Source organism: Sediminibacterium sp. (assembly GCF_019264485.1).
Lineage (GTDB): Bacteria > Bacteroidota > Bacteroidia > Chitinophagales > Chitinophagaceae > Sediminibacterium.
Genome location: NZ_JAHVAA010000012.1, coordinates 173,015 through 284,371, shown reverse-complemented (window position 1 = coordinate 284,371; position 111,357 = coordinate 173,015). Strand labels below are relative to the sequence as shown.

Genomic DNA, 111,357 nt, shown 5'->3' with positions numbered 1-111,357 from the left:
GTCCGGAAGTCCGACGATGACATCTGTAATAAATTTTTCTTTCGGTCTTCCGGACTTTCCGACTTCCTGACTTCTAACTGCTTATCCACATCTTTTTTTTAGCCCCCGTTTTCCCCCTACATTCGCTGCCCTTTAAGAACTTTAAAACGGTAATTTTTCATGTCGAATTTTGCACCATTGGTTGCTGCCAAACTAAACCTGCGAATTGTTCAGGTAGAAGCAGTATTGGATTTATTTGAAGAAGGCGCTACTATTCCCTTTATTGCCCGATACAGAAAAGATAAAACAGGTGGTCTGGATGAAGTTCAGATTCAACAAATACAGGATGAATCTAAATTCCTGAAAGAATTTACAGAAAGAAAAACTTTTATTGAAAAAGCCATTACCGAGCAGGGTAAGATGACGGAGGAGTTACAGAAAAAACTGGATGCAGCCACCACGCTTACCGCACTGGAAGATATATATCTGCCTTATAAACCCAAACGAAAAACAAAAGCTCAGACAGCAAGAGAAAACGGACTGGAACCATTGGCAGCAATCATGCTGGCACAACAGCAGGATGATGTAGTGGCGGAAGCGACAAAATATATCAATGAAAAAATAAGTTCTGCTGATGATGCTTTGCAGGGAGCAAGAGACATTATTGCAGAACTGGTGAATGAAAATGCGGAAGTACGTGCAAAAATGCGTAAGCTGTTTGAAGATACGGCTACCATGCAGAGTAAAGTGCTGACAGATAAAGAAACAGAAGGGATTAAATACAAAGACTACTTCGATTTTTCGGAACCCATCCATAAAATTCCTTCACACCGTATCCTTGCCATCCTGCGTGGGTTTCTGGAAGGGGTTTTAAGAATGAGTATTGCACCACTTGAAGATGATGCCTTGTATTTGTTAGAGCAACAGTATATAAAAGGTATGAACCCCTGGTCTGATCACCTGAAAAAAGCCATTCGTGATGCTTACAGGAGATTGATGCAACCCAGCCTCGAATCGGAGTTCAGGACGGCGCTCAAACAGAAGGGAGATGAAGAAGCAATTACTGTATTTGCAGAAAACCTGCGGCAGTTATTGCTGAGTGCACCACTGGGCAGGAAAAATCTGCTGGCAATAGATCCAGGTTACCGTACAGGTTGTAAAGTAGTATGCCTCGACAATAAAGGAGACCTGCAAACAACAGATCTTATTTATATCCATGAAAACAACCGGATGTATGAGAGTGAGCACAAGATTAAAAAACTGGTTGAACAATTTAAAGTAGAAGCAATAGCCATCGGTGACGGTACTGCTGGCAGAGAAACGGAGCAGTTTATAAAAAAACTCAACCTGGGTCTGCCGGTATTCTTGGTGAATGAAGACGGAGCTTCCGTTTACTCTGCCTCGGAAACTGCAAGAGAAGAATTTCCTGATCATGATGTTACGGTTCGCGGATCTGTAAGTATTGGCAGAAGACTGATGGACCCATTGGCTGAACTGGTAAAGATTGATCCGAAAAGCATTGGGGTAGGACAGTACCAGCATGATGTAAACCAGTTCCGTTTAAAAGAACGACTCGATCAGACAGTGGTGAGTTGCGTGAATACAGTAGGTGTAAACCTGAATACGGCCAGTAAACACCTGCTGGCATATGTTAGTGGTATAGGGGGAAGTATGGCCGAAAATATTGTTCGTTACAGGACAGAACTGGGCGGGTTTAAAGACAGGGCTCAGTTATTAAAAGTGCCCCGTCTGGGCGCTAAGGCATTTGAACAGTGTGCTGGATTCTTACGTATAAAAGACGGCAGTAATCCACTTGATGCGAGTGCCGTTCACCCGGAAGCTTATCCGATTGTAGAGAAAATGGCTGCTGCATTGAATGTGGGTGTAAAAGAATTGATAGGGAATGAACCATTGATTACAAAGATCGACCCCGGACAATATGTTACTGAACAGTTTGGAGAACTCACACTCCGCGATATTCTTCATGAATTAAAGAAACCAGGTCTCGATCCCCGTAATGAACTCGAACAATTTGAGTTTGCGTCGATCTATAAAATCGAAGATGTGTATGTTGGAATGGTAGTGCCCGGTATGGTAACCAATCTTACCAGATTTGGGGCCTTTATTGATATTGGTGTAAAACAGGATGGACTGGTTCACGTAAGTGAAATAGCTCACCGGTACATCAGCGATCCCGGAGAGGCGTTAAAACTGGGACAGAAAGTAAATGTAAAAGTGCTGGAAGTAGATACCCTTCGTAAAAGAATTGCGTTATCCATCAAACAAACAGAAACCGCTGCAGTGGCAGGTGTGAAAAGCAATAAGGGTACAAGAACCAATGGGGCCTCACCTGCCAGAAAAGAAGAGAACCTTTCCGATATGAGTGTAAATGATGCACTGAATGTATTGAAGAAAAAATTCGGAAAATAAGAGAATAGAGCCCATGTTGGTTAATATAAACATGGGCTCTATTCTGTTTCCTCTTTGCGCAACAGAGAGGGCTGGGTCCAAAGGACTCCTATGGAGGTGAGTTGATGAATGGTGATATTGAATTGGGAACTTGCGTTATCTTGTATCCTTTAAATCATTACCATGAAAAAAATAGTTTGTCTGCTGATCAGTGCATTATTCTTTACATTTTCTTATGCGCAGGATAATAAAGTAAATCCCATCATCAAAGATTTTGGCCCTGTATATGAAATACCCGATGCGGTAGAAAAGCCAGACCCCAAACTTAACTACAAACTACTCGTTGACCTTGTCATGGCCAGCAGCAAACCAGATACGATCAATTTAGGTATTGAAGCGGCCTGTACTTTGCTGAATCTGCATGGGGTTGGAGGAGTGCCTAAAGAGAAGATCAAAATGGTGATGGCGGTGCATAATGCAGCCGGGTATACAATTCTTAATAATGAAGCTTACCGTGCAAGATATAAAGTTGATAACCCCAATCTGCCCATGATTAAAGCTTTACTGGACGCAGGTGTAAAGATTGTGGTATGCGGACAAACACTTAAAAAAAGAGGGATTGATCCGTCAACCCTGGCAACAGGCGTAGGTGTAGCCACTTCAGCCTTAACTACTATTACCACCTACCAGTTGAAAGGGTATGCTACGATAAAATGGTAGAGGAAATTTTGATTTTTTGATCTTTGATTTTTCGATTTTAGATAGCCCTAAATCAAAAAATCAAAAATAAATTCATTCGTTTTTCCGGGCAATCAAAATATAATAGTTAAATATTCCGGCTTCTTTATATCTGATACTGTTCTTTATTTCTAATTTGAGATCGGTCAGGTATTTTTTATATTCATCAATATCTAATTGAACAGGATGTAACATGTCTCCCGGCAACCACTGAAATATTTTTTTCAAAAAAGGAAACCGGTGTGCATCGGTAGATAAAACCAGGTGTCCACCGGGCTTTAATGCATCAAATAAACGCTGGCAGCATAAGGCAATATCATTTACATGGTTGATGGCATTCATGCAAAAAATAGTATCGTACTGTTCTTTATCCGTCAATAATTCGAGCGGTGATTGTAAGAATCTTGTCCATGGATAAGCCTCTGTGTTAAAATGCGGCAGGTTTTTATATCGTTCTAATAACGGATCCAATGCAACGACCCGATGACTTTCTAACACCATAAACAGGCCTGCCGGACCACAACCTGCATCAAGAATTGATTGGTTGGGTTTTTCTAAAATGGGTTCTTTTAATGAAGATAAAACCTGGAGCCAATATGTTTTTTTATATTGAAGATATTGAGACGGCTCTTTTTTATGCAGGTATTGCTGCCACCATTTATACTCCAGTTCCTGTGCCAGCCGCCATTTTAATTTCTTTTTCATACCCGATTGATTGCTGCACAAATTACTGGAAATCAGATTATTCCTGTGTTTATATGTAGATAATATAGCCTCTTATGTAATTTTTCCATCGGAGATGGTTTTGGAATAAGGATCAGTTGTATCTTTTGCAGATCAAAATCTGTACGAATGAGAAAACTATTCTTCTCTGGGCTCGCCGTTGCAGCTTCAGCCCTTGTAGCCACAGTGATAACAACAGATGAAAATAACCGTTCCTGGTTATTCAGTGCTGTAAACCTTGCAGACTCTGTTAAAAAAGACACGCCTGTTTACTCCTCTTTCAAAGACCTGCCTTTGAAACCTGAAAGAGAAATTAGTTTCAATACCAATGAAGGTACCTGGATCAGTGTAGATGTAAGTCCGGATGGCAATACCATCGCTTTCGATCTGATGGGCGATATCTATACAATGCCCATCACAGGCGGTAAAGCAACACCTGTTACAAAAGGACTTGCCTACGAAACACACCCGCGTTTTAGTCCGGATGGGAATAAATTATTATTCACCAGCGATAGAAGTGGTGGCGACAATTTGTGGGTAATCGATCGTGTAAAACAAGACACGCTTCAATTAACCAAAACAAGAGTCGACGATTATGTAAATGCTGTATGGACACCCGACGGTAAATATGTAATTGCCAGCAGGGGGAGAAGATTACCCCGTTTATGGATGTTTCATGCAGATGGTGGAGGCGGTATTCAATTAAATGATGCGCCGGGTGGATTGAAAACAATTGATCCTTTTATCAGTCCGGATGGCAAGTCGGTTTATTACAGTCAGCGCAATGGTTCATGGAACTATAATGCCTTGTTGCCTCAATACCAGATAGGTGTTTATGATCGTGATAAAGGATTAACCAGCACAATCACCTCACGTTATGGCTCAGCATTCACTCCAACACTTAGTAAAGATGGTCAGTGGATGGTTTATGGCTCACGTTATGAGGATAAGACCGGTCTTGTAATACGTAACCTGAAAACCGGCGATGAAAGATGGCTGGCATATCCGGTACAGAGAGATGAGCAGGAGAGTATTGCACCTCAGGGTGTATTACCAGGCATGGCATTTACTCCCGATAGTAAAAACCTGATTGCCAGTTATGGAGGTAAAATATGGAAGATACCTGTAAGTGGAGAAGCTGCTGTAGAAATTCCTTTTGATGCAAATATCAAATTGGAACTCGGACCACGTTTGTATTTCAATTACGATATTAAAGACACAACTCATGCACTGGCATCACAGATAAGAGATGCTGTGCCAAGTCCGGATGGGAAACAACTGGCATTTACGGTATTGAATCGATTATATGTAATGGATTATCCGAATGGTACACCAAAGCGTGTAAGCAATCATAATTTCACAGAAGCCATGCCCGCATGGAGCCCTGATGGAAAACAAATTGTTTTTGTAACATGGGATGAGAAAGAAGGAGGGCATGTATATAAAGCAACAGTGTCAACCTCGCAGGTAAGCAGGTTAACAAGTGAAGCTGCATTTTATATGCAACCAGCCTGGAGCTATAACCAGCGGATTGCTTTCTTCCGTGGACCAAAGCGTTTGTTTAAAGATGCAGAAGATCCATTCTTTAGCGGTGAAGAGGCAGAAATGGTTTGGATGAATGAGAATGGTGGCGCTATCACAGTGATTGATAAAGCCCGTAACCGTGGTAACCTGCATTTCACGAAAGAGTCAGACAGGATTTTCCTGAATACAGGTGGCGGTGCATTGATATCTATTCGTTGGGATGGTACAGATCCAAAAGTACATGTACGGATAACAGGTATCACCACATTTGGATCGGTACTCGACGGGCATGATGATACACATGAAGCAGTTGCTGCAACAGGGAAGGAATATGTGATGGGAAGATATATGTCGGTAGCAGATCCATTAAACAATTGCATGCTGCCCGAATCGTACAGCAGCCGAGAGCCACAAAATATGCCATCATCAGCAGGTATTATCTTAATGGCACCGGTAGGCAATCAGGCACTCGCACAGGTAAATAATAATATTTATGTGGTAACGATTCCTGAAACAGGTAAAACACCCAATATTTCTGTAGCAGAGCCCTCGTCGAGCATTTTCCCTTCGCGTCAGTTAACTGAAATAGGGGGAGAATTTCCGGCATGGGAAGAGAATGGAAAAAAAGTACACTGGAGCCTTGGTAATGGTCATTGGGTGTATGATACTGAAAGGGCCAAAGCTCTTGAAGATTCTGTAAAAGAAGCCAAACGTGTTGAAACCAAACGTGCGGCCGATAGTGTAAAAGCATTAACAGCCGCCGGACCTGATGCAAAAAAACTTGCTGATTCACTGGCTAAAAAGAAAGCAAGCGATCTGGCCGCAGCATTAAAAGCTGATCCGGCAAAAGCAAAACAGGATAGTCTTGATAAAGCCGAGTTAAAGAAAAAAGAAAAATATGCTCCTTATGAGTCACAGGTAAAAGTATATTTTGAAAAAGATATGCCCAATGGAACCATCCTGTTAAAAAATGCACGCATCATTACGATGAAAGGGGATGAAGTAATTGAGAAAGGAGATATCCTCATTGTCAACAATCGCATCAAACAGGTTGGAAAAGGAATTGCAGCACCTGCAGGCGCGAAAGTAATAGACTGTTCAGGTAAAACAATTACACCAGGCTTTATTGATACACACTCACATATGTGGCCATTCTGGGGACTGCATAAAAATACGGTGTGGATTTATGCAGCCAACCTCGCATATGGTGTTACCACGACCCGTGATCCACAAACAGCTACAACAGATGTATTGACATACAGTGATATGGTAGATGCCGGTACCATCCCCGGCCCAAGGGTATATAGTACGGGCCCAGGTGTAGGATACTGGATGTATAATCTCCGAGATCTTGATCAAACCAAAAAAGTACTGGAACAATACAGCAAATATTATAAAACACAGTACATCAAAATGTACCTCACAGGTGTGCGTCAGCAGCGTCAGTGGATCATTATGGCAGCTAAAGAACAAAAACTGATGCCAACAACAGAAGGTGGGCTGGATTATAAATTGAACATGACACATTTACTTGATGGCTATCCAGGGGTGGAACATGCAATACCTGTTCACCCATTGTATAAAGATGTAACTAAAACCATTGCAGAAAGTAAAATGGCACATACACCAACCTTACTGGTAGCGTATGGAGGCCCATGGGCTGAGAACTATTACTATACAACAGAAAGTCCAGTTCACGATCCTAAGCTGAATCGTTTCACACCCTATGAAGAACTCAGTGCCAAAGCACGCAGAAGAACGGGTGGCAATGGTGGATGGTTTACACCGGAAGACCATGTATTCAGTAAACATGCCAAAGGAACCAAAAGCATTGTAGAGCAGGGTGGACTGGCAGGTGTGGGTAGCCATGGACAATTGCAGGGCTTAGGTTATCATTGGGAACTGTGGAGTGTGGCCAGTGGTGGTATGAGTTCGCTGAATGCATTAAAAACGGCTACTATCCTTGGTGCAACAGCGTTGGGGCTTGATAAAGAACTGGGCAGTCTCGAAGCAGGTAAACTCGCTGATATTGTCATTATGGATAATAATCCATTACAGAATATCCGTAACACCAACAGTATCCGTTATGTTATTAAAAACGGAAGGATGTACGATGGTAATACACTCGATGAGATTTATCCCAGTCAGAAAAAATTAGATATCAGCTCCTGGACCAAAGAAGCACCGAAAGTGACAACAGGAGTGAAGGAGTAAAATGTTTGATCGCTGATGTAGGATGTCGGATGTCGGATTTGATTTTGAGATTTTAAAACAAGTGGCGTTACTTCTTGTAACGCCACTTGTTTTTTAACATACCCTAAAAAATCCGACATCCGACATCCGACATCTGACATCTGACATCTGACATCTCTACATTTGTATGCTGTTCACTGCGGCCAGTGGCTGCGGAATATCAGTTTCATCCAGCATTTCCCTTAAATCAATTTCAATGGTTCTGCTGAGGGTAGTGATGGGCACATCATTGGCATTTCCTTCAAAAGGATTTTCGGTGGCTTCGCCAATTTTTTCCATGGTATTAAATACCCAGTTAACGATTACACTAAAGGGTATGTTCAGCCAGATCATATGCTCTCCCAGTTTGTTGAATTCCTGTAATAAACCGAAAGGAACCACAAAAGTAAAGAGACGGATGAAATACAGATTGATACTCGCAAACTGTCTTGGGTAAGGAAAATTTTTGATTCGCTCACAGCGTCCCTGTAAATCGTATAGCTGTACCAGCAGGTTTTCCATTTCCACATAATTGAGTGGGTCGATCAATCCGCTATCCTTCAGTTTTTTCAATTGCGCTGATTGCTGACTGATAAGCTGTGTGGCCCTGTTTTTCTTTGACCATACATACTGAAAATCTGCTTCGTTCAAATATGGTTTTAACGCTTCTTCAAACGGTGTATGGTGCTCGGGAATGGAATAGAATTTCCGGTATTCGAGGTTATATATTTTATTGATGTTCTCCCAGGGTCTTGTTTCCCTGAGCTGATAACGTAAAGCGGTGAGCCATGCAATATGGCGATAGATCAGTTCCTGGTGTATAGATTTATCCTGCTCGGTATTTCCAACAAAATCTTTTACCAGTATACCCCAGGAACGGCTGCTGTTAACAATGCCGCCCCAAATCTGTCTTGCTTCCCATAAACGGTTATAGGTTTGGGTATTCTTGAAACCAATGATAAATGCTGCTGCTGTACCAATCATGGCAATAGGTACCCATGGAATAGCCAGCCAGGTCCAGTCTAAACATTGGTATAAAATGGTGGGGATGCTGGCAAAAATCAGCAGGCGATAAATATCTCTTCTCGTCCAGAAAAGAAACTCGCTCAGTTTGTAGTGGTTTCCAATATGCATGGAGAAAAGTTAAGAAAACTTCCGTGTTTTTCTCAGTGTTTTCTGTGTCTTCAGTGTCAAATTTGTCCGAAAGTCCGAAAGACCGAAAGTCAGAAGGAGTTTGCCACTGAAAGCACAGAAGCACACTGAAAAAAGGTTAAAAATCGGGGTTTACACCGGTGTAATTGGAAGGTGTAATCGCTTTCAATTCTTTTTTCACCGCTGCGCTTACTTTGAGCGACTGAATAAAAGTCTGCATGGTTTTCTTATCAATCTTGTGATTACCACGGGTAAGGTCCTTTAATGCCTCGTAAGGATTTGGATAGTTTTCTCTTCTCAAAATAGTTTGAATGGCTTCTGCCACAACCGCCCAGTTATTTTCCAGGTCCTCTTTCAGTTTCGCTTCATTCAAGACCAGTTTACCCAATCCCTTTTCAATCGATTTGAATGCAATGGCAATATGCGCAACCGGAGAGCCAATATTTCTGAGTACAGTAGAATCAGTAAGATCGCGCTGCAAACGGCTGATGGGTAGTTTGGCTGAAAGATGCTCCAGTAGAGCATTCGCCATGCCCAGGTTGCCTTCTGCATTTTCAAAATCAATCGGGTTTACCTTATGTGGCATGGCGGAAGAACCTACTTCACCTTTTTTGGTCTTCTGTTTGAAATAATCCATGCTGATATAAGTCCAGATATCCCGGCAGAGATCAGTCAATATATTATTGATGCGTTTCAGTGCATCGAAATGTGCCGCAAGGCTATCGTAGTGTTCAATCTGCGTGGTAAACTGCATACGTTGCAGTCCAAGCGTATTTTCCACAAAATCATTTCCCAAAACCACCCAGTTCTTTTTTGGAAAAGCAATATGGTGGGCATTAAAATTACCAGTGGCTCCTCCAAATTTAGCCGCATAAGGTATGCTGGCAAACAATTCTACCTGATGGTTCAGTCTTTCTACAAACACCATAATCTCTTTACCGAGTCGGGTAGGAGAAGCCGGCTGACCATGTGTACGTGCCAGCATGGGTATATCTTTCCACTGAACAGCTAACTGGTATAAATTATTCTGCAGGTTAATAAGAGAAGGAAGGTATTCATGCTCCATACAATGCTTCCAGCTCAATGGTATGGAAGTATTATTGATGTCTTGTGACGTAAGTCCGAAATGTATCCACTCTTTGAGATGGCTGATGCCTGCTTTATCCAATTGTTCTTTAAGAAAATACTCAACAGCTTTTACATCGTGGTTGGTAACCGATTCAATCTGTTTAATTTGCTGGGCATCGTCGATACTAAAACCATCCAGCACTTTTTTTAGTTGTACACGCGCTTTTGGAGGTAGTTTGAAAAAACGTTTATCGGCCAGAAAAAAGAAATATTCTATTTCAACCAGTACCCTGTACTTGATAAGTGCGTATTCGGAAAAATAATCGTCTAAATGCTGAACCTGTCTACGGTAACGGCCATCAATAGGGGTAACAGCGGTAAGTGGGGTGAGTTCCATCTGCGATTTTGAGGTTATTTATTGATTATTGGTTTTCTTTGCTGGCAAATTTAGCTGAATTGGACAAGAGATTAAGGATTGGAGCCGTTAGTTATTTGAATACCCGACCCATGATGTATGGTGTTCAACGTTCCGGACTCATGCAGAAAGTAGCACTGGTGGCCGATTTTCCGGCCAAAATTGCTGCTATGTTGCTAAATGATGAAATCGATATAGGTCTGGTACCCGTAGCCATTATTCCCCGCTTAAAAGAAGCCCATATTATTACCCACTACTGTATCGGTGCCGTAGGCAGGGTTGAATCGGTGGGAATTTTCAGCGAAGTTCCGCTAGAACAGGTAGAAAAACTGATACTTGATTACCAAAGCAGAACATCGGTTAATCTGGCAAGGATTTTATTAAAAGAATACTGGAAGAAAGAAGTTGCCATTGAACAGGCGGAAGAAGATTACAGGCACTTAATTAAAGGCAGTACTGCGGCAGTGGTTATTGGCAACAGGGCACTGGTGCAACATAAAAAATCGGCTTATTATTACGATTTGAGTGAAGCATGGCAACAACATACCGGATTACCTTTTGTATTTGCCGCATGGGTAGCCAATAAACCGGTGGATCCGGATTTTGAAGATGCTTTTAACCGTGCCAATGCCTATGGTATCAATCATATAGACGAAGTAGTGGATGGGCTTGATTTTCCCGATTATGACCTTAAAAAATATTATACACAGCATATCAGTTATACATTCGATGAGGAGAAAAGAAAAGGATTGGAACTGTTTCTTCAAAAATTAACCCAACTCTGAGCCCCTATGAATGGTATATCTGTCATCAGCATTTGTTTTAATAACCTCGCCGATGTGCAAAGAACCTGTGCTTCGGTAGATGCCCAGCGCCTGCATCCTCAGGAACATTGGATCATCAATGGCTCTACAAATACAGATATTGCCGACTGGCTTGAAAAAACACCCCAACCTTCATATCGTAAATGGATCAACGAAAGAGACAAGGGTATTGCCGATGCTTTTAATAAAGGCATACAGAGGGCGGAAGGTACTGTTACACATTTATTGAATTCCGGAGACATTTATGCCGATGCTGATGTACTTTCAAAAGTAGCTGCATTCTTTCGTGCCCACCCGCAGGTACAATGGATCAGTGGAAATATTGAATTGATACGAGGTGGCGAAAGAGTTGTGGTTGGAAAACCTTTTGAACGTTCAAAACTTTACAGAGGTATGCGTAGTGTATTACATCCAACCTGGTTTGTAAAAAAAGAAGTGTATGGAAGAGTAGGCAGTTTTAAATCTGATTACAAAATTGCCATGGATTATGATATGATGTGTCGCCTGGGTAACGAACCCTATCAGTATATACCTTGCACCATTACTATTTTCGATGATACAGGAATCAGTTCCACACAGTACCTGCGTTCTCTGGCAGAAAGTAAAAAAGTATATGAGTCTTATTTTGGTCCTTCTCTGAAACTCGAATGCTGGCAACTGCGTTTAAAACTCCTCCATTATTTATTACAAAGCGGATTTGGACAATGGCTCTTTCGCCTGAAGAAAAAAATGGGGCTGGAGAACTGGTGAAGGCCTGTGGTTTTATTGTGGCTATGAGCTATGAGTAATTTAGTACTGAAACAATACTCGTAGCTCGTAACTCAAAGCTCGCAGCTCAAAAAATTGCTACAACTTATCTGATCATTTCAATTACCTGTTCGGGTGTCACTGAATCGTAAGGTATATCAACTACAAACTCATATTTATTTCGAACGGTTTCTTCATCTTTTAATTCCTCCTGTATATGTTTTGGATAAACAGCTGTAAAACGGGTGGATAGTTCTTTAGGATAAGGCGAAAACCGTTTGTACTGCGACCCGTTGAAAATAGCGACTACCGGACACCCAACGGCTACAGCCAGGTGAACTGAGCCGGTATCAACCGATAATAATACAGCAGCCTGTTTGAGTACAGCAAGCATTGCCGGTAAGGAAGTTTTGCCGGTAAGATCGAGCAGGGGATAAGTATAAGCTTTGCAAAATGCATCGGTATATACCTTATCACTATCAGCACCGCAAACCAGGGCAGTAAAGCCTTTTTGTTCATAGAGATAGGCGGCCACTTTAACGAAATGTGCCACAGGCCAGATCCTTGTTTTACTTCTCGATCCGGGAAAAATAACCATAAACTTTTCTGGTAAATCCGGATAAGCAGGCAGCAAAGCTGATGGAACAGTAGTATCTACTACCGATGAAGAAACTCCGGTAACAAATTCAGTAAACATCCTGTTCCGGTAAAATTCAAATATGGGTTGTTGTGGCTGATGAAACAGTTGACTGTACAGATTTTTGTCGTAACCAAGTTCATAGGGCTGTACGCTTTCAGTATTAGCAACCATACCAATATTTTGTGCTGACCTGGCGGCTCTAACAATGCTGTCATCATAACGTTTATCGCGGGAGAAAGCCGGATTGATAACCGTGGTATAACTCTGGCGGTAAATCATTTGTAAAAACCGGTATCGATACTTAAGTTCTTTTTTAAAACGTATTTTATCGATCCAGAAATGCTTATTTACTGTTGATGCATCAAACTGATCAAATAAAGATTTCCAGCTGCGGTTACCACAAAAATGTATCTCATGATCGCGGTATTTGGGTGATGAAACGATTTCGTTCAGGAAATTACGCCAGAGTATATAATCTCCGATTTCATCTACACGAACAATCAGCAATTTCGGGGTAAGGGTTTTTTGCCTGAAACCTGAACAGGCCAGCCATAGTATGCAGTCGTATATAATGCCTTTAATGCGGTTTGTCATGAAAGTGGCTAATCCTTACAAATGTACAATCTGAATACAGATGAAGTCAGATTTTATGGCTTGGCCGGCGATGCTTATTTTTACCCTGATTAAATCAACTAACATGGGCTTTTTGGGTGAACTGAAAAATCGTTTTTATACCAAACTCCGCCGTACACTGAACCTGGAGCAGATAGATCATAAGCTGAACCGGGTAAATATGTTACAGGTGGAAGATTACCTTCAAACCCATTTGTACAATAACCCACGTTACCAGCAGGCTGATAAACTCAATCGTTTCGAGTTCCAGGCTTTTTCACAGGTAGGAGATGATGGTATTATCGAAGAAATATTCAAACGTATTGGTACCACTAACCAATATTTTGTTGAGTTTGGGGTTGAAAATGGCAGCGAAACCAACAGTACTTATTTATTGTATAAAGGCTGGAAGGGTTTATGGATGGATGGGAGCGAAGCCAATATAGCAACCATTCAGGCAAGCTGTTCCAAAGCCATAGCCCGTGGCGATTTAAAAGCCATGCAGGCATTTATTACGGCTGAAAATATTGAGTACCTGTTTGAAAAAGCAGGCATTCCTGTAGAGCCCGATCTTTTATCGATTGATATTGACCGTAACGACTTTTATGTATGGAAAGCCATTCAAAAATACCGGCCACGTGTAGTAATTGTTGAATACAATGCAGTGTATCGCCCCGGTTGTGAGTTTGTAGTCGATTATGATGCATCGGCTATGTGGGATGGATCAAGCAATACAGGTGCCAGTCTTGAATCGTTTTGTAAATTAGGCGAAGAAAAAGGGTATAAACTCGTTGGGTGCTGTTTTGCAGGTGTAAATGCTTATTTCGTAAGGGAAGACATCATGGGTTCACATTTTACCGGACCATTTACTGCCGCCAATCATTACGAACCACCAAGGTATCACCTGTACACCAAGCCCGGTCATCCGCGTAAAATAAGTTTGTAGTATTTAATCCCTTGTTTTCCGCATAAAAGCACTTCCACTTTTATCAGGCATCAGAATAACATGTTCACCTGAGGTTTTACAGAATTCATCAATGGCTTTTTTCGAACCATCCCAGTGCAGACTTGAATAATCGTGTAAGAGAAACAATCCGCCTTTGGGCATTCTTTCATAAAAAAACTCAAGTCCTGCTTTGGTGGGTGCATATAAATCGCAATCAAGACTTACAATAGCATACTGTCTGCGGGCATGTTCATCGGTAATGGTATCCGGGAAAAAACCTTTCACAAAAGAACATTGCGTAACGGGCATACCAATTACCTGCTTCACAAGTTCAATAGATGTATTGTTAAAGTCGGTATCCTTGGCTGCATCAATGCCTTCAAGGTCTTTTTTGCTGAACCCTTCATAAGTATCGAATAAAAAGACTTGTCGGTTGTATTCCTTCGCATAATATGCCAGTACAGAAGCGGTATTACCTCTCCATACACCGAGTTCGGCAAAATCGCCCTGAATATTTTCAGCTAAAACCTGTTTGCAATTCAATATAAAGCTCCATAAACGGGCAGTATCGCCTCCATTGTTTCTGCGGTTAAATAACGAAAACCTTTTTTGTAGTTCCCTGAACTCAGGATGAGCCTGGAAAGCGGTATGTGAATCGGGTTGGTAAGCAGTAAAAAAAGGCCCCCAGTAGGAAAAGCCGAGGTGAAAAATATTACCCAGTATTTCCTGTGTATGAATACGGTTCAGTAATCGTTGTGTTGGCGTATGCTTCTTGAAATAGCCTTTAATCTTTACCAGAAAATTTTTCAGGTCACTCATGCCTTTGCAAGTTAAGGTTGTAAGCTGTTTTCCGATTCAATGAATTGTTGTGCCAGTTCGCTATCGTCTTCATGAAACAGACAGATATCGTAATAGGCAATACAACTATTCTCGGCCTGCGCATAACGGTGCAGGTCGGCAATTACATTTTCCTGGTCAATAGGAGCACTCATGAGGTAACGTCCTTTGTTATCAAAGAAAATAATATTACGGTAACCAACTGCTTCCAATGTAAGTAAGGTAGATAAACCATCTTCACCAATAGCATCCATATTGGTGCGATTGTATTCAAAATAAATGACCGGTTTTTTTTCACGGATCAGTTTTGCAGAGCCGCGTATGATAATCGTATCAAATCCTTCACAGTCTATCTTCAATAATTTCAATGTTCTGTTTTGGAGGTGTTCTTCAGCCAGCACTTCATCGAGTGTTTTGAAATGAATCGTCTCGCCATTATCTTCATTCGGTATCAGGGTGGTATTCCATCCCGATTTTTCCATGGATACTTTTTTGCTTTCGATTTTTTCGCCAAGGAATGTTTTGATCAGTGTTACATTCTTTAAAGACATGGTATTTCTTTTGAGAAACTCAAAAGCAAAATCATCTCCTTCAATACCAATAACAGGTAATTCAATCGCCGATTTAATAATGGCGATGGTGTCGCCAACATTGGCACCTACATCAAGTACGGAGAGAGAAGGGTATTTGCCCGCCACACAGGCCGATAAACGACCTAACTGGCTATTGGCACCCGGATCGTATTTATAAGTGCTGATCTGGGGATTGTTACCCGGCATTTCCAATACATAATTGCCTACAGTAACTTTCTTTATCCTGTTCACTTTTTTATGACTGTGAACATTCACTTTTACAATATCATACCCTATACTGTTCAGCAGGGATCTTATGAGTTTGCGCATACAGCTACTTTAAAAGGCCTTGTTGTCTGGCAATATTACTACCTGTTGAGGATATCTGACACAATCTTTTCAAATTGTGGCTGGTAACAAAAATCATAAGCACCCGGCCCTTCTGGTACCACATTCGGACATTGATGGTATACTTCCAGTATCCTGGTTACTTTCAGCGCTTCTGCAAGCGAAAAAGGGAAGGACTGATTACCGATGAATAGTTTAGATCCGGCAATAATGGAAGCCAGTTCTGCAAAATTGTTTACAGGCTGATAAACCAGTTGCGGTATTTCCTGTTTCATCGACTCATATTCATCCGGTACACCTACAAATACCAGGTTGGAATAACGGGATAAAAATGAATATGAAATGCCGGGGGTATGGTAGCGACTGCTGCGTGCCAATACAATCTTGTCTGCAAAATTCTTATCCGGTATTACCTGTAACCAGGGCTTGCCCAGGTCGGCAGTTATGGCAAATGTGAGAAAATACCAGCGGGTAATACTGTACATTCTATAGTCGAAAGGGAAAGAACGAAAAGCAGTAAGATCATAATGAATGGGCTCGCCCTTCCATGGGCCAAAAAAATGAATATCCGGTTGCTGAGCCATTAAAGGTGCAAACAGGGCAACGCTTTTTTCATTCAACATCACATTACCATTCGGATGTTTCATCTGCCTGGTGAAATCGCGGTTAGGTTGACCTAATTCAAAATATAAATGAATTTTTCTTCCATTGGCCAGTGCTTTCATGGCTGGTATGGAATAAATAACATCACCGGCATGTCCTGTGTGTTTAAAATGCACAGTATCGCCACTTACAGGAACCAGTGGGGTCAATACCTGCGGGGTATTCATGATTCCGCTGCTGAAACTTTTTTCCTTTTGTCGGTGGTTATAGGAAAGTTTCCAGTCAGTCCATATTTTTTTCAGGAATGACATCAGGCCTGGTTATGTTTGGTTATTTTTAAAACGATTACCACATTATAATCTATTTCACAGTTGCTGCTGAATAATATTTCATAACTGATACCCGGTACTTCATTCATTTTTTGTAACATCAGATCATAACCCATGTTAGCATGAATATGATAAGGGTTCATGGGAATACCCATTTCACGACAATAGACTTCATATTTTGGCTGATCGGGAAATACAAGGATAAGATTACCCCCTGGTTTCAGGATGCGGATAAATTTGTGTAATGCATCACCGGTATCTGTAAAATCTTCTATCAGATGGCTGGTGTACACATAATCATATGTGTTGTCAGGCACAGGAATATCATTATTGATAACATCAACACCAATATCTACTTTGTCTTTTCCGGTATGCGTGTAAGGCTGGGGAAAATCAATACCATCACAATTTGTTTTCATGATTTTATCACCGCCAAAACCAATATCACAACTTTTACCTGTGCAATAGAAAGCCACCCAGTGACGCACTTTTGATGTTTCTGACGGCGAAACGAACCGGATGCCAAACCATCGACTTAGTGTTCCTTTAATTTTTCTTTCAAGTGTAATAGCGAGACTCATAATTAAATGTATGAATTATAATTCCAGCCCCGGACTTAAGTCCGGGGCTGGAATTATTTATAAATTGAATAAGCCTTTTAATGCATCAATCCTGAAACGGATCACCGGCCATGATTTAGCCGATTGTCTGCGTAACAGGTATAAAATGCCCAATATAAAAGAAGCTCCCAGTTTAAACAGGTATTCAACAATTTTGAACAGGTAGGCCAATCGGCTTTTCTGTAAAGTTCGAACACGTTCACCTCTGCCATAACCACTGGCCACGCGGTAAAGATAAGCAGGTGTGAGTTTTGCTACTTCAACCACATGGTGAACAATAATATGGGGGTCGTAATAAATGATGTGGCCCAAAGCCTGTAAACGGAAAAAGAAATCTTTGCCTTCGCCACCAATTCTCAATTCGCCTTTTACACCGGGTAAAGCAGTATTGAATCCACCGATTGTATCAAACAGGCTTTTCGGTACAATCATATTCGACTCAAGCGGATATTTGCCGGGTTTAAAAGCAGCTAACTGTGGTGCATAATCAAAATTACCTACCATGGAAGATACATAACGACTCATCCATTCGGGTGCTGTAGGTATATACCTTGGTATGATTTTTCCGCCCAGACCTCCGGCACCCGGATAGCTTTCAAAAAACTGTACAATGCGGCTTAAATAATCATCATTGGCTATGGCGTCATCATCCATAAAACACAAGAGGGGAGATGTAGCTAAGGCGGCACCCGTATTGCGTGCAAAAGAAGCTCCCTGTTCTTTTTCATTCAGATAAATAATCTGCATGTCTGGATGTGCATCAATGTATTGTTTGCAGAGGTATTCAGTATTGTCGGTTGAATTATTATTTACAACAATTACTTCAAAATGAAGCCTGGGAAGTGTTTGTCGGTATAAACTGTCTAGTGCATCCGTCAGGTAGAGTGCCCGGTTATAGGTGCAAATAATCACAGATATCTGTATCGCCTTATTGCTCATAAACGGTTCAAAGATACGAGAGCTTTGTCTACAATGGCAGGCCAGTGGTAACGCTCAAAAAAAGGTTCCGGAGTACTTCCCTGCTGGTATGGATTAAAGTTGTTCATGGCATTGGCAAACAGTTCCCAGTTGTAATCGGGAACAACCCTCATTTTAGCACCTGTTAACGCTGGTAAAATGCCTTTGGCGCCAGTTTGGGTGGTGATAACAGTCTGGTGGTAGGCCAGTGCCTCTACCAGTTTGGTTTTGATGCCTCCCCCTAATGTAACAGGGTTGATGGAGCAATCTGTACCCGACATGAAAACGGAGATATCATCCACAAAACCGGTTACAACCAGTTCGGGTTGTTCTTTCAGCACTTTTTCCCACTGAGCCGATAAATTTTTACCACAGATAAAGATGCGGAATGATAAACGATAATTTCTCAAACGGGGTAACAGCTCATATACAATTACATGCAAAGCATCTGTATTGGGTGTATAATTGAGTGTGCCATTAAAAAGAAAGAGTGTGCAGTTGGATGGGATGTTGAAATAGTCTATCAGCCGTTTGCGTAATGTGGGTTTGAGATCAAGAATGGCACTGTCTAAAGAAACCCCGTAAGTAAGCACACTTGATTTGGAAGGATCCAATTGCCAGTTGGTTAATGCATAAGACTGGTCTTCTTCTGTAATGAAAAAACTATGATCGGCTTTGCGGTGAACAATGCGTTCATACTGATAATACAATTTCCAGAAAGGTCTTTGTAAATCCCTGAAACGATATGCTTCAATATTATGTGATCTGATAACAAGTTTCTTGCCTGTAAAAAAACGCAATAACAAACCCAGCCATCCAAAATAGGAGTGTTCGATGATAATAATATCAATCTTTTGTTTTCGTATCAGTGCAATAAGCCTGAAGAGGTATAAAATATTCAAAGGCCCTTTCCAGTGATCAAAAAGAAAATTCTCCACCTGTACATGGGGTATACTATCGGTTCTGTTTTGTTTGGCTACTGCCAGTACCACTTTTGTATGCGTGGAGAGTTCTTTATAAAAACCCTCCACGCATTTTTGTCCGCCCATCTGTGCCGGAAACACCGGATATGAAATGATACCAAGAACAACAGGTTGCTTCATCAGGCTTTTTCTTCCCTTTTTTTCCGGAGTGAGAAGAATGCAGCCAGTATCAGCAATAGCCAGATGGGTGCTGATGTAATAACCGCAATTTTAGCACTGTTATAATAAGAGGCGGGTTTAAATTCAAATACAATTTCATGATTGCCTGCCGGTACTGCAAGTCCGCGTAATACATAGTTCACTTTTACAATCGGCGTTTCTTTACCATCAATATAGGCTTTCCATCCCCTGTCGTAAAATATTTCGCTAAAAACAGCGAATTGATTGCTGCTGCTGTTTGAACGGTAACGTACTAGGTCATTGTCGTTTATAATCTGTGTTATGCTTGCAGTAGAATCAAATACGGGTGCAAAGGCAATACTGTTTTTATATTGCTCTTCTACAATGGCGGTATCGCCGGGTGAAAACTGGTTCATGGCTTTCATTACTTCGCCCGCATCTTTTTCATATCGAATACCTTTTACAAACCAGGCATGTCCTAATGCAGCAGGATTCACCTGTAATGATGGTTGTCCGTTTTGTGGATTAGGTACAATTACATAACGTGTATTCAGCATGTTCAAAACCCCAATATTCATAGGCTGTTTGGCTAACTGAAAACTAATCAGGTCCTGGTAAATACTCAACTTGGCCGGATGATAACCGCCTACTGAACGATGATGATAAGCAGTGATGGCATCTGTATAAGGATCTGTTGTAAGATTTAGAACCCTTGGTCTTGTCGTATCATTTAATATCTGCTGATCAATAGCAGTAGGAGAAAACTGTCCTTCATTTACCACATCAGCATCTCCGAAATTTCTTTCGTTCAGGTAACGTTTGCCAACAGTAAACAGATCGGCAGAACTTAATACCAGGATAGCAATCAGCACATAGGCAGTTTTTAATTTTTGCTGTACAGCCAGCCATAATAAACCCACTGCAGCGGCAATAAACAGGATACTTCTAAGTAGATCTGATCCAAAAAGTGAACGTCTGTCTTCTTTCAATACATTGTAAAGACTATTGGCTTCTTCCTGATTGCCACCCAATGATTGCGTTAAAATATTTTTTATTGAATCATCATTCCCAGTATAATCAAATGAGAAATACAGTAGTACTGCTCCCAATAAGAAAGCACCGGTTATGAAAACAGATTTTTTTAACCCTGCCAGCGCAACTGCTTTGTTTTTTTCTTCAAACAGAAACTGTTGTAATGCCATCATACCCAAAAGCGGGAACAATAATTGCGGAAGGATCAGGATAATACTTGGTGCCCTGAATTTGTTGTATAAGGGAAGATTATTAAACAGGAAGGTATTAAAGGAAAGGAAGTTACTTCCCCAGCTCATTACTACTGCGAGTAAACAAACAGCCAGTATCCACCAGCGATGCCATGTTTTCAGGTAAACCATTCCCAGAATAAAAAGGAAACAGATAATGGCACCAAAATAAACCGGGCCTGAAGTCATGGGTTGTGGCCCCCAATAAGTAGGCATACTTCCTGCAAACCCTACTGCCTGGTCTTCAGGAATGCCTTTTTCTATTAACTTTTTGGTAAAGTTGGCGTTGATATCAAGTTCACCGCCACTGCTTCCGCCATAGATACCCGGAACAAGAAATGTATAGGTTTCAGCCATACCATAACTGCCATAGTAAAAAGCATAATCCGTTTCAAGTCCTTTGCGCTCTTTTGCTTTTCCTGTTGAGTCGAGCATTATCGCATTACCACGCATCGTAGCATTTGAATAATCTTTGGTAGTGGCTAATGACACGATATTCGGGCCCACTGCTAATAATCCCATGGAAATGGCCAATGCCAGCGAAATCGCCATATGCCTGTACTCTTTTTGTTTGACCCATTGTATGATGAATCCAATGGTCATAAACCCGGCCATGATGAGGAAATAATAAGTTACCTGTAAATGGTTCATGGCAATGAGCAGGAAAGCAAAAAGGGCAGTTAAAGCCGCTCCCCACCAATACTCTTTTTTATAAATAAGCCATAATGCACCCAGTAATGCCGGCATATAACCCATGGCCTGCATCTTAGTATCGTGTCCGGCTGAAAGTATTACCGGATCATAAGTGGCATAAGCATAAGCAATACTACCGAGAATACCGATCCATGGTTTGGACCCAATGACCTGTGATAGAAAATAAAAACCAATACAAAGCAGGAAGAAGAAACCAATAGGCTTACCCATGAACAACATGAACAACTGATGAAAATAAACGGGAGTGATAGGATTGGCCGCTTCCATGGCAATCTGGTAAGCGGGCATACCACCAAACAGGTTATTGTTCCACAATGGATAATTACCGTGTTTTTCTTTATAATTAAACAGGTCCTGGGCCATTCCCTTCCAGTGCGAAACATCAGTTGTATTTAATACCTTCCCTTCGAGGGCAGGCTTACAAAAAATAACCGCAACAATTAAAAAGATACCCACTGCGATGGCATGGGGTAAAAGAGATTTCCATTGGAACTGCTTCATGCTGTTTTTTTCTAGTACAGGCAAACCTACAGGAAAAATTCTTTCATTTTTACCCGCAGGGGCTCATTTAAAAGAGATTGATTGTATTTTGTGTAAAACCCAATCAGTTCAACAAGTATTTTAAGGTCTATGGCAGGATTTTCTTTTTTATCCCGGTTTGTGTTTGTCTGTAATTTATTCTTCGTAGGAGCGATGCTGGCACGTATTTTTATCAAGACCGATGATTCACTGGAATTGGGAATGATCAGTAATATCGCAGTGGTTATGGGGATGGTGCTTGCACCCATCGTGAATATGGGAGTGAACCTTTGGCACCTGGTTTTGTTATTCGGTAAAAAACAGATCACTACACCTTTATGGGTGAGGCTCTTTAATTTATTTATTTTACTGGCACAGCTCTTTTTTTACATCATACTACCTGCATGATACATTCAATTTTAAAAGACAAACCCACTAAATTATTTATCAGTATTGCTGCTTTTTTTGTAGCGAATGCACTGATTGCCGAATGTATTGGTGGTAAAATATTTTCTCTTGAAAAAATATTTGGATGGGAACCGGCTGATATGACCATATTTGGTCAGACCGGACTTTCATTTAATTTAACCTGTGGTGTTTTGCTCTGGCCCCTGGAGTTTGTTATTACTGATATTGTGAATGAATATTATGGACCTAAAGCAGTAAAACGTATCAGCTATACTGCTGTGGTATTAATATCTTATGCTTTTATCATGTTCTATGCAGCCATGAATATTCCGCCGGCTGATTTCTGGATCAGTTCAAGACAGGCAGAAGGGATTCCAAATATGCAGGATGCTTTTGGAGGAATATTCGGACAGGGTATGTGGATCATACTGGGAAGCCTTACTGCATTTTTGGTAAGTCAGATTGTTGATGTTACCGTATTTCATCAGATTAAAAAAAGAACCGGGCAGAAATGGGTATGGTTAAGGGCTACCGGATCTACATTTGTTTCGCAGCTGGTAGATAGTTTTATCGTATTGTTTATTGCTTTCAAAATAGGAAATGGCTGGAGCTGGAAACTCGTACTCGCCATTTGTGTGGTGAATTACCTGTACAAATTCACGATGGCTATTTTATTAACGCCCGTTATTTATCTGGCAGAAAAACAGATTGATCGTTACCTCGGTGAAGAAACCGCCCGAAAAATGAAATTACAGGCAATGGGGAAGGAGACGGAGTAGTTGGGGGAAGCTGCAAGCTACAAGGCCCAGAGGTATATCTCTTGTATCTTGCTACTTGAATCTTGTCATCTTGTTACCTGTATCTTGCTACTTGTGTCTTAATTTCCTGATTTTTCCTTCAACAAATTAACTACTACTTTATCAATCGGCAGTGTCATATCATCGGTATGAAGATCCTTCCATTCAATCCATCTGAATACTTCAGTTTCTCCATTGGGGTCACTGATTTGTTCGGGAGCAAAATCGAATGCGGTTGTTTTGGTGGGTAAATGAACAGGTTCATTTGAGTGAACATAGTAATAGATAGAAATGATCTGGTCTTTCTGGTTGAATGCAGAAATCTGAAAAAAATCTGTGGTATAAATATGTTCTCCTATAGTAACATCTAAACCGGTCTCTTCTTTGAATTCTCTTTTTAAACAGTCTCTTGTACCTTCTCCAAATTCAAGCCCCCCACCAGGTAATTTGGTAATATAAGCACCACGGATAAATTCATCACTTACGAGCAAACGTTTTTCATTGTCGAGCAGAATGCCATAGACACGTACATTGAACAAGGGCATATTAAAACCATTTCTTTTTCATGAAATACCAACTGATGACTATGGCAATGGCAATTGATAAGCCAATCGGCACATAAAATGCGTAAGAAGAGTGGGCCCACGGAATATTATCCACGTTCATGCCATATAAACTCGCTACCATTACCGGTAAAGAAAGAATAATGGTAATGGAAGTAAGACGCTTCATTACATTGTTCAGGTTATTACTGATAATGCTGGCAAAAGCATCGAGCGTACTGGTGAGTATATTGGTATAAATATTTGCCATTTCAAGGGCCTGACTGGTATCAACAATCAGGTCATTCAAAAATTCTCTTTCTTCTTCATTCAGGCTGAGGAAATTGGTACGCTCCAGTTTCATCATCAGCATTTCATTGCTTCTTAATGCGGTAACAAAATACACAAGGCTTTTCTGTATACGCATTAAGTTAAGTAAATCAACATTGCTGTTACTCTGGTATAGACTGGTTTCATACTGGTTTCTTCTCTGGTTAATTTCTTTCAGAAACTCCATGAAATTCTGCACCACTTTTTCGAATACTTTCAGGATCATCATATTCTTTTTGTCGGGATGTCTTTTCTGAAAAGAATTCAGGAATTTTTTGATGGCGCCGTTGTCGAAAGAATTTACTGTAATAATCTGTGTATGTGTAAGGATAATGCAGATGGGGATAGTAATGTAAAAAGCTTCACTGTCGTTGAAAGAATTATTCTCTGTTGGTGTTTTAATAACAACAAATTTCACATTGTCTTCCAGCTCATAACGCGGCCGTTCATCTATATCCAGTGAATCGCGCAGAAATTCAATGGGTATTTCCAGGTCTTCTGCCAACTGAATAAATTCTTCTTCTTTAAATGGAGGTACCAGGTTTACCCAAACCCCCATTTCTGCCCTGTCTATCTCTGCAGTTTGACCATTGATATTTTTAAAATATTGAATCATAGTAATGATTGTTGGATATCAGATATCAGATATCAGATGTCAGATGTTATTTGTAGTATATCTGACATCTGCCATCTGATATTTTAAATATTAATCTCTCCTTTGTATACAAATTCAGCAGGGCCGCAAAGCCATACATTACGGAATTCCTGGTCGTTTATTTTTTCAAATTCTACTGCAAGGTGTCCGCCTTTTGTTTTTACTTCCACCCGGTTAAAACCTTTTTCATTGTGTGCAAATACAATGGCCGCAGCGGTTACGCCTGTGCCACAACTAAAGGTTTCATCTTCAACTCCACGCTCATAAGTGCGCACTATAATATGTTTGTCGTTGGGCTCCACAAAATTTACATTGATGCCTTCTGTAACAAAATCTTTACTGTTGCGGATATTTCTCCCTTCCTGAAAAACATCCAGCTCCATAATATCCTGTACCGTTTTTACATAATGTGGCGACCCTGTATTTAATAACGCATCTCCATGATAATCGGCTACTTCATTTACGTCTTTCATCTTTAACCTGATCCATTCATGTGCATCCATTTCTGCATCATGCGCTCCATCCACTGCTAAAAAATGATAGGTGGTTTTATGAATGCCCATATCATAAGCAAACCGTGTTAAACAGCGGCCGCCATTACCACACATACTGCTTTCTTTTCCATCGGCATTATAGTATTTCATTTCAAAATCAGAACCAGCGAGGGTATTCAGTAACATGAGTCCGTCTGCGCCAATTCCGAACCTCCTGTCACAGATATGATTAATCTGTGCAGTAGTAAGTTGAAGGGAGCCGTTGCGGTTGTCGATGATCACAAAATCATTGCCCGTTCCCTGGTATTTATAAAATTGAATCGTCATACCTGTTATTATTTAATCTGCCCGATGATTTCCAGTGTTTGTTTAATTAGTTTTTCCATTGTGGTTGCACTGTCTTTACTAAACTCTTTGCTGATACGGTTAGCTACAATGGCACTTAAACTCAGGCACTGATGGCCGAGTAGTTTTCCCAGACCATAAATACCACTTGTTTCCATTTCGAAATTAGTGATGCGGTGATTGCCGTAAGAAAAACCGGTTAACCTGTCGATCAGTTCAGTATTTACCAGCCCAAGACGTAAAATTCTTCCCTGTGGTCCATAAAAACCCGGACAGGTAACAGTGATACCGTGATGGAAACCGCCTACAAAATGTTTGAGCAGGGAAGTGCCGGCAGCGGCAATATAAGGGGAAGCAAAACCACCACCAATCTGAACCTGGCTGGCAAAAGCGCCCAGTAATTGATTTTCTTCGGCATTGTTTTGTTGCTGGTAAAAATTCAACAGGTTATCAATACCCAGTCCATGAGTACTGGCTACAAAACTATCTACGGGAATATCTTTCTGAAGTGATCCTGAAGTACCTACACGTATGATGTTGAGGTGGGAGAGCTGTGGTTTAATGGTTCTTGTATCGAAATCAATATTTACCAGTGCATCCAGTTCATTGAGAACAATGTCGATATTATCTGTTCCGATACCTGTTGATACTACAGAAATTCTTTTATCAGCCACCCATCCTGTATGTGTTACAAATTCACGATGCTGGTATTTCCCTTCAATTTTATCGAAATGTTTACTCACTTCAGCAACCCTGTCAGGATCGCCAACCGTAATGATATTCTGTGCCAGTTCCTCGGGTCTGAGATTGAGATGATAAACCGCTCCTCTGTTATTGATAATCAATTCACTTTCTGCAATTCTGTTCATATACAAGGTTAATGCCGACAAATTTCGGGTTTTCGCATTTAGAATTTTGAAATTCCTTTGATTGCTTTATTTTCGCACCCTGCTACAGAAAAATGGTCCTGTGGCCGAGTGGCTAGGCAGAGCTCTGCAAAAGCTTCTACAGCGGTTCGAATCCGCTCGGGACCTCAAAGGATCGCATTAGCGATCCTTTATTTTTATAAATAGTTGATAATCAATTGTAGTGGAAGTCAAGATTTTTGTAGTGGATTTCACTGTTTATAACCGGTGAAAACACGTATCAGCTCGTTATTTTTCTCTCCAATTTTTGCCTTTTTACTCCTTTAAATAAATTTTAATCGAATTATAATCTGCTGAAAATGGCCTTATTTTCAACAAATTATCTACTTAATAGTAAGAACTCTTTTTTTCATAAGTTATTGATTAACAATTTTTTAATTACAATTAATCTTCAAATTCCCTCTTAAAACGAGAGGATACCTCATCCTTCTACCGGAAACCTTTGCGATAAACATATTTAATAATTCACATGTGTTTATAAAAAAATCTGTAAATACCTTGCAATTACGGTCAGTATCGGTTAGTTTTGACTTTCTTTAACAGATGCTAACGACTGTTCATTCTGGTAAATGTGCGTAAAGACAAGCATTGTTAAAATTCGAAAATCCTCTGACTAACCATCGTTTGAATTCCATTATCCACTGATCAGTTCAACTGATTTTTCCTTTTATCCTGTGTTGCCTCAACAGAAAAATTGCTGTTGAAAATCACTTAGAGCCAATCCGAACTATTATGCGTTTTTTTACTAGAAAGAGAACTCTTACAGTTTTATTCACTTCATTGTTGCTGACGATTTCGGGTGCAGCAATTAGCCAGTTAACTGCAGGTGGACTTAGCTTTGATGGCATAGATGATAAGGTACGTATTGCAAGAGGTGTTACACCTCCTCCCGCTAACGCTCCTATTGGCGACACTTCATTCAACATCAATGATGTAATTACAATTGAATCCTGGATTCACCCGGAAAGTGGAGCTAATTACAACGTACAGTCTGTAGTTTCGAAATCAAATAAATTAACGACTTCAACCCAAACCGGGTATATTTTTCCCCGTACCAATGACAATTGGAACAATATTGTTTTCTTAATCAATTTTAATGGACTTGGATGGAGACAATTAACAGCTCCTTATCCCGGTAAAGACAGTTGGCACCATGTTGCCGCCACTTACGATGGCGCTTTTATGCGTATTTATATTGATGGGGTAATGGCCAATCAGATGGCCATAGCAGGTACTATTACTGTTAATACCAATCCCTTAACCATCGGTTATCATAATGGTTATACCAACGAATTTTACAAAGGCAAAATTGATGAACTAAGAATATGGCACCGCGTATTAAGTCCGTGTGAAATTGCTGCCAACAGAAATTGCGAAATAATTGATCAGCACAAGCTGGTTGCTTACTATAAATTTAACCAGGGCCTGTTAGGTGGTGTGGCTAATCTTTTGGAAAATAAACTAACCGATTCAGGTCCTTATGCAAATAATGGCAACCTGCTCGATTTTGGTTTATTAGGTTCAATCTCTAACTGGACAGATGGAGGCGTAACAAATGGCAGTAGCTGTGCACCTTATGCACCACCTGTTGTAACAGTGGGAAGCAATGCTCCTTCAATTGCAGTTGGAGGCAGACTTGAGTTGACAGCTTCTGGTGGAGTAAGTTACTCATGGACTGGTCCTAACGGATTTACTTCTACAGAACAGAATCCTGTTATTGAAAATGTATCTCCTGCTGCAGCCGGTTGGTACACAGTAACTGTAACAACGGCTTCAGGTTGTTCTGTACCGGCAAGTGTAACCATCCAGGTTTCAACCGCTGCAAGAGCGTTGAATTTTGATGGCGATGATGACTATGTAAGTATTCCTCATAGTAATTCACTCAACCCCGGAACTGGCCTTACGATTGAAACATGGGTTTATCCAACAGATGCTGTTACACCTTCACAGAGCGTAGTAGGTAAATCATCTCAGTCTGTGAGAGGTTATATCTTCCCTCGTACGGATGATGGATGGAAATCTTTCTCATTTTATGTGCACCTTGTTGGACAGGGATGGAATATTATTTCTGCCAGTTATCCAAGTGTGAACGAGTGGCATCATGTAGCCGCCACTTATGATGGTTTTGTGATGAAAATTTATTTAGATGGTGAATTAAAAGCTACAAAAGAAGTAATAGGAACCATTTCATCTAATGAGAACGCTGTAAGCATCGGTACACAGCCTGGTTTTAGCAGTGAATTTTTTGCGGGTAGTGTTGATGAAGTGCGTATCTGGAACCGTCCTCTGGATGAGTGTGAAATTGATAACAATATGAGTTGTCAGATCAATCCTGCAATACAGACAGGATTGGCTGCCTACTATCGTTTTAATAAAGGGCTGATTGGTGTAAACAACTTAAATATTACCACCGTGGAAGACGAGAGTGGTAATAATAACACCGGCAGCCTTACTAATATGGGCCTTATCAGTGCTTTGTCTAACTGGACAACCGGAAATGTAGGAGATGGTATTTGTGCGCCGTTTACCCCAATTGCTGCTACTGCAACAGTAAATGGTCCATTATTAGAGGTTGGCTCAACCATTCAGTTGAATGGAGGCGGTGGAACCAGCTATTCATGGACTGGTCCAAACAGTTTTACCTCCAACCAGCAGAATCCAACACTTCCGAATGCACAGACGAATAACTCTGGAATTTATACTGTAACTGTAGCTAGTGGTACTTGTACCAGCACTGCCAGTGTAAACCTTACAGTGGCATATAAAGCAGGTACTTTAGATTTTGACGGAGTGAATGACACTATTAATGTTGCCCACAGCAATTCATTAAATATCAGTCAGAATATTACCCTTGAATCATGGATTTATCCAACTGATGCTACAAAAGCTATTCAGAACGTAATGGGTAAATCAACCGCTGATGTGAATAATGGTTATATTTTCCCACGTACCGATGATGGCTGGAAAACCATTTCTTTCTTCCTCCATTTAAACGGTCAATGGAAAGTATTAACAGCCAATTATCCAGGTATCAATCAGTGGCACCATGCTTCTGCTACTTACGATGGATATTTCATGCGTATTTATATTGACGGTGTGCTGGCTGCTTCTACAGAAGCTTCCGGAGAAATCACTACCAATACCAATAGACTCGTATTTGGTCAACAGATAGGTTTTATTGAATACTATAAAGGAAAAGTGGAAGAAGCGAAAATCTGGAACAGGGCACTGAACCAGTGTGAGATCATCAATAATATGAACTGTGAATTGCAGCCTAATCAGACTGGTCTGGTTGCTTATTACAAGTTCAATCAGGGCTTTGTAAATGCCCCTAATACAACTGAAACAACTTTATTGGATGCGAGCACCAATGGTAATAATGGTACACTGGGTGGTTTCGAATTAAATGGGCTTTCTTCCAACTGGTCTGATTTCAAAGTAAACGGAACCTGTTCAACTTATTCCGAACCGCCTGTAACAGCCCAGGCTAATGCTGCAGTTTTCGGAATCGGTAGTACCATCCGTCTGTTTGCCAACGGCGGTAACGCATATGAGTGGGCTGGTCCAAACAGCTTTGTTGCAAGCATACCTGATCCATTTATCATGAATGCACAGGCGCCAAATACAGGTACTTATACGGTTGCTGTTCCATTTATTAATTGTACTATTTACAGAAGTGTACGTTTAACGGTAACTCCTTTACCGGCCATACAGGCAAACGGACCTACTACTATATGTCCTTCATCAAATGTTCAGTTATCCATATCATCTGTTGGTACAGCATATCAGTGGTACCTGAATGAAGTGGCTATTCCTAATGCTACTGCGGCTGTTTATCCAGCTTCACAAACTGGTAGTTATACAGTAGGTGTTACTGTTAATGGTAACCTGCAGATATCTGCACCAATAAATGTAACAGTGGTTGATAATCTGGCTCCTGTTCCAACCGTAGCTTCCTTGCCATTGCTGCAGGGTAGTACAGGTGAGCCGATCAGTTTCCGCCCAACAGCCAACGATAATTGTGTTGGACTGGTAACAGCTACTACTAATAATCCGCTTGTTTATTTAACTGCAGGTACTTATACCATTACATGGAACTATAATGATGGTAATGGAAATACATCATCTCAGACACAGGAGGTTCAGATCGTAAAATCTGATGTTACGCCTCCGGCCATGACAGCCCCTGCCAATATAACTGTAAACTGTGCTTCTGTACCTGCACCTGCAAACGTAGTTGCCATTGATGATAAGGATGGCCCGGTTGCCGTTAGCTTTAGTGAACTGAGTACAAAAGATGCAAACGCCAATAATATCGGTCATTATAATTATACCATAACCAGAAGCTGGACGGCCACTGATGCAAGCGAAAACACTGCAACTGTTACGCAGGTTATTACAGTAGTTGATAACCAGGCCCCTGTATTTGGAGCACTGAATAATATTGTGGTGAACGCTGTTACCAATGGTGCCAACGTAAACTACAATGTAAATGCTGCTGATCTTTGTGGTAGCCCGGTTATTTATACTTATAATATTCCATCAGGTTCCTTCTTCCTGATTGGTACAACTACCATAAATGTTACTGCAACTGATGTAGCAGGTAATATTGCAACAGGAAGCTTCAATGTGGTAGTGGTAGACAATATTCCTCCAACCATTACAGCTCCTGCTAATGTTACTGTAAATGCTAATCCGGGTGCAACTTTTGCAACAGGTGTAACACTGGGTATGGCAACAGTAGCTGATAACAGCGGATCTGGAGTGGTGATTACCAATAATGCACTTGCTCAGTATCCAATGGGTACCACCACTGTTACCTGGACGGCCACTGATGCTGCAGGCAATTCAGCTACTGCTACACAAACGGTAACCGTACTGGATGCAGAACTGCCATCTATTACTGCACCTGCAACCGTTATAACAGTAACCAATAATAATCAGGCATATGCATCAGGAGTAAACCTGGGCACAGCTACTGCAACTGATAACAGTGGTTCTGTAGCGGTAACCAATAATGCACCTGCACAGTATCCGATGGGTACAACTACAGTTACCTGGACAGCAACAGATGCTGCCGGTAATCAGGCAAGTGCTATTCAGTTGGTAATTGTAGAAGATAAACAGGCACCAGCATTGGCTGGCCCTTCAAATAAAGTAGTAAATACGAATGCAGGTGTAAACTATGCAACAGGTGTAAATCTGGGTACTGCTTCTGCTACCGATAATAGCGGAGGTACGGTAGCCATCACCAATAATGCACCTGCACAATACCAGTTGGGAGTAAATATTATTACCTGGACAGCTACTGATGCATCAGGTAACACAACTTCTGCTGAACAAATTATTACTGTAAGGGATGCTGAACCACCTGTAATTACAGGAGTAACCAATGTGGTAGTAAATGCTGCACCGGGCACTAATTCAGCAATCGTTACATCGCTTGGTAATCCTGTTGCAACAGATAATGTTCAGTTGGTATCTCTTACCAATAATGCAACCGGTACGGTATATAATATTGGTACCACAAGTGTTATCTGGACAGCAATTGATGCTGCTGGCAATAGCTCTACAGGCGTACAGTTGGTAATTGTAAAAGATATTACTGCACCTGTACTGGTGGGTGTGCCGGCAGATATAACTGCAAGTTGTGCAAATATCCCCGCAGCAACTGCCGTAACTGCTACAGATAATTACGATGCGCAGGTTACTGTTCAGCTTACTGAATCAAGTACTAAAGGAACCAATCCTGCATCGGCTAATTACTATAATTATACGATTACAAGAACCTGGACAGCAACCGATGCGGCAGGAAACAGCACCAGTGCAACCAGCACTGTAACGGTGATCGATGATCAGGCACCGGTATTTGTTCAACCACTTGATATTACAGCAAACAGTTCGGCTACTATTTGTGGTGCAACTGTAAACTATACAGTAAATGCAACAGATGCCTGTGGCAGCCCGGTTACTTATACGTACAGTAATGCTTCAGGAAGCGTATTCCCGATTGGTATTACAACGGTAACAGTAACAGCAACAGATGCAAGTGGAAACAGTATAACCCGCAGCTTTACGGTAACCATTACCGATAATCAGCCACCGGTAATTGCGGCACCTGCCAATATTACTGTACTGTTTGGTTCACCTGTAAACCTGGGAACAGCCACAGCTACAGATAATTGTGGAACAGCCAGTGTAACTAATAATGCACCAACATCATATCCGGTAGGTGTAACCGTGGTTACCTGGACAGCAACTGATGCTGTTGGTAATACAGCTTCTGCTACACAAACAGTAACGGTAACAAATCCAACTTCATGTAGCAGTTCTATTACTGTAACACCAGAGAATACGGTATTCACCGGAGGTATTCCAACCAATATTTATATCGGTTATGGTCCTCAAAAAGTAACACTGAAAGCAAATGCAGCAGGTGGTACATCATACACATATACATGGAGAGCTGTTTCTGGTAATGGCACACTCAGCAGCACCAGCAGTTCACAGCCTGTATTCGCTCCTTCGGCGGCTGGTAACTATACATTCGAAGTAACTGTGAGAACACAGGCAGGATGTGTATCAACCAGCACTGTAACCATCTGTGTGAAAGATATCAGGGTGAAAGAACAGGATGATGACAAGTGCGACCATAAATCGCATAGCTCTAAAGATTGTAAGCACAGTAAACATAACCATGGTAAATGTGACCACAAATCGCATAACAAGGATAAGTGTAAGGATAAATATGATGATGGCGATGATGATAATGATGAGTGCGATCATAAAAACCATGATTCTAAAAACTGTAAACACAAAGGACACAGACATAACGATTGCGATCACAAATCACATAATTCATCGTCTTGCAAAAACAAATACAACGACCGTGATAATGATGATCATGACGATGATGATGATGATGACAGCAATTACAAAGTATACCTCTGTCATGTGCCTCCGGGTAATGCAGGTAACCCGCAAACACTCAAAATCAGTGTGAATGCAGTTGCAGCACACCTGAGTAACCATGCCGGTGACAGACTGGGCTCATGTGCAGATCAGGGTTGTGGAGTAACACCACCGCCTGCGCCTGTATGTACCAGTACCATTACCGTAGTGCCAGAAAATAATACTTATACCGGTGGTGTACCAACCAATATCTATATTGGTTATGGCGCTCAGAAAGTAACATTACAGGTAAATGCAAGTGGTAGCAGTAATTACAGCTATAGCTGGAGAGCATTGTCTGGCGGTGGCTCACTGAGCAATACATCAAGTGCTCAGCCTGTATTCAGCCCCTCACGCGAAGGTTACTATACATTTGAAGTGAAAGTAACTGGTCAGTCTGGTTGCACCAGCACAAGTCAGGTAAGTATCTGTGTGAAAGATATCAGGGTTGAAGATGAGGACTGTAATAATTGGGGTTGGTACTCATGGTTATACAGTCATTACAATAACAACACGCCAAAAGTCTATATCACACGCAGAAACGGTAACAGCAATAACTACAGTGTTCAGGAAGTGAAGACAAGCGATGTGGCGGCACATTTACAGCGTTACCCGAATGATATCCTTGGTAAAGGCCTGAGCGGTTGCGTATCAAATGCTGCAACAGCTACCGGAGGTATTGGTAACAGTGCTACAGTAACCGAAGAAACAGGATCACTGAAAAATACCGTTAAACAAACCCAATCAGAAACCAGCGAAGATCTGAAGCTGACTGTAATGGGTAACCCAAGCAGAACCCTGTTTACCGTGAAAATCGAAAGCAAACATAGCCAGCCTGTACAAATCAGAATATTTGATACTTATGGAAGAGCAGTTGAAGCCAAAGCCAATCAGTTGCCAAACAGCACTGTACAGTTCGGTCAAAACCTCTCTGCGGGTACTTATTATGCAGAATTTACACAGGGAAGCCGCCGTAAAGTGGTACAACTGATGAAAGTGAAATAATTAACTTGTTGATGTAACCCCATCATCCTTTAAAACCAGTCCGGAAAAACCGAAAGAGAAGAGCAGTTCTAACCGAACGGCTCTTTTTCTTTTGCACATACTGGCGCATGGTAGCCGCATATCTACACCTTAAAATACCATTAAAACGACATATTTGTAGTGATATCAGTACGTATTTGTTTGTAGGTATTACGAAACCCTTATTCCTGCTGTCTCATCCACTACAAAAAATTCTTTTTGTCTCCATAACGTACAATCAATTTTAAAAGCATCATGAATTGTACTGGCTTACTAATGTAGTTCCGTTGCTACCATAAAAGTACCTGCTACTACTATTTTTTCACAGATGCCGTTATATGCCAGGGACCCGGATTGAAGTCACTTTGTATTGTCAAAATCAAAGGACATCAGGGCCCAATGCAAATCATCAAAACATACCAAAACAACTCAAAGTCTGAATTTAAAACAGCCTTGTTGATTTGGGTGTTATTGATTGGTTTAATGATGAATGCATCGGCAAGCGACAGTCTCCTTACTGCAGCTACGAAACCCGTTTTAAGCAGCACTACACTTTGCATTAATGCCGAGCTTTCTATGGAAGCTGTTTCTCCAAAAGTAGAACGTATTGTATGGAAGCACAACAGACAGCAGGTGCATACATCTTTTACACCATCACTGGTTAAAACAGTGGCAGGTGGTAATGGAGAAGGTACCGGAGACGATGAGTTCAGGTTTCCTACAGGAATTGCAGTAGATGCTTCAGGTAATATTTATATAGCCGACCAGTTTAATCACCGTGTACAAAAATGGATCCCCGGGGCGGCAAAAGGAATTACTGTGGCAGGTGTATCCGGACAGGGTGACGATGCCGATCAGTTAAATTATCCGATGTCTGTGGCGGTAGACACAAAAGGTAATATCTATGTAAGCGATGCGGCAAACAGCCGTATACAGATGTTTACACCGGGTTCTGTAATAGGTATTACGGTTGCTGGAGGTAATGGCAGGGGAGCAGGAGCCCACCAGTTTAATATGCCTTTTGGTATTTGTTTGGATGAAACCGGTAATATTTATATAGCTGATAATTACAATCACCGCATTCAGCGCTGGGTACCCGGCGCAGCTGCCGGAGTAACTGTTGCAGGCGGAAATGGCAAAGGAAATGCGGCCAACCAGTTACAATATCCGAGCAGTATAAAGATTGATAAAACAGGTACCCTTTTTATAGCAGATGCTGCTAACGACAGGGTACAGGCCTGGCAAAAAGACGCAGAAAAAGGAATCACCGTTGCAGGCGGACAGGGAAGAGGAAAAGGAGCAGGGCAATTGTATTTTCCGACTGATATAGCTATTAATGCTGCAGGAGATTTGTTTATTTCTGATCAGACCAATCAGCGTATACAGCGTTGGACACCCGGAGCCAAAACCGGTATTACAGTTGCCGGTGGAAATGGTCAGGGTAATAATATAAATCAGTTTAATTATTCCTATGGTTTGTTTGTAGATAATGAAGACAATATTTACGTAGCAGATCAGTACAATCATCGCATTCAATTTTTTCAGAATCCTGAATCAACCACCAGGTATAGTTTTCGTTTTAAGGCAACACGCCCCGGAACCTATCAGGCAGATATAGTATACAGAAATGGTACTGTAGAAGCCTCTGGTTTATTTGAAATTCATGATCTGCCAGTCGTTGCGCCAATTGTAACAGAAGAAATGATTTGCAGCGGAAAAGAATACCAGTTGAAAATTGATGCAAAAGATGGCAAATGGATGACCAGTAATAGCAATATTGCAGCAATCAACGAAAAAGGAATACTGTTTGGAAAGCAAAATGGTACTACCATCATCTCGTACGAGATAAAAGATGAGTTTGGCTGTGTAAGTACTACAGCTAAAACCATTGAAGTAAAAGCTTCACCGGCAGTACCCCCCGTAACATTGGCACCTGAATTGATTCAGCAGTCTGGTGGGTCTTCATTTAAAACACAGCAGGTTTGTGCTGGCAGCAGCTTACCATTAAGTACCATTTTATTACAGGGACAGTGGGGAAGCAGTGATACTGCTATCGCAAAAGTAGAAGCAGGAAATATAAAAGGAATCAGTGCAGGTGAAGTGGTTATTTCTTTCACCGCAGAAAAAGAAGGTTGTATAGCAGAAAGCAAAGCATCATTTGTTGTTTTACCTGTATCCATGACTCCGGTGATCCATGGATATAATAAAATGGTTGCTGGTCAAACCCGCCAGTTAAGCGCTGGTATACCCGATGGAAAATGGAAGAGTCAACTGGAAGAAATTGCAACAATTGACCAGCGTGGATATGTAAAAGCTGTTCGCCCGGGTACCACACAGGTTTCATTTGAAACAACAGATCAGCAGGGCTGCAGGGTGAAAGCTGTTATTCCTGTTACAGTTCAGCCAGAAGCGCCGCTTGTAAAAGATGCCAGCTATGAGAGCCTGAAACAATTGTCTTTTATTCGTTTCGATCAGCAGGTAACAACAAAAGCAGGTACCACTGTACAATATTTTGAAACTGCATCCCCTAATGCAAAAGCAATAGAACCGCTGGTAAAAAATACACCGGGTACTTATCGGTTTTGGGTAGCCAGTGTAGAAAATGGCGTTGCCAGCCAGCGTGTATCTTTTGCGGTAAATATTACCCAGTCTGTAAACGCAGAAAAATTGAACCCGGTAGTAATGGGCAATCCTTCCACTCATTTCTTTACTGTACAGTTAAAAAGCAGCCAATCCAATATGCCCATCTCCATGCGTATTGCTGACATGCAGGGCCGGTTGATTGAACAGCGTCAGTCGCTCACGGCTAACAGTACCATACAGTTTGGACAAAGCTATACTTCAGGACAATACATTGTTGAATTGATACAGGGTACAGAACGTAAGGTTGTTCAGTTGGTGAAAATTGGCGCAGGGGAGAAGGCTGCTAGCTTTCAGCTTCTAGCTGCCAGCCTGAAATAAAACAGCGAGTTCTTATATTGACGCATCATCTTGAGGCTGGTAGCTGGCAGCTCAAAACGCACTTCTTCCCAAAAATCTTTAGCTTCGCAGCCTAAGTATTCCATCATGAAATATTCTCAGCAGATAGGTATAGCCGCCGCTATCGGTTTGGTCATATGTTGTTTTTTCCCCTGGAGCATTGTAATCAGTAAAAACCTGAGTATATCCGGTTTTGCAGCCGAGGGTACCAGTTTTGGAAGACCTGGTTTGTTTCATGTAATATTCTGTTCAGCAGCGGTTTTATTTTTTGCCATTCCGCGTATCTGGGCCAAGAGAACCAATGTGTTTATTGGTGCCATCAATCTGGCATGGGCTATCAGAAATTATGTACTGGTATCGAGCTGTATGCTGGGCGAATGTCCTGAAAAACAACCCGCACTCTACGCAATACTGGGCTGTGCCATTGTTATACAGTTAATGGTGCTGTTTCCAAGCATGCCGGTGGGAGAGAGAAAATGATGAACAGAGAAACAGAGGAATGTTCAATTTCGAAATGATATTATTCCTCTGTTTCTCTGTTCTTTCCTCCTCTGTTACCCCAGCGTCTTCAACGAGCGGCCAATGATCTCCACTGCTTCTTTTACCTGATCTGCTGTAATTACCAGTGGAGGAGCGAAACGTATTTTATCGCCATGTGTGGGTTTGGCCAATAAACCGTTTTCTTTTAGTGCCAGACATATATCCCACGACGCATCAAGATTGGGGTGTTCAATAACGATGGCATTTAATAAACCTTTGCCACGAATTATTTTGATAAAAGGAGATTGAAGTTGATGAAGTTCCGATCTTAATAAATCTCCCATTGCTTCGGCATTTTCCGCCATTTTCTCCTCTTTTAAAACAGTGAGTGCCTCCATTGCAACTGCACAGGCCAATGGGTTGCCACCGTAGGTTGAACCATGTTCCCCCGGTTTAATATTCAGCATCACTTCATCATTGGCCAGTACTGCAGAAACAGGTAATACACCACCGCTGAGTGCTTTACCCAATACCAGTATATCGGGTTGTACAGACTCATGATCGCAGGCCAGCATTTTACCGGTGCGGGCCAATCCTGTCTGTATTTCATCTGCAATAAATAATACATTATATTCGGTACAGAGGGCCCTTACTGTTTTTAAATACCCATCATCGGGTACTACCACTCCGGCTTCACCCTGTATGGGTTCCACCATAAAAGCGGCTACATTTTTATCCTGCAACGCTTTTTCGAGTGCAATGGTATCATTGTAAGGAACCAGTTCAAACCCTGGCATATAAGGACCAAAACCTTTGTAACTGCTGGGGTCACTGGAGGATGAAATAGCCGCCAGTGTTCTTCCCCAGAAATTACCTTCTGCAAAAAGAATTTTTGCCTTGTTTTCCGGAACACCTTTTTGGGTATAAGCCCACCTGCGGGCCAGTTTAATGGCGGTTTCACCACCTTCCACACCCGTATTCATGGGTAACACTTTATCGTATCCAAAATAGGAGCTGATAAAGCGTGCATATTCACCCAACAGGTTATTGTGAAAGGCACGGGAAGTAAGCGTGAGTTTTTGTGCCTGTGTAGTAAGTGCTCGAATAATGCGTGGATGACAATGCCCCTGGTTCACGGCTGAATAACCACTTAAAAAATCGTAGTAACGTTTGCCATCTACATCCCATAGAAAAACACCTTCTCCTTTTTCCAGTACAACTGGAAGGGGATGATAGTTATGTGCACCGTATTGTTCCTCCAACTGCAAATACGCAGCGGTATTGGCTGAAATAGTATGAGTAAGCATAAATGCCTTTTTAAATAAAAAATAGAGACGCTTAATGAGAAGAAAACAAATGAAAAAATATCCTTAGTTACAAGGATGATCGAGGAAATCAAGATTAAGGCGCAGGAAATGCATAAGCTGTTTTCTAAGTGCAAGATAAAGAACTTGACTGAAAGGTAAGCAATAGATGTCGGGGATATTATTTAGGCCATGATTTAAGCAGGTGTTTTCTGACGCATCCGCGGCTTTTAAAATCAGCAGCTAGGGTGTCGGATCATAAAAAACCTTAATTTCAATACCATAATTTGTTGCCATGAAAAAATTCTTCCGCAGGGTATTATGGATCATACTCATCATTGTCATTGGTTTTAGTGCCTATGCATTTGTATCTGGTAAAACCTTTCTTTTTACCGCTATCCGCTACAATTTTGCCAATATAGATGATTATAAAAAATTCAGTAATAACGAAGTAGCTGTAGCTGCCCCACAACCATGGACTGAAGCTGCTGATTATAACAAATTAGCATATCCCGATACACTCAATGCTTTACTGGAAGAACTCGGTTCAGTTGGATTGCTGATGATACGTGATAACCAGGTGGTTTTTGAAAAATACTGGAAAGGCTATAGCGACAGTTCTAAATCGGGATCTTTTTCCGTGGCCAAAAGTATTACCAGCTTATTGATTGGTGTGGCTTTGAAAGAAGGAAAAATTAAATCCCTCGAAGAACCAGTGGGTAATTATTTGCCGGAATTTAAAACAGAAGAAAAAGCCGCCGTACGAATTGTAGACCTGCTGACCATGAGTAGCGGAACAGATTGGAACGAATCGTATTGGGACCTCTTCTCTGTTACTTCTGAAGCCTATTATGGCAATGACGTATATGCAACAGCCACCGGTGTAAAAATGAAAGACAAACCCGGATCGGTACATTCTTATAAAAGTGGGGATACGCAATTGTTGGGTCTTTTATTAGAAAAAGCTACTGGGCAAAGCCTAAGCGATTATGCGTCACAAAAACTCTGGCAACCCATGGGTGCAGAACATCCTGCATTATGGAGTACCGATAAAGAAAAAGGACATACCAAAGCCTATTGTTGTTTCAATTCAAATGTGCGCGATTTTGCCCGGATCGGTAAGCTGATGCTCGACAGTGGCAAATGGAACGGAACCGCTATTATCGACAGTGCATACTGGGCCAGTTCCATTAAACCCTGCGGTATCATCGATTTAAAAGGCAAAGCCTGTGATTATTATGGCTACCAGTGGTGGATTGATCCGGTAAATCCTGAGGTATTTTATGCAAGGGGAATATTGGGTCAGTATATTATTGTTATCCCCTCCGAAAAAACTGTCATTGTGAGGCTCGGAGAAAAAACTTCCAAAATCCGCGAGCGCACCGTACCCAAGGAAGTACGCTATTTGATTAATTGGGGAATGCAGGCAGGGATGTAAAATATTGAATAATGAATATCGAATTTCCATGTAAACAGATATCTCACCTGGAAATTCAATATTCATTATTCGATATTCATTATTCAACTCCCTCTCTTTCTCCTTATTTTCGCAACTAAACCATTTTCCTTGTCTCATCCCTCAGTAGCGATTGTTATCCTTAATTATAATGGAAGGAATTACCTGGAAACTTTTCTTCCTTCTGTAATGGCATCAACCTATTCGAATAAAAGGGTAGTGGTGGCCGACAATGCCTCTACAGATGATTCAATGGATTATGTGAAAAACAATTATCCGGCAATTGAATGTCTGTACAACCTCAGCAATCAGGGTTTTGCAGGTGGTTATAACTGGGCCCTGAAACAGGTAGCAGCAGATTATTATGTGTTATTAAATTCGGATGTATCGGTAACGCCAGATTGGATAGAACCCATAATTACTATGCTGGAAAGCGATACAACAATTGCGGCCTGTCAGCCTAAAATATTATCCTATCACCATCCTGCATTATTTGAATATGCCGGTGCCGCCGGTGGCTGGATCGACAGCCTGGGTTACCCATTTTCAAGGGGAAGGGTGTTTGATATTTGTGAGAAAGATGAAGGACAGTACAACGATCCCCAGCCCGTTTTCTGGGCATCGGGGGCATCCATGTTTGTAAGGGCAAAAGTATACCATGAACTGGGCGGACTTGATGACAGTTTTTTTGCGCATCAGGAAGAAATTGATCTCTGCTGGCGGATGCAACTGGCCGGTTACAGGATTATGAGCTGTCCACAGTCTGTAGTATACCATGTAGGTGCCGGCACCCTGCCGAGAGGGGGGCGCAAAGTGTTCCTGAATTTCAGAAATAACCTGCTGATGCTCGGGAAAAACCTGCATTGGAAAGAAAAACTCTGGAAACTGCCACTGCGGTTTACGCTCGATGGTATATCGGCCTGGAAGGGCTTATTTGCGGGAGATACTGACTTTTTTAAAGCTATTGTAAAAGCGCACTGGGCCGTGGTACTTATATGGTGTAAAGGCAGAGCGCAAAAAAGCGGGCAAGCGCCAAAACCCATGAAACAGTTGGTGGGCGTGTATACGGGCACTGTAGTATGGAAATATTTTATCAGGAAACAAACCCGTTTTCAGGAAATTGTTGGCAGAAAGATTTTATAATCAAACCTGCTGCCTTATTTTTGCACAGCAATTCAAAACTATGTCGAACGAACAACAAGCCGCACAGGAAAAAGATTTTACCAGAAACTGGGTGAATTCATCACGTTTTCTCTTCTATCTGCAAGTGTTTTGTATCCTTGCTTTTGTTTTAGGTGGATGTTATCGTCTGTATAACCAGCGTTATAAAGGCAAGCCCGATGTAGAAGTGCAGGGTAGCAGTAAATACAACCCTGAATACAAATAAAATCCAATAAAAATTTTGTCAGGAGTTGTAGAATCCTATTTTTGCACTCCCAATTTAGTTCTTATATCGACTGCGGAAGTAGCTCATTTGGTAGAGCACGACCTTGCCAAGGTCGGGGTGGCCGGTTCGAGCCCGGTCTTCCGCTCAGTAATCCCGTCCGTCATGCGTGACGGGATTTTTTTTGACCACCTGCCCCGGTGGTGGAACTGGTAGACACGCAGGACTTAAAATCCTGTTCGCCGAAACGCGAGTACGGGTTCGATTCCCGTCTGGGGCACAAAAAGTCGTTCAAATATTGAGCGACTTTTTTGTTTTCAGGAAAGACGGGTTCGATTCCCGTACCGGGTACAGCCGATGTTGGTCGCCTGACCAACAACGTTTTTTTCAAGAAACCAAACTGGCACCTGTATTGCGTATTCTTTCTAAATATAATTGTTGGTCAGGCAACCAACAAAGGCGTTAGAGAAGAGTGGAAATCAATTTGTTATAAAACAGCAATCCTGTAGTCTTCAACCTTACTGCGAAAGCAAAGAAGGCTTATCGAATTAACAATTATTTTTATGTAAACAGAGCGCGACTGCATTTCAGGGGAAAGAAGAAGCCATGCCCGGTACCTTGAAACAAAACTGCTTTGTTTTTATTTTTCTGATCTGCTTTTATGATGCTGTTGCTCAGAACGATTTTTGCTACCGTCTGGCAGACTCGGCCGCAACGCTCGTCAGACAAAAAGTAACATACGATCTTTCTTATTATTCTATAGCTTATCCGAACGGAGATGTACCAGTGGATCGGGGTGTTTGCACAGACGTTATTATTCGTGCTTACAGAAAACTCAATATCGATTTACAGCAACTGGTACATGAAGACATGCGCAATCATTTCAGTCAATACCCGCGGGCATGGAGAATGACTGGCACCGATAAAAATATTGATCACAGAAGGGTGCCCAACCTCATGACTTTTTTCAAACGTTCAGGTGCTTCATTACCGGTTTCGGAGAATGCCATTGATTATAAACCCGGCGATATTGTTTGCTGGTCGCTTAACAGAGGCATGAAACATATTGGATTGGTAGTAAAGCAAAAATCAGCAGATAAGAAAAGACATCTCATTGTGCATAATATAGGTGACGGTCAGGTATTGGAAGACTGTTTGTTTAATTATCCCATCATCGGTCATTACAGGTATTCGCGATAACCTATCTTTCATCATTTTCCTGTAGGTTTGATAGATGGCAATCGTACTATTCGATTCAGTAAACAGGAACAGTCTCTTTCCACTTACCAAAACCAGGTCGGTGGCTTATCTGCGGACGGGTATATATACCATGGCCGAACGCTGGCAGCACTTAACCGGCATGACTGTTTATATACATACAGCGGCCTACCTGCAGGATTTATATGGCTGTCCGGACACTGTTGAACATATTTGGATTGATGCAGCAGTATTACCTACACCCGATTTGATGGATAAAATGCAGGGGCTTTCAAACGGCTCCTGTTGGGCCGATGAAAAAGGACTGATCATTGGTAAACATCATTTTCCCTTTGCAGCTTTTGAAGCCTTACAAAGTCTTCAGCATTTTACACATATTCATGATCATCCTTTAGCGGAACGTTTTGAATATCCCTGGCAACTGGTACAATGGAATGACCGGATGCTTCGCTTAGATTTTGAAACAGTCATCAAAGGAAGAAAGTCGGCTACCATTTCTTCTACCAATAAATTAATTGGTACCGATCAGATTTTTGTGGAAGAAGGGGCAAGGATTGAACATTGTATCCTTAATGCCTCAACAGGTCCCATCTATATCGGAAAACAGGCTGAAGTGATGGAAGGCACTGCTATCAGGGGGCCTTTTGCCATGGGAGCAAATTCAGTAATAAAAATGAATAGCCGTATTTATGGTGCCACTTCATTAGGACCCAATTGTATGGCAGGTGGTGAAATAAAGAATAGCATCATGATCGGTTATTCCAATAAAGCACATGACGGATATATGGGCGATTCAGTAATAGGTGAGTGGTGCAACTGGGGAGCAGGTACCAGTAACAGTAACCTGAAGAATACAGCGGGGATGATTAAAGTATGGAATGAAGCGGCTAATAATTACTTAGAGGCAGGATATAAATGTGGAGTGATGATGGGCGATTATTCACGCACCGCCATCAACTCATCTATTAACACCGGAACGGTAATCGGTATTTCATCAAATGTATTCGGAGAAGGATTACTACCCAATATCATTCCCGATTTCAGCTGGGGTTGTAAAGGAGTGAAATACAAAATGGACAAAGCATTGAATGATATTGATAACTGGAAAAAACTCAAAAACGCAGCCCTGACTGATACAGAAAAAATTTTTTTACATCATCTAAATGAAAAATAATTTCAGTGCCTTCTCTGTTTTCAGTGGCATTTAATTGCCACTGAGAACACGGAAGGACACAGAAAAAAACACAGAGGAAAAAACGTATTTTCGCCATCTCAAAAAACAATTCAATGAGGAAACAAATAGCTGCCGCCAACTGGAAAATGAATCTTACCCTTACGGAAGGAGAGCAATTGCTCGATCAGTTGTTGAGCAATAAATATGAACTGAATGAGAACAGACAGGTGGTATTTGCTGTTCCTGCCCCTTACCTGGCCATGGCCCAGGCTAAACTTGCGGGTCATACAAATATGGCGATTGCTGCACAAAACTGTTACAGCAAAAAAAGTGGTGCTTATACAGGAGAAACTTCTGTACTGATGTTGCAGTCATTAGGCATTACACATGTGGTATTGGGTCATTCTGAAAGAAGGGAATATTTTAATGAAAGCAACCAGTTACTGGCTGAAAAATTAAATATTGCGCTGGAACATAACATCACACCCATTTTCTGCTGTGGAGAGCCGCTTCAAATCAGGGAAGCCGGTACACAGAATGCGTATGTGGCAGCACAACTTGAAGAATCTTTATATCATCTTAGCGCTGATCAGCTAAAGCAGGTAGTAATTGCATATGAGCCCATCTGGGCCATAGGTACAGGCAAAACAGCGAGTAGCGAACAGGCGCAGGAAATGCATGCCTATATCCGTGCACAGTTAACCGAAAAATATGGTGAACTAGTAGCCAACACCATTACCATTTTATACGGAGGCAGTGTAAAAGCTTCCAATGCAAAAGAACTCTTTTCTCAACCCGATGTGGATGGTGGTCTGGTAGGAGGTGCTTCACTTTTAGTTGATGAGTTTAAAGTGATTATTGATTCACTTAAATAAGAGAGTAGTCTCAGAATTTTGCAGCATAAGGGAACACAGATTATCATGATTGTTATGATCTATCATGATAATCTGTGTTCCATCCTTCACCTAAAAACTTAAGCAATGGGTAATGCTGTATGTTCATATGCATCCAACTGATCGAGATGGAGTATCGTTTTCATCCCATCTTCACTTGGATGATACATCGGCAGAAATTTTGCACCATATACAAATTCTTCGTAGGTATAAGAAGTACGTGAGATCACTGTGTTTGAAAAACTCTCATCAAAACCCTGCACAAATACCAGCATCTCTGCATGTGCATTGGAAAGGTCTTCTTTTGTTAGACCATAAATCGGACTGTCTTCATTGATGATATGTACAAGTGTCCAGTTAGCCGTCATGGTATTGGCTTTGGCAATATCGAGTGGCATGTTGAAAAAACGATTTTTCGTTTGTCCGTCTTCCTGTACCTGCATGGCCAGCGTAACTTTTACTTCCACATTTACCAGGTAATTTCTTGTAAAAGGCACCATTCTGAACATGAGTGCAATTCCTTCTCTGAATGGTGCAACAATGGCATTTCTGCTATACCGTATATAGGCTTTGGGTCTTGAAAAACGGCCCCACATAATACCCGTTGCAATGGCAAAAGTCATTAAGCCTGTTAAGGCTTCCATGGAGGCCGTAAAACTGGCGGCAAACCCCATCGGATTAATACGTCCATAACCCACGGTGGTAAAAGTTTGAGCGCTGAAGAAAAATACTTCCCCGAATAATTCTAATCCCTGTACCTGCAGGAGTCCGCCAAGATGTTCAATGCCAATCAGGTAATAAATACCCGTAAAAATGAGATTGGTTCCCAGAAAATAAACCACCACTACCAGCAGAAATTTCCACATCGACATGGTCAGCAGCGAATGGTAGATATTTAGTCTTTCCCATAAATTCATTCCCATTACTTCCATATTCGGGTTACCGTCTCGGTTAAAAAAACGGCCCCCGCCACTTAGCGTTGTATTGGTTCCCAGTCCGGTTTCATTGTTGATCTGGGCTTTTTTGTTCAGTTTTCTGGTCAGCATAATTTGCGGGCTTATACCCCTAATTTAGGCGAAAAGCTTGTTTGCCGAACGAAGTACACGCAAAACACTCCCACAAGCGTATAAATCTGTATAACCTTGTACCCGGTATCTTCTGTCTTGACCCTTTTCCGTGTATCTTTGCGCACTTATGAAGCAGATCAGGAATTTTTGCATTATTGCGCATATCGACCATGGAAAAAGTACACTGGCAGACCGTTTGCTGGAACATACCAAAACCATTACCGAGCGCGATATGATGGACCAGGTGCTGGATGATATGGACCTGGAGCGGGAGAAAGGTATTACCATTAAGAGTCATGCCATACAGATTAATTATACCCATAAGGGAGAGCAATATGTACTCAACCTCATTGATACACCCGGGCACGTAGACTTCAGCTATGAAGTGAGTCGTGCACTGGCAGCCTGTGAGGGGGCATTATTGCTGGTAGATGCTTCACAGGGTATCCAGGCACAAACCATCAGTAATCTTTACCTGGCCATTGAAAATGATCTCGAAATCATTCCTGTCATCAATAAAATTGATATGGATGGGGCCAAAATTCCGGAAGTAACCGACCAGATTGTAGACCTGATCGGGTGCAAGCAGGAAGATATATTACTGGCCAGCGGAAAATCAGGCATAGGTATTGAAGAAATACTCGAAGCCATTGTTGAACGTATTCCCGCACCCGAAGGCAATACCGAAGCACCATTACAGGCATTGATTTTCGACAGTGTATTCAACAGCTTCCGTGGTATCATTGTCTATTACCGGATACTTAATGGGGTGTTGAAAAAAGGAGACAAGATTCGTTTTGTTGCCTCGGGTAACGATTATTTTGCGGATGAAGTAGGGGTGCTGAAACTAACCATGACACCCAAGAGTGAAGTAAGGGCAGGAGATGTGGGCTATATTATTACCGGTATTAAAAATGCGAAAGAAGTAAAAGTAGGTGATACCATTACCCTGGCCGCCAATCCGGGTGAAATGATCAATGGATTTGAAGAAGTAAAACCGATGGTATTTGCAGGAATATTTCCGGTGAATACGGATGAGTTTGAAGAACTGCGCGACTGTATGGATAAATTACAGTTGAATGACGCCTCACTTACTTTCGAGCTGGAAACCTCTCAGGCACTGGGTTTTGGTTTCCGATGCGGGTTTTTGGGCTTGCTGCACATGGAAATTATCCAGGAAAGACTGGAGCGTGAGTTCAACCAGATGGTGATTACCACGGTACCGAACGTAAGTTTTAATGCCTATACCACACGCGGTGAAAAAATCATTGTAAACAACCCAGCAGAAATGCCGGATACGGTTAAGATCGACCGTATTGAAGAACCTTTTATCAAGGCACAGATTATTACACTCCCTGATTATATCGGTAATATCATGACCCTTTGTCTGGGTAAACGTGGTATCCTCATCAACCAGAGTTATCTCACACCATCACGTGTGGAACTGATTTTTGAAATGCCTTTAACAGAGATCGTATTCGACTTCTATGATAAGCTGAAAAGCTCTACCCGTGGATATGCATCTTTCGATTATAGTCCGATTGGTTATCGCGAAGCAGATATTGTTAAAATGGATATCCTGCTGAACAACGATAAAGTAGATGCTTTGAGTGCATTGATACATCGCAGCCGTGCACAGGATTTTGGCCGCAGGTTATGTGAGAAATTAAAAGAATTATTACCCAAACAGCAATTCCAGATTGCCATACAGGCTGCCATCGGTGCAAAAGTAATTGCCCGTGAAAATATCAGCGCCATGCGTAAAGATGTAACCGCCAAATGTTATGGTGGCGATATCAGCCGTAAGCGTAAACTGCTGGAGAAACAAAAAGAAGGTAAAAAACGAATGCGCCAGATTGGAAACGTAGAAGTACCACAGGAAGCATTTCTGGCAGTGCTGAAACTCGATTAATAACAGATGAATGTCGAATATCGAATATCCAACTTCGAAATTGGATATTCGATATTCTTCTGTTCTACTGTTGTTTCTTCCTCGTCTGATCCGGATTCACTCTTGCATCGGGATTGGCTTCTTTAATATCGGGTTGATGCACCCATCTTCCTCCCAGCCATTTGAAGCCTTCAAATGTTCCGTAAGGAACCAGTGTATGTTTCTTTTTGGTATCACCTTCTTCACTTACCAGATGAGCAAGTACAATCATATCTAGTTCAGGATCGTAATTAAGTTTGGCGTTGGCTTCTTTTTTAAATTCAACACAGAAGCGGAAAGCAGGTTGTTTGGGTTTCAGGTCATCTTCGCGGTAATTAAAATAACGGCCTCCAAAAAGGGGCGCACCATTGGCATCAAAAGTTAATACTTCCATCCATTTTTTGGTACTGCGCGCATCATTTTCATCATAACCAAAAAGGGTATAGTAATTGCGGTTATTGTATTTGGTCTGTATGATATTATAATAAACGGCACCAATCCAGTTCTGTACATTACGAACCGAATCAACAGGCGCTTCCGTGTATTTTGAAACATCGAATAAGGGGAAGAGTTTCAGCGATCCGTCGGCGGTGCGCATTTGAATGGCACCTTTCTGGCGAAAATGGTTCATGTCTTCCATTTGCAACTGCCAGGTAAAAATGCGGAAACTGCTGTCGGGGGCGTATAGTTGAGAGATGCTGGTGAGCGAATCAAAACGGTAGCGAAAGGAATGAGGCGTTCGTAATGCCCTTACCAATCCGCGGATAAAAGCGCTGTCGGCACGAAAACGGGTAATAAAATCATTATCGTTCATGATGGTATAAGCCAGTGGCTTTATTTCATCCTCCATTTGCTGCATATGCATACGGTCGTCCTGTGCGGTAACAGTAGTAAGACCGGCGAGCAATAAAAAGATAAACAGCAATACTCTCATATACTGCAAAATTAAACCAATCAAAACGATGAAAAACATTTTTGTGTTTTTCTTATACAGCAGTAATTGTATGTGCAAATTCAACCAAACTGTTAAATCGGAGATCAATATCAGGGTGAGGAAAGGGTGTTTCGGGATGCGTGGTAGCAAGGTATACCGTATGCATACCCGCATTTCTGCCAAATTTCATATCACTGGGTCGGTTGCCTACCATGATACTTTTAGCTAAATCAATACCCGGAAAATCATGTTGCGCCTGAAAAGCCATACCGGGCTGGGGTTTACGGTTGGGTGAATCATCTGAAAGATCGGAGCAGAAATAAACTTTGTCAATCCGCCCGCCCGCCTTTTCAATCAGTGATAACATATTGCTGTGTATCTCCAGTAAATCCGACAAACCCATTACTCCCTTACCCACACCTTTCTGGTTGGTAACAATGACAATATGTTTGAAACGGCCGGCTAATAATGCAAGTGCCTCAGGAACACCTTCATAAAACCTGAATTCGTTCCAGCTGAGTACATAATCATTATTTTTTTCATGGTTTAATACGCCATCACGATCCAAAAAAAGGGTCCATTGATTATTTACCTGATCCAGTGCTAACATAATATCGTCTTAACCTTTAAAAATAGCTGCTTCCGTGAGTTCGCAAATAATATGTCCCAGCATAATATGACTCTCCTGTATACGTGGAGTATCTGTAGAAGGAATATTCAGTAAAAAATCTGAGTGTTCTTTCATCTTTCCGCCCGAAGCGCCTGTAAAACCTACGGTGGTAATGCCTTTACTGCGCGCGGTTTCAAAAGCTTTTACAATATTGGGTGAGTTGCCCGATGTGCTGATACCGATCAGTACATCTCCTTTTTCCATGGTGCCATCTACGAGGCGACTATAAATATCATCATAACTATAATCATTGGCCACAGCAGTGAGGTAAGAACTGTTGCAATGCAATGCATCAGAAGGTAATGCTCTTCTGTTTTTATAAAAGCGACCCGAAAACTCTGCAGCCAGGTGTTGGGCATCGGCAGCACTGCCGCCATTGCCGCAAAACATTACTTTATGTCCCGATTCAAATGCTTCAACAACAGCATCTGTTATTTGCTGAACGGTTTGTTGTAAGGCTTCATCATTCAATATGCTTTGTTTTACCTGTATGGATGATGCTATGATTTCATGAATTCTTGTTGCCATATACTGTTAGTTTACTTTTTCAACCAACTGCCAGATACAATCTGTAAGACCCTGCCAGTTGTATTTTTTTTTCTCATTACGAAGATGAAACAAAAAATGCGCTTCGCCTAAACTGTATAACTGTTGAATGCCATTGGCAATGGATAGCGGATCGGGTTCGGTAACTATGCCTACCTGTTCATGTGGCACCATCGACGGTAAAGCGCCCACATTGGTAACCAGCATGGGTTTTTCAAAATGATAAGACAGGGGTGTAATACCTGATTGTGTGGCATGGCGGTAGGGCTGTATCACAAAATCTGCCGCACAGAGATAATTACGCACTTCATTATCCGGAATAAAATCTGTTCGCAGAATCAGCAGGTCGCGGATATTCAGTTCATCAATTAAAAGCTGGTATTGTTGCTCATTTTCATAAAACTCTCCGGCAATCAACAGGGTAGGAGCATCCTGTTTTTCTTTTAACACTGCCATGGCCCTGAGTAAAAGATCAAGCCCTTTGTATTGACGGATAAATCCAAAAAAAAGGATCAGTTTTTTGTCGGCAGCAATACCCAATGTTTTTCTGGCATCCGCTTTATCAATCGGTTCCCCAAAATTGTCATATAAAGGATGCACTGTAGCGATGGCAGGCTTCTGTGTAAACTGTTTTAAGTCGTTCAGCACTTTCTCACTCAGGGTAATAAATGCATCTACCGGCTTTATGAAATAGCGGGTAAAAGGCATGTCGCCCATTCTTTTTTCATGCGGAATAACATTGTCTGCAATGCATACAATTTTTGAACGGCGGTTTTTATGAATAATACGCAGTATAGTGCCTAAACATGGACCCATAAAAGGTAACCAGTAACGGACAACTATAAGATCAGCATTTTCTTTTTTGATTTTATTACCAGACCGGATCCAGTTGTATGGATTGATGGAATTGATAATAGACCTGATGGTTAGATCAGCCGGTTTTGGCTCATTGCCATATTGCGATTTACCGGGGAATAAAAACGAAGGGTATTGTAAAGAAAAACTATAAATAATTACTTCATGGCCTTCCTGCATAAATGCCCGGGCCAGTCTTTCATTAAAAGTAGCAATGCCACCGCCTCTGAGTGGCCAGGCAGATCCGATGATGATAATTTTTTTCTTCATGCATCATTCAATCAGTCCAGTCCCGATTTTTCTTCAATGAGGTATACGTTTCTTTCCGAAGCATTGCGGGCCACCAGTTCCGCCACAAAACCTGTGAGGAATAATTGCATACCAATAATCATAGTGGTTAAAGCAATATAAAAACTGGGTCTGTTGGTGAGAGAGAAATCAGTTGAAATAAATTTGGCAATCACCAGTGATATACTGGCTCCCAAACCTACCAGGAAAAACAGGGTACCCAGCAAGCCAAAAAACTGCATGGGTCTTTTACCAAACTTACCTAAGAACATAATAGTAGCCAGATCGAGAAAGCCGTTGACAAAACGCTGCCAGCCAAATTTTGTAACACCGTATTTACGTGCACGGTGTTCTACCACTTTTTCTCCAATCTTTCTGAAACCGCTCCATTTAGCGAGAATAGGTATATAACGATGCATTTCGCCATATACTTCAATACTCTTCACTACTTTTTTTCTGTATGCCTTTAGTCCGCAGTTAAAATCGTGTAAACGGATACCTGAACTTTTCCGCGCAACAGCATTGAATAATTTCGAAGGAATATTTTTAGTGAGTGTGTTATCAAATCTTTTTTTCTTCCAGCCACTCACCATATCATAACCTTCTTCAATGATCATACGGCGAAGTTCAGGTATCTCGTCGGGAGAATCCTGCATATCTGCATCCATGGTAATGATTACATCACCACTGGCTGCTTTAAAACCTTCATTTAATGCGGCTGATTTACCATAATTACGTTGAAACTTGATGCCTTTGAAATTCGAATTCTTTGTTCCAATGGTTTGTATTACTTCCCAACTGGCATCGGTACTGCCGTCATCCACCAGGATCACTTCATAGGAATAGCCATTCTGCTGCATTACAGACTCAATCCATCCGCATAATTCGGGAAGCGACTCGTCTTCATTTAAAAGGGGAACGACTATTGACAGATCCATACTTGAATTTATAATTGATCCTCGAATTTAGGCTCTCTTCTGATAATAAGGCTGATCAATAAAGATTTAACAAAGTTCCATATAAGCGTTACGCCCAGACCAAGGAAAATCTGTTTGAAAGAAGTATGCTGAGGTTCATTTTTTACTTTATCCATTGCATCTTCCATCTGCTGTTCTGATGCACCAAAAGCTTCCATCATTTTTTGTGTTTTCTTCAAACCAATTTCAAACACTTTTGCGGTAAGGTCGGGGTCAACCCAGGCATAGAGAACATAATTACCAATAGCTTCTATAATTGCATAAACCACATAAGCCAGGAAAGTAAATTTGAGTGCTTCAGCAAAAGTCATCAGGTTATCATTTTGCTTGCGAATTTTAATCCCAACTATAATCAGTGTAACAATTACATAGGGAACGAAAACGGCGATACCGGTAATGTTAACAAAAGATTCTGCACTTCCCACAGCCCATGCCGCAAAAGTGATGACCAGAAAAATTAAACCTGTAATGACGCCATAGGTAATGGCAGTTTGATTGAAGTTAGGTTTCATGTATCAGTTGGTTTATGGTTGATGAATTTGACCTTTATGGATAGTGGCCAACACAGCGCCTTTCATGGGTCTGTTCATAAAAGCAGTATTGGCAGATTTGCTTTTCAGGTTTTCTTTTGTCAGCATACTGCCCGCCGATCTTGAAAACAAAGTCAGTTCTGCCTCCGCACCTTCCTGAATATTGGTCTGTGTTAAGCCAAAAATATTACGTGCATTGTTGGATAACAGTGCCACCAATGCCTCATCATTTAAACCGGGAATGGTTTCGTTCAGCACAGCAAATACGGTTTGTAAACCCAGCATACCATAAGCAGCATATTCAAATTCGCAGGTCTTATGATCCCAGTCCTGGGGTATATGGTGCGAAGCAATACAATCTATTACGCCATCCTGTACCGCTTTACGCAAAGCCAGCATATCGGCCCTGGAGCGAAGGGGTGGATTTACTTTCAGGTTGGTATCATATTCTTGCAGATCCTCATCACAGAAAAACAGGTGATAAGGTGTAACACTGCAGGTTACCGCTAATCCCTCCGCTTTAGCGGCCTGTATCAGCAATACACTATTGGCGGTTGAAATACCCGTGAGGTGCAATTTTGAACCGGTATACCTCAGTAAATCAAGGTCTCTTTTAATAAAAAGTTCTTCGGCCAGCGTAGGTAGTCCGGGTAAACCCAGTCTCGTGGAAACAATACCCTCGTTAATGAGTCCGCCTGCACTGATACTTTTATCGATAGGTAATTGAATGAGCACGCCATCAAATGCTTTTACATATTGTAAGGCTTTCAGGAAAAGACCGGGTGACTGAACCGGTTTCAAACCATCGGAGAATGCTACGGCACCGCTGTTGCGCATGTCATACATTTCTGCCAGTGAATTACCTTCCATTTTTTGGGTGATGGCTCCAATAGGGAGGATGCTGGCGGGTAAATGCTGTGACCCCAGCCTGATATATTCTACCTGTGCCTTATTATCTGTAACGGGTTTATTGTCGGCCAGTGCAAATACCTGTGTATAGCCTCCAGCGGCGGCGGCGGCGGCCAGTGTATCGAGGGTTTCTTTGTATTCAAATCCCGGATCGCAGCCATGTGCAAAAATATCCACCCAGCCGGGAGAAACAGTTAAGCCATCAGCACTGATCTCCTGATCGGCCGAACCGTTAATTTTAGCTGCAATTTGCGTAATGATACCATCCTCAATTAAAATATCCCTGACCTGTCTGTTGATTGATGCATTTGTATCGGCGATCTTAGCCTGCCTGATGAGGATCTTCATGTAGCGGGTATAAAATTTTGTGCAATATAACCTGAAATTTTGTTTTACCCCTATATTTGCAGCCCCTTTCGGATGTCTGATGGCAGATGTCAGATGTCTGATTTGGTTTTTGCGGGACGTAGCGCAGCCCGGTAGCGCGTTTGCATGGGGTGCAAGAGGTCGCTGGTTCGAATCCAGTCGTCCCGACCAGAAAAGAGTTCTAAGCAATTAGGGCTCTTTTTTATTAAGGTAATGCATGGGGCATTACCTTACGGCACTAATACGGGCAATTGGGTCAATTTTTCAATTAACTTTATCCGGAATGCAGGATAAAGTTAAGTTATTGTCAACGAGATGATTTACTACATAGGATTAGGGATCAATTTATTTCTTTTATTGATTTTGGTCACCAAGAAAGGCAAAAATCTTGCTGACAATATTCTAGCTATCTGGCTATTCGCTATTGCTGTACATACCATTCTGTATGTAATAAACCTGCAACCTGCCAATATTGATAATATTCACTGGATAATGTCTGTGGGAAGTTGTTTTCCGCTTTTACATGGCCCGTTTCTTTATTTATATACAGCAGCTTCCACCAATCTGCTTCCATCCAATAAAAAGAAATGGTGGCTGCATTTTTTGCCGGCATTGATTACTGTTATTTACCTGATGCCAATATACCTGCTTAGTGCCGAAGAGAAAATGGAGATTTACCTGAATAAAGGGAAAGGGTACGAAACCGCCAATACCATTTTACTTAGCACCATTCATTTGTCGGGATTGGTCTATGTCATCTGGTCATTTATTTTATTGCGAAAGCACAAAAAAAATATAGGAGAACAGTTTTCCTACGAGGAAAGAATTAACCTGAATTGGTTACGGTATTTAATTTATGGACTATTGGTAATCTGGATAATCATCATTGTATTTAAAAAGAATTCGATCATTTTCGGGGCTGGTGTTGTTTTTGTAACCCTTCTCGGATTTCTCGGTATCCGGCAAGTAGGAATATTTGGAAAAAAACAGGTTTTCTTAGCTGGCGATATTGAGCCTAAAACACCACCATTCGCTAAAAAGGAAATAGCCGAACCAGCACCGGAAGAAGAAACAGCAACCAATCTTCAGAAAAAAAAATATGCCAATTCTGGCCTGACCCCTGAAATGGCTGAAGATCTGCACAACAGATTAAAACAGGTAATGGCCGAAGAAAAAAGCTATACAGAGCCCGAATTATCGCTTGTAACCCTGGCGGCCAGGTTAAATGTTCATTCCAATTATCTTTCACAGGTAATTAATGAAAGAGAAAACAAAAACTTTTTTGATTATATTAATACATTGCGGGTAGAAGAATTTAAAAAGTTGATCAGCCTTCCGGCAAACAGCCAGTTCACCATCATGAGCATTGCTTATGAATGTGGGTTCAATTCCAAGTCTTCATTTAACAAGAATTTCAAAAAAGTAACCGGACAGTCGCCTTCTGAATATATGAGTCAGCTTTCGAATCAAAAGGGTTAATCATGAATGTAACGGAAGGTTTACTTAAAAGCATTGGTCATTTTACAGCCGAGGAAGTGGTACTGTTTACTGAAAAAGCAGTCAGCCGAAATTTTAAAAAGAATGAAATACTCCTGAATGAAGGGGATGTTTGCAAATCGGCTTTTTATATTGTTTCAGGTGAAGCATACCAATTTTCGTATGATGATATTGACGAAAATATTATAGACCTGCATATGAAGGATGACTGGTGCCTGAATCATTCAAGTTTTGTTACCCAAAAACCTTCCACAGTAACGATCAAAGCATATTCTGAACTAACAGTTGTAGAATTATCGCTCATGTCAGTACATGAATTGATTGCGCTATCACCCTCATTTTTTCAGTTGGGTAAAGTGCTGGAACAAACCGTATCAAGGGTTCGCTATTTCGATCATGCCAATACAGCTGAGGAGAAACATAGTCAGCTCTTTTCTTCAAGACCCCAACTCTTTCAGCAGTTTCCGCTAAAAATGATTGCCTCTTACCTGAAGATTGCACCTGAAACACTTAGCCGTATAAGGGGTAAAAAATAGGTTTTAACGTGTTGTGTTATTTGCTATTTATATATTTAAGAAATAAAGAGGCGCATTAAAACTGCCGAGTATGAGCCAGTTAAAATGAATCATTTTTAATCAGTCCCTGTGGACGGGCCTCATTGGGGTCGGTGTCAAGCGCAGCGAAGACAGATCAGATCATGCGCAGCAGATCTGATCAGAGGCCAATGCAGCCCGGTAGCAGGGACGAGGCCATTCGGCCCAGGAGCAATAATGAGTTTTGAATCGTAGGGGTGATTGATTTTAATAGCATACCACCTTAGGTTTTATTTATTGACATTCGTCAAGTGATGCTTTAAGGTTCCAGTCTAATCTTTGCTTTTCAAGAAAAAAATAATGGAAAAGCAATTTAAAAAAGCATCAGGTATCAGTTTATTAACAGGCGCAGTCCTGGCAACCCTTACGATGGCAATACACCCGGTAGGGGGGAGTCTTGCAGAGATAGCCGGTAAAAAAGAGATATTTATCGTTTCACACATTTTAGCGCTTATCAGTATTCCTTTTATCGCTTTTGGCTTTTGGGGCTTGGCAACTGCTTTGGCAACAAAGAGCCGAATATCCTTTCTGGCATTTTCTGTTACTTGTTTTGGACTTATAGCGGTAATGATTGCCGGTACTGTCAATGGCTTTGTATTACCCATGTTTGCATCAAACTACTCCGGTAGTACGGTTGATGGGGCTGTTTTACATGCAATACGCAACTATGGATGGCTTATAGGTACATCTATGGACTATATTTTTATTATAGCACTTTCTCTTGCTATTGTAATCTGGTCTCTTATTATAACAGCTACAGGTGAACTTTCGAAATGGCTGGGCTATTATGGTTTGCTGATTGTAGTGGTTACCATGCTTGGGCTTCTTATGAAGTTTAATTTCACCTCTGCATTAGGTTTCGGTCTTTTTATTTTCAGCCTTGTAAGCTGGAAAATTATAGCTGCTATTCTTTTAATTAGTACTCCCTCAAAAAATACAAGTTTATGAATGAAACTGAAGTAGGCCAGTACTGGAACAGGAATGCGCCTGTATGGACCAATTTGGTAAGGGCAGGATACGATGTGTACAGGGATTATTTAAATACACCTGCCTTCTTCGCCACACTGCCGGATATAAAGAACAAAGAAGGAATCGATATTGGATGTGGGGAGGGCTATAATACAAGGCTATTGGCAGACCGGGGAGCGATACTGCAGGCAATTGATATTGCGCCTGCCTTCATCGAAAGTGCCGAAGTGATTGAGCGAGAATTTCCTTTAGGTATACACTATGCAGTTGCAAGCGCCACCCAATTACCCTTTCAAAACGAGCGCTTCGATTTTGCTGTATCTTTTATGTGCCTCATGGATTTACCTGAACCCGAAAAAGCAATACAGGAAGCATACAGGGTTTTAAAACCAGGCAGCTTTTTCCAATTCTCTATCGAACATCCCTGTTTTAAACCTCCTTATTTAAAAAAGTTACGTAATACCGAGGGGAAAACCTATGCAGTAGCCGTGGGTGAATATTTTTCAGGTAATGACGGCGAAATTGAGGAGTGGATATTTAGGAATACTCCACCACAAATAAAAGAACAGACACCACAGTTTCAAGTGCCCCGTTTTCATCGGACTTTGACTTTCTGGATGAATGCTGTTATCAATGCCGGCTTTTCAATAGAGGAGATCAATGAACCCTGTCCATCTGATGAACATATCAGAGAGAAGCCATCCTTGCAAAGTGCAGCGGTTGTAGGTTATTTTCTTCACATCAGGTGCCGGAAACCATAGAAGCCGGGGATAGTTCAATCAATTGGTCATATGCTGCCAATACAATAATGCATCGATTAGTTAGCGCGTTGCAATTAGAAATCTCTCACATGCGGGGATCATCCTGTAAGGTAGGTAATCCTTGTACATTAAATCTCGTAAACTGCTGATTTTCAATAGCCATTTGCTTGGTCTCTTATTGCAGGGCAGGTCTTGTAAGCCAGTAACTGTAATGATTTTTACTGCGGATTGTAAACATCATTATTAAATAAATGATGGAGCAAACACTTGCGTTGCTCCATCAAATTTAAACCAGTGAATAACTAAATGAAGCAAATTATTACAACTATGCTGATGGTCTGCCTTTCAGTGGCAGCTAAGGCACAAATGAATGACACAAGGTTAGCGGGTATGGACAGCATGATCAACCGGATTTTAAAAGAATGGAATGTGCCGGGTATTTCCATTTCGGTAGTTGAAAAGAATAAAATTCTGATGGCAAAGGGCTATGGTGTAAGAGACCATGAGCATCAAAAGCCTGTTACAGAAAATACCCGTTTCGCCATAGGTAGCTGTACCAAAGCTTTTACAGCATCCCTGGTTGGTTACCTGATGAAGGATGTTAACCTCGATATGGATGCACCCATCAACCAATATTTCCCTGAATTAAAATTTTATAACAGCGATCTCACTGCTCATGTAACAGTAAGGGATATGCTTTGTCACCGCACAGGTTTGCCCAGACATGATTATGCCTGGTACAGTGGCGCTATGGGTAACAGGGATAGTATGGTTCGTTTGATACGTTATCTGGAACCGAGTGCCCCGCTCAGGCAAACTTTTCAGTACAATAACTTAAACTATGTTGCCATAGCACGATTGCTGGAAAATACTTATCAAAAAAAATGGGAGCAACTCATTGAAGAAAAATTCTTTTCGCCACTGGCTATGAAGAGTTCATCAACCGGTCAGTTGTCAAACACGCCCGATTATGCTTACGGATACGTAAGTAAAAATGGTAAACTGCAAAAGTTAGATTTTCTTCCAGGCACTTTGAACGGCATAGCACCGGCAGGAGGAATAGTATCAACAGCAAAAGATATGGCCAACTGGCTGTTGATGTGGACAAACCAGGGGAAATTTGAGGGCAAAGAAATCATTAGCCCTGATTTTTATAAACAGGCTATAAGCTCACAAATGATTGTGTCCGCCAATTTGCCATCCAAACAAATGACGGATTATTACTTCTTCAATTATGGTCTGGGTTGGTATACCGCTAATTACAGAGGACATTATGGCGTTGGACATGGTGGTAATATTAACGGTTTTAGTTCTTTTGCTTCTTTTTTCCCAACCGACAGCCTTGGGATATTTATATCCGTAAATCAGAATAATTCAGAAGTACCGCGTATTCTCCACAACATCATTGCCGACAGGATGATTGGGGCGAGCTACAGAGACTGGAATGGCATGCTTAAAATGCAGGCAAATAACCAGCCAGTAAATGCAGATAACAATGGTACAATAATACAACCTTCTCATGCATTCGCTGATTTCAGTGGCACTTATAAAAATGAGGCCTATGGCACAATTGTTATAAAAGACAATAACGATGGATTAACAGGAACATTTAACCGGTGGAATTTGAGGATTAAACATGTTCAGTATAACTATTTCAAATTCACAATCGATGAAACGGTGTTTGATGGCAGCGAAGCCGTGAATGGTGAATTTACTGTTGCGGTTGATGGCTCTATTGTTTCATTGAAAATACCTTTTGAAAGCAGTATAAAAGATATAGCGTTTAAAAAGCAGGTATCGACTAGTCAGATTATCAAGGGTGATCCAAGGCAATATTGCGGAGACTATGACTTTAATGGCACAATTGCCAAAATATATCTCACTGATGGAAATATGCTCAAAGTTGCAGTGCCCGGCCAGACAGATTATGATTTGCTACCCATAAAGCTGGATGAGTTTGCTGTAAAAGGGGCAAAAGGAGTGAGTATAAAGTTTGAAAGAGATGAAAAAGGAAATATTCCCGCCTGTGTATTTATACAACCCAATGGAACATTTCGGGTGAAAAGAATTGGCAGTAGTAAAGAGGAAGAAGCTGCTGTGATTAATAAAGAGCATAAGCAAACTATTGCTAACAATGATTTTACAAAGTATACTGGTGAGTATAACCTTGGTGGCCAAATTGTAAAAGTGTATCTGAAAGGAGCTGCACTTATGTCGAAAACACCCGGACAGCCTGAATACACACTTATAGCTGGTAATAAAGATGAGTTTACCATTGAAGGCGTTAGTGGGTATAGTGTAAAGTTTGAAGCAAATGAAAAAGCAGAAGTAATCGCTTTTATACTTATTCAGCCAAATGGTAGTATAAAAGCTGTAAAAAAATAAATTTCAGATCCTCCTGCAGGATAAATCAGTATAGCACTATACCGATAGAACAAACAACCTCTGTGTTGCAACAATTGTACAATTAAATATTAACCTGAAAACAAATACAATGAGCAGAACGAAATCGCTAAAAATGAAAACCATTTATTCGCTTTTTACATTCCTTGTAATTCTTTCTTCATGTAAGAAAGGAGAGCCTTCACAAAACTGTAGCCCATCCATCACTACACTTTCCGGAACCTATAAAATTGTGTCGCTAAAGTATAAGGCAGCAGCATCGGCGCAAGAAATAGATTATCTGTCTTTTTTAGATGACTGCGAAAAAGATGATCAGGTAAAATTAAATTCAAACAAAACCTATAATAATATTGATGCGGGCGTTTCTTGTAATCCATCAACAAATAATGAAGGCACCTGGAACCTGGTTGGTAATAAAATAGAAAGTGATGGACAAATACAGGGTGAAATTCAAAGCTTCGATTGCAGCACTTTGGTGGTGTTTTCTAAAGATGCGGTTATGCCTGGTGATAAACTCACATTTACTTTTAAGAAATTATAATCCGGCCGGTAATTAAAACCTTTACTGCTGTATTAACTATTGCTGTTTGGTATGTGTTAGTCTGGCCGTAGAAATTAACTTAAGTTAATTTCTACAGATACGTAATATGCTATAATTGCATTGAAGCAAAGTGTCGATACGTCTGACAGTCCAGTACAATCAAAGCCCTGTGACTGGCAGTGCATGACTTTGGCATGAGTAATTTAATGTTATTACGAATCTTTTATTGATATGAACAGATCTGTTTTATACCCAATATTGCTCTGTTTTACCGTGAGCAGATGTCTTTCACAAGAACTGCTGTTGCCAGGTGGAAATAGTTTTGATAAGAAATGGCTGAAAAACGCCAACTATGAAATGACCTGTTTTGCAGTCAGTGGTAAACAAATGGTGCCGGTAAGTTCTTTTACTGTTAAAGTGAATGCCAATACAAAAACGATTGGAATATATACTGTATTAACCATGCTGAGTAATAATGAACAATGGATCGATACGAGTATTGCCGATGCCAATAGTTTAAAACCATTGTACCGCTCATCTGTTAATCCCAACCGAACACTGGAACTGAAATATGATAAAGCAATAACCGGGTATTATTTTGATAAACAGGCAAAAAAGAAACATGTTATAAATGAAGCCTCAAAAGAACCCTTTTTCGACAGTTATTTCTATCCCTATCTTCTCGGGTCTCTTCCGCTTAATTCCGGTTACAGAACCACGATGAAAGTATATGATTACAAACCGGCTAACAGTAGCAACATCAAGACAACAAGGGTAGAAGAAGTAAGAACCAATATGTACACCAGCGAAATGACCGGTGAACATAGTGTATGGCAGGTAAGTGTATTTGAAGAAGCTACAGGCGAAAAATATGAGTATTATATTGATAAAGACAGCCGGAGATTATGGAAAATTGAAATACAGGCTGCCAATGGTCAGCGTTTTCTACTGCTGGATAAGGAGCTTGATTACAATCCTTTTACCACAACATTCAACAAAGAAGAAACACTAAGTCTTATCAAGGATGGAACTGCAACTATTGAAGGCGTGGCATTTGCAAGAGATAATGAAAATGAAGGTGTGTTGAAAGGAATGGCCATACTCAATATCAATAAAAAGCAGTATGCCAAAATGGGTACGTCTGTTGTGCTGATACCCTATACTCCCTACTTTAAAGAATGGGTATCGCTCAATGAAAAATTCAGGAAAAAGGGAAGATCATTGCCATTATCAAAAGAAGCGGCCGCCTGCATTAAAACAACCACCGTATATGATAACGACGGGCATTTTGAATTTACCAACCTGAAGCCCGGTGAGTATTTACTCTATACAGAGTTCGGTTATGTGCATACCACCACCAAAACAGAAGTAGTAGGTTATACTGATACCTATATTAATGGCATGTTTCAGGGCTCTTCTGCGAATACGGAAACTTACAAATATGGCACCAATGCGGTAGCGGGGGTGAAGAAAATAATCACCATAAAAAAAGTGGGTGAAAAGCTGGCTGTAAAACTGAAAAAAACGCTGTAAGTATACACTGTACGGAGGAATTGTCTGGAAACAACATATCGATATTTTTATCCAGATAAGATCAACTCAGGTTGAAAAAATGATCTTAGTGCCGCTCATTTTTATTCCTGCCTGTTAATATCGTGTAAGTATTAGTTAAAATAGACTTACTGTCAACTCCCCGAATCTTTATAGTTTTATAGTTAATTGTCAAACAAACAATTATCCACCTGGATATATTGTTTTCTCAGGGTTTTGATGAAAACGATTTAACTATGAAAATGTACAAAGTTTGCCTGCGTATCATCTTATTTATTGCAGTATTAACCCAGGGTGTTTTTACCGCCCGTGCTCAAAACGGCGATCAGATTCTGGATGGTATTGGTGAAACGGGATTGATTGCCCGTTACCTCTTTAGTGGAGATGCCCGCGATTGGTCGCGGAATAATTTACATGGCAAATTACAGGGCACTGAAGCCAAATTTGTTGCCGATAACCGTTTCGGCACGGTATTGTCTCTTTCCGGCGAAGCCAATTCTTATGTTACACTGCCCGGTGAGGCTTTAACGGATCTTGAATCACTTAGTATTTCAGGATGGATATTCCTTCGTTCGAAACAACCCGGTCAACGCTTTTTCGATTTCGGAAGAGATGCTGCTAAACATTTTTACGCAGCACCGGCAGGTATAAGCGGACAGGAAGGTTACCAGGCTTTGATAACAGCAGACCCGGCAACTAAAAAAGGAGCTGTGGCGCCAGTTATTGAAACCGACAGATGGGTTCACCTGACAATTGTGGTTGATATACCTTCTAAAACACTGATTACTTATGTAGATGGTAAAGCAGTGGGTGAATCAAAAGAAATTCCAAAAGAACTGACTGATGTTTTTGGTCAGCAGGCGGCAGATAAAAAATTATATATCGGTAAATCATTGATTCCCGGTGATCCTAATTTGAATGCACTGGTACGCGATTTCCGTATTTATCGTGTTCCATTAAATCCTACACAGATTGGCAGTGTATTTAATAATTCACGCAGAGGTATTAATCAGGGTGGTGTAAACCAGCGCAGGGTAGAAGAAGACCTTCCCAAATTTGCTGCAACAGACCCTCAACTGTACACGGCCTATTTAACAAGTGTAGCAGATGTAAAAGTGGAAACAGAAGCCGGATCTTTACCAAGATTACCCAGTTATACAACCGGTACTTACAAAGATGGTGTGAAAGGACCAAAAGTACGTGTGGTATGGCCGGCCGATGTAGATAATAATGCAGTATTGAAAACCGGTACTTACACCATTAACGGACGTGTTGCCGGAACCAGTTTTCAACCCAAAGCCATTGTTACGGTTAAGGCTCCGGCTAAAGCAACAGCACCTGTTTCGAAATTGCAGGCTTTTGACCTGAAACAGGTTTCATTGCAAAACGATCCGCATGGACATAAATCGAAATTTGTAGAGAACCGCGATAAGTTTGTGTTGACATTGGCTAAAACCGATCCCAATTCATTCCTTTATATGTTCCGCCATGCATTTGGTCAGAAACAACCCGAAGGCGCAAAAGCCCTGGGTGTATGGGATAGCCGCGATACCAAATTAAGAGGTCATGCAACCGGTCACTATCTTACTGCCATTGCACAGGCTTATGCAGGTACTGGATATGATAAAACACTTCAAGACAATTTCGCGCAAAAGATGGACTATATGGTGAATACACTGTATGACTTATCTCAGTTATCTGGAAAACCAAAAACAGCAGGTGGACCCAGTGTAGCTGATCCAACACTTGTGCCTGTTGGCCCGGGTAAAAAAGATTATGATTCAGATTTGAGTGATACCGCCATTCGTAACGATTACTGGAACTGGGGTAAGGGCTTTATCAGTGCTTATCCGCCCGATCAGTTTATCATGCTGGAAAAAGGTGCCAAATATGGTGGACAGAAAACACAGGTATGGGCACCTTATTATACACTGCATAAAATTCTCGCCGGCTTAACAGATGTGTATGAAGTAAGTGGTAATAAGAAAGCATTGGAGATTGCATCAAACATGGGAGAATGGGTATATGCGCGTTTGAGTAAAGTACCCACTGATACGCTCATTAAAATGTGGAACACTTATATCGCGGGTGAGTTTGGTGGTATGAATGAATCGATGGCGCGTTTGTATCGTATTACCGGATCGCCCAATCATTTAAAAACGGCGCAGTTGTTTGATAATATCAGGGTATTCTTTGGCGATACAAAACATTCACACGGCCTCGCAAAAAATGTAGATCTGTTCCGTGGCTTGCATGCCAACCAGCATATACCACAGGTGGTGGGTAGTGTAGAAACTTATCTCGCCACCAACAATCCAGAATATTACCGGATAGCCGATAATTTCTGGTACAAAATGGTGAATGATTATATGTACAGTATCGGAGGTGTTGCAGGTGCTCGTAATCCGGCCAATGCAGAATGTTTTATTGCGCAGCCCGGAACCATCTATGAAAATGGTTTTGCCGCTGGCGGACAAAATGAAACCTGTGCCACTTACAATATGCTGAAACTAACAGGTAACCTCTTCCTCTTCGATCAGAAAGGTGAGTATATGGATTATTATGAGCGTAGTTTATACAACCATATCCTTGCATCGGTAGCAGAGAATACGCCAGCCAATACTTATCATGTGCCGTTGAAGCCGGGTTCCATTAAACAGTTTGGTAATCCGAATATGACAGGCTTCACCTGTTGTAATGGTACAGCCATTGAAAGCAGTACCAAACTGCAGAACTCTATTTACTTCAAGAGTAAAGATGATAAAGCACTGTATGTAAATCTTTATGTACCATCTACACTCGAATGGACAGAACGTAAGGTAACAATAGAACAAACCACGAGTTTCCCTAACGAGGATCAGACAAAATTAACAGTGAAAGGAAGCGGAAAATTTGATGTGAATGTACGTGTGCCAGGATGGGCTACCGGTGGTTTTTTTGTAAAGATCAATGGTAAGGAACAGAAACTGCAGGCCAAACCGGGCAGTTACCTGAAAATAAGCCGTAGCTGGAAAAATGGTGATGTAATTGAATTGAAAATGCCTTTCCAGTTTCACCTCGATCCGGTAATGGATCAGCAGAATATTGCCAGCTTGTTTTATGGCCCCATCTTACTGGCAGCACAGGAATCTGAAGCAAGAAAAGAATGGAGGAAAATAACACTGGATGCCAATGATATCAGCAAATCAATCACCGGAGATCCTAAATCTTTACAGTTTAAGATTGATGATGTGGTGTTCAAACCATTTTATGAAACTTATGGCAGACATTCCGTTTACTTAGATGTGAAACTCAAGTAACAACAGGGATGAGTTAGGATGAATTTTTAAAGAAGACTGAGTAATCAGTCTTCTTTTTTATAGGTGAGCATAGATGGAACACGGATTATCATGATTTTTATGATGTGTCATGATAAATCATAACAATCATGACAATCTGTGTTCTATACTTCTTCTACTCTTGGTAAGTTGATAAAACAAGGGCAGTAGATAGAAGAACGATATTGAAGAGAGCAAAACCTCTTGGTACCTGAGCCTTTTTCAATTACTCAGAATTCGGGGTATTTGAAATTGGGTGATTGATGATCTCTCATGTTTCCGATTAAACCCCTCGAATTCGAAGGGTTTAAAATGTTTCCCGACATGCCAGAGTTGTTTCGTTTTGAGCAACAACTAATAATACTAGGAGGTATGCGTGGTTGCAAATTAATTATTAGCACGCCTCTGTGTAAAACGCCGAGTTCTCCCAAGGAGTCCTATAGACCTTCGTGCCTCAGGAAACTTCGGCGAAGAACTTTTAATTGAGAAGGCATAACTGAGAAGAAATACTTATAAAGTTATCTTCCTCCAACAATTTTCAACACAATCCGTTTGTAATAAATTCTTTCCCTACTTTTATACTGTCTTCTCCTTGCTTTATGGTCGATTATGCTTCATATGATAACCAGTTGTTACTCAACCTGCTTTCCCAAAGCGATGAGCAGGCTTTTATGACCATTTACCATCGTTTCTGGCAGAAGATATTCACTATTGCCCATAACCGTTTACAGGATAGCCAGGAAGCTGAAGATATTGTTCACGACGTTTTCCTCAGCCTCTGGAAAAACCGCCAGACCCAGCAGATAGATCAACTCGAAAACTATCTGGCCGTAGCCACCAAATACAAGGTACTGGCCCGTATTAAAAGCAAAGTACGCGAAAGACAATACCGCGATTCGGCCGATACCGGCATGGTGGTAGAAATGCCCATAGAAAACAGTCTACACTATAAACGCATACTCCTGCTGGTTAAAACAGAAGTGGAGAAACTGCCCGAAAAATGCCGCATCATCTTCCAATACAGCCGAAACGATGGCATGTCGGTAAAACAAATCGCCAAAGTGATGCACATATCCCCCAAAACGGTCGAAAACCAGTTGAATAAAGCCCTGCGGCAGTTGCGAACCGCTGTACGAACTTTTTTGCCGTTGCTGTTAGTAATATTACTCGGGTTTTAAAACAGAAGAACAGAGAAACAGAGGAACAGAGAAATATCCAAATAGGATAATTTCTATGGTCTAACTGCTTCTTCCCTTGAACATTCGTCTGTTCCTCTGTTTCTCTGTTCTTCTGTTTTTTTCTTTTTCCATAGGTGCAACCGCCCTGAACGCACACTATACTGTATGCACATACCCGATCATATACAGGAACTGATCAGTAAATACGGGCAAGGGAGCTTGTCTGCCGCCGAGAAACAGGTATTAGACAACTGGTACCATTCCTTCGACGACCGGCAAACCACAGTTACCGACCTGCCACAGGGTTCGGCAGAAGAACTGTCGGATCGTATCGGCAATCGCCTGCAGGAAAGTCTGGCAGCAGAAGAAGAAAACCTTGAACCGGTTAGCGGAAAAAGCGTCGGCAAGTGGCGCAGACCCGCAGTAGCAGCATTGATTCTCATACTCTTATCAGGGTCTGTTTATTTTTTTATCAGACCTGATCAAAAAGCGGTTCAGCAACCCCTGGTATTATCGGCACCCGTTCCGGCTGGCGATGTAGCACCCGGTGGTAATAAAGCCATGCTTACACTCGATGATGGTTCTGTCATCATTCTCGACAGCGCCAATAATGGTATCCTTGGCGAACAGGGTGAAGTAGAAGTAAAGAAACTGGATAACGGTCTGGTAGCCTATCAAACCAATAATGGCGGACCGGCGGCAGAAGAGAAAATTTTCTACAATACCATTTCTACACCTCGTGGTGGTGAATACCAGGTTACTTTATCAGATGGTACCAAAGTATGGCTGAATGCGGCATCATCTATTCGGTTCCCCACTGCTTTCCGTGGCAGCGAGCGGCAGGTGCAGATTACGGGTGAAGTATATTTTGAAGTGGTTCGTAATGAAGCCAAACCTTTTAAAGTATCGGCCGGCAAATCGGCCATTGAAGTGCTGGGTACCCATTTCAATGTAAATGCTTACGACGATGAAGCACAGGTAAGAACCAGCCTGCTCGAAGGTGCTGTTAAAGTATTTGCAGCCGGTGAAAGCGAGCAGCAGGTTAAAATACTCAGACCCGGTCAGCAGGCAAGCATGACCAAAAGTGGTCGTATCAATGTGGTAAACAATATAGATACAGAAGAAGTGATGGCCTGGAAAAATGGATTGTTTGTATTTAAAAGCACCGACCTGCGCTCCATCATGCGCCAGGTGGCACGCTGGTACGATGTAGACATCGAGTATAAAGGAAATGTGGGCATGCAGTTTACCGGGCAGATCACCCGTAACAACAATGTGTCGAAAGTACTGGAGATGCTGGAACTGACGGAGGAAGTGAAGTTTAAAGTAGAGGGTAAGCAAGTCGTTGTATCACGCTAACAATAAAACGCCATATATGAAACACCTGTTTATGTTCCCGATGGGTAGCGATGGTTAAACAGGTTGAATATGACTTACAAAAAACCGGACACTGTTGCAGCAGCATCCGGCGAATTTGAGTGAAGTCATAGATCAGCTAGTCTAACTGTTTATTAACTACTCAATCCTTACAAATCTATGTATTTAACTTCTGTTTGCCAATCTCCGGGCGTCCTGCGCCGGGGGGCAAATCAAATGCTAAAGATTATGAAACTTACTACAGTTTTTATGATCATCGCCTGTCTGCAGGTCAGTGCAGCAGGTCTCTCACAAAAAGTAACCATCAAAGGAGAGAACATATCTATCCAGCGCATTTTTGAAGATATCCGAAAGCAAACGGGTTTTCAGTTTTTATATGCAGATGATGCATTGAGAACGGCCAAACCCGTGAGTCTTTCTGTTCGCAATGAGAAACTGGAGAATGTACTCGCACTTTGTTTTAAAGACCAGCTTCTTTCGTACACCATCAGCGATAAAACCATTGTGGTGAAACGCAAGTATGCTGAACCAACCGTAACGCCATCTGTTCAACCCGAACCCGTGGTTGTGCCCGATGTAAAAGGTAAGGTTACCGATAACAACGGTGCTCCATTGGCCGATGTATCTGTTGCGGTAAAAGGCACTACACGCGGTACCATTACCGATGCTTCCGGTAACTTTTCTATCGCTGTAACGGAAGGTGATGTGCTGGTGTTTTCTTATGTTGGCTTTACCACTGTTGAACAAAGAGTGGGCAAGAATATAAGCTTCACTGTGTCACTAAAACCCGCAGAGAAAGCCATCGATGAAATTGTAGTGGTCGGTTATGGTACACAAAAGAAAAGAGACCTCACCGGTTCTGTAACTTCTGTAAAAGGGGAGGAAGTGGCCAACAGACCTGCTACCAACCCCATCGCCTCATTACAAGGCCGTGTGGCTGGTTTAACCATTGCCAACTCAGGTGTGGCAGGTGCAAGTCCGGTTGTAAGAATCAGGGGTATCAACAGTACCAATACGGCCAGCCCTGTATATGTAGTGGATGGTATTTTACATGATAATATCGATTTTCTGAATCCTGCCGATATTGAAACCATCGATATCCTGCGCGATCCTTCCTCTATCGCCATCTATGGTTTACGTGGTGCCAATGGTGTTATTGCCATTACTTCTAAAAAAGCAGCCAGGGGACAAACACGTATTGAACTGCAAAGTTCTGTTGGTGTGCAAACGGTTCAGGATAAAATAAAAATTACCGATGCAGCCGGTTTCAAAAAACTATACAATGCTCAGCTCGCCAATTTAAATGCGGCCCCATTCGATTATACCAATTATACCGCCAATACCAACTGGCAGGATCTGGTACTGCGCGATGCGGTTATCAGCGCCACCAACCTGAGTATTTCCAACACCGGAGAAAAATCTACCACTTACCTGAACATCGGTTATACCGATCAGCAGGGTGTATTGAGAGACAATCGTTTTAAACGCTACCTCGTTCGTTTAAATGAAGAACTGCGTTTTAATGATAAGATTAAAGTGGGTGGTGGTTTAACAGGTTATCATGCCATCAATAATCCGGCAGCAGCTTCTGTTACCAATGCTTTATGGGCTGCACCTATTGTGCCTATTCAGCAGGATGCCACTACTTATTACAGCATGCCATCGTTCCAGCGGGCACAGGTAGGTAACCCCATTGCTGCTTTAAACCGTAACAATGGGAATACCATCGACAAACAATACCGTGTAATTGGTAACCTGTTTGCAGAGATTAAATTCCTTCAAAACTTTACCTGGCGTTCTACTGTGTACACTGATCTTGTTTTTGATGATACAAGAAGTTACACTTCATTGCCCTATTCATTTATTAACCTGGGCGAAAATGGTGCGCCAACCACTACTACATTCGATAATGCGGCCAGAACTTCTGTGAGCCAGACAAAAAATGAAGCAAGCCGTTTTCAACAGGATCATACCCTGAGTTTTGATAAGAACTTAGGCAATGGTCATAACATCAATGCAGTGGCTGGTTTTACCACCATTTACAACAAAAGTTCATCGGTAGGTGGTACCCGTCGCGATACACTCACCAATGTGCCGAATGATCCTGATTTCTGGTACCTGAATATCATCAATATCAACAACCCGATTTCCAACTCAGGTGGTGGTTCTGAAAACGCCATTGCGGGTGGATTTGCACGTGTAGGTTATTCTTACAAAGGCAGGTACCTGCTGAATGCTACCGTGAGAAGAGATGGCAGTTCCAAATTTGCACCAGCCAATCGCTGGGGTACATTTGGTAGTGTAGGTGCGGGCTGGGTACTAAGTGACGAAGCCTTCTTCTCTAAAGTGAAAAAAATAAATTTCCTGAAACTGAGAGCTGCATGGGGTTTAACGGGTAATGCCAATGGCTTTGCCGATAACCTCTGGAGACCCGGTGTGCAGAATGCATCTACTGCTATTTTTGGTGATAATATTTACAGCTCTATACAGGCGGCTTATATTCCCGATCCAAACCTGCATTGGGAAACCGTTAAAGGTATTGATGTGGGTATCGATGTGAAAGCGTTCGAAAATAAATTGAGTGCAGAGATCACTTATTACAACAGAACCACAACCGATATCCTCACGGCTGTAACACTGCCGAATGAAACCAGAAGTTATTTCACCAACCTCGGAAGTATTACCAATAAAGGGATTGAAGTAAACCTGGCATGGTCGAACAGTATCGGTAAAGACCTGACATATAGGGTAGGAGCCAATTTCAGTTATAACCATAATGTGGTAAACTCCATTGGTAATAACTTCAATTTCTCCATCATCGGAAACGGTGGTGCCAACCTTACCACTACCGGCAGATCAATCGGTTATTTCTATGGATATACTCAGACAGGTATTTACCAGTCGACCGCCGACCTGCAGAAAACCGCTGCTTTTACCAATTCATTACCGGGTGATATTGCTTATGCAGATATTAATGGCGACGGACAGATTACACCTGCAGACAGGGGTTATATAGGAAGTCCGTTCCCTCCTTACAGTTTTGGTGGAAATATCGGCATCAGTTATAAAGGATTTGATATTGAGATTGAAGGACAGGGAATGGCGGGTCATAAAATTTACACACAGCGCCGTACCTCAACCTTTGCTGTATTGAATTATGAAGCCAACCGTTTGAATGCCTGGACCGCTCCTGGTACCAGCAATGTGGAGCCTGTACTGGATAATACCAGAGGTAATAATTTCCTGATGAGCACTTATTACCTGGAGCCGGGAGATTTTTTCCGTCTCAGAACTTTACAGATTGGTTACACATTCAAAAGAACAGTATTGTCTAAAATTGGTATTCAGCGTGCAAGGATTTACCTGAACGGACAGAATATCAAAACCTGGAGCAAGGTAACCGGTTACTCACCAGAGCCGCTCATTGGAAGTATTCTGGGTGGTGGTGCGGATAATGGTGCTTATCCTGTTCCGGCAATTTATTCACTGGGTATCAATCTTACTTTTTAACCGACTTTAATAACTCATTTATATGAAATCTATTAAACAACTATTCCGGATGACTTACCTGGTTCCTGTAGCCATGGGTATGTTATTGCTTTCCACCGGATGTAAAAAATTCCTCGATACGGAACGTCAGGGTGCATACGATGCAGACAATTATCCGTATCCCGGTGGTTCTGGTCCATACGACCAGTTTATTTTTGGTGCCTACAATGAACTGAGAAGTTTCAATGTGCATAGCCAGGCATTTATAACCGCAGCAAGTATTCGCAGTGATGATGCCGATAAAGGAAGTACACCAGCCGATGGTGGCGCTAATGCCATTACGATGGATAATTTCCCGGTATTACCCAGCAATGGTTTTTGTAATGCACTCTGGTTAGGTTATTATACCATGATCAACAGGTGTAACAGCACCATTAATGAAGTAAATACCAATACTACTATTACAGCAACAGACCAGATTAAACAACAGACTATTGCAGAAGCCAGGTTTTTACGTGCTTATGCCTACTTCAACCTCGTGCGCTTTTTTGGAAGAGTGCCGCTGATTGATAAGTTGTTTGATAACCCGGCACAACAAAACAATGTACCACAAAGTACAGCCGCACAGGTTTATGCTTTTGTAGAAGCTGACCTGGTATTTGCAGCAGCCAATCTGCCACTGTCATGGGACTCAAAATTTGCAGGTCGTGTTACCCGTGGTGCCGCCAATGGATTACTGGCCAAAGTTTACCTAACACAACAGAAATGGACAGAAGCCATGGGGGCTGCCAATGCGGTGATGACTTCTGGTCAGTATGATCTTACCACTCCTTACGATCGTATTTTCCGTGAGGAAGGTGAGAACAGTAAAGAATCGGTATTTGAAGTACAGGCCACTGCATCTGCAGCCATACCCAGTAACAACGGTGTACAGTATGCGCAGATACAGGGTGTGAGAGGTGCAGGTATATGGGATTTAGGTTGGGGCTGGAACACACCTACTACCGATCTGGAAGCGGCCTATGAAGCCAATGATCCACGTAAGAACAGGACCATTATGTACACAAGTACCACCACTACCACATATCAGACTTTGTATGGTGAAAACCTGCCAACCGGTTTGCCTAATCCGCGATACAATAACAAAGTGTATACCAACCCGGCTACACGTGCTTCTATTGGTAACCGCTTTGGTTACTGGATGAATGTGCGTGTATTGCGTTATGCTGATGTGGTGTTGATGTATGCAGAAGCAGCCAATGAGGTTGGAGGTACAGCCAATATTACTGCTGCAAGAAATGCGCTGAACTCAGTAAGAGCAAGAGCCCGTGCGGGTAACAATACGATCTTACCAGATGTAACAGCAACCGATCAGGCACTCTTACGTGATGCAATCCGCAAAGAACGTCGTGTAGAACTGGCCATGGAACATGATCGTTTCTTCGACCTGGTACGATGGGGTGTGGCACAAACCGTATTAAATGCACACGGTAAAACAGCATTCAGTAATGCAAGAGATGTGCTGTTACCCATTCCGCAACAACAGATCGATTTAAGTGCGGGTGTACTCACACAGAATCCTGGTTATTGATTACTGAATCATTAAAAAAATTACATCATGTTATTGTCAACATCATATAAAATCAGCAGAACACTGGTGATAGCGTCTATCGCACTCGCAGCTGTTTCCTGTAAAAAAGATGGTAATCCCAACAACCTGCCTGCTGTAAGCACGGCCACTTATGAGGGTACCATCGATGGGTATAAAAGTTCCGATGAAGTATATCCCGATAACCTTATCGCATACTGGAGCTTTGATGATACCAAAAATGAACTGAAAAGTGCAACGGCACCCACTGCATCAGCCAACGATACTTATGTAACCGGCGGTGTTCGGGGAAAAGCGTTGAACCTGGCAGCAGGATACCTGTATTACGCTACACAGTTTCAGGCTTTTAAAACTGCAGCACTGAAAAGTTTTACCATCAGTACCTGGGTTAAAATTCTGAACAATGGATCTAAAAGAACCATGTTGTTTCAACTGGCACGTCCGGGTATCTTCAATGGTAATATCAATTTTGCATTGAATACCAATTCATTCCCTGCTACCAATACCACTACGTTGCGCATACAACCTACATTCATGACAGTAGGGGGTGGAACACAGGATAACCTGAACAATAATTTATCTCCTACCATTGGTATGGATAAATGGACCCACATTCTGTTGACTTATGAAACCAATACCGGTGTATTCGACATCTGGGCCGATGGTATAAAAGTGGGCGGTTTTCCGAACAGGGGTGTGGGTAATAACCTGTTTAATGCTTATGAACCCAGTGAGTTGATCTTTGGCTCGAACTACAACGGCATCCCCGGAAAAACTGTGAGCACAGATGTTTCATTTGCACCTATGACCGGACAGATTGATGAAGTAAGAATTTATAACCGTGCATTACCCGATGCACAGATAAAATCGCTGTTCAACTTAGGTAAGGCGAATAAGTAAGCTGATATAAAGAATTGGGCAGGTTGTAACCAGTGTTACGATCTGCCCATATTTTATTGCCTCACAAAAATCCAATTTATGCGTTTAAACAATCGCAATCTTGTATCCTTGTCACTTGTGACTTGTATGCTCCTTTTTTTTGTATCCTGTAAACCATCGGCGCAACAAAAAGTTTCTGCAGGTAGCGGCACAGTAGCTTTTGCATCTGCCGAGGAGGAAAAAATATTTACGGAAGTAGAACGCGCCACATTTCAGTATTTCTGGGACGGTGCAGAACCCAACAGCGGATTGGCCCGTGAGCGTTACCATAACGATAATGTGTATCCTCAAAATGATAAACATATTGTAACCAGTGGCGGCGGTGGTTTTGGGGTGATGGCTATTCTGGTAGGAATAGAAAGAAAATTTATTACCAGAGAGGAAGGAAGACAAAGACTGGAAAAAATTGTAGGCTTCCTCGAAAAAGCCGATCGCTTTCATGGCGTATGGCCACATTGGTGGAACGGTGAAACAGGTAAGGTACAGCCATTTAGTCGTTACGATGATGGTGGCGATCTTGTTGAAAGTTCATTTATGATACAGGGACTTTTATGTGTGCGTCAGTATTTTCAGCAGGGTACAACAGATGAGAAAGCACTCGCAGCAAGAATAGACAAACTCTGGAAAGAAGTAGATTTTAACTGGTACAGAAATGAGAAAAATGTACTGTACTGGCACTGGAGCCCTAATCATGCATGGAGAATGAATTTTCCGGTGAGGGGTTACAATGAATGTCTGATCATGTACATACTCGCGGCTTCATCACCTACACATGGAGTACCTGCAGAAGTATACCATGAAGGATGGGCGCAGAATGGAGCCATTAATCAGAATCCTTCCGGTTATGGCGATATCAAACTACAAATGCACCACCAGGGCGATGCTACAGAGTCTGGCCCATTGTTTTGGGCGCATTACTCATACCTGGGACTTGATCCCCGTGGACTGAAAGACAAATATGCTGATTATGGAAAAGAGAATACCAATCATGCATTAATTCATTATCGCTGGTGTGTAGATAACCCTAAAAAATTCAAAGGATATGGACCTGATAGCTGGGGGCTTACATCCAGTTACTCCATAAAAGGATATGCAGGTCATGCACCGGGTATGAAAAGAGATATCGGTGTGATTTCACCCACGGCGGCATTGTCATCATTTCCCTATACACCCAAAGAATCAATGGCTGCCATGAAAAACTGGTACCTCAATAAAAAAGACAAGCTATGGGGACCTTTTGGTTTTTACGATGCATTCAGTGAAACCGAAAACTGGTACCTGCCACGTTATCTCGCCATTGACCAGGGACCGATTGTAGTGATGATGGAAAACTATCGCAGTGGTTTATTATGGAAACTATTCATGAGTTGCCCCGAAATACAGACCGGTTTGAAAAAATTGGGTTTTGAAAGTCCATACCTGAAATAAACAGTTATCATGCAAAAGATCAGTTTAGTTATTCTGTTTTTATTATTGACCAATGTATTGGTGAAGGCCCAGGATTTGAGCCTGTTCGAAAAACAGTGGATCATGCAAAGTGGCGATACCATGCCTTTCCGGGTGTTGTTGCCGGAGAACTATGATCCTGCAAAAAAATATCCGCTTGTATTATTCCTGCATGGGAGAGGAGAGAGTGGAACCGATAATGAAAAGCAACTGACACATGGTGCCAGAATGTTTTTACAGGATAGTATCCGTAAAAATTATCCGGCCATTGTGGTTTTTCCGCAATGTGCTGCTAACAGTTACTGGAGTAATGTTCAGGCGGTAACAACAGGCAGTAAAACAGGAAAACGAACTTTTTATTTTGTACCGGTAGGAGAACCATCGCAATCGATGAAAATGTTGCAGGGACTGGTAGGTAATTTACTCGAACGCTATCCTGTTAAAATGGACCAGGTGTATATCATGGGTTTATCAATGGGTGGCATGGGCACATTTGAACTGGTGCGGAGAATGCCCGGTTTGTTTGCAGCGGCCATTCCTATTTGTGGAGGCGCGCATCCGGCAACTGCTCCTCAATTGGTAAAAACCAAGTGGTGGATATTTCATGGTGGGAAGGATGATGTAGTGCTACCGGTTTATTCAGAACAGATGTATGCTGCTTTGCAAAAGGCAAAGGCTAATGTTCAATTCAAATTATTCCCCAATGCCAACCACAATAGCTGGGACCCCACATTTGCAGAGCCGGGGTTATTAAAGTGGTTGTTCTCACAGAAAAAGAAATAGAGGGAAGTCCGGTGTCCGGAAGTCGGAAAGTCCGGAAGAGTTGTAATAGGTTAGGAATTGGCTATAGCGTATGTAGATAGAAAAATGAAGTAATAGGCAGGGCGTTAGTTATTAAGCAGAAAGGCCATCCGGTATTCGGGTGGCTTTTTCATTCTCTACCTCTGCGTAAACGCTGTTTCCTCTCGTTCTCTGCGGTGAGCTTACTCGAATGTTCACCGCAGGGAACATGGGGGCGCTGGGGTTAGCCGCAGTTTTTAAGATAGTGTCTAAAATTTAGATAAACGTGTTCTTAGTTTAAATAAATCTGATGTTTGAATAACAGATCGGAACTTTTTATCTTTTAATCCCTGATATAAAACCTTATCGCCTGTCCATAAACTAGCCTTTAAATACCTTGTAAGCGCTATAAAGTCAGTATCGTCTATGTCAATATCATCAGCTATTTGCTCTGCTTTAAGCCAGTCCTTTTCTGGTATGAGTTATTCATTTATGAATGTAATCTGATGCAACATTCTTTCATAACTGATTTCGAGAGCCGCGTCTGATAATTTTGAAATCTTTTTAAGTTTGTTCCAGTGTTTTCGAATTTCATGACGCATGTATTGATTACTGTAAAACTCAAAAACAGTATCTGAATTAAAAATAAGATCTCCAATGGTTCCATTGGAATTAAGCAGACATGAGAAAATGATATTCGTATCAACGACTATTTTCCTCACTTAATAAATCGCTTTTTGTTCTTTTTCCACCAACCTTTTTTTACATCATCTGAAAGTTGATCAACTTGATCTTGTGTTGCTTTGGAAGCAGACACCGCTTCTTTATAAGTAAGATAATCGATAAGACGCTGTAATCCGGTAGCTTCAACCGAAGCCGGTAAACGAATAATAACTTCACTTGACGTTCTTTCTATCAACATATACTATATTATTATGTATAAAATTACAATTTTCCAATGAAATGGAAGAGTGCATATTTTCGTAATGTCTCTGCGTAAACGCTGTTTCCTCTCGTTCTCTGCGGTGGGGTTCCTGACGTCACCCTGACGAAGGAAGGGACCGCAGAGAACGAGAGAACGCAGAGGTGAACCGCAGGAAAAAAAAAGCCATCCGTTTGAGGCGGATGGCTTTTTGCTATAAAAAGGTTGATTAATTAGAATCTTTCTAATTTAGAAAAGAAAAAATCTCCTTCAATCGCTGCATTTTCATCACTATCACTACCATGTACTGCATTTTCACCTACTGATGCTGCAAATTGTTTGCGGATGGTTCCTTCTTCTGCCTGAGCAGGATTGGTAGCACCAATCAGCTTACGGAAATCGGCTACTGCATTTTCTTTCTCGAGGATGGCCGCTACAATCGGACCACTGCTCATAAATTCAACCAGCTCACCAAAGAAAGGGCGCTCACGGTGAATATCATAGAATAAACCTGCCTGCTCGGGCGTGAGACGGGTCCATTTCATTGCTTTTACACTAAATCCGGCTTTGATGATCTGATCCAGGATGGCTCCGGTATATCCTTTAGCGGTAGCATCCGGTTTAATCATGGTAAATGTTCTGTTGCTCATAATATACTTGCTTTATCTATTTCGGCCGCAAAAGTACGAGAAAGCAAGCCTTTTTCTGGACATATTCGCAGGAAATTTGTTAAATGGGGCTAAATTGATTTGCCGAAACAGTCCGGAAACCGCAATTTTGCCGCCAAGCTATGCAGTCGATCGATTTATTTTCCCCTTCCCTGAGCAAGCCTTTCAAAGCAGTAATCACCATGCACCAGAAGCCTGATGGCGATGCCATGGGTTCTGCGCTCGGTTTATACCATTTCCTGAAAGCCCTGGGACATGAGGCAACCGTTATTTCGCCTACCAACTGGGCCTCATTCCTGAACTGGATGCCCGGAGTTGATAAAGTAGTAGATTTTGAACAGCAACCCCATGCTTCGTCCGACCTCGTAAATGCCGCAGAAGTGATATTCTGTCTCGATTTTAATGTGCTTCACCGTACCAAACACATGGAGCAGGTATTAACGAAAGCCGATTGTACCAAGGTATTGATCGACCATCACCAGCAGCCTCAGAAAGAAGCATTTAATTATGGAGCAAGTGATACTTCTAAAAGTTCCACCTGCGAAATGGTGTACGATTTTATCATGGCATCGGGTTATGCAGATATGCTCAATGTAGACATGGCGGAGTGTTTATATACCGGTTTAATGACCGATACCGGCTCTTTCCGTTTCCCGGCCACCAAAGCCTCTGTTCATAGAATGGCGGCACACCTGAAAGACCTGGGATTGAACCATACCAAAGTACACGATTATATTTACGACAGTTTTCTGGAAAACAGGTTACGATTTATTGGTCATGCCCTGCTCAACAGAATGGAAGTATTATATGAATACAATACCAGCCTGATGTATATTACAAAAGCTGATCTCCAGAAGTTTGATATCAAAACCGGAGATACGGAAGGATTGGTAAATTACCTGCTCACTATTCAGGGTATAAAACTGGGTGCCATTGTAATAGACAGGGATGAGGAAAGAAAATGGAGTTTCAGAAGCAAGGGCGATTTTGATGTGAATACCTTTGCCCGTGAACATTTTGAAGGAGGTGGGCATAAAAACGCAGCAGGAGGAAGAAGCAGCGATAACCTTGAAACAACCGTCAAACGATTTAAAGAAATTATCAAAAACTATCACAATCAACTACAATAAAACAATGATGAGAACAACCACCTCGCTGTTACTGGCGATCGTATTGCTTGCAAGCTGTAACCAATATGAAAAAGCACCTTCCGGTATGACTTACAAGATCAGCGGGACGAGCAAAGAAAAACTGAAACATGGTCAGTTTGTAAAAATGCATATTGAGTACAAACTCAAATCAAAAGATACTGTACTGCAGTCATCTTTCGATAATATACCCGTTTATTTCCCTGTTGATACTGCCCGTCTGGGTAAACATACATTTACAGAGATCATTACACTTTGTGGTGCAGGTGATAAGGTAGATTTCGTATTGTCGATCGATACCCTGAAAAGTATGCAGGTGATGGATTACAACGACATGTTTAAAAAAGGCGACCTGATCAATGGCCGTTTTGAAATCCTGAAAGTATTTAACTCACAGGATGAGGTAAAAGTTGATTACGAAAAAGAGATCGCTGTTGAAAAACAAAAAGAAATCAACGCCGTAAAAGAATACGCCAAGAAAAAGAACCTGACTGTACAGTCAACAGCATCTGGTTTACAGGTAGAAGTTCAGAATGCGGGCACTGGTCAGAAAGCCGATTCAGGCTGGGCGGCTGTGGTACGTTATAAAGGCTATTTCATCGGCAAAACCAATGATGGTAAAGTATTTGAAACCAATATGGACCCCAATGCACAGCCTATTAATGTTGAAGTAGGAACAGGTGCAGTAATGCCTGGTTGGGATGAAGGTCTGCGTTTATTTGGTAAAGGTGGAAAAGGCCGTTTGATTATACCTGCGATGCTGGCCTATGGCATCCAGGGTTCAGCGCCGGTTATTCCTCCATTCTCAAACCTTGCGTTTGATATTGAAGTAGTAGACGTGGTAAAAGCGGCACCTAAACCTGCTACTCCTGAAATGCAGATGCCACAGCAAATGCCCCGTCAGTAAAAATAATGGTACATTTTGTACAGAGAGCGTCCCGATTTATATTGGGACGCTTTTTTTATGGCATCAGGTAACGGGTAAGTCGAATGGCTTCCATGGCTTCTTTTACATCGTGTACCCTTACAATATGTGCGCCGCCCAGGAGAGCAGCGGTATGTAATACGGTTGTGCCATTTAGTGCTTCCTGTGCAGTAATACCCAGTGTTTTATAAATAGTGGACTTTCTTGAAACCCCGATAAGTAGAGGTTTACCCAATGCTACAAAACTGGAAGTGGAGCGGATCAGTTGAAAATTCTGTTCCGCTGTTTTACTAAAACCAAAACCGGGATCCAGTATCATATCAGTAATGCCTGCAGCCCGGCATGCTTTCATCCTTTGAATAAAATAATCCATCACCTCAATCACCACGTCAGTATACACCGGCACTTTATGCATGGTTGCCGCATTGCCCTCAACATGCATGCATACATAGGGCATTTTTAACTGTGCCACTGTGTCAAGCATTTGTGGATCGAAATGTCCGCCACTGATATCATTAATGATCGATACACCCATATTTGCAGCAGCTTTGGCAACTTCGCTGTAATAAGTGTCTACCGAAAGAAAAGTATCCGGAAATTTTTTGGCAATGGCTTCAATGATATTGCCCAGACGCCTTATTTCTTCTTCAGGCCCCACTATTTCGCTACCCGGTCTGGTGCTTTGCGCACCAATATCTAGGATAACCGCCCCTTCACTGATCATTTTTTCGGCCTGTGTTAAAGCCGCATCAACATGGTTTATCCTGCTGTTTTCATAAAATGAATCAGGTGTGGTATTTATGATGCCCATTACGATGGGCTGGTCAATTGTGAGTAATCTTCCTTTGCAGTTCAGTGTAAACATTGCGGGTTTCATTTATATTGCATCCACAGATCAAAGATATTGTCAAAGCCCTTAACGGTTTCGGAAAAATGAGTACAACGAATCAGCAATATGATGCAGCCATTGGAAGTTGCAGGGATATATTCATCAAAAAGACAAAAGACTATGGAACGGCCTGGCGCGTGCTCAGGACCATTTCGGTAGTTGACCAGATATTTATCAAAGCCCTCCGCATACGCACCATACAAGACCTGAAAACGCAGAAAGTAGGGGATGATATTCCTTCAGAATTCAAAGGCATCATCAATTATGCCGTTATCGGGCTGATACAACTCAAGCTGGGTAACCCACAGGTAGAAGAAATGCCGGTAGAAAAAGTAGATGAATTATATCATCATTATGTGGCATTTGCCAAAAACACTATGCTCGATAAAAACCACGACTATGGTGAAGCATGGCGTGAAATGAGCCAGGAAAGTTTTGCCGACCTTATACTGGTGAAATTATTACGCATACGCCAGATACTGGAAAACGATGGTAAAACCCTGATCAGTGAAGGGATTGATGCCAACTATGTAGACATTATTAATTATGCAGTTTTTGCATTGATCTTAATAGAAGAAGGAAAACATTGATTTATGAGGACAATCATCACACTTATCCGTTGGTTTGTAGGTCTGTTGTTTATTTTCTCAGGACTCATTAAAGCCAATGATCCTTTAGGACTCAGCTATAAAATGCAGGAGTTCTTTGAAGTATGGGGCTGGCATTTCCTGAATGATTATACACTCTTGTTTTCACTGGTGATGAATGTACTGGAAGTAGTGGCAGGTGTGGCTGTTATTGTTGGATGGCGTAAACGAAGTGTAAGCTGGATGTTATTGTTGCTGATTGTCTTCTTTACTTTTCTTACTGCCTATGCATTATTCTCGGGTAAAATTAAAACCTGTGGCTGTTTTGGTGATTGTCTTCCTTTAACCCCTGCCATGTCGTTCGGGAAAGATATTCTTCTTTTGTTCCTCATCCTCATTTTACTCTTTACCAACCGTAAAGTGCCATCAATGATGAGCGAATCGGGTGCAGTGATATATGTAATACTGAGCTTGTTTGCAACAGCAGGTTTACAATGGTATGTTCTCAAATACCTGCCACTGGTAGATTGCTTACCATATAAAAAAGGGAATGATATTACCGAACAAATGAAAACACCAGCTGGGGCCATTCCAGATAGTTTCGCCATCGTGTTCCAGTATAAAAAAAACGGGAAAGATATTTTCTTCGACCAGTCATCATTCCCTGCCGATTTTGATTCTACTTATGAATATATAGACAGGAAAGACAAACTGGTTAAAAAGGGCAACGGACTTGCTGCAAAAATTGTTGACTTCACTTTACAAAACATCTCTGGTGCCGATACTACGGCTGCTGTTTTCAACAATACAAATCCATATGTACTGGTATTTGCAAAAGATATGAGTAATGCAACAGACTGGTCAGCGCAACTGGCAACACTGAAAGAAAAATGGGCTGCTAAAAATATTGCCGTAGCCATTGTTACTGCCGATACAGAAAAAGCGGTGACCTTGTTTCCCGGAACAACCATCATTCGCTGCGATGCTACCGTTATAAAAACGGCTGCACGTGTAAATCCGACTTTCTTTCTGATGCAGGGTGCACGTGTAACCAATAAATTATCGCTGGCTAATGCAGATGCTTTAATTCCTTAAGAAAAACAGATGCTACAATACCTCACCAAAAAACTCCTGTATGGGTTGCTTGTACTGGCAGGGGTAGTGGTGATTGTATTTTTTCTGTTCCAGGGATTTGGTGATCCTGCGCGACTTGTATTAGGACAAACCGGCGACAGTGCTACCATCCAGAATATAAGAAAGGAGCTGGCGCTGGATCAGCCAAAGTGGAAACAGTTTTTGTATTACCTGAATGATGTTTCTCCACTCAGTATTCACGCAAAAGAAGAAATTGAAAGAAAGGAACTCAAAGGTGTTTTTATAGGGGGCGATACCAAATTTGCCATCAAAGTACCTTATCTGCGCCGGTCTTATCAAACCAAAAAAGAAGTAGCTGCTGTATTAGCCGAAGCCCTGCCGGGAACACTGGTACTGGCACTGGCAGCCATGTTATTTGCTACAGTTATTGGTATAACACTTGGTGTAATAGCTGCAATAAAAAAAGATACCTGGATGGATACCGGCTCTGTATTTGCCAGCGTACTCGGTATTTCAGCACCCTCTTTTTTTATGGGTATTGTACTGGCTTATTTATTTGGTTTTGTACTGAGTCATTATACAGGTCTGGAAATGACAGGTAGTTTATATGATATTGATCCATTCAAAGGCAGGTCTTTGCAATTAAAGAACCTGATACTCCCGGCCATTACACTTGGTATACGTCCACTCGCCATTATTACACAGTTAACAAGAACTGCGATGCTTGATGTGTTGAACCAGGACTATATACGCACTGCCAGAGCAAAGGGACTGAGTAAAAGAACCATTGTGGTGAAACATGCATTGCGTAATGCATTAAATCCTGTTGTCACAGCAATCACCGGATGGTTTGCAGAATTATTGGCGGGTGCTTTTTTTGTGGAATATATTTTTGGCTGGAAGGGAATCGGAAAAATAACCGTAGATGCCCTCGAAAAACTCGATTTCCCCGTAGTGATGGGTAGTGTACTCATTACCGCCACTTTTTTCATCTTCGTTAATATGATAGCCGATCTTCTCTATGGCGTAGTTGATCCGAGAATACGGAAACGTGAAACGTGAAAAGTGAGACGTGAAAGGTGAAAAAAGCAGATAGCACAATAACCAAAAGAACAGGCGAGTTTTCCTTACTGACTACTGACTACTGACTACTGACTACTGTATCACCACTTCACTAATCACTTTCTCTCCAAACGCCTCATTCACCCTTTCAATAATCTGGGTTTTCTGGTAGAGTAGTTCATTCTTTAAAGGGCCAACGCTGGTGGTGATGAATAATTTCTGGTTAATGATCTGTATTTTATCTGTATAACGCGCAATGGTTTTTCCCATCAGTTGTTCCCATATCTCTTCAATCTGAACCGCACGAATACCGTTCTTTAAATGACTCTTGTGCAAAAAGCCCCTGATAGCGTCGCCGATATGGAATTCAGACATGCGTCAAAAGTACAAAAAAGGTAAGACTTGCTTACAGAGAGTTGTTTCAGCATCTCAGTTTTTAAATAATCATGTATATGCCGAAGTCTTTTTTACCACAGAGTTACACGGAGTATGGCACGGAGTTACACTGAGGGTTGTTTAGTAGCTGGATGGATATTAGAACGCCTATGGCACATCGGTTGTACCGTAGGGACTTGTTATAGATTTGTTGAAAAAGTAAAATGCAACAAAGTATAATTACCAGCCAGATATTAAAAGCGGCTTATTTAGTACATAGTAACCTTGGACCGGGCTTACTTGAATCTGCCTATGAAGCCTGCTTATATTACGAGTTACTCACAACAGGATTTATTGTAGAAAGGCAAGTGCCAATGCCCCTTATATACAAAGAGGTAAAACTTGAAACAGGTTATCGGATAGACATTCTTGTAGAAAGATCTATAGTTATTGAAGTGAAAGCGGTGGAAACTTTTACAGACGTTCATATTGCTCAAATGATTACCTATTTAAAACTCAGTAATTGTAAAGTTGGCTTGTTGATTAACTTTCATGTCAACTCACTAAAGAACGGCATCAAACGAGTTGTTTATTAATCCTCCGTGAAACTCTGTGTCATACTCCGTGTAACTCTGTGGTTTCTTACAATTCAAAACGACAGCTTATTTAAAATTAATGATTCAATTGAATCATCTGAAAAGCCGTTCCAATAGCATCTAACTGCTGCTTCAATCTCTCCGGATGTGTGTCTGTAATAAATACCTGGCCATCACTTTCTGCGCAAACCCAATGCAGCAACTGCAACATCCTTGCATCATCTAATTTTTCAAATACATCATCGAGTAAAAGGATGGGTGTAAACCCTTTCTTTTCTTTTAAAACCTGCCATTCGGCGAGTTTGAGTGCGAAGAGTAAACTTTTTCTTTGCCCCTGTGAAGCTTCTGTTTTAAATAATTGGTCACCCATTTGCAGTATAATATCATCGCGGTGAATACCTGAACTGGTTCTTTGCAGGGCAAAATCTTTTAACCGGTTTTGTTGCAAGAGGGTAGGGAAATCTGTTTGTAATAAAGGGCTTTGATACGATAAATAAATGCCATCATTACTACGGGCAATACGTTCATAAATACTGAAAGCCAGTGGCAGAAAATTTTGCAGGAAACTTTTACGGGTATTAAAAATGATAGTGCCCGTTGTACTTAATTGTTCGTTCAGAATATTGAGCAGCGTTTCATCCATCATTCCACTGTCAGCCGCCTGTTTCAGCAGGCTGTTTCTTTGCTGGAGGATTTTATTGTAATCGATCAGTTGTTGCAGGTAATGTGGATCGATCTGCGACAAAACCGTATCCAGGAATTTTCTTCTTTCTTCTCCGGGGCCGCTGATCAGCGCCACATCATCAGGGGCAATCATTACCACAGGAAATTTTCCAATATGGTCTGAGAATTTCTTATAAAGCTCCCCATCGAGTTGTAATTCTTTTTTTCCTGTTTCCCGAACAATCAGTGTTACACTCTTATCTTCCTCATTAATATGGTAATGTCCCTGTAAACGCATACCCAAACTGCCGTGATGAACGCTTTGGGCATCTGTACGGGCAAAATAGCTCTTGGAGAAACTCAGGTAATAAATGGCATCCAGTAAATTGGTTTTACCTACACCATTGGAGCCGCAGATGCCCACAATTCTTTCTCCAAAGTCAACATGCTGACTTTCATAATTGCGGAACTGTACCATAGATAACTGCCGAAGACGGAACATAGACGGCAAATTAACGCACCTGTTTCGGAATAATTCACGTGTGGTATCAATGAAAGCGATTATTTTTAATAAAAAATTGGCTTGAAGACGATATTATCTGGTCAGCAACTGGCATTAACGGTAAAAAGACTGGCCCATCAGATACTGGAAAACAATGCATCGCTGCAAGACACCGTGGTTATTGGCCTGCAACCCCGCGGTATTTTTCTGAGCGATCGTATTGTAACTGAATTACAATCACTGGTACCGGGTGGTAAAGTAGTATATGGCAAGCTGGACATCACTTTCTACCGTGATGATGTGCGTAAGAGCCTGCATATTGCTAATAGTACCGATATTCCTTTCAGTCTGGAGAACCAGCATGTGATACTGATTGATGATGTATTGTATACCGGCAGAACCATACGCGCGGCACTCGATGCTTTACTGGCATTTGGCCGCCCTTCCAAAGTATCGCTCTGCGTACTTATTGACCGCCGTTTCAGCCGCGAACTACCTATACAGCCCGATTTCACCGGCAAAACCATCGATACCATCATCTCCCAAAAAGTAAAAGTTTGCTGGAAGGAAAGGGACGAAGTGGATGAAGTGGTGTTGATTTAGGATTCAACAGACAAGAGTCAAGGATCAAGAGATAGGGAAATCGAATCTTGAATCTTAATTCTTGTTCCTCCGTCGCCTGTTTTTAGCCTTTCTTCTATTAAAATTACGGGGTCTCGCAGGTATTTATCTATGTATTTTTTATGGGAAACGATGTCTCTTTCTTTTAGTTTCGGAACATGTCAGAAGAACTGCAAAAACGCTTTTATCAGTTTGCTATGGATGTGCGCAATCTATGTGCCATAGCAGGCAAAGAATGGATCAATCACGAATATGTAAAACAACTATTACGATCATCTGCATCAATTGGGGCCAATTATATCGAGGCGTCTGATCCCTTGGGCAAAGCGGATGAAAATATGAAACTTAAAATAGCACGAAGGGAAGCAAAAGAGTCTGTTTTTTGGCTAAAATTACTTTTGATCCCAGCAGATGATCATTTAATTTCAGAACGAAACCGTCTGATAAACCAATCCATTCAACTGACTAAAATACTGTCTGCCATTCTGCTCAAACGAAGCTAATCCCTCAACTTTTTTCTTGATTCTTGTTCCTTGCCCCTTGTTCCTTCATTTCTTGTTTCTTTTTTTCCTAACTTTGATTTTTAATGAAACTCTCTACCAAACATCTCCTTGGTATTAAAGATCTCACCCGAGATGATATTCAGTTAATTCTTACTACAGCCGAACAGTTCAAGGAAGTTTTACAAAGACCGGTTAAAAAAGTGCCATCGCTGCGCGATATCACCATTGTGAACCTGTTTTATGAAAATTCAACCCGTACCCGGATGTCATTTGAGCTGGCAGAACGGCGTTTGTCGGCCGATGTATTGAATTTTGCTGCCACCACATCTTCGGCCGCTAAAGGTGAGACCCTGCTCGATACCGTTAATAATATCCTCAGTATGAAAGTGGATATGGTGGTTATGCGTCACAGTGCTTCCGGCGCACCGCATTTCCTCGCCAAACATATTCCTGCAGCCATTGTAAATGCAGGTGATGGTATCAATGAGCACCCCACACAGGCTTTGCTTGACGCTTTTTCAATGAAAGAGAAACTGGGTAAGCTGGAGGGGCTGAAAGTAGCCATCATCGGCGATATCATGCACAGCCGTGTGGCACTCAGCAATATGTACCTGCTCCGTAAAATGGGAGCGGAAGTTACTATTGCAGGTCCGCCCACACTTATTCCCAAGTATATTGAAGAAGCGCTGGATGTACGTGTGGAGTATAACCTCAAGAAAGCCCTGCAATGGTGTGATGTGGCCAACGTACTGCGGATACAGTTGGAAAGACAGAACCAGCCTCTATTTTCCTCTCTTCGTGAATATAACCTGGCTTACGGCATTAACAGACGTTTACTCGAAAGCCTGGGTAAAGAAATAGTAATCATGCACCCCGGACCGATTAACCGAGGCGTAGAACTTGACAGCGATGTAGCCGACGGGCCATTCTCCATTGTACTTAACCAGGTAGAAAATGGGGTAGCGGTGCGGATGGCGGTGTTGTACCTGCTTGCAGGAGAATAAAACAGAGAAATATGGAAAAAGAAATAAGGAATCAGGAAGTATGATATACACTTTCTCATTACTTATTCCTTATTTCCTATTTCTTATTTTTTTGCTTTCTCTGTTTTCTTCCCTTTCTTCGTGGTTATAAACCATTACCATGCGTATCTGTTTATTCCCTGGCACATTCGATCCCGTTACCTTGGGGCATACCGATATTATTAATCGGGCACTGCCATTGTTCGACCAGATTTATGTGGGTATTGGAATCAATTCGGCCAAATCGCCGATGTTTAGTCCGGAACAGCGGATGGAATGGTTCAAAGAAATTTATAAAGATGAACCCAAGGTAAAAAGTGTGGTCTACGAGGGATTAACGATTCATTACTGTAAAGAAATAGGGGCGCAGTTTATACTTCGCGGTATTCGCTATGTGAGCGATTTTGAGTATGAAAAAACCATTGCCGATGCCAATCGTACACTGGATAAAAATATAGAAACCATTTTTCTCACCGGTGAACCAAAATATACATCGGTGGCGTCTACCATTGTTCGTGATATCATAAAAAATGGCGGAGATGCTTCTCCTTTTTTACCGGAAGCCGTAATACGTTCCATCAAAAAATAATGACTCACCATGTCGATCTGGTTTCATAAAGCATTAACGATTGCTGATATACAGCCATTGGGTAAAAATACCATGGGTGAGCACCTGGGTATGATTTTTACAGAACTGGGTGATGATTACCTGAAAGCCACCATGCCCGTAGATCACCGCACCAAACAACCTTATGGATTATTACACGGTGGTGCTTCTGTTGCACTGGCTGAAACACTTGGCAGTGTAGGTGCAGCCTTGACGGTTGACCCTGAAAAAATGATTTGTGTTGGACAGGAAATCAATGCCAACCACCTGCGTAGTGTAAGAGAAGGACTGGTAACAGGCATCGCCAAACCCGTACATATAGGTGCCAGCTCACAGGTGTGGGAGATTAAAATTTATGATGAGAGGGAGAGGTTGGTTTGTATTAGCAGGCTTACCGTTGCAGTGCTAAAAAACAGAAGAATAACGAACAGAGAAACAGAGGAATGAGAAAATAGGGATGATTAACTTTCTCTGTTCCTTATTCCTCTGTTTCTCTGTTCTTCTGTTTTCTCACCCCAACTCCTCTATGCATTTCTTCAACTCCGTCAAATAATTTCCATAGAGTTTTTTCAGGTACCATTTGGTGAAATAATACAGTGTTACGGCCAGTACAATCATATAAACACCCAGAAAAGTAAGTACCTGCCATCTTGCAGAGAAATAGTGCAACACAAACTTATCTACTTCAGGAACAGAAATGGGTTCCATACTTGATAAGATGAGTGAGAATACAAAACAAACAGGCAGCATGGCCATGGTAAACTGGAAATACCTTTTTACAAATTCCTCCAACAGACTTACGGCGCTTTGCAGGTTGGCTTTTACAGGCTGATGAGAGCTGGTAAGTTTTTGTGTTCTTTTATACAGGTAATATAAAATAAAAGTGAAAAGAAACATCAGTACGGCAAATACGCCAAAGTATAAACGAATAGACCAGTAGTCTGAAACAAAACATACATACAGCATGGCAATAGAAAACAGCACACAAAGCACCATTTCAACAACAAGGCTGCGTTTCAGTTTGCCAATGACAGAACTGGTTTTCTTTTTCAGTAGGGCTGCAATATCTGCATCAGTCCGGCTGGCATGATCTGTTGCCAGCTTTTGGTTGAGTTGATATTTTAGTTCATCGAGTTCCATAACACTTCATTTACGCGGGGGTCATATATTTTTGTGTCGATTCTTTCAGCTTTGTTTTGATGCGGTTCATTTTTACTGCCACATTATTGGCGGTAATACCCATCATGTCTCCAATATCATTATAGTTATAATCTTCCAGGTATAGCATTACAATGGCTTTGTCGATTTTGGAGAGATCGCCAATAGCTGTATACATGGCTTTTACCTGTTCTTCAATCGGATCATATGTTTCACTGGTTCCGAAATCAGGTACAGACTCAGTAGAATAGATATCAGGTTTTCTTTTCTCTTTCCTGAAAAAAGTAATGGCTGTATTCAGGGCAACACGATAGAGCCAGGTAGAGAATTTGGCATCGCCCCTAAAACCGGCATAAGCTTTCCAGGCCTGCAGGGTTATTTCCTGGAACAGGTCTTCACGATCCGCATGTGCATCCATATACAGGTTGCACACTTTATGGATAATGCGCTGGTGCTCGTTCAGTAATGCTATGAATTCCTTTTCAGCAGGCATCTGGCTAAATTAGTACAATACAGGTGTGAGTGTATAACCTTCTTTTTTTAACAAGGCAATTACACCCTGTTTACCACCCAGGTGTCCGGCACCTACTGCAAAAAAGCTGGGTTTATCCATAACCGCATTTTTAATAACCGGAATCCATTTTTTATTTCGTACAACCAGCATGGCTGTTTCAAAATCATTTGTTCCACCATTATCCATGATAAAACGATAAATTTTTTCGGCATTATTCTGCTTATATACCTGTATCATTTTTACCATCATCTGTTGTACACTATCGTACTTTAATACTGTTTGTTTAAAAGCCAGTACCTGAGAGTCGAGTGGTTGTGCATTAATGGCTTTTAGCTGATCATCTATCGTTTCTAATCCCAGTATCGGTAACTGGTTATTTTTGGCAATCGTTACAAACTCGGTTTCCGGCTGAATCCTGTCGGCACATTTAATACTACTGATAGCGAGCAGGCTCATGGGCATAAAAGGACTAAACTGGTTAAAGAGTTGTAAGGGCATTCCCGTAATGCTTTTAAAACTGTCGCTCACGGCTTTATAATCCTCATCACCCAATAATTTAGCGAGACTGGTTTCCTGTAAACGCATTTTTGTCATCAGGGTCATCTGCATACCGGGGTCATCCATATCCAGCTCTCCATAAAACTGTTTGGCCGTTTTTATTTTTGCTTCCAATGCAGGCGAAATGGTAAAATCAGACTTGCACATGATATGGAAAGTGCCAAAAATGTAGGATGGTTGTTGTAAGCCTTTACCGCTGATTTTCCAGAGTAATGAACTCACGGGTGGTTTTTGTGCCTCTGAAGACCGGGGAATGAATAGGGCGACTGTACACAAACTATAGAACAGTTTTCTGAGCAACATCAATTGAGTTTTTCTGTTTGTCGCAGTTAAGGCCGAAATATTACGAAAAAAAATAGCCCCGTGTAGAAACACGGGGCGAAACCAAAACCAACTGCATGTGTGCCTTCAACAGGCACCATATGAAAACTTGTTCTTATAAAATGCTGATCTCTTTGGGAGATACTTTTACTTCTTCTTTTTTGGGCAGGTACAATTTCAGTACACCATTTTCATAACGGGCCTGAATAGCATCCGCATTGATTTTTTCATCGAGTGAAAAACTGCGCTTGAAAGAACGGAAATTAAATTCCCTGCGGATCGTTTTGTAGTCTTTCTGCTCGGTTGTTTCTTTCTTTTCGTAGCTGATGGTCAGCAGTCCATTTTCCAGGTTTACTTTAAAATCTTCCTTGTTTCTGCCCGGTGCATTCAGTTCGAGGTGATAACCTTCTGCTGTTTCATGAATGTTTACAGGAACAGTTGCATAAGCCTGGTTGGTATCCTTACCCCAGGTAGCAGGAAAACTGTTAAAGAGTTCGTCGAACAAACTGTTGAATGGAGCTGTGTTGTGTTTTACGAGTGTCATATCAGATGTTTTTATGTTTTTGAATTGAATTCGTATTAATCCGTTCAAACGGTATACCATCACCCTGACAATGCATTTTTTGCAGTTTTTCTGGCTAAATTCCATAGTTCAATACGCCATAATGACGCTTATTTGTTTTTCATACAGACATTATGTCTTTTATTTTAATAGTTAGTGTTACAACTTTTAATCCTAATTTTGTGTTCTTAATTATAAAACAAGCGAATATGTATCCAGCAGAGATTGTATTACCCATGAAAGCGGAGTTGACAGATAGTGGTTTTGAGGAGTTATTATCTGCTTCCGATGTTGATAATATGTTACAGCAGAAAGGTACCACATTAGTGGTTATTAACTCTGTATGTGGTTGTGCAGCAGGCACTTGCAGACCAGGCGTTTTAATGGCTGTTCAGAATTCCGGCAAACGTCCAGACCACCTGACCACCAGTTTTGCGGGTTTCGATGTAGAAGCCATTAATAAGGTTCGTCAGCATTTATTGCCTTATCCACCATCATCACCGGCCATTGCGCTTTTTAAAGACGGGCAGTTGGTGAGTATGGTAGAACGTCACCAGATCGAAGGCCGCCCAGCTCAGGTGATAGCACAACACCTGATTTCTGTTTTTGATGAACATTGCAATTAATTTTACTATAGTTTTGTTTAAGGATGGGTTAGTAAGTACGGCTCCACTTTGGTGGAGCCTTTTTTGTTCTCCGGGAACCAGAAAACAGTTTCATAATTTCTGACTATCATTGCATCTGTCTTAATAATTGAATGACATTTAGACGAGCTTTTTATGTATCCTAATTTGTATTACGCTTTCAAAGACATTTTCGGGGTTGAACTGGAAGGATTAAAACTGGTAAACAGTTTTGGTTTTTTTGTAGCCCTTTCTTTTATTCTTTCCGCATGGATACTGACACTGGAATTAAAGCGGAAGCAAAACCTCGGACAGTTTACTTTTACTGAAGAAAAAATTCTGGTAGGTGCAAAAGCAAGTGTGGCAGAACTACTGATTAATTTTTTACTGGGCTTTGTATTTGGTTTCAAAATACTCGGCGCATTTGTGATTGATGCTGCCTTGAACGATCCGCAGGCATTTATCTTATCAGCCAATGGTAGCTGGCCTTTTGGCCTATTAGTGGGTTTTATATTTTCCGGTTTGAAATGGTGGGAGAAGAATAAACAGAAACTGGATAAACCCGAAGAAAGAACCATCCGTATCTGGCCGCACGACAGGGTAGGAGATATTGTATTGTATGCAGCATTGTTTGGTTTTCTCGGCGCCAAAATTTTTCATAACCTCGAAAACTGGAAAGAGTTTTCAAAGGATCCGATTGGTTCTCTGATCTCTTTTAGTGGTCTTACTTTTTATGGCGGATTAATCTGCGCCGGAGCTGCCATTATCTACTATGCGCGAAAAAGAAAAATATCAGTCATTCACCTGGCAGATGCCATGGCACCAACCATGATGTTTGCTTATGCATTCGGAAGAATCGGTTGCCAGATAAGTGGAGATGGTGACTGGGGTATACCCAACACCCATCCAAAACCATTTAGCTGGATGCCCGATTGGTTATGGGCATATAGTTATCCGCATAATGTAATTGGTGAAGGAAAACCAATCGCCGGTTGTGATGGACCTTATTGTAATGAACTGTTTCCGGCAGTGTATCCTACTCCCTTATATGAAATCATCGCCTGTTTCATACTCTTTGCAGTCTTATGGATATACCGTAAAAAGCTCAAAGTAGCCGGTCAGCTCTCTGGACTCTACCTTATATTAAACGGCTTGGAACGTTTTTTTATCGAAAAAATCCGTGTCAACACCAAATACGAAGACCTTCCCCTCCAGCCTACACAGGCTGAACTGATCTCTTTTGTCATGATTCTGTCTGGCATCTTATTGATGTTCAAGGCAAAAGACTGGTTTGGGAAACCAGGTTTCAAGATCTAAGAGACAAGTTGTAAGCTACAAGATACCAGGAACAAGGGATAGTAATATAATTGATAATCAATTAATTATATTACTATCCCTTGTTTTTTTCCCCCTTGTTTCTTGTGTCCTGATACCTGTTTTTTCTCGTTTGCCACTCATCCTTGTTTAACACCGTTCATTATAAAACTATGTACTATGCAAAACATAGTACATAGTTTCGTTCTGTAATTAGCAACAACGAGAACTAAAATATTAAACTTTTTTTATGAGAAATTTGAAAAACTTACTGGCAGCCATCGCAATGGTTTCTGTTTCGGTAGCAGCTCAGGCACAGACTGCAAAAATTAATGGTGCCGTAGCAGGCTCACAAAAACCAGTTGAAGCTGCTTCAGTGGGTATTTTACGTGCAAAAGATTCAGCCATCGTTAAAATGGCTGTAACCGACAAGACAGGTCAGTTTGAAGTAGAAAAACTGTCAGCGGGTAAATACCTCGTACTTGTACAGTCTGTGGGGTATAATAAATATTACAGCCCTGTATTCGACCTGGCCAATGGTCAGTCATATACCGTTCAGCCCATTACACTTACCAATATTTCAAAAGAACTGGAAGGGGTAGTAGTTACATCTAAAAAGCCGATGATTGAGCAGAAATTAGACAGAACCATCATTAATGTAGATGCTTCTCCTACCAATGCCGGTGCCACTGTACTGGAAGTGCTCGAAAAATCACCTGGTATTTCTGTAGATAAAGATGGTAATATCAGCCTGAAAGGAAAACAGGGAGTGGTGGTATTAATTGATGGTAAACCTACGTATCTCGGTGCACAGGACCTGGCCAATATGTTACGAAATATGTCGAGCTCAAACCTCGAAACTATTGAACTGATGACCAATCCGCCTGCACGTTTTGATGCATCTGGTAATTCAGGTGTGATCAACATCAAAACCAAGAAAACAAAAACCATGGGTTATAATGCCAGCGTTACAACCGGTTTTTCACAAGGGGTGTTACCCAAAACCAACAATAGTTTTAACCTGAATTACAGGCAGAACAAGATCAACTTTTTTGCCAATGCAAGTCATAACTACACCGAAAACTTTGGCAATATCAAGATCGACAGAAATTTCCGTAACCAGAGTACAGGTGCACTGTTAACTTCATTCAATCAGTTGGCGAAGAACGACCGTGTGTTCAACAGCTACAATTACAAAGCAGGTTTCGATTACTTCATGAATAAAAAGACAACACTCGGACTGGTTGTAAATGGCTATAACAGTGTTGGAGATGAGTATACTGATAATACAACTTATATTAAAGATCCTGCAGGCAGTGTAGTAACACGCACACAGGCAATCAACGATGTAAACCTGAAATTTAAAAATGTAGGTGTGAATGCTAACCTGCGTCATGTATTCGATAGCACAGGTAAGGAATTAACCATTGATGCAGATTATATAAACTATTCGCAGAATAATAAGCAGGTATTGAGCAATGAATTCTTCGATCAGAACGGTAATGTAAAATCGCCTGATGAAATTTTAAGAGGTATACTTCCTGCATCTATTAATATCTATAGTTTCAAAGCAGATTATTCTCAGTCAATGAAAGGGCAGGTAAAATTTGAAGCAGGATTAAAAACCAGCTATGTAAATACAGATAATGATGCGCAGTATGCTAATTGGAACGGAGCTCAGTTTGTAAACGATGCAACCCGTAGTAACCATTTTCTTTACAAAGAAAATATTAATGCAGCGTATGTAAACTTCAACAAACAGTTTACAAAAAAATGGAGTGCCCAGTTGGGTCTGCGTGCAGAGAATACCAATATTACCGGTAACCAGTTAACAACAGGAGAAGTCTTCAAACGCAACTACACACAGGTATTCCCAACAGCATATATTGGTTATACAGCGAATGATAAGAACCAGTTTGCATTGAGTTATGGCCGTCGTATCGATCGCCCCAACTACCAGGACCTGAATCCGTTCTATTATTTCCTTGATAAATACACTTACCAGGTGGGTAACCCTTATCTGCGCCCACAGTTCAGTCATAATATTGAATTAGTGCATACTTACAGAGGCGTATTAAATACCTCATTAAACTACAGCAAAACCAATGATATCCTTCAGGATGTATTAGAGCAGATAGACAGTACCAATTCTTCCTTTGTAAAGAAAAGCAATATCGCACGCAGACAAAATTTAGGAGCATCAGTGAGTCTGGGTATGCCTGTTACAAAATGGTTCAGAACAAATATTTATGTAAATGTGTTCTACAATCATTTTAAAGGAATGGTAAACAACGGAGAAATTTCTGTAGGAGCTACTTCAGTTATGACCAATATCTCTAACCAGTTTACTTTCCCTAAAGGATGGGGTGCTGAACTAAGTGGTTTCTATCGCACACAAGGAGTAGAAGGTGTATTGGTTGCAAAACCAATGGGTGGGTTGAATATTGGATTTACCAAACAGGTATTGAAGAATAAAGGAATGGTTAGACTGGTAGTAAGAGATGTACTATATACACAAATCTTTAACGGATATAGTAAGTACCAGAATGTGGATGTAACTATCCGTCAGAACAGAGACAGTCGTGTAGTAAACCTGAGTTTTACTTATCGTTTCAGCAAAGGAAAAACTGCAGCACAACGTAAAAGAGGTGGTGCCAATGAAGAACAGAATCGTGTGAATTTAGGTGGTGGAAACTAAATCAACGATCGATGAGCGGAATTGGGCAGGAGATAAAGACAAGATTTTCCATTTGACCCGAAATGATTCCGCTCATCCTATTTTGACATTTCTGTGTAGCAGTATAAAGTCAATTTAGCAACATCAACTTTGTTTTTTTCTCATGTGCATTATATAGAAGGCGGCCCCGATTTCTATCGGGGCCTATTTTTTTGGAAGAGACCGAAAGTCGGCAAGTCCGCAAGTCCGAAAGATGATTGTACAGGAACCTATTTCTTTCGGTCTTTTGGTCTTTCGGACTTTCCGACTTCCCTGCTTATCTTTACAAAAAATCATCCCATGCCTTCTTTCGACATAGCCAGTAAAGTAGACCTCCAGACCCTGGATAATGCCATCAATACCGTTAAAAAAGAGATTGCAGGTCGTTTCGATTTCCGCGACTCCCATGTGTCTGTAGAACTCAATAAAAAGGATTATATCGTGTCGCTCGAAGTAGAAAGCGATATGAAAATGAAGCAGTTGATTGATGTACTGATCGGCAGGGCCATTAAACAGGGGATTGAGGGCAGTGCTTTCGATTTCTCCAAAGATGCCTATCCGAGCGGTAAAGTGGTGAAAAAAGAGGTTTCCGTAAGAAATGGCCTAAAACAGGATGATGCCAAAAAGATCGTGAAAATGATCAAAGACAGCGGTCTTAAGGTACAGGCAGCCATTATGGATGATATCATACGCGTTACAGCCAAGAAAATCGATGATTTACAGGACGTTATAGCAAAATGTAAGACCGCAGAACTGGGTATTCCACTGCAGTTTATTAATATGAAGAGCTAAAAGATAGCAAGTCCGGAAGCCGGCAAGAACGAAATTCCGCAAGAAAAAGGCACCGATTCAACCATCTTTCGGACTTTCGGTCTTTCCGACTCCCGGACTATTAATTCTCCTTTAATTTGGCAATTCCCTGCATCCTGCTTACTTTTGCAGTCCTTAAAAATAAGCGTACGGCCAAATCCGTACCACCTAAAACAAATAATTATGAAACAAGGTATCCATCCGGAAAATTATCGTTTTGTTGTGTTCAAGGATATGAGTAATGGTCACACATTCCTGAGCCGTTCAACTGCAGCTTCAAAAGAAACCATCGTTTGGGAAGGAGATGGTAAAGAATATCCAGTAATTAAACTGGAGATTTCTAATACTTCACATCCATTCTATACCGGTAAAAACATGCTGGTAGATACTGCAGGTCGTATCGACAAATTCAAAAAACGTTACGAGAAGAAGAAATAATTTCAACTTCAATCATATTCGAGTCCCGCTTGTACAACAGGCGGGACTTTTTTTTGCCTCATTTTTCCGTTTATCACCAACCACATCAATATGCTATTTATACAGCATGTTTGTGCAGATACTTTCGTGTTCAAATTATTAAAACACAAAGTTATGTTGATGAATAAATATGGACGTTTTGTACTGGTGATCATGATAGCCATAACGTCCTGTTCAAAAAAAACAGATACCATCATCCAGCCTCCGGTACCTGTTGAACCTGTAAAAGGTAAACTATCAAAAATAAGTTACGACAGTGGTGCGTATGATTCATTGTATTATTCCTCCACCGGTAAACTCATCAAAATAAAATCTGTATGGGATCCTTCATCTGCTGTGAGCGTAACCTATTCCTTCGAATATAATGCACAGGAAAAGCTTACACGAATCAACAGCGATCAGGGTGAAGAATACCGATATAGCTATAACGGTAACCAGTTGGAAGAAGTTGGACAGTATGTGGGTGGTCTTAAAATAAGACATAAAGGATTTACGTATGATAGCCAGGGTATACTCACATCAACACATACCTATGCAGATGTACTGAACAACCCGAATGACCAGGATTTTCTCGACATGTTTATTTATACGTATTATCCTGATGGTAACCTGAAAACAGAAACATCTTATTCCGTTCATCCGAATACGGGACAGCCTGTAAAAGAAGCATCTATTACTTATTCAGATTATGATCAGCACCATAGCCCGGATGATGTTTTTAAACAGGTGCCTTATTTTTTTGGACAGCGTTTTTTCAAAAACAATGCACGCCAGCGGGTGGTAAAGAATGAAAAAACTGGTGTTGAATCTACTTACCTTTTTACCTATACCTATAACCAGTCAACACTTCCGATCACCAGAAAATTTGAATACTATGGCAATGGTAACTGGGAAGAAGGAACCTGTACCTATAGTTATTATTAGCAGTTTTTTACATGGTAAAAATTAGTTAAAGCAAGTATATCCGACACGAATGGTCAATGGTCTGTGTCAAACAAAAAAAACAGAAGACAGTATGAAAAAAGCGATGAACATTTTTGGCTCAATGATTTTGATGATGGTCATTATCTCCTGTGGAAAAAAAACAGAGCAGCCGGTGCAACAAACTTTATTCAGCGGTAAACTGGCAAAAGTGAGTTTTGGAGGAGGTTATTCAGATTCCTTTTATTACAGACAGGATGGTAAACTGGATAAGATTATTATTTTCTCCGACCTGGGTGGTACTACTTATAAAGAAGTATATCAGTTTGCTTATAATAGTATCGGTAAGGTAGCATCTGTTCAGATTGAAAACGGAGCTGAGTTCAGGTATGCTTATGTGAATGATCAGGTAACGGCAGTGAGCCGGTATGAGAATGGAGTAAAAATGAGCTACAAGTTTATTAATTATGTAGGGCAGGGTACAAGGCTGGAATCGATAGAAGACTATGAAAAAACCTCTCCGGGTGCCATCGGTTTTGCCTACACTTTTAAACAGGAATATACTTATCATCCCGATGGAAACCTGAAAGAAGAAATCAGGTACCAGATCAATCAAAACGGACAGGCTACCAAATACCAGACTACCCGTTATGATAATTATGACCAGCATTTGAATGTAGACAATACGTTCAGGCATTTCCTGTACCTGAGTGGGGTGCCTATAACGGTCAACAATCCTACAAAGATTACCCGTCGTGATGAAATTGCCGGATCGGAACAGGTGTACAATTACCAGTTTACCTACAATGGAAAAGCAGCCCCGGTAAAAAGAACCATGTCAACCGGCCCTTTAGGCTCAACTGAAACTGAAGTAACCTACAGTTATTATTAAGCAATCGAAGTATCCTCAACGACTCTGCGTAAACTCCGTTTCCTCTCGTTCTCTGCGGTGAATATTCGAGTAATTCCACCGCAGAGAACGAGAGGAAACGAAGGTTTCGCGGAGTCGTTTTTTGTTGAGGAAATTGCTAATGAGCCAGGGTGTGTCAAGTAAAATGCAAGTATTACCTTTGCCAGCATTAAAACAGATTCATGAAACTTGATATACTGGCATTTGGGGTACATCCGGATGATGTGGAACTGGGTTGTTCCGGCACCATTATGGCGGCACTGGCAGAAGGAAAGAAAGTAGGTATTGTAGACCTTACCCGTGGAGAACTGGGCACAAGGGGAACGGCTGAAACACGTAAACAGGAGGCCGCCGCTGCCGCCGCTATTATGGGTGTAACAGTGAGGGAAAACCTGGGTATGGCCGATGGCTTTTTTCAGAACGATGAAAAACACCAGCGACTGGTCATTGAAGTCATCAGGAAATATCGCCCTGAAATTATTCTTGCCAATGCACCCGAAGACAGACACCCCGATCATGGACGAAGCGCCAAACTGGTATCGGATGCCGCTTTCCTTGCAGGCTTAAGAAAAATTGAAACAACCGAAAATGGGCAGTCTCAGGAAGCATGGAGACCAACCTATGTATTCCATTATATACAGGATCGTTTTATCCAGCCATCATTTGTAGTAGACATTACTGCGTATATGGATAAAAAAATTGAATCTGTATTAGCATACACCACCCAATTCAACAGTACAGGAGGAAATGAACCGCAAACCTATATCTCCACCCCGCAATTCCTTGAAACCGTAAAAGCCAGGGCCATGATGCTGGGCAAAAGAATAGGCGTAGGTTACGCAGAAGGATATATTACAGAGAAGATTATCGGTATTAATAGTTTTGACGCGATTATTAAACACAGCACGTGATGAGCTGCCAGCTTCTAGCCACTAGCAGCTAGAAAAAAATAACAAAAGCAAATAATTAAATACTAGCAGCTAGTGGCTAGAAGCTAGAAGCTAAAACAACGGTATGTCAAAAATTCAAATAGGCCTGGTGCAAATGAGTTGCACGGCATCGAAGGAAGAAAATATGGCGAAAGCCATTGAAGGTATCCGTGCAGCGGCTGCAAAAGGCGCGCAGATTGTTTGTTTGCAGGAACTGTTTACCAGCCTGTATTTCTGCGATGTGGAAGATTATGAAAACTTCAAACTCGCAGAAGCAATTCCCGGTGCGTCTACAGAAACATTGTCAAAAATTGCTGCTGAATTGAATGTGGTGATCATTGCTTCTTTATTTGAAAAAAGAACAGAAGGGTTATACCACAACACGACTGCGGTATTGGATGCAGATGGTAGCTACCTTGGTAAGTACCGCAAAATGCATATACCCGATGATCCGGCTTATTATGAGAAATTTTATTTCACTCCCGGAGACCTCGGTTATAAAGTATTCAAAACAAAATACGCAACATTGGGTGTATTGATCTGTTGGGACCAATGGTATCCTGAAGCAGCAAGAATTACATCGCTGATGGGAGCGGAGATATTATTCTATCCTACAGCCATCGGTTGGGCCACCAGTCAGGATGAAGCTACTAACACCGAACAATACAATGCATGGCAAACCATACAGAGAAGTCATGCAGTAGCCAACGGCGTTCACGTAGTAAGTGTAAACAGGGTAGGCTTTGAACAGAATGGCGCCATGAAATTCTGGGGCGGTTCATTTGTAAGTAATCCATTCGGATCATTGCTTTATAAAGCCTCGCATGATGAAGAAGAGGTTACTGTAGTTGAAATTGATACAAAGAAAACTGATCGTTATAGAACTCATTGGCCATTCTTACGTGATCGCCGAATTGACTCATATCAACCCATTACTAAACGGTTCATCGACGAGGACTAATTTAGTCCGAAAGTCCGGGAGACCGAAAGTCCGAAAGTGAGGAGAGTAGTGGTTAAGATTGCATGCTACGCGGAGCGGGTGGTTCGTATGACAATGATTTATCTTGTGCGAAAAAAGTATGCCCTTTAAATTTGAAAAATTAATTGTGTGGCAGAAATCATTGCAATTAATTGAAAAGGTGAATGTGCTGGTAAAACAATTTCCTAAAGAAGAACTATTTGTTTTAACAAGCCAGATAAAAAGAGCCGCGGATTCAGTATCGCTTAATATAGCTGAAGGGTCTACAGGACAATCAAATCCTGAGTTTCTACGGTTCTTGAATTTTGCTATTCGATCAAATATAGAAGTAGTTGCCTGCCTGCATATTGCCAGGATTAGAGGCCTAATCAAACAGGCAGATTTTGAGGATATATACACGCTGTGCGATGAAATGCTGGCAATGCTAAATGCACTTAAACAAAAACTAAAATAAAAGTTATAACATACATGTTCTCCCCCAACAAAAAACAACTAACACCGGACTTTCGGTCTTCCGGACTTTCGGACTCAAAAGATACTCCTAAATCTCTCGGATACTTTTTCCCCGCTGAATTTGAGCAACATGAAGCCACCTGGCTTTCATGGCCGCATAAAGAAGCAAGCTGGCCCGGTAAGATTGATTCTATCTATCCCAATTACGCATTATTCATTAAGTATTTGGCGTTAAGTGAAAAAGTGCGCATCAACGTAGCCAACGATGCCATGAAATTATTTGCCATCGGCCACCTCGAGAAAGCCGGTGTAAACCTGTCGCAGGTTGAATTTTTCATGCACCCCACCAACGATGCCTGGTGCCGCGATCATGGACCGGCATTCCTCATCAACTCCAACGCAGCGCAACGAAAAGTAATTGTTGACTGGAACTATAATGCATGGGGCAATAAATATCCTCCCTACGATTTAGATGATGTTATTCCAACTTTAATCGGACAACATTTCAATATACCTGTATTTAATCCGGGTATTGTAATGGAAGGAGGTTCGGTAGAATTCAATGGTGCAGGAACTGTGTTAACATCTACCTGCTGCTTGTTAAATCCCAACCGAAACCCACATTTAAGTCAGTCGCAGATAGAACAATACCTGATCGATTATTATGGAATGGAACAGGTATTATGGGTGGATGAAGGCATTGTGGGCGACGATACCGATGGACATATCGACGATACCGTTCGCTTTGTAAATACAGATACCGTTATTACGGTTATTGAAGAGAACAAACAGGATGAAAATTATGCATTGTTGCAAACCAATCTGCAACAGTTAAAAGAAATGCGTTTATTGAATGGCAAGCAGTTGAATATTATTGAACTACCCATGCCCGATGAAGTGGTGTATGAAGACCAGCGCCTGCCTGCATCATACGCCAATTTCTATATCAGCAATCAACATGTAATTGTGCCTACATTCCGTTCAGCGAAAGATGATAAGGCATTAAGCATTATTGCCGATGCATTCAAAGACAGAGAAGTAGTGGGTATCGACTCCACCGATATCATCTGGGGCCTCGGCAGCTTCCATTGCCTCAGCCAACAGGAACCGAAGTAGATCTCGGATGTCTGATGGCGGATGTCGGATTTGTTTTGGAGTGAGGCACGGAGTTTCACGGAGGGGTGAGAATAAAGAACAACTCGCTTCCTGAACGTTGTGGAATGGAGTTGTAAGCAGTCCCCATTTTTTGAATGCTGAAATAGTTACTGAATAAATCTCTATATTCTTTTTCATCGCCTCCAAAGGGCGGACTGTTTTCAAATGAACGATTAAACAACAGACCAACCAGTTTCCCGCTCGGATTTAATAATTGTTTGATCTTCTCTACGTAAGCCTTTCTTAATGATGGATCAATAGCGCAGAAAAAAGTTTGTTCAAGAATAAGATCATAGCTTCCCGAAAGTTCAAAAAAATCACCACAGATAATCTGAATAGCATCTCCAAACTGCCTGAACTGGTTGTTTAATTTTTCTGCTACCACCGGTGCAATATCAATCACGGTAATATTGGTAAAACCATTTTCTAACAGGTAAGCAGCTTCATAACTATTGCCTCCACCGGGAATGAGTATGCTGATATCTCTTCGTTCTAATTGATCGATATATGTTTTTAGTGGAGTAGATACAAACCCAATATCCCAACCGGTTTCCTCTTTTTTATATCGCTCGTTCCAGTAATCAGCCGATAAAAATTCATCCATATTCTAAAATTTATAAAACGACTCCGCGTAAACTCTGTGTTCTCTCGTTCTCTGCGGTGAATTTGCTCGAATACTCACCGCAGAGAACGAGAGAGCACGGAGAAAACCGCAGGGTTAGTCTCCTATGTGGGGGGCGTGTGAAGGAACCAGTAAGAGTTTTACTTGTCTGCCGCTGATATAACGGAATTGTTTGCCATCCCAATACCCATCCTGCTCCAGCATAATACGCACCGGTTTTTTCCATTCAGGAATATCGGAAGCGGCATTCAGTTCAATGGAATAAGCTGTACGCTCATTCATTTTAAAGTCGCCGGAGCCGGGTACTGATACCTGGTTATCCCACATGCCGATGGTGGTACCGGCAGCATGACCATGAAAACCAATAGGGTGGGTGTATATTACGGCTTGTATATTTTCTGCTTTCGCCTGAGCCAGTGCATCTTTCAAAATCTGGTTACCCGATTTGCCTGTTTTGAATTGCGAAGTAAGGATGTCCTGTAAACGATTTCCTTTTTCAAATGCTTTCACCAGACTTGCAGGGGGAGCTTTTTCACCGGGTTGCAGTACATACGCATGTTGCTGAATATCTGTATTCAATCTTAGATAGGTAATGCCAATATCAACATGTAATAAATCACCTGTTCTGATCACTTCATCCTTAGGTCTGCTGGAGAAAGAACGAAGATGATCGAAATTCTCCGGGTCATTTCTTTGAATCGATACAGAAGTATGGAACCAGGTATCTAAACCAAGATCGCGGATTTTTTGTCTGAACCACCATACCAGATCATCGGTAGTAGTAACTCCGGGCATGATTACTTTTTCTGAAAACCCTTCTTTAATGATATCGTGTGTAATTTGAATGAGTTGCGGATACAACTGCATCTCTCGTTCAGTCCTTGTCTCCAGCCAGCGAACAGCGAGCTTTTCAGCGCTCACGATTTTTTTAGCAGTCGCAGCAGGAAGTTTGGCAACCAGTTCTTTTTGTTCTGTATAGGTAAGCCCGTCTGCATGACCAAAATCAGCGGAATAATTCAGACCAATTTTAGCAGGATTTCTTTGTTGAATCAGATCCACCAGTGCATCCCACTGGTCGGGGAATTTGGCCATATCCCATGATGCTTTTATTTCATTGCCTACATTGTAACGGGCAATAGCCAGTTTTTCAAATGCACCGGAAGGATTGCGATAAAAAACAAGAATGGTTCTTCTCCTTGCAGAGATCCAGGTAGCCGGCAGCATGGTTTTAATTACCGGGTCTTCATTATACTCGCGTGAAATAACCAGCCACATATCAATGGCTTCTTCTTTCATCAGCACCGGCAATAAATTATTCAACCTGTCTGCCAGCAATTCATCCACCACTTTCGCCTGATCTTTCAAAGGCAAAATATACTGTCCCCTCGACTGGGATAGGCAGGATGCCAGGAGGATAACTACGATAATTGTTCTCATGTTTATCTTTGATTTTTTGATCTTTGATTTCCTGATTCTTAATTTCTTGTAATCTTGACAACTTAATTTCCTGATTTCTTATTTCTTATTTCTCTGTTCCTCTGTTTCTCTGTTCTTCTGTTCCCCCCGTCTGTCTTTCAACAATAAACGCTATCAGTTCATTCAACTCAATCCCTGCTCTTTCACAGGCATCACGAATATCATCACGTGATACATTGGCGGCAAAAGATTTTTCTTTGAGTCTTTTGTTTACGCCTTTTACATCCATGCCATCATATCCACCCGGACGCATCAGCGAGTAAGCATGAATGAGTCCGGAGAGTTCATCAAACGCGTAAAGCATTTTGTCCATTTCTGTTTCCGGAATCACACCAAAATGAACATGACCATGCGAAGCGATGGCACGAATGATTTCAGGGTCTACATTTCTGTGTTCGAGTTCTTCAATAATTTTTTTACAATGAAGATCGGGCCACTGATCCCAGTCGGCATCGTGTAATAAGCCAGCCATTTCCCAGCACCATTGAGTGGCTTCATCGGCCTGTAACTTTTCAGCGGCCCAGCATTTCATAAGATGGGCTACTTGCTGCATATGCAATTTCAATTTTGGGTTCAGCACCCATTCATTAAACAATGCAGTTGCTTCTTCGCGCGATAGTATATTTCCTTTATTAACCGGGTTGCCGAATGTTGATCTGCCGAGATGTAATGACATAGTTGTTTTTTTAGTCCGAAAGACAGGGAGTCCGAAAGTCCGAAAGAATTTTTGTTTTTCTTCCTGGACATAAAACTATTTTCTAAAATACAACTATCCGACATCATCTTCCCGACTTTCGGACTCCCGGTCTTTCGGACTTGAGCGCTTTCTTCGTATTTTTCCACTTCAAGTAAAGACATGAAAAATTATTGCTTACTGTTTGCCCTTCTGTTTTCTATTGCCTGCTCCCGCAATCCATATAAGGCCTCGAATAAAGTATATAACCAAAAAGCAAAGGAATACGCTAAAACCATACGTGCAGCACCTGTTGAAACATTTCAGTCCGATTCAATGGGTCTGCCCCCTTACTGGGTAGGTACCACCAATTTCAATATGCGTAAACCCAATTTTGTCATTATTCATCATACAGCACAGAACTCCTGCGAGCAGACTTTAAAAACCTTTACGCTGGCGAGAACGGCCGTGAGTGCACATTATGTCATCTGTAAAAGCGGTGTATTACATCATATGCTCAGCGATTACCTGCGTGCCTGGCATGGTGGAATAGGGAAGTGGGGTAATATGACCGATATCAATTCCTCTTCCATCGGTATTGAACTCGATAATAATGGCTTTGAACCCTTCGATAGTTTACAGATCAACAGCCTCATCAGTTTACTCACCAGACTCAAAAAAGAACACAATATCCCCACCGCCAATTTTATTGGTCATGGCGATATTGCCCCCACCCGTAAAAATGACCCCAATTATCGTTTCCCCTGGAAAAAACTGGCAGAAAAAGGTTTTGGTTTATGGTATGATGAAATAAGAGAAGAAGTACCTGCTAATTTTAATCATATACAGGCCCTTCGCATCATAGGCTACGATGTAAAAGATACCAGCGCCGCCATCCAGTCGTTCAAACGCCATTTTCTCCAGGACACCACCAGGCAGTTGACGGTGCTGGATAAAAGCGTGTTGCATAATTTGCAGAAGAAATACTATTGAATTTTTTGATGTCAGATGGCAGATGTCAGATTTGACTTTACCCTGCGTAAACTCCCCGTACTCCTTTCTCTGCGGTGAGGGTACTAACGTCACCCTGACGAAGGAAGGGCACCGCAGAGAACAAGAGATAACGGAGTTTACGCAGAGATTTATTTAGGGATTATTTCAAAAAAAATCCGACATCTGACATCCTACATATTAATCTTCCTCGTCTCTGTTGTTTCTGTTATTAAACAATTTGAATGTGGCACTGCCGAATTTGTAGGAGAATGTGAGACGGAAATTGCGCACATTTCTACGGTTATAGCCGGTTTGATAGAAAAGATCAGTGTCGAAAATATTACCGCTTCTGTTGGTATTGAATACGTCGTTGAGTGCAAAAGTGAGGGAGGCTTTTTTATCTTTTAAGAAATCTTTGCGGATGGCCATATCAATGCTGTATTGCTCCAGCGATTTACCCTGTGCCGTTACTTCCATCGATTCGTATTCACCTACCATTTGCAGGCTCAGGTTTTTAAAGAAAGAAGTTTGTTTGGTGGGAAAACGATAGTTGGCAATCAGTTTTCCTTCCCAGTTAAAACCCTGGTTACTGAGATCGAGTTTGCCAACAATGGCTTTCACTTTGCGGTACTGCATATTAACGCTGGGTGTAAGATCGAAATCTTCTCCAATCTTATGCTGTAATGTAAATTCTGCGCCCATCCGGTTGGTGTACTGGGCATTGATAAATGTGTTGAGGATGGCATTCGGATCAACAGCCGCATTATTCAATTGCTGGTATTGGGCAGCAGTAATGGTATCGCTGAAACGGGTAATATCGCGCTGGTTATTCCTGAAATACAGGACAGCCAGAAAACTACCGCTTTTGTATTTGGTATTGTAGTTGAATTCAAAAGAGTTGGTGAACTCGGGTTGCAACTGCGGATTGCCCTGGTTTAGGTTAACCGGATCGGTAATGTCTACAAATGGATTCAGTTGTCTGAAATTGGGTCTTCTGATCCTGCGGCTATAATTAAACTGTATATCGGTATTTTCATTGATCGATTTGGTGAGAAATAAACTGGGGAAGAACCCATCCAGTAAACGATCCCAGCTATTAGGGTAAGTATAACCAAATGTACGGGCGCTGTCGAGCAACTCACCTTCAAACTCAGAATATTCAGCCCTCAAACCTGCCTGGTACGAAAAACTATTGATCTTGTTGGAATAAGTAATATAACCGGCATGCACCGTTTCTTTATAACGGATATTATTGCTCAGCGGCAGTTTGGTTTCAACACCATTGCCCAATGAAAATGCAGCGAAAGAACTGTTTACATCATTGATATAGGAACGCAGTCCTGTTTCAAGCTTTGCATTTTCACCAATAGGATCAACATAATCAAGCTGAAGGGTAACCTGCTTGTTTTTATTGCTTCCGTCGTTTCTCACCCTTGCTACAGGCGCATAGGGAGAGCCATCGTTATTATAGAATGCATTGGTAATATTTGACAGGTTATTACCACTGCCTGAATTATAATTGATATTTGCCGTCAACTCTTTTCCATTCTCCGGGAATTTATGTGTAAAGTTTAACTGACTGTTGTAGCGGTTAAAACCTGCTCTGTTCTCTGTTAAACGATCACCTGTACGTTGTAAAGTCCCTGTTTTGTTGTAATAAAACTGATCCTGTTCTTCACGATTGATAAATCTTCCGTCAACGATACCCTGTGTAAAGGATAATGTGTTTCTGTTGTCCAGAAAATAATCCAGACCAAAACGAATGGAATTAAATCTTCTCAGTCTGGCATTGGAAGAAAACTGGTTGAAAAAATTATCAGCCACACCGTTAACCCTGTTCTCACGTAAAGATTCACCACGGGCAATACCACCCGACTGGTTAATGCTTCCGCTGGCAAAAACGTTCACTTTGCCCTGGCGGGCATTAATGGCAAGATTGCTGTTATAAATATCAGGGTAACCACCACCAATACTGATCACACCATTTAAACCGATCCTTTTATTTTTCTTCAACACTATATTGATGATACCACCGCTGCTGGCCGCGTCGAATTTGGCAGAAGGGTTGGTAATAAGTTCAATGGTTTCAATATTATCGGAAGGAATCTGGTCGAGTGTAAGAATGGTGGGTCGGCCATCTACAAAAATCTGGGGCTGACTGTTTCTCAACTGTACATTGCCTTCCACATCCACCGAAACAGAAGGAATATTTTTCATTACATCAATAGCTGTACCGCCTGTTGCTGTAAGGCTTTTCTCTACATTAAACACTTTTCTGTCGATACCCATTTCCAGCGCAGGTTTGGTAGTGGAACGAACCACCACAGCGGCGAGGGTAGTGGCATCCTGTTCAAGGGCAATATTGCCTAAGTCTTTTTCAAAAAAAACGGTTTCAGGAATATTGCGCACATTACCGGGTGTAAACAGTACAGTGAGGTTTTTGGCAGCATAGGCCAGACTACTGATGACCAATTTAAAACTGTCGGCTTTCGGTAAGCTGGAAAAACGGAAATCGCCATTTGCTTTGGTGAGTAAGGCATTAACGAGACTGTCGTTTCCATAAACCCCTTTCAGGTATAACTGAACAGAAACGGCTTCAAGTGGTTTGCCGGTAAGGGCATCTGTAATCTTTCCGAATACACGGTTACTGGCAACTTTGAATGACAGGTTGTTGATATCCATATCATTTTCATCCTGAGCAAAAAGCTGAGTGCTACAAATAAATCCAATCAATAATAAACCTAAATGATTCCGCATGCTTAATCTTTTGGTGAGAAATGGTGCTGTTGTACTAAATGCTCAGGGGAGGGGGTGTCAATTGAACTGCAAAGTTATTTATCTTCATCAGAAACAAGGAAAGAAGCCCATTTGTTTAACATTTCCGATACCGATTTTTGATTTTTTGATCTTTGATTTTTTGATTACCGGCCTAATTACACCCAACAATCGGCCAAATCCTCTGCGTAAACGCTGTTATCTCTCGTTCTCTGCAGTGAGGTCCTAACGTCACCCTGACGAAGGAAGGGCACCGCAGAGAAAGGAGTACGGGGAGTTTACGCAGAGATTTATGTAGAGAAATTTCAAAAAAATCCGACATCTGAGATCCGACATCAAAAAATCTTCTTTCCTAACGTTTGTTAGCTTATTTTTGCACCGCTAAAAAGTAAAGACCATGCAATTCCAACTCAGCGAAGAACACTTAATGATCCAGAAAGCGGCCCGCGATTTTGCCAGGAACGAATGTTTACCCGGTGTTATTGACCGTGACGAAAAACAACAGTTTCCCAAAGAACAGATTATGCAACTGGCTGAACTGGGTTTTATGGGTATGATGGTAGACCCCAAATATGGCGGCGCCGGCATGGATACCGTGAGTTATGTACTGGCCATGGAAGAAATCAGTAAAATAGATGCCAGTGTAAGTGTTTGTATGAGTGTAAACAACAGCTTGGTGTGCTGGGGACTGGAAGCATTTGGTACAGAAGAACAAAAACAGAAATACCTGACGCCACTGGCACAAGGTCGTAAAGACGGAGAATTATACATTGGAGCCTTCTTATTAAGTGAGCCTGAAGCAGGAAGTGATGCTACCAGTCAGCGCACCACCGCAGAAGATATGGGCGATCATTATTTACTGAATGGAACCAAGAACTGGATTACCAATGGCTCATCTGCATCGGTTTATCTGGTGATTGCACAAACCGATCCAGCCAAAGGAAGCAAGGGCATCAATGCATTCATCGTAGAAAAAAACTGGCCCGGCGTAACCGTAGCGGCCAAAGAAAATAAATTGGGTATCCGCGGAAGCGATACACATAGCATACTGCTCACCGATGTAAAAGTGCCCAAAGAAAACAGAATAGGAGAAGATGGCTTTGGTTTCAAATTTGCCATGAAAACACTGGCCGGCGGTCGTATTGGTATTGCCTCACAGGCATTGGGTATTGCGAGTGGTGCTTATGAACTGGCACTGGCTTACAGCAAACAGCGTAAAGCATTTGGTAAAGAAATTATGCACCACCAGGCCATACAGTTTAAACTGGCCGATATGGCCACCAAGGTTGAAGCCGCCCGTTTACTCTGTCTGAAAGCCGCCTGGGAAAAAGACAATAACCAGGATTATACCCTCAGTTCATCCATGGCCAAAGTATTTGCCAGTGAAGCCGCCATGTGGATTGCCACCGAAGCCGTACAGGTACATGGAGGTTATGGTTTTGTAAAAGAATACCATGTAGAAAGACTGATGCGTGATGC

At 41.5% G+C, this 111,357-nt stretch carries 94 protein-coding genes, 4 tRNA genes and 1 pseudogene (1 of these 99 running past the window's edge); 61 read left to right on the top strand and 38 right to left on the bottom strand.

Features of this window, described 5'->3' with window-relative positions:
* Positions 1 to 159: 159 nt before the first annotated feature.
* On the top strand, positions 160 to 2,409 hold the full coding sequence (locus tag KXJ59_RS10865; protein ID WP_295204495.1) for a Tex family protein: 2,250 nt from the start codon (positions 160 to 162) through the stop codon (positions 2,407 to 2,409).
* 162 nt (positions 2,410 to 2,571) lie between these two features.
* Positions 2,572 to 3,108 carry a DsrE family protein gene (locus tag KXJ59_RS10860; RefSeq protein WP_295204493.1) on the top strand — a complete coding sequence of 179 codons (537 nt, stop codon included), beginning with the start codon at positions 2,572 to 2,574 and terminating at the stop codon, positions 3,106 to 3,108.
* A gap of 72 nt (positions 3,109 to 3,180) precedes the next feature.
* On the opposite strand, the gene KXJ59_RS10855 is transcribed toward KXJ59_RS10860, so the two are convergent.
* Entirely contained in the window at positions 3,181 to 3,831 is a 651-nt protein-coding gene (locus tag KXJ59_RS10855; RefSeq protein ID WP_295204491.1) for a methyltransferase domain-containing protein, read from the bottom strand.
* Between the two features lie 147 nt (positions 3,832 to 3,978).
* Between KXJ59_RS10855 and KXJ59_RS10850 the strand changes: the two genes are divergently transcribed.
* Positions 3,979 to 7,587: an amidohydrolase family protein gene (locus KXJ59_RS10850; RefSeq protein ID WP_295204489.1), complete on the top strand. Its 3,609-nt coding sequence runs from the start codon at positions 3,979 to 3,981 to the stop codon at positions 7,585 to 7,587.
* A gap of 156 nt (positions 7,588 to 7,743) precedes the next feature.
* Here the strand turns inward: KXJ59_RS10850 and KXJ59_RS10845 are convergent, their stop codons facing one another.
* Both KXJ59_RS10845 and purB read right to left on the bottom strand, forming a co-directional pair.
* Positions 7,744 to 8,739, bottom strand: a complete 996-nt coding sequence (locus tag KXJ59_RS10845) for a bestrophin family ion channel (protein WP_295204487.1) — start codon at positions 8,737 to 8,739, stop codon at positions 7,744 to 7,746.
* A gap of 136 nt (positions 8,740 to 8,875) precedes the next feature.
* The gene (gene purB / locus KXJ59_RS10840) at positions 8,876 to 10,222 is read right to left on the bottom strand and encodes an adenylosuccinate lyase (RefSeq protein ID WP_295204480.1); all 1,347 of its coding nucleotides are present in this window, start codon (positions 10,220 to 10,222) and stop codon (positions 8,876 to 8,878) included.
* A gap of 59 nt (positions 10,223 to 10,281) precedes the next feature.
* Between purB and KXJ59_RS10835 the strand changes: the two genes are divergently transcribed.
* On the top strand, positions 10,282 to 11,025 hold the full coding sequence (locus KXJ59_RS10835; RefSeq protein WP_295204478.1) for a menaquinone biosynthesis protein: 744 nt from the start codon (positions 10,282 to 10,284) through the stop codon (positions 11,023 to 11,025).
* A 6-nt stretch (positions 11,026 to 11,031) separates the two neighbouring features.
* The gene (locus tag KXJ59_RS10830; protein WP_295204477.1) at positions 11,032 to 11,814 is read left to right on the top strand and encodes a glycosyltransferase; all 783 of its coding nucleotides are present in this window, start codon (positions 11,032 to 11,034) and stop codon (positions 11,812 to 11,814) included.
* A gap of 103 nt (positions 11,815 to 11,917) precedes the next feature.
* Here the strand turns inward: KXJ59_RS10830 and KXJ59_RS10825 are convergent, their stop codons facing one another.
* Positions 11,918 to 13,045, bottom strand: a complete 1,128-nt coding sequence (locus KXJ59_RS10825) for a glycosyltransferase family 9 protein (protein ID WP_295204476.1) — start codon at positions 13,043 to 13,045, stop codon at positions 11,918 to 11,920.
* 55 nt (positions 13,046 to 13,100) lie between these two features.
* Here KXJ59_RS10825 and KXJ59_RS10820 point away from each other — a divergent pair, with 55 nt between their 5' ends.
* A complete protein-coding gene (locus tag KXJ59_RS10820) occupies positions 13,101 to 14,009 on the top strand; it encodes a hypothetical protein (RefSeq protein WP_295204474.1) in 909 nt (302 codons plus the stop codon).
* A gap of 3 nt (positions 14,010 to 14,012) precedes the next feature.
* Here the strand turns inward: KXJ59_RS10820 and KXJ59_RS10815 are convergent, their stop codons facing one another.
* Genes KXJ59_RS10815 through KXJ59_RS10785 form a run of 7 tightly spaced genes read right to left on the bottom strand, consistent with a single transcriptional unit; the run spans position 14,013 to position 21,855 of the window.
* Complete coding sequence (locus KXJ59_RS10815) at positions 14,013 to 14,828, bottom strand: TylF/MycF/NovP-related O-methyltransferase (RefSeq protein WP_295204472.1); 816 nt, start codon at positions 14,826 to 14,828, stop codon at positions 14,013 to 14,015.
* 11 nt (positions 14,829 to 14,839) lie between these two features.
* Entirely contained in the window at positions 14,840 to 15,748 is a 909-nt protein-coding gene (locus KXJ59_RS10810; RefSeq protein ID WP_295204470.1) for an FkbM family methyltransferase, read from the bottom strand.
* Between the two features lie 38 nt (positions 15,749 to 15,786).
* Positions 15,787 to 16,680 (bottom strand): hypothetical protein, encoded by an 894-nt coding sequence (locus KXJ59_RS10805; RefSeq protein WP_295204469.1) that lies wholly within the window; start codon positions 16,678 to 16,680, stop codon positions 15,787 to 15,789.
* A complete protein-coding gene (locus tag KXJ59_RS10800; protein WP_295204468.1) occupies positions 16,680 to 17,279 on the bottom strand; it encodes a methyltransferase domain-containing protein in 600 nt (199 codons plus the stop codon). The genes KXJ59_RS10805 and KXJ59_RS10800 overlap by 1 nt, the downstream gene beginning before the upstream one ends.
* A 57-nt stretch (positions 17,280 to 17,336) precedes the next feature.
* Positions 17,337 to 18,257, bottom strand: coding sequence for a glycosyltransferase (locus KXJ59_RS10795; protein WP_295204466.1), 921 nt, complete (start codon positions 18,255 to 18,257; stop codon positions 17,337 to 17,339).
* Positions 18,254 to 19,378, bottom strand: coding sequence for a glycosyltransferase (locus tag KXJ59_RS10790; protein WP_295204464.1), 1,125 nt, complete (start codon positions 19,376 to 19,378; stop codon positions 18,254 to 18,256). Before KXJ59_RS10790 ends, KXJ59_RS10795 begins: the two co-directional genes overlap by 4 nt.
* A complete protein-coding gene (locus tag KXJ59_RS10785) occupies positions 19,378 to 21,855 on the bottom strand; it encodes a YfhO family protein (protein ID WP_295204463.1) in 2,478 nt (825 codons plus the stop codon). The genes KXJ59_RS10790 and KXJ59_RS10785 overlap by 1 nt, the downstream gene beginning before the upstream one ends.
* A gap of 129 nt (positions 21,856 to 21,984) precedes the next feature.
* On the opposite strand from KXJ59_RS10785, the gene KXJ59_RS10780 reads away from it, so the two are divergent.
* Together KXJ59_RS10780 and KXJ59_RS10775 are read left to right on the top strand one after the other, a co-directional pair.
* Entirely contained in the window at positions 21,985 to 22,281 is a 297-nt protein-coding gene (locus KXJ59_RS10780; RefSeq protein WP_295204461.1) for a hypothetical protein, read from the top strand.
* Entirely contained in the window at positions 22,278 to 23,060 is a 783-nt protein-coding gene (locus KXJ59_RS10775; protein ID WP_295204459.1) for a queuosine precursor transporter, read from the top strand. The genes KXJ59_RS10780 and KXJ59_RS10775 overlap by 4 nt, the downstream gene beginning before the upstream one ends.
* Positions 23,061 to 23,158: 98 nt before the next feature.
* On the opposite strand, the gene KXJ59_RS10770 is transcribed toward KXJ59_RS10775, so the two are convergent.
* From KXJ59_RS10770 to KXJ59_RS10755, 4 genes are all read right to left on the bottom strand, one after another.
* Complete coding sequence (locus KXJ59_RS10770; RefSeq protein ID WP_295204457.1) at positions 23,159 to 23,623, bottom strand: NUDIX domain-containing protein; 465 nt, start codon at positions 23,621 to 23,623, stop codon at positions 23,159 to 23,161.
* Between the two features lies 1 nt (position 23,624).
* Positions 23,625 to 24,566 carry a magnesium transporter CorA family protein gene (locus KXJ59_RS10765; protein ID WP_295204455.1) on the bottom strand — a complete coding sequence of 314 codons (942 nt, stop codon included), beginning with the start codon at positions 24,564 to 24,566 and terminating at the stop codon, positions 23,625 to 23,627.
* A gap of 83 nt (positions 24,567 to 24,649) precedes the next feature.
* Positions 24,650 to 25,426, bottom strand: a complete 777-nt coding sequence (gene dapF, locus KXJ59_RS10760) for a diaminopimelate epimerase (RefSeq protein WP_295204454.1) — start codon at positions 25,424 to 25,426, stop codon at positions 24,650 to 24,652.
* A gap of 8 nt (positions 25,427 to 25,434) precedes the next feature.
* A complete protein-coding gene (locus KXJ59_RS10755) occupies positions 25,435 to 26,313 on the bottom strand; it encodes a nucleoside phosphorylase (protein ID WP_295204453.1) in 879 nt (292 codons plus the stop codon).
* 94 nt (positions 26,314 to 26,407) lie between these two features.
* On the opposite strand from KXJ59_RS10755, the gene KXJ59_RS10750 reads away from it, so the two are divergent.
* The 4 genes from KXJ59_RS10750 to KXJ59_RS10735 all read left to right on the top strand — a co-directional run bounded on the left by KXJ59_RS10750 (position 26,408) and on the right by KXJ59_RS10735 (position 37,803).
* Positions 26,408 to 26,478, top strand: a tRNA-Cys gene (locus tag KXJ59_RS10750).
* Between the two features lie 624 nt (positions 26,479 to 27,102).
* Complete coding sequence (locus tag KXJ59_RS10745; protein ID WP_295204452.1) at positions 27,103 to 34,326, top strand: LamG-like jellyroll fold domain-containing protein; 7,224 nt, start codon at positions 27,103 to 27,105, stop codon at positions 34,324 to 34,326.
* A gap of 417 nt (positions 34,327 to 34,743) precedes the next feature.
* Positions 34,744 to 37,305 carry a T9SS type A sorting domain-containing protein gene (locus KXJ59_RS10740; protein WP_295204450.1) on the top strand — a complete coding sequence of 854 codons (2,562 nt, stop codon included), beginning with the start codon at positions 34,744 to 34,746 and terminating at the stop codon, positions 37,303 to 37,305.
* A gap of 105 nt (positions 37,306 to 37,410) precedes the next feature.
* A complete protein-coding gene (locus KXJ59_RS10735) occupies positions 37,411 to 37,803 on the top strand; it encodes a hypothetical protein (protein ID WP_295204447.1) in 393 nt (130 codons plus the stop codon).
* A 74-nt stretch (positions 37,804 to 37,877) separates the two neighbouring features.
* Here the strand turns inward: KXJ59_RS10735 and rocD are convergent, their stop codons facing one another.
* Positions 37,878 to 39,110, bottom strand: coding sequence for an ornithine--oxo-acid transaminase (gene rocD, locus KXJ59_RS10730; protein WP_295204445.1), 1,233 nt, complete (start codon positions 39,108 to 39,110; stop codon positions 37,878 to 37,880).
* Between the two features lie 292 nt (positions 39,111 to 39,402).
* On the opposite strand from rocD, the gene KXJ59_RS10725 reads away from it, so the two are divergent.
* The 8 genes from KXJ59_RS10725 to tpiA all read left to right on the top strand — a co-directional run bounded on the left by KXJ59_RS10725 (position 39,403) and on the right by tpiA (position 45,214).
* Positions 39,403 to 40,545, top strand: a complete 1,143-nt coding sequence (locus KXJ59_RS10725; protein ID WP_295204443.1) for a serine hydrolase — start codon at positions 39,403 to 39,405, stop codon at positions 40,543 to 40,545.
* 129 nt (positions 40,546 to 40,674) lie between these two features.
* A complete protein-coding gene (locus KXJ59_RS10720; RefSeq protein ID WP_295204442.1) occupies positions 40,675 to 41,706 on the top strand; it encodes a glycosyltransferase family 2 protein in 1,032 nt (343 codons plus the stop codon).
* Positions 41,707 to 41,746: 40 nt separating this feature from the next.
* A complete protein-coding gene (locus KXJ59_RS10715) occupies positions 41,747 to 41,950 on the top strand; it encodes a hypothetical protein (protein ID WP_295204439.1) in 204 nt (67 codons plus the stop codon).
* Between the two features lie 72 nt (positions 41,951 to 42,022).
* Positions 42,023 to 42,095: transfer RNA gene (locus KXJ59_RS10710), tRNA-Gly, on the top strand.
* 46 nt (positions 42,096 to 42,141) lie between these two features.
* Positions 42,142 to 42,227 (top strand) — tRNA-Leu (locus KXJ59_RS10705).
* A gap of 326 nt (positions 42,228 to 42,553) precedes the next feature.
* Complete coding sequence (locus KXJ59_RS10700; protein ID WP_295204435.1) at positions 42,554 to 43,147, top strand: DUF1287 domain-containing protein; 594 nt, start codon at positions 42,554 to 42,556, stop codon at positions 43,145 to 43,147.
* Positions 43,148 to 43,181: 34 nt separating this feature from the next.
* Positions 43,182 to 44,339: a putative sugar nucleotidyl transferase gene (locus KXJ59_RS10695; protein WP_295204432.1), complete on the top strand. Its 1,158-nt coding sequence runs from the start codon at positions 43,182 to 43,184 to the stop codon at positions 44,337 to 44,339.
* A gap of 113 nt (positions 44,340 to 44,452) precedes the next feature.
* Positions 44,453 to 45,214 carry a triose-phosphate isomerase gene (tpiA, locus tag KXJ59_RS10690; RefSeq protein WP_295204429.1) on the top strand — a complete coding sequence of 254 codons (762 nt, stop codon included), beginning with the start codon at positions 44,453 to 44,455 and terminating at the stop codon, positions 45,212 to 45,214.
* Positions 45,215 to 45,312: 98 nt separating this feature from the next.
* Here tpiA and KXJ59_RS10685 read toward each other — a convergent pair whose 3' ends face one another.
* On the bottom strand, positions 45,313 to 46,278 hold the full coding sequence (locus KXJ59_RS10685) for an ion channel (protein WP_295204427.1): 966 nt from the start codon (positions 46,276 to 46,278) through the stop codon (positions 45,313 to 45,315).
* Positions 46,279 to 46,426: 148 nt separating this feature from the next.
* Between KXJ59_RS10685 and lepA the strand changes: the two genes are divergently transcribed.
* Positions 46,427 to 48,211: a translation elongation factor 4 gene (gene lepA, locus KXJ59_RS10680; protein WP_295204425.1), complete on the top strand. Its 1,785-nt coding sequence runs from the start codon at positions 46,427 to 46,429 to the stop codon at positions 48,209 to 48,211.
* A gap of 64 nt (positions 48,212 to 48,275) precedes the next feature.
* Here the strand turns inward: lepA and KXJ59_RS10675 are convergent, their stop codons facing one another.
* The 7 genes from KXJ59_RS10675 to KXJ59_RS10645 are packed head-to-tail and all read right to left on the bottom strand — an operon-like array spanning position 48,276 to position 54,286.
* Positions 48,276 to 49,163, bottom strand: a complete 888-nt coding sequence (locus KXJ59_RS10675) for a hypothetical protein (RefSeq protein WP_295204417.1) — start codon at positions 49,161 to 49,163, stop codon at positions 48,276 to 48,278.
* 52 nt (positions 49,164 to 49,215) lie between these two features.
* Complete coding sequence (locus KXJ59_RS10670) at positions 49,216 to 49,773, bottom strand: HAD family hydrolase (protein ID WP_295204414.1); 558 nt, start codon at positions 49,771 to 49,773, stop codon at positions 49,216 to 49,218.
* A gap of 9 nt (positions 49,774 to 49,782) precedes the next feature.
* Positions 49,783 to 50,361 carry a D-sedoheptulose 7-phosphate isomerase gene (locus KXJ59_RS10665; protein WP_295204411.1) on the bottom strand — a complete coding sequence of 193 codons (579 nt, stop codon included), beginning with the start codon at positions 50,359 to 50,361 and terminating at the stop codon, positions 49,783 to 49,785.
* Between the two features lie 6 nt (positions 50,362 to 50,367).
* Positions 50,368 to 51,504: a glycosyltransferase gene (locus KXJ59_RS10660; RefSeq protein ID WP_295204408.1), complete on the bottom strand. Its 1,137-nt coding sequence runs from the start codon at positions 51,502 to 51,504 to the stop codon at positions 50,368 to 50,370.
* Between the two features lie 11 nt (positions 51,505 to 51,515).
* Entirely contained in the window at positions 51,516 to 52,460 is a 945-nt protein-coding gene (locus KXJ59_RS10655; RefSeq protein WP_295204405.1) for a glycosyltransferase family 2 protein, read from the bottom strand.
* Between the two features lie 8 nt (positions 52,461 to 52,468).
* Positions 52,469 to 53,011: a DUF4199 domain-containing protein gene (locus KXJ59_RS10650; protein WP_295204397.1), complete on the bottom strand. Its 543-nt coding sequence runs from the start codon at positions 53,009 to 53,011 to the stop codon at positions 52,469 to 52,471.
* A gap of 12 nt (positions 53,012 to 53,023) precedes the next feature.
* Positions 53,024 to 54,286 (bottom strand): dihydroorotase, encoded by a 1,263-nt coding sequence (locus tag KXJ59_RS10645; RefSeq protein WP_295204395.1) that lies wholly within the window; start codon positions 54,284 to 54,286, stop codon positions 53,024 to 53,026.
* 112 nt (positions 54,287 to 54,398) lie between these two features.
* On the opposite strand from KXJ59_RS10645, the gene KXJ59_RS10640 reads away from it, so the two are divergent.
* From KXJ59_RS10640 to KXJ59_RS10565, 16 genes are all read left to right on the top strand, one after another.
* Positions 54,399 to 54,475: transfer RNA gene (locus KXJ59_RS10640), tRNA-Pro, on the top strand.
* 144 nt (positions 54,476 to 54,619) lie between these two features.
* Positions 54,620 to 55,783 carry an AraC family transcriptional regulator gene (locus tag KXJ59_RS10635; protein ID WP_295204392.1) on the top strand — a complete coding sequence of 388 codons (1,164 nt, stop codon included), beginning with the start codon at positions 54,620 to 54,622 and terminating at the stop codon, positions 55,781 to 55,783.
* 2 nt (positions 55,784 to 55,785) lie between these two features.
* Entirely contained in the window at positions 55,786 to 56,337 is a 552-nt protein-coding gene (locus tag KXJ59_RS10630) for a Crp/Fnr family transcriptional regulator (RefSeq protein WP_295204389.1), read from the top strand.
* A 357-nt stretch (positions 56,338 to 56,694) separates the two neighbouring features.
* Positions 56,695 to 57,342 carry a hypothetical protein gene (locus KXJ59_RS10625; RefSeq protein WP_295204387.1) on the top strand — a complete coding sequence of 216 codons (648 nt, stop codon included), beginning with the start codon at positions 56,695 to 56,697 and terminating at the stop codon, positions 57,340 to 57,342.
* The gene (locus KXJ59_RS10620; RefSeq protein WP_295204384.1) at positions 57,339 to 58,124 is read left to right on the top strand and encodes a class I SAM-dependent methyltransferase; all 786 of its coding nucleotides are present in this window, start codon (positions 57,339 to 57,341) and stop codon (positions 58,122 to 58,124) included. Before KXJ59_RS10625 ends, KXJ59_RS10620 begins: the two co-directional genes overlap by 4 nt.
* Before the next feature lie 306 nt (positions 58,125 to 58,430).
* Complete coding sequence (locus KXJ59_RS10615) at positions 58,431 to 60,509, top strand: serine hydrolase (RefSeq protein WP_295204383.1); 2,079 nt, start codon at positions 58,431 to 58,433, stop codon at positions 60,507 to 60,509.
* 109 nt (positions 60,510 to 60,618) lie between these two features.
* Positions 60,619 to 61,068, top strand: a complete 450-nt coding sequence (locus tag KXJ59_RS10610) for a lipocalin family protein (RefSeq protein WP_295204380.1) — start codon at positions 60,619 to 60,621, stop codon at positions 61,066 to 61,068.
* 231 nt (positions 61,069 to 61,299) lie between these two features.
* Complete coding sequence (locus tag KXJ59_RS10605) at positions 61,300 to 62,601, top strand: hypothetical protein (protein WP_295204378.1); 1,302 nt, start codon at positions 61,300 to 61,302, stop codon at positions 62,599 to 62,601.
* 254 nt (positions 62,602 to 62,855) lie between these two features.
* Complete coding sequence (locus KXJ59_RS10600) at positions 62,856 to 65,918, top strand: beta-L-arabinofuranosidase domain-containing protein (RefSeq protein WP_295204377.1); 3,063 nt, start codon at positions 62,856 to 62,858, stop codon at positions 65,916 to 65,918.
* Positions 65,919 to 66,535: 617 nt separating this feature from the next.
* The gene (locus tag KXJ59_RS10595) at positions 66,536 to 67,114 is read left to right on the top strand and encodes an RNA polymerase sigma-70 factor (RefSeq protein WP_295204370.1); all 579 of its coding nucleotides are present in this window, start codon (positions 66,536 to 66,538) and stop codon (positions 67,112 to 67,114) included.
* A gap of 165 nt (positions 67,115 to 67,279) precedes the next feature.
* Complete coding sequence (locus tag KXJ59_RS10590; RefSeq protein ID WP_295204368.1) at positions 67,280 to 68,473, top strand: FecR family protein; 1,194 nt, start codon at positions 67,280 to 67,282, stop codon at positions 68,471 to 68,473.
* Positions 68,474 to 68,719: 246 nt separating this feature from the next.
* On the top strand, positions 68,720 to 72,001 hold the full coding sequence (locus KXJ59_RS10585) for a TonB-dependent receptor (RefSeq protein WP_295204365.1): 3,282 nt from the start codon (positions 68,720 to 68,722) through the stop codon (positions 71,999 to 72,001).
* Positions 72,002 to 72,023: 22 nt separating this feature from the next.
* Complete coding sequence (locus tag KXJ59_RS10580) at positions 72,024 to 73,571, top strand: RagB/SusD family nutrient uptake outer membrane protein (protein WP_295204363.1); 1,548 nt, start codon at positions 72,024 to 72,026, stop codon at positions 73,569 to 73,571.
* 27 nt (positions 73,572 to 73,598) lie between these two features.
* Positions 73,599 to 74,489, top strand: a complete 891-nt coding sequence (locus tag KXJ59_RS10575; RefSeq protein WP_295204360.1) for a LamG domain-containing protein — start codon at positions 73,599 to 73,601, stop codon at positions 74,487 to 74,489.
* Between the two features lie 78 nt (positions 74,490 to 74,567).
* Complete coding sequence (locus KXJ59_RS10570; RefSeq protein ID WP_295204357.1) at positions 74,568 to 75,956, top strand: glucoamylase family protein; 1,389 nt, start codon at positions 74,568 to 74,570, stop codon at positions 75,954 to 75,956.
* Between the two features lie 9 nt (positions 75,957 to 75,965).
* Positions 75,966 to 76,757: a prolyl oligopeptidase family serine peptidase gene (locus KXJ59_RS10565; protein WP_295204354.1), complete on the top strand. Its 792-nt coding sequence runs from the start codon at positions 75,966 to 75,968 to the stop codon at positions 76,755 to 76,757.
* Positions 76,758 to 77,023: 266 nt separating this feature from the next.
* Here KXJ59_RS10565 and KXJ59_RS16015 read toward each other — a convergent pair.
* The 3 genes and pseudogenes from KXJ59_RS16015 to KXJ59_RS10555 all read right to left on the bottom strand — a co-directional run bounded on the left by KXJ59_RS16015 (position 77,024) and on the right by KXJ59_RS10555 (position 78,329).
* Positions 77,024 to 77,476 (bottom strand): annotated as a pseudogene (locus tag KXJ59_RS16015) (PIN domain-containing protein).
* On the bottom strand, positions 77,473 to 77,676 hold the full coding sequence (locus KXJ59_RS10560; protein WP_295204353.1) for a hypothetical protein: 204 nt from the start codon (positions 77,674 to 77,676) through the stop codon (positions 77,473 to 77,475). Before KXJ59_RS10560 ends, KXJ59_RS16015 begins: the two are co-directional and overlap by 4 nt.
* Positions 77,677 to 77,909: 233 nt before the next feature.
* Positions 77,910 to 78,329 (bottom strand): nucleoside-diphosphate kinase, encoded by a 420-nt coding sequence (locus tag KXJ59_RS10555; protein ID WP_363266010.1) that lies wholly within the window; start codon positions 78,327 to 78,329, stop codon positions 77,910 to 77,912.
* A 137-nt stretch (positions 78,330 to 78,466) separates the two neighbouring features.
* On the opposite strand from KXJ59_RS10555, the gene KXJ59_RS10550 reads away from it, so the two are divergent.
* Together KXJ59_RS10550 and KXJ59_RS10545 are read left to right on the top strand one after the other, a co-directional pair.
* Positions 78,467 to 79,474, top strand: coding sequence for a bifunctional oligoribonuclease/PAP phosphatase NrnA (locus KXJ59_RS10550; protein WP_295204348.1), 1,008 nt, complete (start codon positions 78,467 to 78,469; stop codon positions 79,472 to 79,474).
* A 7-nt stretch (positions 79,475 to 79,481) separates the two neighbouring features.
* A complete protein-coding gene (locus KXJ59_RS10545; RefSeq protein ID WP_295204341.1) occupies positions 79,482 to 80,399 on the top strand; it encodes an FKBP-type peptidyl-prolyl cis-trans isomerase in 918 nt (305 codons plus the stop codon).
* Positions 80,400 to 80,454: 55 nt separating this feature from the next.
* Here the strand turns inward: KXJ59_RS10545 and folP are convergent, their stop codons facing one another.
* On the bottom strand, positions 80,455 to 81,282 hold the full coding sequence (gene folP, locus KXJ59_RS10540; protein ID WP_295204338.1) for a dihydropteroate synthase: 828 nt from the start codon (positions 81,280 to 81,282) through the stop codon (positions 80,455 to 80,457).
* 68 nt (positions 81,283 to 81,350) lie between these two features.
* Between folP and KXJ59_RS10535 the strand changes: the two genes are divergently transcribed.
* From KXJ59_RS10535 to KXJ59_RS10525, 3 genes are read left to right on the top strand one after another with little or no spacing between them, the layout of a single operon-like run.
* Entirely contained in the window at positions 81,351 to 81,896 is a 546-nt protein-coding gene (locus tag KXJ59_RS10535; RefSeq protein WP_295204335.1) for a DUF1599 domain-containing protein, read from the top strand.
* A 3-nt stretch (positions 81,897 to 81,899) separates the two neighbouring features.
* The gene (locus KXJ59_RS10530) at positions 81,900 to 82,988 is read left to right on the top strand and encodes a BT_3928 family protein (protein WP_295204333.1); all 1,089 of its coding nucleotides are present in this window, start codon (positions 81,900 to 81,902) and stop codon (positions 82,986 to 82,988) included.
* 9 nt (positions 82,989 to 82,997) lie between these two features.
* A complete protein-coding gene (locus tag KXJ59_RS10525) occupies positions 82,998 to 84,050 on the top strand; it encodes an ABC transporter permease (protein ID WP_295204329.1) in 1,053 nt (350 codons plus the stop codon).
* A gap of 93 nt (positions 84,051 to 84,143) precedes the next feature.
* Here the strand turns inward: KXJ59_RS10525 and KXJ59_RS10520 are convergent, their stop codons facing one another.
* Positions 84,144 to 84,425 carry a DUF721 domain-containing protein gene (locus KXJ59_RS10520; RefSeq protein WP_295204327.1) on the bottom strand — a complete coding sequence of 94 codons (282 nt, stop codon included), beginning with the start codon at positions 84,423 to 84,425 and terminating at the stop codon, positions 84,144 to 84,146.
* 224 nt (positions 84,426 to 84,649) lie between these two features.
* Between KXJ59_RS10520 and KXJ59_RS10515 the strand changes: the two genes are divergently transcribed.
* Positions 84,650 to 85,021 (top strand): GxxExxY protein, encoded by a 372-nt coding sequence (locus KXJ59_RS10515; RefSeq protein WP_295204325.1) that lies wholly within the window; start codon positions 84,650 to 84,652, stop codon positions 85,019 to 85,021.
* Between the two features lie 76 nt (positions 85,022 to 85,097).
* Here KXJ59_RS10515 and recF read toward each other — a convergent pair whose 3' ends face one another.
* Positions 85,098 to 86,186, bottom strand: coding sequence for a DNA replication and repair protein RecF (gene recF, locus KXJ59_RS10510; RefSeq protein WP_295204323.1), 1,089 nt, complete (start codon positions 86,184 to 86,186; stop codon positions 85,098 to 85,100).
* 81 nt (positions 86,187 to 86,267) lie between these two features.
* Between recF and pyrR the strand changes: the two genes are divergently transcribed.
* The 5 genes from pyrR (at position 86,268) to KXJ59_RS10485 (ending at position 89,386) form a co-directional block, all read left to right on the top strand.
* Complete coding sequence (pyrR, locus tag KXJ59_RS10505; protein WP_295204320.1) at positions 86,268 to 86,789, top strand: bifunctional pyr operon transcriptional regulator/uracil phosphoribosyltransferase PyrR; 522 nt, start codon at positions 86,268 to 86,270, stop codon at positions 86,787 to 86,789.
* Between the two features lie 176 nt (positions 86,790 to 86,965).
* Entirely contained in the window at positions 86,966 to 87,310 is a 345-nt protein-coding gene (locus tag KXJ59_RS10500) for a four helix bundle protein (RefSeq protein ID WP_295204318.1), read from the top strand.
* A gap of 83 nt (positions 87,311 to 87,393) precedes the next feature.
* Entirely contained in the window at positions 87,394 to 88,314 is a 921-nt protein-coding gene (locus KXJ59_RS10495; RefSeq protein WP_295204315.1) for an aspartate carbamoyltransferase catalytic subunit, read from the top strand.
* A 139-nt stretch (positions 88,315 to 88,453) separates the two neighbouring features.
* Positions 88,454 to 88,921: a pantetheine-phosphate adenylyltransferase gene (coaD, locus tag KXJ59_RS10490; RefSeq protein ID WP_295204306.1), complete on the top strand. Its 468-nt coding sequence runs from the start codon at positions 88,454 to 88,456 to the stop codon at positions 88,919 to 88,921.
* Between the two features lie 9 nt (positions 88,922 to 88,930).
* Complete coding sequence (locus KXJ59_RS10485) at positions 88,931 to 89,386, top strand: hotdog fold thioesterase (protein ID WP_295204305.1); 456 nt, start codon at positions 88,931 to 88,933, stop codon at positions 89,384 to 89,386.
* Positions 89,387 to 89,449: 63 nt separating this feature from the next.
* On the opposite strand, the gene KXJ59_RS10480 is transcribed toward KXJ59_RS10485, so the two are convergent.
* The 4 genes from KXJ59_RS10480 to KXJ59_RS10465 all read right to left on the bottom strand — a co-directional run bounded on the left by KXJ59_RS10480 (position 89,450) and on the right by KXJ59_RS10465 (position 92,034).
* Complete coding sequence (locus KXJ59_RS10480) at positions 89,450 to 90,079, bottom strand: hypothetical protein (protein ID WP_295204302.1); 630 nt, start codon at positions 90,077 to 90,079, stop codon at positions 89,450 to 89,452.
* A gap of 10 nt (positions 90,080 to 90,089) precedes the next feature.
* On the bottom strand, positions 90,090 to 90,590 hold the full coding sequence (locus tag KXJ59_RS10475; protein ID WP_295204299.1) for an RNA polymerase sigma factor: 501 nt from the start codon (positions 90,588 to 90,590) through the stop codon (positions 90,090 to 90,092).
* A 9-nt stretch (positions 90,591 to 90,599) separates the two neighbouring features.
* A complete protein-coding gene (locus KXJ59_RS10470; RefSeq protein WP_295204298.1) occupies positions 90,600 to 91,391 on the bottom strand; it encodes a TraB/GumN family protein in 792 nt (263 codons plus the stop codon).
* A 214-nt stretch (positions 91,392 to 91,605) separates the two neighbouring features.
* Entirely contained in the window at positions 91,606 to 92,034 is a 429-nt protein-coding gene (locus KXJ59_RS10465) for an Hsp20/alpha crystallin family protein (protein ID WP_295204296.1), read from the bottom strand.
* A gap of 227 nt (positions 92,035 to 92,261) precedes the next feature.
* Here KXJ59_RS10465 and KXJ59_RS10460 point away from each other — a divergent pair, with 227 nt between their 5' ends.
* The 11 genes from KXJ59_RS10460 (at position 92,262) to KXJ59_RS10410 (ending at position 103,300) form a co-directional block, all read left to right on the top strand.
* Entirely contained in the window at positions 92,262 to 92,678 is a 417-nt protein-coding gene (locus KXJ59_RS10460; RefSeq protein ID WP_295204294.1) for a BrxA/BrxB family bacilliredoxin, read from the top strand.
* A 153-nt stretch (positions 92,679 to 92,831) separates the two neighbouring features.
* The gene (locus KXJ59_RS10455) at positions 92,832 to 93,992 is read left to right on the top strand and encodes a prolipoprotein diacylglyceryl transferase family protein (protein ID WP_295204292.1); all 1,161 of its coding nucleotides are present in this window, start codon (positions 92,832 to 92,834) and stop codon (positions 93,990 to 93,992) included.
* A gap of 247 nt (positions 93,993 to 94,239) precedes the next feature.
* Complete coding sequence (locus tag KXJ59_RS10450; protein ID WP_295204287.1) at positions 94,240 to 96,687, top strand: TonB dependent receptor; 2,448 nt, start codon at positions 94,240 to 94,242, stop codon at positions 96,685 to 96,687.
* A gap of 318 nt (positions 96,688 to 97,005) precedes the next feature.
* Positions 97,006 to 97,497: a YajQ family cyclic di-GMP-binding protein gene (locus KXJ59_RS10445; protein ID WP_295204284.1), complete on the top strand. Its 492-nt coding sequence runs from the start codon at positions 97,006 to 97,008 to the stop codon at positions 97,495 to 97,497.
* A 201-nt stretch (positions 97,498 to 97,698) separates the two neighbouring features.
* Positions 97,699 to 97,953 (top strand): type B 50S ribosomal protein L31, encoded by a 255-nt coding sequence (locus tag KXJ59_RS10440; RefSeq protein WP_295204279.1) that lies wholly within the window; start codon positions 97,699 to 97,701, stop codon positions 97,951 to 97,953.
* Positions 97,954 to 98,106: 153 nt separating this feature from the next.
* A complete protein-coding gene (locus tag KXJ59_RS10435; RefSeq protein WP_295204275.1) occupies positions 98,107 to 98,916 on the top strand; it encodes a hypothetical protein in 810 nt (269 codons plus the stop codon).
* Positions 98,917 to 99,007: 91 nt separating this feature from the next.
* Positions 99,008 to 99,805, top strand: coding sequence for a hypothetical protein (locus KXJ59_RS10430; RefSeq protein ID WP_295204273.1), 798 nt, complete (start codon positions 99,008 to 99,010; stop codon positions 99,803 to 99,805).
* Between the two features lie 200 nt (positions 99,806 to 100,005).
* On the top strand, positions 100,006 to 100,734 hold the full coding sequence (gene bshB1, locus KXJ59_RS10425; protein ID WP_295204271.1) for a bacillithiol biosynthesis deacetylase BshB1: 729 nt from the start codon (positions 100,006 to 100,008) through the stop codon (positions 100,732 to 100,734).
* Between the two features lie 103 nt (positions 100,735 to 100,837).
* Complete coding sequence (locus tag KXJ59_RS10420; RefSeq protein ID WP_295204269.1) at positions 100,838 to 101,713, top strand: carbon-nitrogen hydrolase; 876 nt, start codon at positions 100,838 to 100,840, stop codon at positions 101,711 to 101,713.
* A gap of 118 nt (positions 101,714 to 101,831) precedes the next feature.
* Positions 101,832 to 102,185, top strand: coding sequence for a four helix bundle protein (locus KXJ59_RS10415; RefSeq protein ID WP_295204266.1), 354 nt, complete (start codon positions 101,832 to 101,834; stop codon positions 102,183 to 102,185).
* Between the two features lie 14 nt (positions 102,186 to 102,199).
* On the top strand, positions 102,200 to 103,300 hold the full coding sequence (locus KXJ59_RS10410) for an agmatine deiminase family protein (RefSeq protein WP_295204263.1): 1,101 nt from the start codon (positions 102,200 to 102,202) through the stop codon (positions 103,298 to 103,300).
* Between the two features lie 55 nt (positions 103,301 to 103,355).
* Here KXJ59_RS10410 and KXJ59_RS10405 read toward each other — a convergent pair whose 3' ends face one another.
* The 3 genes from KXJ59_RS10405 to KXJ59_RS10395 form a co-directional block, all read right to left on the bottom strand.
* The gene (locus tag KXJ59_RS10405; RefSeq protein ID WP_295204257.1) at positions 103,356 to 103,943 is read right to left on the bottom strand and encodes a methyltransferase; all 588 of its coding nucleotides are present in this window, start codon (positions 103,941 to 103,943) and stop codon (positions 103,356 to 103,358) included.
* Positions 103,944 to 104,057: 114 nt separating this feature from the next.
* On the bottom strand, positions 104,058 to 105,398 hold the full coding sequence (locus tag KXJ59_RS10400; protein ID WP_295204254.1) for a M24 family metallopeptidase: 1,341 nt from the start codon (positions 105,396 to 105,398) through the stop codon (positions 104,058 to 104,060).
* Between the two features lie 85 nt (positions 105,399 to 105,483).
* Positions 105,484 to 106,113 (bottom strand): hydrolase, encoded by a 630-nt coding sequence (locus KXJ59_RS10395; RefSeq protein ID WP_295204251.1) that lies wholly within the window; start codon positions 106,111 to 106,113, stop codon positions 105,484 to 105,486.
* A gap of 180 nt (positions 106,114 to 106,293) precedes the next feature.
* Between KXJ59_RS10395 and KXJ59_RS10390 the strand changes: the two genes are divergently transcribed.
* On the top strand, positions 106,294 to 107,103 hold the full coding sequence (locus KXJ59_RS10390) for an N-acetylmuramoyl-L-alanine amidase (RefSeq protein ID WP_295204248.1): 810 nt from the start codon (positions 106,294 to 106,296) through the stop codon (positions 107,101 to 107,103).
* Between the two features lie 198 nt (positions 107,104 to 107,301).
* Here KXJ59_RS10390 and KXJ59_RS10385 read toward each other — a convergent pair whose 3' ends face one another.
* Entirely contained in the window at positions 107,302 to 109,860 is a 2,559-nt protein-coding gene (locus KXJ59_RS10385) for an outer membrane beta-barrel family protein (RefSeq protein WP_295204244.1), read from the bottom strand.
* Positions 109,861 to 110,275: 415 nt separating this feature from the next.
* Between KXJ59_RS10385 and KXJ59_RS10380 the strand changes: the two genes are divergently transcribed.
* Positions 110,276 to 111,357: the 5' portion of an acyl-CoA dehydrogenase gene (locus KXJ59_RS10380; protein WP_295204241.1), read on the top strand. The gene runs 76 nt beyond the window's last position; only the first 1,082 of its 1,158 coding nucleotides appear in the window; its start codon is at positions 110,276 to 110,278; its stop codon lies beyond the right edge, outside the window.

What these genes read in the sequence shown, in the direction of transcription:
- KXJ59_RS10865 (WP_295204495.1), top strand. Translation starts at nt 160, where the DNA reads ATGTCGAATTTTGCACCATTGGTTGCTGCCAAACTAAACCTGCGAATT.
- KXJ59_RS10860 (WP_295204493.1), top strand. Translation starts at nt 2,572, where the DNA reads ATGAAAAAAATAGTTTGTCTGCTGATCAGTGCATTATTCTTTACATTT.
- KXJ59_RS10855 (WP_295204491.1), bottom strand. Translation starts at nt 3,831, where the DNA reads ATGAAAAAGAAATTAAAATGGCGGCTGGCACAGGAACTGGAGTATAAA.
- KXJ59_RS10850 (WP_295204489.1), top strand. Translation starts at nt 3,979, where the DNA reads ATGAGAAAACTATTCTTCTCTGGGCTCGCCGTTGCAGCTTCAGCCCTT.
- KXJ59_RS10845 (WP_295204487.1), bottom strand. Translation starts at nt 8,739, where the DNA reads ATGCATATTGGAAACCACTACAAACTGAGCGAGTTTCTTTTCTGGACG.
- purB (WP_295204480.1), bottom strand. Translation starts at nt 10,222, where the DNA reads ATGGAACTCACCCCACTTACCGCTGTTACCCCTATTGATGGCCGTTAC.
- KXJ59_RS10830 (WP_295204477.1), top strand. Translation starts at nt 11,032, where the DNA reads ATGAATGGTATATCTGTCATCAGCATTTGTTTTAATAACCTCGCCGAT.
- KXJ59_RS10825 (WP_295204476.1), bottom strand. Translation starts at nt 13,045, where the DNA reads ATGACAAACCGCATTAAAGGCATTATATACGACTGCATACTATGGCTG.
- KXJ59_RS10820 (WP_295204474.1), top strand. Translation starts at nt 13,101, where the DNA reads ATGGCTTGGCCGGCGATGCTTATTTTTACCCTGATTAAATCAACTAAC.
- KXJ59_RS10815 (WP_295204472.1), bottom strand. Translation starts at nt 14,828, where the DNA reads ATGAGTGACCTGAAAAATTTTCTGGTAAAGATTAAAGGCTATTTCAAG.
- KXJ59_RS10810 (WP_295204470.1), bottom strand. Translation starts at nt 15,748, where the DNA reads ATGCGCAAACTCATAAGATCCCTGCTGAACAGTATAGGGTATGATATT.
- KXJ59_RS10805 (WP_295204469.1), bottom strand. Translation starts at nt 16,680, where the DNA reads ATGTCATTCCTGAAAAAAATATGGACTGACTGGAAACTTTCCTATAAC.
- KXJ59_RS10800 (WP_295204468.1), bottom strand. Translation starts at nt 17,279, where the DNA reads ATGAGTCTCGCTATTACACTTGAAAGAAAAATTAAAGGAACACTAAGT.
- KXJ59_RS10795 (WP_295204466.1), bottom strand. Translation starts at nt 18,257, where the DNA reads ATGAGCAATAAGGCGATACAGATATCTGTGATTATTTGCACCTATAAC.
- KXJ59_RS10790 (WP_295204464.1), bottom strand. Translation starts at nt 19,378, where the DNA reads ATGAAGCAACCTGTTGTTCTTGGTATCATTTCATATCCGGTGTTTCCG.
- KXJ59_RS10785 (WP_295204463.1), bottom strand. Translation starts at nt 21,855, where the DNA reads ATGAAGCAGTTCCAATGGAAATCTCTTTTACCCCATGCCATCGCAGTG.
- KXJ59_RS10780 (WP_295204461.1), top strand. Translation starts at nt 21,985, where the DNA reads ATGGCAGGATTTTCTTTTTTATCCCGGTTTGTGTTTGTCTGTAATTTA.
- KXJ59_RS10775 (WP_295204459.1), top strand. Translation starts at nt 22,278, where the DNA reads ATGATACATTCAATTTTAAAAGACAAACCCACTAAATTATTTATCAGT.
- KXJ59_RS10770 (WP_295204457.1), bottom strand. Translation starts at nt 23,623, where the DNA reads ATGCCCTTGTTCAATGTACGTGTCTATGGCATTCTGCTCGACAATGAA.
- KXJ59_RS10765 (WP_295204455.1), bottom strand. Translation starts at nt 24,566, where the DNA reads ATGATTCAATATTTTAAAAATATCAATGGTCAAACTGCAGAGATAGAC.
- dapF (WP_295204454.1), bottom strand. Translation starts at nt 25,426, where the DNA reads ATGACGATTCAATTTTATAAATACCAGGGAACGGGCAATGATTTTGTG.
- KXJ59_RS10755 (WP_295204453.1), bottom strand. Translation starts at nt 26,313, where the DNA reads ATGAACAGAATTGCAGAAAGTGAATTGATTATCAATAACAGAGGAGCG.
- KXJ59_RS10745 (WP_295204452.1), top strand. Translation starts at nt 27,103, where the DNA reads ATGCGTTTTTTTACTAGAAAGAGAACTCTTACAGTTTTATTCACTTCA.
- KXJ59_RS10740 (WP_295204450.1), top strand. Translation starts at nt 34,744, where the DNA reads ATGCAAATCATCAAAACATACCAAAACAACTCAAAGTCTGAATTTAAA.
- KXJ59_RS10735 (WP_295204447.1), top strand. Translation starts at nt 37,411, where the DNA reads ATGAAATATTCTCAGCAGATAGGTATAGCCGCCGCTATCGGTTTGGTC.
- rocD (WP_295204445.1), bottom strand. Translation starts at nt 39,110, where the DNA reads ATGCTTACTCATACTATTTCAGCCAATACCGCTGCGTATTTGCAGTTG.
- KXJ59_RS10725 (WP_295204443.1), top strand. Translation starts at nt 39,403, where the DNA reads ATGAAAAAATTCTTCCGCAGGGTATTATGGATCATACTCATCATTGTC.
- KXJ59_RS10715 (WP_295204439.1), top strand. Translation starts at nt 41,747, where the DNA reads ATGTCGAACGAACAACAAGCCGCACAGGAAAAAGATTTTACCAGAAAC.
- KXJ59_RS10700 (WP_295204435.1), top strand. Translation starts at nt 42,554, where the DNA reads ATGCCCGGTACCTTGAAACAAAACTGCTTTGTTTTTATTTTTCTGATC.
- KXJ59_RS10695 (WP_295204432.1), top strand. Translation starts at nt 43,182, where the DNA reads ATGGCAATCGTACTATTCGATTCAGTAAACAGGAACAGTCTCTTTCCA.
- tpiA (WP_295204429.1), top strand. Translation starts at nt 44,453, where the DNA reads ATGAGGAAACAAATAGCTGCCGCCAACTGGAAAATGAATCTTACCCTT.
- KXJ59_RS10685 (WP_295204427.1), bottom strand. Translation starts at nt 46,278, where the DNA reads ATGCTGACCAGAAAACTGAACAAAAAAGCCCAGATCAACAATGAAACC.
- lepA (WP_295204425.1), top strand. Translation starts at nt 46,427, where the DNA reads ATGAAGCAGATCAGGAATTTTTGCATTATTGCGCATATCGACCATGGA.
- KXJ59_RS10675 (WP_295204417.1), bottom strand. Translation starts at nt 49,163, where the DNA reads ATGAGAGTATTGCTGTTTATCTTTTTATTGCTCGCCGGTCTTACTACT.
- KXJ59_RS10670 (WP_295204414.1), bottom strand. Translation starts at nt 49,773, where the DNA reads ATGTTAGCACTGGATCAGGTAAATAATCAATGGACCCTTTTTTTGGAT.
- KXJ59_RS10665 (WP_295204411.1), bottom strand. Translation starts at nt 50,361, where the DNA reads ATGGCAACAAGAATTCATGAAATCATAGCATCATCCATACAGGTAAAA.
- KXJ59_RS10660 (WP_295204408.1), bottom strand. Translation starts at nt 51,504, where the DNA reads ATGAAGAAAAAAATTATCATCATCGGATCTGCCTGGCCACTCAGAGGC.
- KXJ59_RS10655 (WP_295204405.1), bottom strand. Translation starts at nt 52,460, where the DNA reads ATGGATCTGTCAATAGTCGTTCCCCTTTTAAATGAAGACGAGTCGCTT.
- KXJ59_RS10650 (WP_295204397.1), bottom strand. Translation starts at nt 53,011, where the DNA reads ATGAAACCTAACTTCAATCAAACTGCCATTACCTATGGCGTCATTACA.
- KXJ59_RS10645 (WP_295204395.1), bottom strand. Translation starts at nt 54,286, where the DNA reads ATGAAGATCCTCATCAGGCAGGCTAAGATCGCCGATACAAATGCATCA.
- KXJ59_RS10635 (WP_295204392.1), top strand. Translation starts at nt 54,620, where the DNA reads ATGATTTACTACATAGGATTAGGGATCAATTTATTTCTTTTATTGATT.
- KXJ59_RS10630 (WP_295204389.1), top strand. Translation starts at nt 55,786, where the DNA reads ATGAATGTAACGGAAGGTTTACTTAAAAGCATTGGTCATTTTACAGCC.
- KXJ59_RS10625 (WP_295204387.1), top strand. Translation starts at nt 56,695, where the DNA reads ATGGAAAAGCAATTTAAAAAAGCATCAGGTATCAGTTTATTAACAGGC.
- KXJ59_RS10620 (WP_295204384.1), top strand. Translation starts at nt 57,339, where the DNA reads ATGAATGAAACTGAAGTAGGCCAGTACTGGAACAGGAATGCGCCTGTA.
- KXJ59_RS10615 (WP_295204383.1), top strand. Translation starts at nt 58,431, where the DNA reads ATGAAGCAAATTATTACAACTATGCTGATGGTCTGCCTTTCAGTGGCA.
- KXJ59_RS10610 (WP_295204380.1), top strand. Translation starts at nt 60,619, where the DNA reads ATGAGCAGAACGAAATCGCTAAAAATGAAAACCATTTATTCGCTTTTT.
- KXJ59_RS10605 (WP_295204378.1), top strand. Translation starts at nt 61,300, where the DNA reads ATGAACAGATCTGTTTTATACCCAATATTGCTCTGTTTTACCGTGAGC.
- KXJ59_RS10600 (WP_295204377.1), top strand. Translation starts at nt 62,856, where the DNA reads ATGAAAATGTACAAAGTTTGCCTGCGTATCATCTTATTTATTGCAGTA.
- KXJ59_RS10595 (WP_295204370.1), top strand. Translation starts at nt 66,536, where the DNA reads ATGGTCGATTATGCTTCATATGATAACCAGTTGTTACTCAACCTGCTT.
- KXJ59_RS10590 (WP_295204368.1), top strand. Translation starts at nt 67,280, where the DNA reads ATGCACATACCCGATCATATACAGGAACTGATCAGTAAATACGGGCAA.
- KXJ59_RS10585 (WP_295204365.1), top strand. Translation starts at nt 68,720, where the DNA reads ATGAAACTTACTACAGTTTTTATGATCATCGCCTGTCTGCAGGTCAGT.
- KXJ59_RS10580 (WP_295204363.1), top strand. Translation starts at nt 72,024, where the DNA reads ATGAAATCTATTAAACAACTATTCCGGATGACTTACCTGGTTCCTGTA.
- KXJ59_RS10575 (WP_295204360.1), top strand. Translation starts at nt 73,599, where the DNA reads ATGTTATTGTCAACATCATATAAAATCAGCAGAACACTGGTGATAGCG.
- KXJ59_RS10570 (WP_295204357.1), top strand. Translation starts at nt 74,568, where the DNA reads ATGCGTTTAAACAATCGCAATCTTGTATCCTTGTCACTTGTGACTTGT.
- KXJ59_RS10565 (WP_295204354.1), top strand. Translation starts at nt 75,966, where the DNA reads ATGCAAAAGATCAGTTTAGTTATTCTGTTTTTATTATTGACCAATGTA.
- KXJ59_RS10560 (WP_295204353.1), bottom strand. Translation starts at nt 77,676, where the DNA reads ATGTTGATAGAAAGAACGTCAAGTGAAGTTATTATTCGTTTACCGGCT.
- KXJ59_RS10550 (WP_295204348.1), top strand. Translation starts at nt 78,467, where the DNA reads ATGCAGTCGATCGATTTATTTTCCCCTTCCCTGAGCAAGCCTTTCAAA.
- KXJ59_RS10545 (WP_295204341.1), top strand. Translation starts at nt 79,482, where the DNA reads ATGAGAACAACCACCTCGCTGTTACTGGCGATCGTATTGCTTGCAAGC.
- folP (WP_295204338.1), bottom strand. Translation starts at nt 81,282, where the DNA reads ATGTTTACACTGAACTGCAAAGGAAGATTACTCACAATTGACCAGCCC.
- KXJ59_RS10535 (WP_295204335.1), top strand. Translation starts at nt 81,351, where the DNA reads ATGAGTACAACGAATCAGCAATATGATGCAGCCATTGGAAGTTGCAGG.
- KXJ59_RS10530 (WP_295204333.1), top strand. Translation starts at nt 81,900, where the DNA reads ATGAGGACAATCATCACACTTATCCGTTGGTTTGTAGGTCTGTTGTTT.
- KXJ59_RS10525 (WP_295204329.1), top strand. Translation starts at nt 82,998, where the DNA reads ATGCTACAATACCTCACCAAAAAACTCCTGTATGGGTTGCTTGTACTG.
- KXJ59_RS10520 (WP_295204327.1), bottom strand. Translation starts at nt 84,425, where the DNA reads ATGTCTGAATTCCATATCGGCGACGCTATCAGGGGCTTTTTGCACAAG.
- KXJ59_RS10515 (WP_295204325.1), top strand. Translation starts at nt 84,650, where the DNA reads ATGCAACAAAGTATAATTACCAGCCAGATATTAAAAGCGGCTTATTTA.
- recF (WP_295204323.1), bottom strand. Translation starts at nt 86,186, where the DNA reads ATGTTCCGTCTTCGGCAGTTATCTATGGTACAGTTCCGCAATTATGAA.
- KXJ59_RS10500 (WP_295204318.1), top strand. Translation starts at nt 86,966, where the DNA reads ATGTCAGAAGAACTGCAAAAACGCTTTTATCAGTTTGCTATGGATGTG.
- KXJ59_RS10495 (WP_295204315.1), top strand. Translation starts at nt 87,394, where the DNA reads ATGAAACTCTCTACCAAACATCTCCTTGGTATTAAAGATCTCACCCGA.
- coaD (WP_295204306.1), top strand. Translation starts at nt 88,454, where the DNA reads ATGCGTATCTGTTTATTCCCTGGCACATTCGATCCCGTTACCTTGGGG.
- KXJ59_RS10485 (WP_295204305.1), top strand. Translation starts at nt 88,931, where the DNA reads ATGTCGATCTGGTTTCATAAAGCATTAACGATTGCTGATATACAGCCA.
- KXJ59_RS10480 (WP_295204302.1), bottom strand. Translation starts at nt 90,079, where the DNA reads ATGGAACTCGATGAACTAAAATATCAACTCAACCAAAAGCTGGCAACA.
- KXJ59_RS10475 (WP_295204299.1), bottom strand. Translation starts at nt 90,590, where the DNA reads ATGCCTGCTGAAAAGGAATTCATAGCATTACTGAACGAGCACCAGCGC.
- KXJ59_RS10465 (WP_295204296.1), bottom strand. Translation starts at nt 92,034, where the DNA reads ATGACACTCGTAAAACACAACACAGCTCCATTCAACAGTTTGTTCGAC.
- KXJ59_RS10460 (WP_295204294.1), top strand. Translation starts at nt 92,262, where the DNA reads ATGTATCCAGCAGAGATTGTATTACCCATGAAAGCGGAGTTGACAGAT.
- KXJ59_RS10455 (WP_295204292.1), top strand. Translation starts at nt 92,832, where the DNA reads ATGTATCCTAATTTGTATTACGCTTTCAAAGACATTTTCGGGGTTGAA.
- KXJ59_RS10450 (WP_295204287.1), top strand. Translation starts at nt 94,240, where the DNA reads ATGAGAAATTTGAAAAACTTACTGGCAGCCATCGCAATGGTTTCTGTT.
- KXJ59_RS10445 (WP_295204284.1), top strand. Translation starts at nt 97,006, where the DNA reads ATGCCTTCTTTCGACATAGCCAGTAAAGTAGACCTCCAGACCCTGGAT.
- KXJ59_RS10440 (WP_295204279.1), top strand. Translation starts at nt 97,699, where the DNA reads ATGAAACAAGGTATCCATCCGGAAAATTATCGTTTTGTTGTGTTCAAG.
- KXJ59_RS10435 (WP_295204275.1), top strand. Translation starts at nt 98,107, where the DNA reads ATGTTGATGAATAAATATGGACGTTTTGTACTGGTGATCATGATAGCC.
- KXJ59_RS10430 (WP_295204273.1), top strand. Translation starts at nt 99,008, where the DNA reads ATGAAAAAAGCGATGAACATTTTTGGCTCAATGATTTTGATGATGGTC.
- bshB1 (WP_295204271.1), top strand. Translation starts at nt 100,006, where the DNA reads ATGAAACTTGATATACTGGCATTTGGGGTACATCCGGATGATGTGGAA.
- KXJ59_RS10420 (WP_295204269.1), top strand. Translation starts at nt 100,838, where the DNA reads ATGTCAAAAATTCAAATAGGCCTGGTGCAAATGAGTTGCACGGCATCG.
- KXJ59_RS10415 (WP_295204266.1), top strand. Translation starts at nt 101,832, where the DNA reads ATGCCCTTTAAATTTGAAAAATTAATTGTGTGGCAGAAATCATTGCAA.
- KXJ59_RS10410 (WP_295204263.1), top strand. Translation starts at nt 102,200, where the DNA reads ATGTTCTCCCCCAACAAAAAACAACTAACACCGGACTTTCGGTCTTCC.
- KXJ59_RS10405 (WP_295204257.1), bottom strand. Translation starts at nt 103,943, where the DNA reads ATGGATGAATTTTTATCGGCTGATTACTGGAACGAGCGATATAAAAAA.
- KXJ59_RS10400 (WP_295204254.1), bottom strand. Translation starts at nt 105,398, where the DNA reads ATGAGAACAATTATCGTAGTTATCCTCCTGGCATCCTGCCTATCCCAG.
- KXJ59_RS10395 (WP_295204251.1), bottom strand. Translation starts at nt 106,113, where the DNA reads ATGTCATTACATCTCGGCAGATCAACATTCGGCAACCCGGTTAATAAA.
- KXJ59_RS10390 (WP_295204248.1), top strand. Translation starts at nt 106,294, where the DNA reads ATGAAAAATTATTGCTTACTGTTTGCCCTTCTGTTTTCTATTGCCTGC.
- KXJ59_RS10385 (WP_295204244.1), bottom strand. Translation starts at nt 109,860, where the DNA reads ATGCGGAATCATTTAGGTTTATTATTGATTGGATTTATTTGTAGCACT.